This window comes from Alcaligenes phenolicus (assembly GCF_032063905.1).
In the GTDB taxonomy this organism is placed as follows: Bacteria; Pseudomonadota; Gammaproteobacteria; order Burkholderiales; family Burkholderiaceae_B; genus Alcaligenes; species Alcaligenes phenolicus.
In genome coordinates this window covers 287,404-395,244 of sequence record NZ_DAMBOE010000004.1, presented here as the reverse complement: position 1 = coordinate 395,244, position 107,841 = coordinate 287,404, and the positions used below count along the sequence as shown (strand labels likewise).

Here is a 107,841-nt window from a genome sequence, read left to right as displayed (position 1 = left end):
TGTTGTTGTTGTTGTTGTTGTTGTTGTTGTTGTTGTTGTTGTTGTTGTTGTTGTTGTTGTTGTGCTGAGGGCGCTGTTGGCCAGTCTGATCTGAGGTTTGATTCAGGGCCAAGCCCGTTCAGTTCAGCAAACTGCGCACCCCATCGGCCAGAACCTGCACCGATTCGGTGTCCGGTGCCAGATACCGCGCTCGGCCTTGCTGATCGAAGATATATACGCCACGGCTGTGCGAGACCTCGTAGTTCTCGGGCGCTTTGGGATCGGGTTTTTCAATCTGGAAGGCCACTCGGTAACGACGGGCCAGATCGGCAATCTGCTTTTCTGAGCCTGTCAGGCCTGTGGTGTGCTTGCCATCAAAGGCGGCCACATAACGGGCCAGGGAGTCGGGCGTATCGCGGTGGGGGTCCACACTGACAAAGATGATGCGCACCTGCTCGGCATCGTTCCCCAGTTCTTCCATGACCAGGCCCAGTTGAGCCAAGGTGGTGGGGCAAACATCCGGGCAACTGGCATAGCCAAAAAACATCATGACGACTTTATCCTTGAAGTCATCCTGGGTGACGGTTTTGGGGCCAGCGGCTTGCAGGGAAAAACGCAGATCGGGCAGGAAGCCACGTACGGGATGCAGATTGGCAGCGGCAGCGCTGCTTAGCAGGAACAAGCCCAGCGCCAGTGTCAGGCCAAACTGTTTAAACAAGACAAGAATGGACTTTACTGGGCTGGGTGTCATGGACGTCCTCTGGGTTTAAGCAGGCTCTGGAGTGAGCCCGCTGTGACGGAGCAGGGCGGTGATGGAAGGATCGCGGCCACGGAAAGCGCGGAAGGAGTCGGCAGCTGGGCGTTCGCCCCCTACGGACAGAATCTCGCGCCAGAAGCGATGGCCCGTATTGCTGTCGAGGGTATCACGTGCCCCATCCGAGTGGGTATAGGCTTTTTCCTCAAAGGCCGAGTAGGCGTCGGCGGACAGGACTTCAGCCCATTTATAGCTGTAGTAACCCGCGCCGTAGCCACCCGCAAACAAGTGCGAGAACTGATGCGGGAAACGGTGCCACTCAGGCGGGAACAGCACGGCGACTTCCTGGCGTACCTGATCCAGAATTTCCATGACGGCATCAATCCTCAGGCCGCTGTCACGCGAGTGAATCAGCATGTCGAACAGGGAGAACTCCAGCTGGCGCACCATTTGCATGCCGCTCTGGAAGTTGCGGGCCAGGTTCAGCTTGTTGTAGAGCGCACGGGGCAGGTGCTCGCCGGTTTCCACGTGGGCGGTCAGCATCTGCACGACAGGCCATTCCCAGCAGAAATTTTCCATGAACTGCGAAGGCAGTTCGATGGCGTCCCATTCCACGGCGGAGAAGGCCGAGGCGGCCGGATCGTCCACACGCGAGAGCAGGGTATGCAGGGCGTGGCCGGATTCATGGAACAAGGTGATCACATCGTCATGCGTGAGCAGGGCGGGGCGACCGGGCTGGGGTTCGGCAAAGTTGCATACCAGGTAGGCAATAGGCAGGCACAGCTGTTCACCCAGACGGCGACGGCTGCGTTCGCTGTCCACCCAGGCACCGCCTTGCTTGCCCTGGCGGGCGTGCAGGTCCATGTACAGATAGCCCAGAACTTTGCCGTCGGAAGCCATGACTTCAAAGGGGCGTACGGCAGGATGCCAGGCAGGCACGTCAGCGGCGCGCAGTGTCACGTCAAACAAGCGCTGGATGACTTTGAACAGGCCGTTCAGAACGGCGGGTTCCGTGAAGTACTGTTTGACCTCGTCTTCCGAGTAGGCGTAGCGCTGCTCACGCAGGCGTTCAGCGCTGAACGGAACATCCCAGGCTTGCAGGGTTTCCAGACCCAGCTCTTTTTTAGCGAAGGCTTGCAGCTCGTCCAGATCCTGGCGGGCGTAGGGGCGAGCCTTGGAAGCCAGATCACGCAAGAAGCTCATCACCTGTTCCGGGGTGTCGGCCATGCGGGTTTCCAGACGCATATGGGCGTAGCTGGCAAAACCGAGCAGGCTGGCTTCCTGGGCACGCAGCTCCAGCAGCGTTTCAATCGCCTGGGAGTTATCAAATTGGGCATCGCCCTGATCGGAGGCAATGGTGGTGTAGGCCCGGTACATCAACTCACGCAAGGTCTGGTTGCGTGCGTATTGCATGACAGGCAGGTAGCAAGGCATTTTCAATGTCAGACGCCAGCCTTGCTGATCGTTTTCCTGGGCAGCGCGTTGGGCGGCGGCCAGCACGTCGTCCGGGATGCCGTCCAGCTCGGCCTGGTCGGTGACCAGGTAATGCCACTGATCAATCGCATCCAGTACATGCTCGGAGAATTGCTGCGAGGTTTGCGCCAGTTCTTCGGAAATACGGGCGTAGTCTTCACGCGCCTGACCTTCCAGTTGCACGCCGCTCAGGCGGAAATCGCGCAGGGCCAGAGTAATGATGCGTTGGCGCTGGGGCGTCAGGGTGGCAAAGGCCAGGCTATCGGCCAGCGCCTGATAACGCAGGAATAAAGGACGGTTCAAGCCCACCCAGGTCGAGAACTCGCTCATGCGCGGCAGGCACTGGTTGTACACCGTGCGCAGTTCGGGCGTGTTGATGACCGAGTTCAGGTGACCGGCCACCGACCAGGCGCGATACAAGGTTTCGGTGGCGTCGGTAATGGGCTCGACGATGTTGTCCCAAGTGGGTTCGCTATCGTCGTTGGAGACTGTGTCTACGGCTTGGCGGGCCAAGGCCAGCAGTTGGTCCACCGCCTGCTCGATGTGCTCGGGCTGGATGGCGGGATAGTCAATAAGGCTGTCGATAGGAACCAGTAAGGGATTTGTCGTCATAAACCGTTGATTAAATTAAAGACTGATGTTGGCCGAACGTTCGGCCGCTTCCAAGGTGTTGACCAGCAGCATGGCAATGGTCATGGGGCCAACGCCGCCAGGGACGGGCGTAATGGCCGAGGCCACTTCGCTGGCGCTGGCAAAGTCCACGTCACCGCACAGCTTGCCATCGGCACCGCGGTTGATACCGACGTCAATCACGACGGCACCGGGCTTGACCATATCGCCGGTAATGATGCCGGGACGGCCTACGGCAGCCACCAGCACATCGGCGCGGCGGGTTTGAGCGGCCAGATCACGCGTTTTGGAATTACAGAGGGTGACGGTAGCGCCCGCAGCCAGCAGGAGCATGGCCATGGGTTTGCCCACGATATTGCTGGCCCCCACCACCACGGCTTCTACACCACGCAGCGCCACGTTTTCGGACTCCAGCATCTTCATGACACCGTAGGGCGTGCAGGGGGCAAACAGCGGCTTGCCTGTCATGAGCATGCCGGCATTGCTGACGTGGAAACCGTCCACGTCCTTATGCGGTGCAATGGTTTCAATCACCTTGTGCTCGTCCAGGTGGGCGGGCAGGGGCAATTGAACCAGAATGCCGTGCACCGAGCTGTCCTGATTCAAGCGGGTGATCAGGGCCAGCAGCTTGGTTTCGGTGGTGTCAGCCGGCAGGCGGATGATTTCGGACTTCAGGCCGGCGGCTTCACACGCCAGGCCCTTGTTGCGTACATAGACCTGGGAGGCTGGATCTTCACCGACCAGCACCACGGTCAAACCGGCTTGAATGCCGTGGGTTTGTTTCAGCTTGGCAACACGTTCTGCAACGTCCGCCTTGATGGCGGTGGACAGCTTTTTTCCATCAATAATGCGAGCACTCATTTACGCATCCTCGGACTTGGTGAGGGCGATTTTCATGAGGTCGGCAACCGTAGTGACTTCCAGTTTTTCCATGATATTGGCGCGATGCGCTTCGACAGTTTTAATGCTGATGTTCAAGTCCCCAGCAATCTGTTTGTTCAGGCGACCGGCAACAATGCGTTCCAGCACTTGCTGCTCGCGCGCTGTCAGGCGGCCCAGGACTTCTTGTTGATCTTTCTGCGCTTGCGCTTGCGAGGCACGCGCCGTAGCCTGTTCGATCATGCGGCTGACAATGGTGCGCAGATCGGCTTCGTTAAAGGGTTTTTCCAGAAAGTCGATAGCGCCTTTCTTCATGGTGCTCACGGCCATGGGCACGTCACCGTGGCCAGTAATGAACACAATCGGGATGTTCGACTTGCGAGCGATCAGGGCTTCCTGCAGCTCCAGGCCGCTCATGCCGGGCATGCGCACGTCCACAATCAGGACGGCTACCTGAGCTGGGTCGTAGGCGCCCAGAAACTCTTCGCCCGATGCAAAGCAGCGGACCCGGTAGCCATTGGCTTCCAGGAGCCAGCGCAAGGAGTCCCGTACGGCTTCGTCGTCATCGACTACGTAAATGGTGCATGGCATTTGCGGGCTGGTCATTCGGGTATCTCCAGTTTGTTATCAAGGGTGTCCGCTACATCCGGTGCCGCACAAGGTAGACTGAAACGGAAAATCGTTCCACCCTCTGGATTGCCGACTGCCCACAGGCGGCCGTGATGCGATTCAATAATTGTGCGACAGATATTCAGGCCCATCCCAAGGCCTTCGGACTTGGTACTGTAAAACGGTTCAAAGAGGCGCTCGGGGTCTTTCAAGCCATGACCGCGATCGATGACGGCCATTTCCAAAAGCGATTCTTGTTGGGTAATCACCAATTGAAGCACATGATGCTCGCTGTGTTCCATGGCTTCGATCCCATTTTTGAGCAGATTCAATAATACCTGTTCTATGAGAATGGGGTCGGCAATGACGTCAGGAACCGGATCAGGAATGCTCAATTCAATGTCAATTTGGCGCTTGCGGGCGTCGATTTCGGCAAAGCCGACGGCATTTTCCACAATACGCATGACCTTGACGCGGACGCGGCGCGGTTCGCTACGCTTCACAAATTCACGAATGCGGCTGATGATCTTGCCCGCGCGCTCGGCTTGCTGGGCCGCTTTTTCCAGCGCGGCCAGCAGGGTTTCAGGCTGGTAGCGACCGGATTTCAGCATGGCGACTGCACCCATGCTGTAGTTATTGATGGCCGTCAGCGGCTGGTTCAATTCGTGCGCCAGCGAGGAAGCCATTTCGCCCATGGTGGTCAGGCGGCTGGTCAGCTGCACTTTTTCCTGCTGAATACGTGAGGCTTCTTCGTGCTTGCGACGGTCGGTAATGTCGCGCGCCACTTGCAGACGCACACGACGGCCATCCGTCCAGGCCAGCATACGGTGATGGACTTCAAACCAGCGGGCCGCCGATTCGGAGTAAATCTCTACGGTTTCATCCGTAAAGCGACCCAGACGACCACCCAGCAGTTCAGCGTGGCCATTGGATTGGGCACCAAAGAAGCGACGATAGGTACGGTTGGCAAACAGCAACTCCAGACCGTCGGAGGTATCGGCCACCACGGAAATGGCATCATCCAGACCTTCCAGCACCGTCATGAAGCGTTCATGCGCGGCGGTCAAGGCTTCGCGAATGCGCTTGGGTTCGGTAATGTCCGTCATGGAGGTCATCCAGCCGATCTGCTCTCCATTAGGGGCACGCAGGGGCGAGACATACATACGGGCCGTAAAGCGCGAGCCATCACGGCGTTGAGCCTCTACCTCCAGACCACTGCTGGGTGTGCGGCCGGATAGCAAAAGATCCAGGGTTTCCTGGTGCTGTTGGTGACGACCGGGCAACCAGTAAGGGAAGGGGGCAGTGCGGCCGACCAGATCGGCCTCGTTCCAGCCAATCATTCTGCAAAAAGCCGGGTTCACATAAGCAATGCGGCCCTGCATGTCAAAAACGCGCATCCCCGTGGACATGGAGTTTTCCATGGCACGCCGGAAACCCGTTTCGGCGGTCTGGGCTGCCTCGGCATGGGTCCGGAAGCGGGTATAGCGCCACAGGGCCAGCAAGCTGACCACAATCACCAGGGACAGGGCCAGAATCACCATCATCAGGCGTTGCTGGCGCGTTTCCTGATCGATGGTCACAAACATGACGCTATCGTTTTGCAAACGCTGCAGCCACAGGAATACGCCCATGACACAGAGGTAGAGAAACAGCACGACAACCGGTGTCAGCCAATAGAATCCACGCCGATTCTGCTTGGCCTGATCATAGAAGGTTGAAGGGATCAGAGACTTTTTGGGATGAGTAGCCATAACAGCAAGAAAAGAAGTATGGCTGGATTGTAATGTAGGGCTATTTTTTTTAGTGATATTTCGTATTATGAAAACACATACCATAAAATGAAATTTTGCTTGAGCGTTTCTGTGTTCTTTCCTAGAATGGTTTGGTGCAGGCGTACCCCGCCTTGAACGCTCACAGTCCGCAAAACCCGCTTCGGTCAGGATCGCTTTACTTCTTATTAGATGGGCGGCTCAGCGTCGAGCAAGACCGGACTACTACCACATATATGGAGACACTATATGTCCTCAACCCAAGACAATAGTTCGGCTCAGGTCAGTCAAGACCAAGCCCTAGAAACAAAAGAGTGGCTTGACGCCCTGGAAGCGGTGGTGGACCGTGAAGGCCCGGCCCGTGCTCATGATCTGATCGAAAAGCTGATCGATCTGGCCCGTCGCTCCGGTGCTCACATCCCGTTCTCGCCCAACACGGCTTACGAGAACACGATTCCTCCCGGTCTGGAACCTGCCCACCCTGGCAATCTGATGCTCGAAGAGCGTATCCGTTCCTACATTCGCTGGAACGCCATGGCCATGGTGGTGCGCGCCAACCGCGAAACCCCTCCTGATGGCGGTGGTCTTGGCGGTCACATTGCCTCCTTTGCTTCGCTGGCCACCATGATTGGCTGCGGTCAGAACCACTTCTGGCACGCTGAAACCGAAGATCACGGCGGCGACATGGTGTTCTTCCAGGGCCATTCCTCGCCCGGTATTTACGCCCGCGCCTTCATGGAAGGCCGTATCTCCGAAGATCAATTGAATAACTTCCGTCAGGAAGTTGATGGCAAAGGCCTGCCATCCTACCCGCATCCCAAGTTGATGCCCGAATTCTGGCAGTTCCCCACCGTATCCATGGGTCTGGGCCCATTGATGGCGATCTACCAGGCTCGTTTCCTGAAGTACCTGCATGCCCGTGGCATCGCTGATACCAGCGGCCGTAAAGTCTGGGTGTTCCTGGGCGATGGCGAGATGGACGAACCCGAATCCCTGGGCGCCATCGGTCTGGCAGCACGTGAAAAACTGGACAACCTGATTTTCATCGTGAACTGTAACTTGCAGCGTCTGGACGGTCCTGTACGCGGTAACGGCAAGATCATCCAGGAGCTGGAAGGTACCTTCCGTGGTGCTGGCTGGAACGTGCTGAAACTGATCTGGGGCGGTTACTGGGATCCATTGCTGGCCCGTGACAAGGAAGGCATCCTGCGCAAGGTCATGGAAGAAACCGTGGACGGCGAATACCAGGCCTACAAGGCCAACGACGGTGCTTACGTTCGCGAGCACTTCTTTGGCAAGCACCCCAAGCTGCTGGAAATGGTCAGCCGCATGAGCGACGAGGATATCTGGCGTCTGAACCGTGGCGGTCACGATCCTCACAAGGTGTACGCTGCGTTTGACGCCGCCACCAAGCACGAAGGTCAGCCTACCGTTATTCTGGCCAAGACCATCAAGGGCTACGGCATGGGCCACGTGGGCCAGGCCAAGAACCCGTCGCACCAACAAAAGAGCCTGGATCTGGACGCTGTGCGCGAATTCCGCGACCGTTTCAACATCCCGGTTCCTGATGACAAACTGGAAGAGCTGCCTTACTTCAAGCCAGCTGATGACTCTCCGGAAATGCAATACCTGCACGCCCGCCGTCAGGCATTGGGCGGCTACCTGCCCAAGCGTCGCACCAAGGCCGATGAACAGCTGACCGTGCCGACTCTGGATGCATTCAAGCCCATGCTGGAAGCCACTGCCGAAGGCCGTGAGATTTCCACGACGCAAGCGTTTGTGCGCTTTTTCAACACCTTGCTGCGTGACAAGCAAGTGGGTCCTCGTGCCGTACCTATCCTGGCTGACGAATCCCGTACCTTTGGTATGGAAGGTCTGTTCCGTCAGATCGGTATTTACGCACCGGAAGGCCAGAAGTACACCCCGGTCGATAAAGACCAGGTCATGTACTACCGCGAAACGGCCAATGGTCAGTTGTTGCAGGAAGGTATTAACGAACAGGGTGCTTTCAGCTCCTGGATTGCGGCGGCCACGTCGTACTCCAACAGCAACCGCATCATGATTCCGTTCTTCATTTACTACTCCATGTTCGGCTTCCAGCGCTTTGGCGATCTGGCCTGGGCAGCGGGTGACATGAAGGCACGCGGTTTCGTGCTGGGCGGCACTGCCGGTCGCACCACCTTGAACGGTGAAGGTTTGCAGCACGAAGATGGTCACAGCCATATTCAGTCCTCGCTGATTCCTAATTGCGTATCCTATGACCCCACCTTCGCTCACGAAGTGGCTGTCATCATGCAGCATGGCTTGAAGCGCATGGTTCAGGACCAGGAAGACGTGTACTACTACGTCACCCTGATGAACGAGAACTACGCTCAGCCCGGTCTGGTCGAAGGTGACGAAGACGGCATCCTGCGCGGCATGTACAAGTTCAAGTCGGTGGCCAAGGACAGCAAGCTGCGCGTTCAGCTGATGGGTTCGGGCACGATTCTGCGCGAAGTGATCGCTGCACAGGAACTGCTGGAAAAAGACTGGGGCATTGGCTCTGATGTTTGGAGCGTGACCAGCTTTACCGAGCTGCGTCGTGATGGTCTGGATTGCGAACGTGCTGCGCTGTTGAATCCTGAAGGCAAGGATCTGCCCGTGCCTTACGTGACGACTCAACTGGCTAAAACGGACGGTCCTATCGTGGTCTCCACCGACTACGTCAAGGCCTTTGGCGACCAGATTCGTCCGTTTGTGCCTAAGGGTCGCACCTTCAAAGTGCTGGGCACCGATGGTTTTGGCCGCTCCGACTACCGCTTCAAGCTGCGCGAGCACTTTGAGGTTGATCGTCACTTTGTGGTGCTGGCTGCTCTGCGCGCGCTGGCTGAAGACGGCAAGATTCCGTTCAGCAAAGCGTCCGAGGCGATTGCCAAATACGGCATCAATCCTTCCAAGGCCAACCCGCAGCACGCATAAGGGACTGAACCATGAGCAATATCATTCAAGTCAAAATCCCGGATATCGGTGCTGACGACGCTGTCGAAGTGATCGAAATCCTGGTCAAGGAAGGCGAGACCATTGAGGTCGAGCAAAGTCTGATTACCGTGGAGTCCGACAAGGCCTCCATGGAAATCCCCTCGTCCGATGCTGGCGTGGTCAAGTCGATCAAGGTCAAGCTGGGCGACAAGGTTAAGGAAGGCAGTCTGGTTCTGGAATTGGAAGCCGCCGAAGGCGCGCAGGCCGCGCCTGCCGCTGAGCCTGCCAAGGCTGAAGCTGCTCCCGCTCCTGAAGCTGAAGCTGCGCCCGCAGCGGCTCCTGCCGCTGCCGCGGCAGCCCCGGCCGGTGGTGAACAGCAAGTTACCGTTCAAGTGCCTGATATTGGCGACGCCCGCGATGTGGACGTTATCGAAATCATGGTGCAAGTGGGTGACACCATTGAAGTGGATCAAAGCCTGATCACCGTGGAATCGGACAAGGCTTCCATGGAAGTACCGTCTTCCCACGCCGGTGTGGTGACGGCCATCAAAGTGAAACTGGGTGACAAGGTCAGCCAGGGTAGTGACATTCTGGAACTGACAGTCCAAGGAGCTGCTGCCGCTCCTGCGCCAGCCAAGGCCGACGCCGCTCCCGCTCCTAAAGCTGAACCTGCTCCCGCAGCAGCGGCCGCTCCTGCTGCCAGCTCCTCGGTGGTGGTCGGTGCTGGTGCGCCGGCTCCAGAGCGTGTTTCGCCCACTGCCGCTTTTGCGGAAACCGAAGGCTCCTTGCGCAATCTGCCGCATGCCTCGCCTAGCGTACGCAAGTTCGCTCGCGAGCTGGGTGTGGATCTGACCAAGGTTCATGGCTCGGGCGATAAAGGCCGTATTACGGCTGACGACGTGCGTGGCTTTGTGAAGCAGGTCATGGCGGGCGGCGCTGCTCCGGTTATTGCTGCCGGTACCGCTGCTCAAGTGGGTGGTCTGGATGTGCTGGCCTGGCCCAAGGTCGATTTTGCCAAGTTTGGCCCAGTCGAAACGCAGGCCCTGTCGCGCATCAAGAAGATTTCGGGTGCCAACCTGCATCGCAACTGGGTCATGATTCCTCATGTCACCAATAACGATGTGGCTGACATCACCTCTCTGGAAGCCCTGCGTAAAGAGCTGAACGAGGAATACAAGAAGTCCGGCGCTCGCGTCACCATGCTGGCTTTCGTCATCAAGGCAGCCGTGGCTGCCCTGAAGAAATTCCCCGAGTTCAATGCCTCGCTGGACGGCGACAATCTGGTGCTCAAGCAGTACTACCACATCGGTTTTGCCGCTGATACGCCTAACGGTCTGGTTGTGCCGGTTATCCGTGATGCCGACAAGAAAGGCATTCTGGATATCGCTCGTGAAACGGGCGAATTGGCCGCCGCTGCCCGTGATGGCAAGCTGAGCGCAGCCCAGATGCAAGGCGGTTGCTTCACCATTTCCTCGCTGGGCGGTATTGGCGGTACGGACTTCACACCCATCATTAATGCGCCAGAAGTGGCCATTCTGGGTCTGTCGCGTTCCTCCATGCAGCCAGTCTGGAATGGCAAGGAATTCGAGCCACGTCTGATGCTGCCTCTGTCCCTGTCCTACGACCACCGCGTTATCGATGGTGCCGCCGCCGCCCGTTTCAATGCCTTCCTGGCAACGATGCTGGCCGACTTCCGTCGCATCGCATTGTAAGGAGTTGTCATGAGTCTGATTGATCTGACAGTCCCGGATATCGGCGACTCCGGTGAAGTAGATGTCATCGAAGTGCTGGTGCAAGTCGGCGATACGGTCGAGGTCGAGCAAAGCCTGATCACCGTGGAGTCCGACAAGGCCTCCATGGAAATCCCTGCCGCTCAGGCAGGGGTGATCAAGGAGTTGCTGGTCAAAGTGGGTGACAAAGTCTCCCAGGGTTCGGCCATTGCCAAGATTGAAGCGTCCGAGAGCCAGGCCGCTCCCGCTGCTGCACCCGCTAAACAAGAAGAAGCGCCTAAAGCAGCGGCGGCTCCTGCCGCTGCCGCTCCGGCTGCAGCACCTGCTCCGCAGGCTGCCAGCCATCAGGGTGCTGCGGATGATTCCGTGGATGTGGTCGTTCTGGGCGCTGGCCCTGGCGGTTACAACGCAGCTTTTCGTGCCGCTGACCTGGGCCTGAAAGTAGCTCTGGTCGAGCGTTACAGCACCTTGGGTGGTGTGTGTCTGAACGTGGGTTGTATTCCTTCCAAGGCCTTGCTGCATACCGTAGCGGTCTACGAGGAAGCCAAGTCCCTGGCGACGCACGGCATCAAGTTCGGTGAAGCGCAAATCGACATCGACGCGCTGCGCGATTACAAGAACAAGGTGATCGGCAAGTTGACCGGCGGTCTGGCCGGTATGGCCAAGGGACGCAAGGTACAGGTTGTGGTCGGTAACGGCCAGTTCCTGGACCCCAACCACATCGAAGTGACCGCCAACGACGGCACCAGGAAAGTGATCAAGTTCGGTTCGGCCATTATTGCGGCCGGTAGCCAGTCGGTAAAACTGCCATTCCTGCCTGACGATCCACGCGTGGTGGACTCCACCGGCGCGCTGGAACTGAAGTCCGTGCCCAAGCGCATGCTGATCGTGGGCGGTGGCATCATCGGTCTGGAAATGGGTACGGTGTACTCGGCTCTGGGCGCACGCCTGGACGTGGTGGAAATGCAAACTGGTTTGATGCCAGGTGCAGACCGTGATGTGGTCAAGGTGTGGGAGAAGATGAACAAGCATCGCTTCGACCACATGATGCTGGAAACCAGCACCGTGGCCGCTGAAGCCCGCGAAGACGGCATCTGGGTGACCTTCGAAGGCAAGAACGCGCCGGCCGAGCCGCAGCGTTATGACCTGGTTCTGCAAGCCGTGGGCCGCTCGCCCAATGGCAAGAAGATCGGTGCCGAGAAAGCCGGTGTGCAGGTTACAGACCGTGGTTTCATCCAGGTTGACAAGCAACAGCGTACCAACGTGCCGCACATCTACGCGATTGGTGACATTGTGGGTCAGCCCATGCTGGCACATAAGGCTGAGCACGAAGCGCATGTGGCTGCTGAAGTCATCGCCGGTGAAAAATCCTTCTTTGACGCCCGCGTGATTCCTTCGGTGGCTTACACCGATCCGGAAATCGCCTGGGTGGGTTTGACTGAAGATCAGGCCAAGAAAGACGGTATCAAGGTCGAGAAGGGCGTGTTCCCATGGGCTGCCTCGGGTCGTGCCATTGCCAACAACCGCGACGAAGGCTTTACCAAGGTTCTGTTCGATGCTGAAACCCACCGTATCGTGGGTGGCGGTATCGTCGGCACCAATGCGGGCGAGCTGATTGGCGAGCTGGTGCTGGCTATCGAAATGGGCGTGGACCCGGTCGATCTGGCCAAATCCATCCACCCACACCCGACCTTGTGCGAGTCCGTCAGCAAGGCTGCTGCCGTCGCAGAAGGGACGTGCACGGACTTGCCTCCCACACGTCGCAAGTAATACCAGTATTCGCCTGATAGTTAAGGCGTATTGGATCACGGCAGGTGCTATCATCAGCGCCTGCCGTTTTTATTTTGTAATTGGTGTTGTCCATGACTCATCCTGTTCTGAAAGCCGACTCCTCGCTGAGCGATTGGCTGTCCTATCTGGAAACTTTGCATCCCTCGGCCATTGATCTGGGCCTGGGACGGATTCGCGAGGTTGCCCAACGTCTGAACATCAAACTGGATTCCGTCGTCATTACGGTGGGGGGCACCAACGGCAAAGGCTCGACCTGCGCCATGCTGGAAGCGATTTTGCTGGCGGCGGCCTACAAGGTGGGCGTGTATGCCTCACCGCATCTGGTGCGCTACAACGAGCGCATTCGCTTGAATGGCGAGATGGCCGAGGATGCCCAGATCACGGCCCAGTTTGCCCGTATTAACGAAGCCCGTGGCGATCTGACACTGACTTACTTCGAGTTTTCCACACTGGCCGCCTTGTTGCTGTTCCAGGAGCAGCGGGTTGATGTTGCGGTGCTGGAGGTAGGGCTGGGTGGTCGACTGGATGCCGTCAATATCATTGATGCGGACTGTTCCATCATTACCAGTATTGATATTGATCATGCTGAATACCTGGGCAACACCCGTGAGCAGGTCGCCTGGGAGAAAGCCCATATTTTCCGCGCTGATCGTCCTGCGATCTGTGCGGATCCCGTACCGCCACAGACCATGCTGGATTACGCCCAGGAGATTGGTGCCCAATTGTGGCTGTTTGGCAAAGATTTCAACTATTCGGGCGACCGCCAGCAATGGGCTTATGGTGGTCGTAACCAGCGCCGCGCTGCCTTGGCTTACCCGGCCTTGCGTGGAGCGAACCAACTGCTGAATGCCTCCGCGGCATTGGCTGCGCTGGAGTCGCTGCACCCACGTCTGGCTGTGCCTGCGCAGGCTGTACGCGCTGGTTTGTTGCGTGCCCACATGCCTGGTCGCTTCCAGATTCAACCCGGCCAGCCTTGCGTGATTTTTGACGTGGCCCACAATCCCCATGCCGCAGCTGCCCTGGCACAGAACCTGGACAATATGCCGCCGTACCCCAAGACGATTGCCGTCGTGGGCATGTACAAGGACAAGGATGTGGATGGCGTGATTGCCCGTATGGCTACCCGTATCGATCACTGGATGTGCGCCAGTCTGGAAGGTCCGCGCAGCCTGTCGGGCGAGGAGTTGGCCAATCACGTCCGTTCTGTGCTGGCCAGTGGGGAGATGCCTGATGATGTGCTGGCACCCGAAGCCGAATCCAGTTCGCATCGCCCGGGCGTTCGACCCGTTGCGCGTGCTTCAGTCAGTAAAGCGTCAGCAGTCGTATCCAGTTACAACAGTCCTCAGCTCGCTTACGAGGCGGCATTAAAAGAGGCCAGTGACAATGATAGAATTGTCGTGTTTGGCTCGTTTGCGACAGTAGGGCCGATACTTGAAGCCGCAAACGACCGTTCTTCTTCCTGAATATCGGTAAGACTGCTTATTTCATAGGTCTAGGGCTCATGGGTTTATTTTCACGTAACGATACTTCCTCATCGTCGGGTCGCCGCGGCAGTGCTTCCAGCGATTCACAATTATCGGAACTGCGTGGACGGGCTCGTCGCCGTCTGATCGGCGCGCTGGCTCTGGTTTTGGCCGTAGTTGTGCTGGTACCCATGCTGACTGCCGACAAAACCCCGCCCGAGCCCGAGCAGTCTCTGGCTTTGGGGCCGATTGGCCAGACAACGGGGCAGGGCACAGTGCAAACCCGTCCTGGCGAGCTGGTGGTGCAAGAGGGCACGCCCGCTCCTGTTATCGAGCAACCTGACGAGCCGCTGGTCGCTGATCCTTCCACCAGTACTGATGGTGGCCTGGCTGTGGTCAATCCCGGTCTGGAAACCGATCCTGCGCATGTGACTACGCCAAGCACCCCAACTGAGCCGCCGCCTGTGACCACCCGTCCAGAGCCGCCCAAGCCGGTTGAAAAACCCAAGCCTGTCGAAAAACCCAAGCCAGCCCCAGCGCCTGCACAAAATGGCCGTACGGATGACGGCTCCTACGCGCTGGCCCTGCTGGAAGGCCGTGTACCGAACAAACCTGCCCCTGTTGCCGCCAAGCCGGCTGCGCAGCAAGGCAACTTCATTTTGCAGATTGTCGCCTATTCCAACCAGAACGATGCCCAGTCGCGTCGTGATCAGCTGGTATCGGCCGGTGTGACCAATGCCTATGTAGAGACGGCACAAAGCGGTGGCAAGCCAACCTATCGTTTGCGTGTGGGCCCATTCCCCACTCGTGAAGCGGCACAGGCAGCCCAGGCCCGCTTGCGCTCGCTCGGTTACGAGAACAGTTTTATCTCGGCTAAGTGAGCAGCTTCGACTATATCGTCCTTGGAATTGTGGGTGTGTCAGGCCTTCTGGGCCTGATACGCGGATTGATCAAGGAAGTTCTTTCGCTCAGCGCCTATTTGCTGGCTTTCATGGCCGCAATCTGGTGGGGGCCACGCACATCAGGCTGGATACAAGTCTGGGTAGAAAACGGCTTATTACGTACGGCTTTGGCCTACGGAGCCGTTTTTTTTATGGTCTTGCTGCTGGTGGGCCTGTTGAACATGCTGCTGGCCAGCCTGATCGAGCAAACAGGTTTGACGCCCGCCGATCACGGACTGGGCGGCCTGTTTGGTCTGGCTCGCGGGGTGTTGCTGGTGCTGATACTGGTCATTCTGGCCGGGCATACCGATTTACCTAAAGAACCGTGGTGGGAACAGGCCAAGCTGGCCGAACCTGCGATCCGCGCGGTGCAGTCGATTAAGGCCATGCTGCCGCCGTCTCTGGCAGAATGGCTGCCTTATTGAGAACACACTAACGGGAACCAATCATGTGTGGAGTTGTAGGGGTTGTTGCGCGCAGCCCTGTAAATCAGTTGATCTATGACAGTTTGCTCTTGCTGCAGCATCGCGGGCAGGATGCAGCGGGGCTGGCGACCTGGCACGACCAGTTCTTCAGCATGCACAAGGCATTTGGCCTGGTGCGGGACGTATTTCGTACCCGCAACATGCGCTCCTTGCCGGGCAATAGCGGTATTGGCCACGTGCGTTACCCCACTGCAGGCTCCAGCCAGAGCGTGGAGGAGGCGCAGCCGTTTTACGTCAATGCCCCCTTTGGTCTGAGCTTTGTGCACAACGGCAATCTGACCAACTGGCGTGAACTGCGTGAAGAGCTGTTCACCATTGACCGTCGCCACATCAACACCAACTCGGACTCCGAGGTTCTGCTCAATGTGTACGCGCACGAATTGCAACGTGCCGCCACGGGCCCCGAGCTGTCTCAGGACGAAGTGTTTGAGGCCGTGGCAGCCGTGCACCGTCGTGCTCGTGGTGCTTACGCCGTGGTGTCGCAAATTGCGAACTTTGGTCTGGTTGCCTTCCGCGATCCAAACGGGATTCGTCCTTTGTGCCTGGGTCGCAACGTGACCCCCAAAGGTGAAGAATGGATGGTTGCCTCCGAGTCCGTGGCCTTGACCGGTTGCGGCTTTGAGCTGGTTCGTGATGTTGAGCCCGGCGAGGCCATCATCATTGATCTGGACGGCAATCTCAGCAGCCGCCAGTGCGCCGAGAACCCGCGCCTGAACCCCTGTGTCTTTGAATACGTGTACTTTGCTCGCCCAGACTCCACGGTCGATGGTGTGTCGGTGTACGACGCCCGTCTGCTGATGGGGGAGTACCTGGCCGAGAACGTCGCCAAGAACCTGCGTCTGGCTGATATTGATGTGGTGATGCCTATCCCTGACTCGGCCCGCCCATCGGCCATGCAGTTGGCGGCGCATCTGAACCTGAACTACCGTGAAGGTTTCATCAAGAATCGCTATGTAGGCCGCACCTTCATCATGCCCGGCCAGGAAGTGCGCAAGAAGTCCGTGCGTCAGAAGCTGAGCGCCATTCCCATGGAGTTCCAGGGCAAGAATGTGCTGCTGGTGGACGACTCCATCGTTCGTGGTACCACTAGCCGCCAGATCGTGGACATGGCTCGTGCAGCAGGTGCAAACAAGGTGTTCTTTGCCTCGGCAGCGCCACCGGTACGCTTCCCGAACGTGTACGGCATTGACATGCCCACCGTGTCCGAGCTGATTGCTACGGGTCGTGATGTGGATCAGGTTGCCAAGGAAATTGGTGTGGACGGTCTGGTCTACCAGGACCTGCACGATCTGGAACAGTCCTTGCGTGACCTGAACCCACGCTTTGCAGGTTTCGAGTCTTCCTGCTTTAGCGGCGAGTACGTGACAGGCGATGTGGACGAGGCGTATCTGAATCTGTTGGCAGAAGGCCGCAAAGGCGGTCGTGAAGTGCCGGACGTGACGGATTGATCGTCTGATTCTTCAGTTGAGTAAAAAACCCGCTTTTATGGCGGGTTTTTTATTTCTTCATTCTATGGTTTTTGTTTTTGCATTCGATTTTTTTATTCAGGTTTTAATTATTAGCCTATTTTATAAAATAAATTTATTTCTCTTGTCTTGTTGATAATAATAATTTCTTCCACTTTGTTTTTGGATTTTTATTAATTCACTTATATTCCTGCTTTGTTTCTTTTGATAAATCATGAGCATCAGTGCTTATTCTATCGGGATACAAAGATGAAAGACCTAAACTGCGATATAGAGTCAGACCACGTAATGGCGGTAACTGAGTCGACTGGGGAGAATCAGGGCAATAGTTCTTCGCGGACCCATTTTCCTGTCTTGCATCAATTCCTGGAGCAAGCCCTAAGCCGAAATCAGGTGATGGGAGCGGTGGTTCTGGTCGCTCACCAAGGTCAGGTGGTATTGAGTTATGTGGGTGGATGGGCCGACAAGGAAAAGGCCAGACCCATGCACGAGGATACGGTGTTCAGATTGGGTTCTTTGAGCAAATCGGTTAGCTCCTGGTTAGCCTTGTGCTTAAGCGAGCAAGGACTGATTTCCTTGAAAGACAGAATCACACGTTACCTTCCCAATTTTGGTCCTCACTTTGAGTCGGAATGTCCACCGATTTCGATTCATCAATTACTGACTCATACCTCGGGTCTCAGCTATCGCTTTATTGATGGGGAGGAGAGCCTGTATGCGCAGGCGCAAATCAGTGATGGCATTGATCGCGTAGACCTGAGCTGGCAAGAGAACTTCCGTCGTGTGTGTTCCGTGCCGCTGCGCTTTGCGCCGGGGACTGGCTGGCGCTACTCCTTGGGTATTGACGTGGTGGGCAAAGCCTTGGAGGTCGCGTCCGGGAAAGGCTTGGCGCAACTGCTGGAAGAGACAATCAGTGCTCCTTTGGGTTTGCAGCATTGTTCGTTCTATGAGCGCGATTACTACCAGATAGCAGCGCATTATCAAAATCATGCAGCAGGCCTGTCCCGGGCTGAAGGTGCGTTGGATTTGGGAATAGGTGTGCTGCGTTTTGATGAGAGCCTGATGTCCCGACCCTCTACGCCGGTCTATGCCGGTGCTTCCATGTTGGGTTCTGGCCCGGATTTGATGCGTATCTTGCTGGGTTTGCGGAATGGGCGCTTGCTATCCCGGTCATCCTATCAGGCGTTCTTGAGCGACCATGTACCGCATTCGTCCAAGTGCATGTGGCGCAACTGGGGCTATACCTACGGGGCGGCAATTTCCCGACTGGAGCCGGACTCAACCATGCCCATGTCGGCAGGTAGTGTGCAATGGGTAGGCGCCTTTGGGCAGAAGTGGATGTTTGATCCACATAAGGATGTGATTATTGTCAGCATGACCAATACGGCTCCGGAGGGCTTGTTTGGCGCTTTCCCGGACCAAGTGCGCGATGCAGTTTATGCTGACCTGGGGCTGATGCCAGGATAAGCTTGCCTACGGCTATTGGATGTAAAAACACCCCATAAATCGGATTTGCGTCCGGTTTGTGGGGTGTTACGCAATCAGGCGAGTTTTATCGTGCTGATTGAAGTGCTCAGGTACCACGACGCTTGAACAAGGTCAGCAGCAAGCCCAGACCAAGAATGACGAACAGCGCCAGGCTCCAGTACGCATATTCAATCCCCAGCAGTGGCTGACGTGCGTCCATGCAGGAAGCATAGATACCAAACAACCAAGGCAGGCCGCTTTCCAGGCCGGACTGGGTAATGAAGCGATCAGCAAAGGTCTGGTCGCAGCTGAACAAATGCTGTGCCACAGAAACCTGATACCAGGCGGCCAGAATGCCACCTACAGAGGTTGCCAGACCCAGCAAGCTGGCGAAGGTAGAGCTGCGCTGATGCCCCAACTGACGCAACACACCAGCAACCAGGCTGAATACGCCCAGCACAATGAAAATCAGGCGCTGCAGGACGCACCAGGCGCAAGGCGGGATGCTGAATACATGCTGGGAAAGCAGTGCAATGCCTACGCCGGAAAAGGCGAGCAGGGCGATCAGATAGTAGGGTGCAGCGGACTGGCGGGAGGATGCGGCCATGGTATCAAGAGGAACTTAAAGAATGAAAGGTAGATGCTTCGTGCAGCAAACCCAGGAAAAGTTCATGGAAACCGGCCCAGGTAATTTGCACGCCCAGGCATAAAAGAATAAAAGCGGACAGGCGCATCACGACAGCCGTGCCATTTTTACCCAGTTTGTACAGAAATTGCGATGCAAAACGTAAGGCTAGAAACACGATAAAACTGGCCGCAGCAATAGCTGGCAGCGCGCCAGCCAGCTTGCTCATGGTGCCGGTGACCGAATTGTCATGCAAGGTCGCCCCTACCGTCAGTGCTGCAGACAAGGAGCCGGGGCCGCAGAGCATGGGGAAGGTCAGGGGGTAGAAGGCTTTGGAGCGAATCTGTTCCCAGGAGTAGGACTCGGCCATGTTCTGGGCGTGCGCCGCATCAAAGTCCGAGGCGTTGATCAATCGCCAGGCCGTGCCTATGACCAGCAAGCCCCCGCCAATACGAATGATGGGCAGGGAAATGCCAAAGAAATTCAGCACGATATTGCCCGCCACCATGGCAATGGCCAGCATGATGAAAATATTGATGGCGACTTTCTTGGCAAGGCGGGCACGATCAGGCACGCTGGCGCCTTCGGTCAGGGTCAGAAAGATGGGGGCAGCCGCAGGCGGGTTCAGCATGGGCAATAGCGTCGCCAATGCAAACAGGAAGCTGCGGCTGACATCAGCAAATACGGAGGAGAGTTCCATTAAGACGGGGTGGCTTGTTGAGAGAGGGCTAAACGTACATCGCGCTCCAGGCGCAATTGATTACGGTTCTGTTCCAGTGCGGCACCACTCAGGATGAAGACGTCTTCAACGCGGTCGCCCAAGGTCATGACTTTGGCCGAGCGCAGTCGCACGTCGTGATGCTCGAATACCTGGGCGAGACTGTACAACAAACCGCGCCGGTCTGTAGCACTTAGCGTCAAAATCCAGTCCTGCCCTTGCTCTTCCTGACGCAGATCCACGGTGGGCTGAATGGGAAAGACCCGAGCCCGGCGGGAGCGGATGTCACGGTAGTGGTCGTGCGGGGGCTCGCTAGGGAGCAGGTCTTGCTGGAGTGCCTGGCATAACTCGGTTTCGATCAGCAAAGGGTCACGCCGCAGGGCGTGGTCATAGGCGGGCAGCATGACGATGAAACTGTCCAGTGCCCAGCCGTGGCGAGTCGTGTAAATGCGAGCGTCCTGAATGCTGACGGCCTGGCTGTCAAAGTAGCGACAGATGCGCAAGAACAGGCGGCTGGCGTCCTTGGTGTAGACCAGCACTTGCAGCGCATCGGTTTGTCCGGCTGGACGTATGCGCACCACCGGTGTCGGGCTGTGGGACTGGTGGTAGAGCTGGATGGTGTGCCAGGCGATTTCACTGGCGTCGTGGCGCAGGAAATAGGGCTTGTCCAGCCATTGCCAGAAGTCCTCGCGAGCTTCGTCCAGCAGACCGGCCAGACGAATTTCGCCAGCGGCGTCACGCTTGCGTTGATCCAGTACGGACACGCCATCCTTGGCCTGACGTCCTAAGGCTGCCAGTGACAGCTTGTACAGGTCTTCCAGCAGCTTGCCTTTCCAGGAGTTCCATACCGTTGGGCTGGTGGCCCGAATGTCGGCGACAGTCAGCAGGTACAGGGCAGTCAGGCGGCGTTCCGTACCTACGGTTTGCAGGAACTGGAAAATGACATTCGGGTCGCTCAAATCACGTTTCTGAGCCACTTGCGACATGGTCAGGTGCTCGCGCACCAAAAACACCACCAGCTCTGCGTCTACCGGCATCAAGCCGTGATCCTGGCAAAATGCCAAGGCGTCCTGTGCACCCAACTCGGAGTGATTGCCGCCACGTCCTTTGGCAATGTCGTGAAAGAGGGCGGCGATATATAGCAGCCAATGGCGATCAAAACCACTCATCAGCTGATTGGCCATGGACAGTTCTTCACTGTGCTCGGCCATGGTGAAGCGGCGTAGATTGCGTATGACCTTCAGCGTGTGCTCGTCCACAGTGTAGGCGTGAAACAGGTCGTGCTGCATCTGTCCGACGACGCGTCGAAATACCGGTAAATAGCGCGGCAGCAGGTTCAGCAGATTCATCAGCCGCAAGGTATGCACGATTCCTTTGTTCTGCTGCAGGATTTCCAGAAACAGACGTCGATTCCGAGGCTCGGCCCGGAACTTGGCATCGATCAGGCGGCGTGCATGCCAGAGGGCTCGCAAGGTATCGGCTTTCAGGCCGCGCAGATTGGGCTGTTGCTGCAAATGCAGCATGGCCACAAAAATCAAAGAGGGGTCTTGCTCGAAGCCATCAGGCTGACGCAGTTCCAACTGTCCATGATGAATCTGGAAGTGGCCGTCCAGAATCAGCGGTTCCTGATCGGTTTGCGGGAACAGGTGTTCCTCGATGCTGCGCATCAGGATCAGATTGAGCTGGCTGACAATCTTGGCGGCCCAGTAGTAACGCTGCATCAGCAGTTCGCTGGCGCGTCGGGTAGCCGTGGGTTGAAAACCGTAAATTTCAGCCAGACGTGGTTGCAGGTCAAACAGCAGTCTGTCTTCGGCGCGGCCGGTCAGTAGATGAAGCTCAATGCGCAGACGCTTGAAGGCTTCTTCCACGCGTTGCAGAGCTTTCAGCTCGGATTGCGTCAGGAGTTCGGATTGCGCGACATCCACCCAGCTGCGTCCCAAACCCGCTGCCCGTGCCATCCAGAGCAGCACCTGCAGGTCGCGCAAGGCGCCAGGAGACTCTTTGCAATTGGGTTCCAGGGAGTAGGGGGTGTCTTGCAGATGCGCATGACGCTGCTGCTGTTCGGCCTGTTTGGCCAGGAAGAAAGCTTGCGGGTCCATCTGGCTTTGCAGTTGCTGTTGGGCATGGCGTAGCAGCAATCGGGAACCCGACAGCCAGCGGCTTTCCAGCAAGGCGGTTTCGGTGGTGATGTCCTGGCTGGCTTGTTCCAGGCATTGGGCGGGCGTGGCCACATTATGGCTGGGAGCCAGACCGATATCCCACAAGGCGGCGACCAGTGCCTGAATCCGGTCTATATCCTCTGCATTGGGCTCGCGCTGCAACAGGATCAGCAAGTCCACATCCGAATGCGGATACAGCTCCCCGCGACCATACCCCCCCAGGGCCGCCAGGCTGGCTTGGCGGGGCAGGGGGTAACGGACCAGAAGTTCACGCAGACCTTGGTCGCAAATCTGGCACAGGCTTTTGAGCAGGCGATCGCAATGCAGGTCTTGCCTGAAGCGCTCGTAGGCCCTAGCCCGGCGGCAAGCAATTCTGTCGCGAAGCTGGGCCAGGAAAGACATGGTTCAGGCCTTGCCGATGATGGCTGGAGGGGCAGGCATGCCGGGCGAGACGGTCAGTACTTCGTAGCCGGTATCGGTTACCAGCACCGCGTGCTCCCATTGGGCCGACAGGCTGTGGTCGCGGGTCACCACAGTCCATTGGTCAGCCAGAGTGCGCAGTTCGCGACGACCGGCGTTGATCATGGGCTCGATGGTGAAAATCATGCCGGGTTCCAGTTTTACGCCGGTGCCGGGTTTGCCGTAGTGCAGCACTTGCGGGTCCTGGTGAAATTTCTGGCCCACACCGTGGCCGCAGTATTCGCGCACAACGGAAAAACCTTGTTTTTCAGCGTGTTGCTGGATGGCGTGGCCGACATCACCCAGGGTGGCGCCGGGTTTGACTTGGTCAATGCCCAACCACATGCATTCGTAGGTGGTTTCAGTCAGGCGGCGGGCCAGGATGCTGGGCTCGCCCACGTAGTACATACGGCTGGTGTCGCCAAACCAGCCGTCTTGAATAATGGTGACGTCCATATTCAGAATGTCGCCATTTTTCAACACTTTATCGCCGGGAATGCCGTGACAGATAACGTGGTTGACGGAGGTGCAAATAGAGCCTGGAAACGGTGGGTAGCCAGGAGGCGCGTAGCCTACGGTGGCGGATTTGACCCCCAGTTCATTGATGCGCTCCATGCACAGGCGATCCAGTTCGCCGGTCGTGACACCTGCTTTGACAAAGGGAGTCAGGTAATCAAGGATGGATGCCGCGGTCTGGCAAGCAGCGCGCATTTTTTCGAGATCAGTGGGGTCTGTGACGAGAATACTCATAGCAACTTGAACAGGTCTATTGAAAAATAGTAGAATTATAGGCTTTTGTGAATTTTGCAGTTACGCGCCGTCCCGTTTGGGGCGATCGCGTGTCGCGGAACACCGCGCCAAATCTGGGCTTTCCTGTTTTGACCGGCTTTTTTGGACCGCCTGAATTTTCAGGCTGGATGAGTCAAGCCAGGCATCAGGAAATCGTGTCCCAAGATTGGAAGCAGCCTCGGGCCATGGCCAGCCAGCAAAAACAAGCAGAATTCACAACACATACAGGGTCAGCACAATGACAAGCGTTGCGAAAGCAACAGGGGCAGCAGCCCGGTTCTTGTTCAAGTGATGCTGACCAAGCAATCCTCTAGGATACACCTGCGAACAGTGCCCTGTATGCAGGCGGTAGCCAGAAAAGTTTCAGGCTCGGGCCCGGATGGCAGATATCTTGTCTGCCTGCAGGCGTGAGTCCGTTGCAGTGCAGGCGTTCGCTCATGTTGAGCAACGTTTTTATGTTTTTAGTTGTAAATCGCGTGACTGTCCGTCTCGGGGTGTCTGGAATGCAGCACAGGCTGCGGCCCTTACCGGATACCGGGCAGTTACAAGACCAAACCCTTGGAGAACTTTATGTCTTTAATGCGTGAAATGCTGGAAGCTGGTGTGCACTTTGGCCACCAAACCCGTTACTGGAACCCCAAGATGGCTCCGTTCATCTTCGGCCAGCGTAACAACATCCACATCATCAACCTGGAAAAAACGGTTGTTCAGTACGAAGAAGCAACCAAATTCGTGCGTCAACTGGCTGCTCGTGGCGGCAACGTGCTGTTCGTAGGCACCAAGCGCGCTGCTCGCGAACTGGTGGCTGCTGAGGCCGAACGTTGCGGCATGCCTTACGTCGACAGCCGCTGGCTGGGTGGCATGATGACCAACTTCAAAACGGTCAAGACTTCCATCAAGCGTCTGAAAGAAATGGAAGCTCAGATGGCTGAAGGTCGTCTGGAAACCATGAGCAAGAAAGAAGCCTTGATGTTCGAACGCGAACTGGAAAAGCTGAACAAGGCCATCGGCGGTATCAAGGACATGAACAACCTGCCTGACGCCCTGTTCGTGATCGACGTTGGCTACCACAAGATTGCCGTGGCTGAAGCCCGCACTCTGGGTATCCCCGTTGTGGCCGTGGTTGATACCAACCACTCGCCAGAAGGTCTGGATTACGTGATCCCTGGTAACGATGACTCGGCCAAGGCTATCGCTCTGTACGCTCGTGGCATGGCTGACGCCGTGCTGGCTGGCCGCGAACAGAACCTGAACGGTCTGGTTGAAGAAATCGCCGCTGACGAAGAGTTCGTCGAAGTTCAGGCTGACACCCAGGAGTAACAGGTTCACCGCTGTCTGCCGGACACCATCAGTTGTCATGGCAGACAGCTACAGTGACCCTTCGTATCGCCCCGGCTTGCCGGGGCATGTTCTACAGAATTGGAGAAAACCGTGGCTCAAATCACCGCATCGATGGTTAAAGAATTGCGCGAGAAAACCGACGCGCCCATGATGGAATGCAAAAAAGCACTGACCGAAGCCGACGGCGATATGGCACGTGCTGAAGAAATCTTGCGCGTGAAGCTGGGCAGCAAGGCTAGCAAAGCAGCTACCCGCGTTACCGCTGAAGGCCTGGTTTCTGTTTACATCGCTGACGATGCCAAGACCGGCTCCGTAGTTGAAGTTAACTGCGAAACCGACTTTGTTGCCAAGAACGATGACTTCATCGGCTTTATCAACGACGTCGCTCAACTGGTCGCCAAGAACAACCCGGCAGATCTGGCCGCTTTGGCTGAACTGCCACTGGCCGACAGCAATGTCGAGACCGTGCGCGCTGCTCTGGTTGGCAAGATTGGTGAAAACATCTCTATCCGTCGCTTCCAGCGCTACGAAACAGCCGGCCAACTGGCCAGCTACGTTCACGGTGGCAAGATCGGCGTATTGGTTGATTTCGCCGGTGGCGACGAAGAAGTGGGTAAGGATCTGGCCATGCACATCGCTGCGACTCGTCCTAAGGCGATGGACGCTTCGGGTGTTGACGCAGCCGAGATCGAAGCCGAGCGCTCCGTGGCTGCTCAGAAAGCCGCTGAATCCGGCAAGCCTGCTGACATCGTCACCAAAATGGTTGACGGCGCTGTTGCCAAGTTCCTGAAAGAAGTGACTCTGCTGAGCCAGCCTTTCGTCAAGAACGACAAGCAAAGCGTGCAGCAAATGCTGGACGAGAAAAAAGCATCGATCGCTGGCTTTACCCTGTACGTTGTGGGTGAAGGCATTGAAAAGCGTGTTGAAGATTTCGCCGCTGAGGTAGCTGCTGCTGCCGGCCAAGCCTAATCTAGCTTGTTTTTTCAGGGCAGGCACCGTAGTGGCGGTGCCTGCCCTGCTGCTTTACACTCTCTTCTGTCTTCGTCACTTGGAATCCCACCCATGACTACCCCTCATTACAAACGTGTTCTGTTGAAGCTCTCCGGCGAAGCGCTGATGGGCGAGGACTCGTTCGGTATTAATCGCAGCACAATCATTCGCATGACGGAGGAGATCGCCCAGGTTGCCCAGTTGGGGGTACAGCTGGCTATCGTGATTGGCGGGGGCAATATCTTTCGCGGCATCGCTCCAGGTGCCCAGGGCATGGATCGTGCGACAGCCGACTACATGGGCATGATGGCTACCGTCATGAATGCGCTGGCCTTGCAAGATGCCTTGAAGCACCGTGGCCTGGATGCCCGTGTGCAATCTGCCCTGAATATCGAGCAGGTCGTAGAGCCTTACATTCGTCCCAAGGCACTGCGTTACCTGGAAGAAAACAAAGTTGTTATTTTTGCAGCCGGTACGGGCAACCCGTTCTTTACCACCGATACGGCAGCGGCCTTGCGCGGCGCTGAAGTGGGTGCGGAAATCGTACTGAAAGCGACCAAAGTCGACGGCATCTACAGTGCCGATCCCAATAAAGACCCAGGTGCGACGCGTTACTCGCGTATCAGCTTTGATGAGGCTATCGTACGCCGTCTGGAAGTGATGGATGCGACCGCCTTTGCCTTGTGTCGCGATCAGAAACTGCCGATCAAAGTGTTCTCCATCAACAAGCCCGGCGCCTTGACGCGCGCGGTCTCTGGTGAAGATGAAGGCACCCTGGTTCACGTTTAAAGTTATAGGAATTTAGTCCATGAGTCTTTCCGAGATTAAAGCATCGACCGACAGCCGGATGGGTAAGTCCCTCGAGTCTCTCAAGACAGGCCTGGCCAAAATTCGCACTGGCCGTGCTACTGCAGGCTTGCTGGATCACATTCAGGTTGAGTACTACGGCTCCATGGTGCCGGTCAGCCAGGTGGGCAACATCACGGTGGTGGATGCTCGCACGCTGAACGTGCAAGTGTGGGAAAAGCATATGGCTGGCCCGATTGAAAAAGCCATTCGTGACAACGAGCTGGGTCTGAACCCCATCTCGATGGGCGAGAGCATTCGTGTGCCCATGCCCGCGCTGACCGAAGAGCGCCGTCGTGATCTGGCCAAGGTGGTGCGTGGCGAAGGCGAAGATGCCAAGGTCGCCATTCGCAACCTGCGTCGTGACGCCAATGACACGCTCAAAAAGCAAGTCAAGGACAAGGAAATCTCCGAGGACGACGAGCGCCGCGCCCAGGACGAAATCCAGAAGCTGACCGACAAGTATGTGGCGGAAGTCGACAAGCTGATCGCCCAGAAAGAAGCCGAGATCATGACGGTCTAACGGCTTTTGCACAGGTGGCTAGGTGATTTCTTTCAGTTCTACCCAAACTATTCCGGAACACGGTCAGGTTCCTGGCCACCTGGCGATTGTCATGGACGGCAATGGACGATGGGCGACCCGTCGTCTTTTGCCACGCACGGCAGGGCACTTGCGTGGTGTACAAACCGTCCGGCGCATTGTCGAGGCCTGTGGCGAGCTCGGCGTGCGTTATTTGACCCTGTTTGCGTTCAGCTCCGAGAACTGGCGACGCCCTCCTGAAGAGGTGTCTCTGTTGATGGGGCTGTTCGTCAAGATGCTGCAAAAAGAAGTGGCAACACTGAAAAAAAACGGCGTCCGACTTCATGTTATTGGTGAGCTATCCGCATTTAGCGAAGAATTGCGCGGGCTGATTGCCGACGCAGAAGAACAAACGCGTGATAACGACACCTTGCATTTGACGATTGCCGCCAATTACGGTGGTCGTTGGGATATTTTGCAGGCGACCCGAAAGGCGCTGGCTGCCAATCCCCATTTGGTCGATCATCCCGAACAACTGGATGAGGCCATGTTCAGTCCCTATTTGGCGATGTCTTACGCCCCCGAACCGGATCTGTTCATCCGCACGGGCGGAGAGCGCCGCATTTCCAATTTTTTGATCTGGCAGATGGCCTATACCGAACTGTACTTTACAGACGCGTACTGGCCGGATTTTGACCGGGCGCAGCTGGAGCAGGCCTTCGAGTGGTATCGTGGGCGCGAGCGGCGCTTTGGGCGCACCAGTGCCCAGGTGCAGGGTAGCCCCGCGCCTTGACGGAGCCTTATCTATGTTGAAACAACGAGTCATCACCGCCCTGATCCTGCTGGTCATTCTGGGCGCGGCCATGCTTGCCCCCGTGCGCTGGCCATTGCTGGCTATTTTTGTCCTGATGAGTACGCTGGCTTGCTGGGAATGGGAGCGCCTGAGCCTGTCCCAGGAGCAGCAGCGTTGGGCCTGGCCCCTGGCCTTGCTCAACGGTGCCTTGATGCTGTGGCTAAGCGTGCACTGGTATCACACCGGCCCGCAGGGGCAGGCGGCTGATTTGGTCTACCGTGGTCTGGTGCCCCTGATGGCGGCCTTGTGGGTCGTAGGCGCTACCGGGCTGGTGCTGCAAGGTCAGGCGACCCAGCGCACGCAAGGGGTCTTGCTCAGCGTGATGGGTGTACTGGCTCCTTTGGTCGCCTGGGCCAGCCTGTATCTGTTTCTGCATACGCAGGGCATTGTCTATGTGCTCTCCTTGCTGGTCCTGATCTGGGTGGCGGATATCGCTGCCTACTTCGCGGGTCGTGCCTTTGGTAAAGCCAAGCTGGCCCCGCGTGTCAGCCCTGGCAAGACCTGGGCTGGAGCGCTCGGTGGTATGGTTGCCGCTGCTGCATGGATGTTGATCAGCGCAAATTGGGCCGGCAGTTTCGGTGCCGATGTGCAGCAGCGCTGGGGCTGGGTCGCCACGGCTGCTTTGGGCGTTGCGCTGGCGGGTCTGTCTATCGTGGGTGACTTGTTCGAGTCCCTGCTCAAGCGTCGTGCCGGTGTTAAAGATTCCAGTCAATTATTGCCCGGTCATGGTGGGGTGTACGACCGTATCGACGCCTTGCTGCCGGTTGCTCCCGTGGCCTTGCTGCTAAGTGGGGCGTGGCTCTTTTAGTCCTGCGTGGATTCAAAGTGTTTGCGTCAAGGAAGAACTCATGAGTTTCCAGCATGTATGTGTGTTAGGGGCCACTGGCTCTATTGGTATCAGCACACTGGATGTGATTGCTCGTCATCCCGATCGGATGGCGGTTTATGCCGTGAGCGGCCACACTCGGATGGAGCTGTTGGCCGAGCAAGCTCGTAACAGCGCAGCCCGTGTTGTCCTCGTGCCGGATGAAGCCGCGCGTAGCCGCTTTCTGGCCGCGTGGCAGGGCGGTGCCTTGCCAGAGATTCGAGTAGGTGCTCAGGCGCTGGCCGACACGGCTGCCGATCCGCAAGTCACTACTGTCATGGCCGCGATTATCGGCGCCGCAGGTTTGCCCTCGGCCCTGGCCGCTGCCCGTGCCGGCAAGCGTGTGCTGCTGGCTAATAAAGAAGCGCTGGTTGCGGCAGGTCGTATCTTCATGCAAGCCGTGCAAGAGGGTGGGGCGCAGTTGATGCCCATTGACTCTGAACACAGCGCCATCTATCAATGCCTGGCGGGTGAGCTGCCTCCAGAACCCGGTCAACCAGTCGCTGCTTTGCGTCGTCTTTTGGTAACCGCTTCCGGCGGCCCTTTCCGCTCGCGCAACCTGTCCGAGCTGGAGGCAGTGACCCCCGAGCAGGCCTGCGCGCATCCTAACTGGAGCATGGGCCGCAAAATTTCGGTGGATTCGGCCACCATGCTGAATAAAGGTCTGGAGGTCATTGAGGCACACTGGCTGTTCTCTGTGCCTGTTGACCAGATTGATGTGGTGGTGCATCCGCAAAGCGTGATTCACTCCATGGTCGAGTACATAGATGGTTCCGTCATGGCGCAATTGGGTCAGCCTGACATGCGTACGGCGATTGCCTACGGTCTGGGCTTTCCGGAGCGTTTGTATAGTGGTGTAGGCTTGCTGGATCTGGCCACAATGGGACGTCTGGATTTTGAGCAGCCCGATTTTCTGCGTTTCCCCTGTCTGCGACTGGCCTATGATGCCTTGCGCAGCAGTCAGGCCGCCTGCGTGACCTTGAACGCCGCCAATGAAATCGCCGTAGACCGCTTCCTGGAACGGCAGATTGGCTATACTCAGATTCCGGCTGTGATCGAACATTGCCTGGACAAGCTCAATGGTCGTGCCAGCCAGGCCTTGGATGCTCTGGACGGGGTCTTGGAGCTCGATAGCGAAACCCGTTCGCTGGCGCTGGATTACTGCCGAAGCTCTGCGCGTATTTAACAGGAATTAACATGCTCTTTACCGTGCTGGCTTTCTTGGTAGCGTTGGGCGTGCTGGTGACCTTTCACGAGCTGGGCCACTACTGGGTGGCCCGTCGTTGCGGGGTGCGGGTAGAGCGGTTCTCGATTGGTTTTGGCAAGGTGCTGTACCGCCGTTTTGACAGGAATGGTACTGAGTGGGCCGTCTCGGCCTTGCCCTTGGGCGGCTATGTCGCCATGCAAAATGATCCGCCTGCTCATGCCACGCAGGCCCAGATCGACGAATCTTTCAACTACAAACCCCTGCGACAACGCGCCGCGATTGTGCTGGCCGGCCCGATGGCCAACCTGATTCTGGCCGTGGTGATCTATGCCTTTGTGGGCTTGCTGGGTACTCAAGAGCCTATTGCGCAAATTGGCCCCGTTCCAGAAGGGACACCCGCCGCACAAGCTGGTTTCGAGGCTGGAGATCGCCTGATCTCGGTCGATGGCAAGCCGGTGGACTCCTGGTTGCAGGCGCGTTGGGCCTTTATGGACGCCTTGTCCTCGGGCGGCGAGCTGGAAGTGGGCGTCAAGGACCCGCTGGGACAGGAACAAAATCGTTACTTGAGATTACCGGCGGGCGAGATTTTGCCGGACGGGCAGGACTTGATGGCCCAGGCAGGATTGGTACTGCGTCCGGCGCGATCCATCGTCCAAGAGGTGTTTAAAGATACGGCAGCCGAGCAGGCAGGCCTGCGGGAGGATGACCTTATTGTCCGGCTGGATGATTTGATCGAGCCCGGGATCACGGCTTTCGTTCAAAAGGTGCAACAATCCGCAGGCAAGACACTGGAGCTTGAAGTGCTGCGGGACGGCGAAATTCAACGCCTGCTGCTCACCCCCGAAGGCGATGCCAATGCGCAGGGGCGCATCGGCGCAAAAGTGGCTATGGATATGCCCATGACGCTGGTGCGTTATGGGCCGATCGAGAGTGTGGAACGCGGATTTACCCGTACCGGGCAGACCTTCTGGTTCTCTTTGAAGATGATCGGGCGCATGATTACGGGGGAAGTCTCTGTACGTAATGTCAGCGGGCCGGTTACTATTGCGGATTATGCGGGCCAGACAGCACGTATTGGCTTGATCGCCTACCTGAATTTCCTGGCCCTGATCAGTATTAGCATCGGTTTACTGAATTTGTTACCCGTACCTATGTTGGACGGGGGGCATCTACTGTACTATGCCATCGAAGCTGTGCGCGGCAAGCCCGCTTCGGAGCGTATGATGCTTGTCGGTCAGCGCCTGGGCCTGGCCTTGTTGGCCCTGCTGATGAGTATTGCTTTTTTTAATGACATCACCCGCCTTTTCAGTTGAGGGCGGGTGGCATACAATTTCCAACCATTTGACCGACCAAGGATTGTCCAGGATGTCGTTTAGCCGGAAACCTACTTTTGCGTTGCGTGTTCTGCCCGTATTGGTGGCAAGTCTGCTTGCTCCCGCCTTGGCGAATGCATTTGCACCGTTTGTCGTGCGCGATATTCAAGTCAACGGCATCCAGCGGGTCGACCCCGGCGCCGTGTTCTCGTCCTTGCCTGTCAAGGTCGGTGAGTCTTTCTCGGAAGAGCAGGCCGCAGACGCGATTCAGCGTTTGTACGCCACGGGCTTTTTCAGCGACGTGCAAATTGACACCAGCACCAATGTGCTGATCGTCAACGTCAAAGAGCGCCCAACCATCGCGTCGGTGTCCTTTAATGGCATGCGTGAGTTCGATGCGAAGAATATTACCAACTCCCTGGCTCAGGTTGGCTTTGGAGAAGGCCGGGTTTTTGACCGCTCCATGCTGGAACGGGCCGAATTCGAGCTGAAACAACAATACTTGTCCAAGGGCAAGTACGGTGTGGAAATCACGCCCATCATCACGCCCTTGCCACGTAACCGCGTCGGTGTCAGCTTTGACATCTTTGAAGGCGGTCTGGCCAAGATCAAGGAAATCCGCATCGTCGGTACGGAAGCCGTCTCGCAAGGTGACTTGCTCGATCAGATGGAACTGACGACCTCGGGCATGATGACCTGGTACACCGGCACCGATAAGTACTCCCGCGAGAAGCTGGAAGGCGATATGGAGCGCATCCGCTCCTACTACCTGAACCGCGGCTTTCTGGAGTACTCCGCCGAGGCACCTCAGGTTTCGATTTCCCCGGATCGCAAAGATATTTTCATCACCTTGACCATCCATGAAGGCCAGCCCTACAAGCTGAGCAGTGTGAAGCTGGCGGGTGATCTGCTGGGTCTGGAAGACAAGATCCAGCCTCTGGTTCAGCAGAAAGAAGGCGAGGTCTTCTCCTCGGACAAAACCAGCGCCACTGTGAAATCGATTACCGAATACCTGGGTGGCCTGGGTTATGCGTTTGCCAATGCCAACCCGAATCCGGTTCTGGATCGCGAAAATCATACGGCTGACTTGACCTTCTACGTCGATCCTGGTCGTCGCGTGTATGTGCGTCGTATCGAGGTAGGCGGAAACGTCCGTACCCGTGATGAAGTGGTACGTCGTGAAATGCGTCAGCAAGAAGCGGCCTGGTATGACTCGGACGCCATCAAGTTCTCGCGTGACCGTATTGACCGTCTGGGCTACTTCAACGAAGTGGACGTGAACACCAAGCCTGTGCCCGGTTCGCCTGACCAGGTCGACGTGAACGTGGACGTGAAGGAAAAGCCCACCGGCTTGGTTAACCTGGGTATTGGTTACGGATCCACCGACAAGTTGATGTTGTCGGCAGGTATCAGTCAGGACAACATCTTCGGTAGCGGTAATAGTCTGTCCTTGCAGGTCAATACCAGTAAGGTGAACCGTGCGGCGGTGATCAGCCACACCAATCCTTTCTGGACGGGTGACGGCATCAGCAAAACCACCTCGATTTACTACCGTCGTACCACGCCTTACCAGTCCAATGATGGTTGGGGTGATTACCAGAACACCGCAATTGGTGCGGGCTTGAACTTTGGCGTGCCTATTTCCGAGTACGACCGTATTTTCATGGGTGTGAACTTTGAGCAGAACAAGCTCTCACGCCTGAGCCCCCAGTACACGCCACGTGCCTATCAGGATTACGTGAATGAGTACGGTGAGCGCACCAATACGTTTATTTTTAATCTGGGTTGGTCCAAAGATACCCGTGACAGCGCGATTGCTCCCAACAAGGGTAGCCTGACTAGCCTGTCGGCGGATATGGGTACCGTGGACCTGCGCTACTACATGCTGCGCGCCAGCCACCAGCACTACATTCCATTGGGTCGTGCGTATACATTGGCTCTGAATGGTGCCATTGACTATGGTCGCAGCATTGGTGGCAAGACCTTCCCGGTCATCAAGAACGTATACGCCGGTGGTATCGGTTCGGTACGTGGCTATGAAGGCGCATCCTTGGGTGGTCGAGACACCTTGACCGGTGACTACCTGGGTGGTTCGCGTCGCATGATCGCCAACGCCCAGCTGTACCTGCCTTTCCCGGGCGCGTCACGTGACCGCACGTTACGTTGGTTTGTCTTTGCCGATGCCGGTAAGGTCGACAACACTAGCGGTGGTTGTGCAATGGGTCGCCCTGATCGTTTGTCGGAAGACCCATGCGGTTGGAAGTACGCTGCAGGTCTGGGCTTGTCGTGGGAATCCCCGCTCGGTCCTTTGCAGCTGTCCTACGGTCGCGCCTTGCGCGCCAAGGAAGGTGACGACAAACAAGCCTTTCAGTTCCAGATTGGTACCGCTTTCTGATGTTCGTGTTTAGTGGCACAATTGCACTATTCTGCAGCCTAATTAGCAAGGTAGATTTTCCATGAAGTCAAACATCGCATTAAAACTTACAAACATCGCCCGCAGCTTGTCGCGTGGCAATAAAGCGCTCGTTCTGGCTGCCGCGCTGGGTGTCGGTGCCATGACCGCTGCACCTGTTGTTCAGGCACAGACCAAAATCGGTTTTGTCAGCACAGAGCGTATCCTGCGTGATTCCAAGCCCGCCAAAGCTGCCCAGACCAAAATCGAAGCAGAATTCAAGCGTCGCGACGAAGAACTGGAGCGCATGGCCAACAACCTGCGTTCGCAAGCTCAGAAATTCGACAAGGACGCTCCTGTGCTGTCCGAGTCCGACCGTGTGAAGCGTCAGCGTCAGCTGGCTGATCTGGATTCCGATTTGCAGCGCAAGCGTCGCGAATTCCAGGAAGACTTCAACCGTCGCCGCAACGAAGAGTTCTCGGCCATTGTTGAGCAGGCTGATGCCGCCATCAAGCGTATTGCTGACTCCCAAGGCTACGACCTGATCATTCAGGACGCCGTTACGGTCAGCCCACGTGTGGACATCACCGAGGAAGTTCTGAAAGCACTGGGCGGTTGATGCACTATGCCGGTATTGCTGAACGTTGATCAGGCTGTACAGCTGTCTGAACTCATAGACGCCATCAACAAGACCGGACTGGATTGCAAGCTGCCAGAAGGCATTAAAGAGCCTATGCCCCGGATTCGGGGCCTAGGCTCTTTGCTTTCTGCGGGCCCGGAGGAAATCAGCTTTCTGTCCAATCCCAAGATGCAGGATCTGCTGGAGCAGACTTCTGCTGCGGTGGTGATCCTGACACCACAAGTCTATGAAGGCCTGGGCTTTGCACCGTCCTTTATCCCGGTTTTGTGCTCGCAACCTTATCTGATGTACGCGCTGCTGGCGCAACGCTTTGATCAGGTACGCATGGCGGATTTGCCCCAGGGCATTCATCCCAGCGCAGTGATTGATGCCAGCGCTGAGTTGGGCGAAGGCGTGTCGGTCGGGCCATTCTGTGTTATCGAGGCCGGTGTCAAGATCGGACGGGGCACCCGTTTGGGCGCACATTGCGTAATTGGCGCAGGCTCCACCTTGGGTCAGGATTGCTTGCTGCACGCACGTGTCACTCTTTACCATCAGGTGCATATTGGCGCACGCGCCATTCTGCATTCGGGCGTGGTGCTGGGCGCGGACGGTTTTGGCTTCGCACCGGATCCCGTGAAAGGGAAGGGGGCGTGGGCCAAGATCGCGCAGATCGGTCATGTACGTATTGGTGACGATGTCGAAATCGGTGCCAATACGACGGTGGACCGTGGCGCACTGGACGACACGGTGCTGGCCAACGGCGTCAAGCTGGATAACCAGATCATGATCGGTCACAACGTGCAGGTCGGCGAACACACCGCCATGGCGGCGTGTGTGGGGGTGGCCGGCTCTACCCGGATCGGGGCACGTTGTACGATTGCCGGGGCAGCGATGCTCTCGGGACACCTGGTTCTGGGGGACGACGTGCACGTCTCTGGTGGTACGGCTGTCACTTCCAACATCAGCCAGCCCGGACGTTATACCGGGGTTTATCCTTTTGCAGGACACCAGGACTGGCAGAAAAATGCTGCCGTGTTGGGACAATTGAGCGGTTTGCGCCGTCGCCTGCGTTCTTTGGAACGTCAGCAGGCGGATGGGGCAAATGAATCATCTGAACATATCAATAAACAAAAATAAGCAGGACAGGACATGGAACTCGACATTCGACAAATTATGGATCGCCTCCCTCATCGTTACCCGATGCTGTTGGTCGATCGCGTCTTGGAACTGGTGCCCGGCAAGAGCATCGTCGCCATTAAAAACGTGTCGATGAATGAACCCTTTTTTACAGGTCATTTTCCGCACATGCCGGTGATGCCTGGGGTCTTGATCATTGAAGCCATGGCTCAGGCAGCCGCACTGTTCTCTTTTACCGATCCCGAGGATCCGTACGCCAAAGTGGACAACAAACTGGCCTATTACCTGGTCGGTGTGGATGGCGCGCGTTTCCGCAAGCCCGTGATGCCAGGCGATCAGTTGCGTCTGGAAGTGACGGCTGACCGCATCAGTCGCGCTTTGTGCAAGTACACAGGCCGCGCCCTGGTCGATGGCCAAGTGGTTGCCGAAGCCAAAATTATGTGTGCTATCCGTCAATTGGAAGAATAGTTTATGCGTATTCATGAAACGGCCATCATCGAAGCAGGCGCTCAGCTTGCAGATGATGTCGAGGTCGGGCCTTACAGTATTATCGGGCCCAATGTCACGATAGGGGCGGGCACCAAAGTGGGCCCTCACTGCGTGATAGATGGCGTGACCACGATTGGTCGCAACAACCATTTCTACCGTTTCTGCTCTATCGGCGGCATGCCGCAGGACAAGAAGTACGCTGGTGAACCGACTCGCCTGGAAATCGGCGATGGCAATATGGTTCGTGAGTACGTCACCATCAATACCGGTACGGTGCAGGATGTGGGCGTGACCCGTGTGGGCAATGACAACTGGATCATGGCCTACACCCACATTGCTCATGATTGCCAGATCGGCAATCACACGATTATCGCCAACAGCGTCCAGCTGGGCGGCCACGTACATATTGGTGATTGGGCCATTCTGGGCGGTTTGACTGCCGTGCACCAGTTCGGTCGTATCGGTGCGCACAGCATGATTGGTGGTACCAGCTCGGTGCGTCAGGATATTCCTCCTTACGTGATCGGCGCAGGTGATCCTTTCCGCCCTGTCGGTGTGAATAGTGAAGGCCTGGGCCGTCGCAACTTCTCGGCTGAAGCGATTTCGGCGGTGAAGGAAAGCTACAAGCTGCTGTATCGTCGCAAGCTGACGGTGGAGCAGGCGGTAGAGCAAATGCAAGCCTTGCAGGAAACGCAGCCTGACTGCCGTGCAGCGGTTCAGGTCATGATCGACTTCTTGAATGACTCCAGCCGGGGTATTTGCCGACCATGAGCAGCGCCTCCAGCCCATTAGCGGCACGTTCAGACGGGTCGGGGCAAACAGGGGCCAAGCGGGATCTGCGTATAGGAATGGTGGCCGGGGAGCCGTCTGGCGACTTGCTGGCAGCTCGCATCATTCAAGGGCTGCGCCAGGGCAGTCCTGGCGTGCAGGTAGAAGGCATAGGTGGCCCCGAGATGGCCGCCCAGCAATTTCACCAATACTATCCCATGGACGCCTTGACGGTATTTGGTTACGTCGAGGCGCTCAAACGTATTCCGGGTCTGGTCTCCACCTATTTGGGCATGCGCAATCAATGGTTGCGGCAGCGTCCCGATGTGTTTGTGGGTATTGATGCCCCGGACTTCAATTTGCGCCTGGAGCATCGTTTGCGTCAGGCTGGTGTGCCTACGGTGCACTTTGTGGGGCCCTCGATCTGGGCCTGGCGTTACGAGCGTATCCACAAAATCCGCGAAGCGGTTTCCCATATGCTGGTGCTGTTTCCTTTCGAGACCGAGATCTACGAAAAGGAAGGCATTCCGGTGACCTATGTGGGCCATCCCTTGGCAGCGAATATCCCTTTGCAGCCGGACAAGGCCGACGCTCGTCGTCGCCTGGGTTTGCCCGAGACCGGCCGTATTCTGGGCGTGTTGCCTGGCAGCCGCTCCTCCGAGGTCAAGATGCTGTCGCCGCGCTTCTTGCAGGCCGTACAGATACTGCAGGACCAGGACCCGGATCTGATGATTCTGGTGCCCATGGTCAATCCCAAGCGCCGTCAGGAATTTGAAGAGGCTCTTGTTCAGCATCCTATCCGTAACTTGCACATTATTGATGCCAACACAGCGGGTATTCGTCAGCCGGATTCGGAAGGCGTGGTCCGTCCACCCGCCTGGACGGTGATGGAGGCCAGTGACGCGGTGCTGGTGGCCAGTGGTACCGCCAGCCTGGAAACGGCCTTGTACAAGCGTCCTATGGTTATTTCGTATGTGCTCAGCCCCATGATGGAGCGCATCATACGTTGGAAGTCCGGCCAGGACAGACCGTATGTGCCTTGGGTAGGCTTGCCTAATGTGCTGGCTCGCGATTTTGTCGTGCCCGAACTGCTGCAAGAAGATGCCGAGCCCAGGAAGCTGGCGCAGGAGTGCTGGAAAGCCTTGAGCGATCAGGATTATGTGGCCCATATCGAGCAGGTCTTTACCGAGATGCATTTGACCTTGCGTCGGGATACCCCCGCCTTGGCGGCCGAGGTCATTTTGAATATGGCGCGTGCATGAAGCAGCTGGATTTATTAGTTAGTGATGTCTCGGCAGGTTTGGTGGCGGGGCTGGACGAAGCAGGGCGTGGTCCCTTGGCTGGTCCCGTTTTTGCCGCTGCCGTTATTCTGGACCCGAACAATCCTATTGAAGGCCTGAACGACTCCAAGAAGCTGACCGCCAAGCGACGTGAAGCCCTGGCTGTGTTGATCAAGGAAAGAGCCTTGGCCTGGGAGATTGCCAGTGCTAGTGTGGCAGAAATTGATGACATCAATATCTTGCACGCGGCCATGTTGGCGATGCAACGAGCCTGTAATGGTCTGAGCGTCAAACCCGAACAAGCTTTGGTGGATGGCAATCGCATTCCAGGCGGTCTGTGTTGTCCCGCAGAAGCCATCATCAAGGGTGACGCCAGCCATGCCGCCATTGCGGCTGCATCGATTTTGGCCAAAACAGCGCGGGATGCGGTCTGCCTGGAGCTGCACCGAAACTATCCCGAATACGGTTTCGACCAGCATAAAGGCTACGGGACGGCCTTGCATTTGGATCGTTTGTCCCAGCACGGGCCTTGTCCCGAGCATCGTCGAAGTTTCGCGCCGGTACGCGCATCTTTAGTTAGGTAAGTTGAAGACAATGAGGCTGATTGAATCCAAAGATAATGCGCTATTCAAACGAGTACAGCGCTTGGCTCACGATAAGCGCGAGCTGGATGGGGGCGATCAGCTGATTTGGTTGGAAGGCATTCATTTGTGCCAAATGTGGCTGGAGCGCCGTGGCTTGCCGGAATTGGCTGTTTTCGAGATGGACCGCCACTCCGACGAGTTGCTGGAGCTGGCGCGTTTCTTGCCAGGCCATAGCAGCGTCACCTTCAATGCCACTTTGATGAATGCAGTCTCCCAGGTCGGCCAGGGGCAGGGCATAGGCTTTATTGTCCGTGTGCCTCGTGGACAGACCTGGACGGCTCCCACGAAACGCGCCATCTTGCTGGATCAGGTGCAAGATCCGGGCAATGTAGGAACGGTACTGCGCACCGCTGTGGCGGTGGGTCTGGAAGCGGTGTATCTGACACCGGGCTGTGCCAGCGTGTGGTCGCAGAAGGTGCTGCGTAGTGCGCAGGGTGCTCATTTCTCCATTCAAATCCATGAGCAGGTCGATGGCGTAGCATTGCTTGAACAAGCGGCCTTGCCGGTGCTGGTGACCTCTCTGGGCCCGGATACCCAGGACCTGTACGAATCCAGCCTGCCAGACCAAGGGATTTGGGTTTTTGGCAATGAAGGGCAGGGTGTCAGCCCGGCCTTGCTGGCCAAGGCGAATCAACGCTTGTTCATTCCCCAGGCGCCCGGTGTTGAGTCCTTGAACGTGGCCATTGCCACCGCGCTGTGCCTGTACGAGCAACGTCGTCAGCATAGCCGCTAGTTCCAGCGGCTTTATTGCACAGCATCAAGCAGAGTTAGCCTGTATGCGCTAATTCTGTCTTGATCTAGCACTTGTCTCTACTTGTAAAATCAAGTAAATCATCTAGTAAGGCACCTGCTTATCGGTACGCTAGCACGGAGTGCCTGGCGCAGTAGGCGCTTGTCTGCTAGCGGCTCAGGCAGAGTCGTCTTTCCCTCCCTTTATCGCTGCATCGTTGTATCCGGCTGGATTCCTAATCTTTTTCAGATGAGGTCAACAATGAAACTTAGCGAATACGCGACCTATGATGCCCTGGCTCTGGCTGAGCTGGTCGCCAAGAAACAAATCAGTGTTCAAGAATTAGGCCAAGTGGGCAAAAAAGCCGTAGACACCTTGAACCGTAAAATCAATGCGGTTGTAGAGAGCTGGGACGGGGAAGTTGATCCCCATGCCGACCGGGACTCCGTACTCTACGGCGTCCCGTTTTTGATTAAAGATTTGGCGATCACCATGAAGGGCAAGCGCTACGAGCTGGGCAGCAAGCTGGCGCAAGACATGGTGATGGATGCGGACAGCACCCTGATGAGCCTCTACAAGGAGGCGGGACTGGTCACGCTGGGGCGCACGACCACCTCGGAGTTCGCCATCAGTACCACGACGGAAGCGCGCTGCGTAGGCCCTACGCTGAACCCCTGGAACCCGGCTTTTAATGCTGGCGGCTCTACAGGAGGTTCGGCCGCTGCAGTGGCGGCAGGGATGGTGCCAGTGGCGCATGCAACCGACGGCGGCGGTTCTATTCGTGTCCCTGCAGCAGTGAACGGTCTGTTTGGTTTGAAGCCCACTCGGGGGCGTGTCTCCAGCGGTCCTCAGCAAGATGAAGTGTGGAGTGGTCTGCTCGCCCACCTGGGTGTCAGCCGCAGTGTGCGAGACAGTGCGGCCTTGCTGGATGCGATTAGTCGTCCCGGTATCGGCGAGCCCTATTACACCGCAGCGCCCCCGCAGAGCTTTTTATCGGCCGTCAAGAAGAATCCGGGCTCCTTGCGTATCGGCTTGATGATGGACCCGCCCAGCGGCGATAAAACCCAATCTGCCATAGCGGCCAAGGCGATTGATATGGCCTCGGTGTTGGAGTCCTTGGGCCATCAGGTGGAGCCCCTGGTGTTTGATTCCGGCGTCAGTTGGGAGGCTTTTGTGCACGCCAATGCCCAGTTCTGGAACGTGAATACGGCTGCATGGATAGACAGCATTGCCGCGGCGACAGGACGCCCGGTGAACGAGGAGTATCTGGAACAGGCCACGCTGGCGGCCTACGCCTATGGCAAGAAAATTAGCGGGATTGATATTCTGGGGGCGATTGCCGTGCGTAATACAGTCACACGGAATCTGGGGGCGTATTTCCAGAAGTACGATGTGCTGATGACACCCACCGTGCCTACGCTGCCCATGAAGGTGGGCGAGTACAACAAGGTACAGGATCAGGTGGATGGCCTGGGCTGGATTGCCCACGTCTTCCGGCAAGCGCCTTTTGCTGCTTTGGCCAATATCAGTGGTTCGCCCTCCATGTCCGTGCCTGCTGGGCAGGATGTGGCCACCTCTTTACCCATAGGCATGATGTTTACAGCCGGCTACGGTCAGGAGTGCCTTTTGTTCGGGCTGGCTGGGCAACTGGAGCAAGCCTTGCCTTGGGCCGATCAGCACCCGCAGGTTTGGGTGGGCAAGCTGGACTAAGAGGGGGCAAGAACAGTGGATGCAAGCCGGTATAGGCAAACCGACACCCGTAGAGGCGCAAGCGGATGCGCAGCAGACCTGATACCGTACCCGCAGCAAACAAAAAGGCCTGAGCCAGGTATCACACCGGGTTCAGGCCTTGATGTTGAGGCTGTCCGAATACGCCCGAAGGGGAGCGCTTGGACCAGGAGTTCAATCCTTAGTAGGAGCGGCGGTCCAAACCGACATCATCCAGAATCTTGGTGGAGATTTCCTCGATCGACTTGGTGGTGGTGGACAACCAGGGGATGCCTTCCATACGCATCAGGCGTTCGGCTTCGGCCACTTCCATGCGGCACTGTTCGATGGTGGCGTATTTGCTACCCGGACGGCGTTCATTACGCACTTCGGACAGGCGATCCGGATGAATGGACAGGCCAAAAATCTTTTTCCGGTAAGGAGCCAGCGTGGCGGGCAGGGTGCCGCGCTGGAAGTCTTCGGGAATGATGGGGTAGTTGGCGGCCTTGACGGCATACTGCATTGCCAAGTACAAGCTGGTAGGCGTTTTTCCGCAGCGGGAGACACCCACCAGGATCACGTCGGCTTGTTCCAGACCGTTCACGTACTGACCATCGTCGTGCGCCAGGCTGAAGTTGATGGCCTCGATGCGGTTGTTGTAGCGCTTGGACATGCCACCGGAGTGCGAACGGCCCACGGAACGGCTGGATTTCACCCCCAGGGCGCGTTCAATGTGTCGTACAAAGGCACCAAACAGGTCCAGGAAGGTGCAGTTGGCCGCGCCAATGATGTGCGCCATCTTGGGGTCAACCAGGGTGCTGAAGACCAGAGGCTGCTGGCCCTGTTCCTGGGCGCATTGGTTGATGCGATCAGCAACAGACTGGGCTTTCTCGATGGTATCGATGAAGGGGATCCGGATGGCCTGAAATTCGAATTGAGCGAATTGCGACAGGACGGAGTTGCTGAAAGTTTCGGCGGTAATGCCCGTGCTGTCGGAAACGACAAAGACGGTACGCTCAATAGGAGAAGAAGACATGGAATAAGTCGTGCACAATGCTCGGGAAACGGTACAATTTGCAAGATTACCATTTACCGCTCGAATCGGGGGATGGAAAGGCAGGTTTGCTTAGGACAGATCACACAGACAGCGCCGCTGGGATCACTGCCTTAAGCAAACACGCTTTTTTTTCTATTCAAGGTGACTTATGTCTTACGTAATTGGTTTCGACAAGCTCCGCATGACGGACGTCGACACAGTGGGCGGTAAAAACGCTTCGCTGGGTGAAATGATCAGCCAGCTGGCGGACGCCGGTGTGCGTGTGCCAGGTGGCTTTGCCACAACAGCCGAAGCATTCCGCGTTTTCCTGAAAAACAAGGATCTGGACAAGCGCATTCAGCAGCGTCTGGACGCGCTGGACGCCGACGACGTACGTGAACTGGCTGCTGCCGGTGCCGAAATCCGTCAGTGGATCATCGACACTCCGTTCCCGGCCGAGTTTGAACAAGCCGTACGTGACGCGTTTGCTGAGCTGGACGCCGATGGCAAAGGTTCCTTTGCCGTGCGTTCTTCCGCAACCGCCGAAGACTTGCCTGACGCTTCCTTTGCCGGTCAGCAAGAAACCTACCTGAACGTGGTGGGCATTGACGAGGTGCTGAGCAAGATTCACCACGTGTTTGCTTCCCTGTACAACGACCGCGCTATTTCCTACCGCGTGCACAAGGGCTACGCCCACGCTGAAGTGGCTCTGTCCGCTGGTATCCAGCGTATGGTGCGCTCCGACAAGGGCAGCGCCGGCGTGATGTTCACCCTGGACACGGAATCGGGCTTCAAGGACGTGGTTTTCCTGACCTCCTCCTACGGCCTGGGCGAAACCGTGGTGCAAGGTTCGGTCAATCCGGACGAGTTCTACGTGTACAAGCCAACGCTGGCTTCCGGTCACTACCCCATCATCAGCCGCCGTATCGGCTCCAAGCTGATCAAGATGGAATTTGACGAAGGTCGTACCACCGATCACGCTGTACGTACCGTGGACGTGCCCGTGTCCGAGCGCAATCGTTACTCCCTGAGCGACGAAGAAGTGATCGAGCTGGCTCGCTACGCCACCATCATTGAAAAACACTACCAGCGTCCCATGGACATCGAGTGGGGTCGTGATGGTATCGACGGCAAGATCTACATCCTGCAAGCCCGTCCTGAGACGGTTAAGTCCCAGCAAGGCAGCAACGATGTGCAAGAGCGTTACCGCCTGAAAGCCACCGGCGACGTGCTGGTCACAGGCCGCGCCATTGGCCAGAAGATTGGTTCGGGTAAAGTCCGTATCGTGGCGGATGCCTCCGAGATGGATCTGGTCAAACCCGGCGACGTGCTGGTGACCGACATGACGGACCCAAACTGGGAACCCATCATGAAGCTGGCTTCGGCTATTGTCACCAACCGTGGCGGCCGTACCTGCCACGCGGCGATTATTGCTCGCGAGCTGGGCATCCCTGCCGTGGTCGGTTGCAACAACGCCACAGACGTGCTGAAAGAAGGCCAGGAAGTGACGGTATCGTGTGCTGAAGGCGACGAAGGCCGTATTTACGACGGTCTGCTGGAAACCGAGATCGAAGAAGTCAGCTGGGGCCAAATGCCCGAGATCGGCCTGAAAGTCATGATGAACGTGGGTAACCCACAACTGGCTTTCGACTTCTCGCAAATCCCGAACGATGGTGTGGGTCTGGCTCGTCTGGAATTCATCATCAACAACAACATCGCGATTCACCCCAAAGCCGTTCTGGACTACCCCAATGTGGATAGCGACCTGAAAAAGGCGGTGGAATCGGCGGCTCGTGGCTACGCCAGCCCACGTGCTTTCTTCGTGGAAAAACTGGCTGAAGGTATTGCGACTCTGGCCGCTTCCTTCTACCCCAAGCCCGTCATTGTGCGTTTGTCGGACTTCAAGTCCAACGAATACCGCAAGCTGGTGGGTGGTTCGCGCTACGAGCCCGAGGAAGAGAACCCAATGCTGGGCTTCCGCGGTGTGGCTCGCTACCTGTCCGAAGACTTCGCAGAATGCTTCAAGATGGAATGCGAAGCCCTGAAGAAAGTGCGCGACGAAATGGGTCTGACCAACGTCGAAATCATGGTGCCATTCGTGCGTACCCTGGGTCAGGCAGAGCGTGTGGTTGAGCTGCTGGCTTCCCACGGTCTGGCTCGTGGTGAAAACGGCCTGCGCCTGATCATGATGTGCGAAGTGCCTTCCAACGCCATTCTGGCCGAGAAGTTCCTGCAGTACTTTGACGGCTTCTCCATCGGCTCCAACGACATGACTCAGCTGACCCTGGGTCTGGATCGTGACTCCGGTATGGAACTGTTGGCTGCTGACTTCGACGAGCGCGACGAAGCGGTGAAGTTCATGCTGAGCCGTGCCATCAAGGCATGTCTGGCACAAAACAAATACGTCGGTATTTGTGGCCAAGGCCCCAGCGACCACCCTGATCTGGCCAAGTGGCTGAGCGAAGAAGGCATTATTTCGCTGTCGCTGAACCCCGACACGGTTGTGGACACCTGGCAGCGTCTGGCCAAGGCCTAAGGACTAAGACCTAAGCCACTGCCAGGGAAACGTCTCTGCTAGTACGCTGGTCAAGCCAGTCAAGACTCAACACCCCGACATGGAGCTTCCATGTCGGGGTGTTGTCGTTTTGGGGGCGTATCTTTTGCCTGCGCTTCTGTTATCGCTCTTTGCCCGTGCTTGGGCGATTTCGTTTTTTGCTTCTTTTAGCCTAAGAGTGTGTCTATGTTGCCGTATTGGCAGGCTGGAGTTGGTGTGCGAGCTTGTACAGGTATCGCCGAGTGCTTGTGGTGTAGGGCAGGGAGAAGTACAGGTTCGATCTTGACGACCGGCACCGATCAGGGGCAGGGCGCTGGTGAAAGGTAGTGATGGGGAAAAGGGAGTCGCCGTCACCGCCCTGGATCGGGCGGCATGGATTCAGATTGTCTTGAAGGGTTCGCTGTCAGCTGTAGAGCATAAAGCCGGGAACCGTAGGGAGATGGCAATCAGCGGTTGCAGTCGATTGATACAGCCTTAGTTTGCTGTGTCGTTTTGATAAACGTGCAAGAACATATCCAGAATATGTTCGGTTTCGCTTTGAATGTGTTCTTCGCTCCAGGGCTCCATGGCGCCCATCAGCAGGAGAACGATTTCGCCTTCGCTCAGGCAGCGGAAGTGTTCCACCATCAATGCCGGGTCCAGCTTGCGCAAGGTGCCGCGTTCGATGTGGCGGGCAAAAAAGCACTGCACGCCGTCCCAGATCTGATCATCCAGCATCTCCATGAAGCGCTTGCCGATATCGCTGTGGCCACCTACAGAGACAACGATACGCAACAACTGGGCAGTTTGCTTGGAGTAAAGATTACGCAGCATGGGTAGCAAAAAGCGCTTCAGTTCTTCGCGAATATCGCCTTCGCAGTCCAGCTTGGTCAAGACCTGTTCGGTAAATTCCTGGGCGCCTGTTAGCAGGACGGCCAGCAAGAGGTCTTCTTTGGAGGGGAAGTAGTTGTAGAGTGTGCCCTTGGAGCCGCCTGCCAAGGCAGCGATTTGGGACATGGATGTGGCCTCAAAACCATTCTCGCGAAAAACCTCGGAAGCTACTTCCAGAATTTTGTCGCGGCGTTCGCGCCCTTTTCGAGTCGCGCGTTGGGATTTTCGGGGAACATCGTCGTGCATAATGGCAGGCAAAAAATAAGTGAATAGGACAAAGTCAGCATCATACCGTATCAATAGCTGCTGTGCTGCCGCTCTATTTCGATCGTTAAGGGCAAGCAAGACCAACCCCCTTGATTTTACGACATGCACTGCTGCTGGACCTATTTGTTTGCGCCAGTCTTTGATCTAAGGCCTATCAAAGCGCAAAAGAGCCACACATTCAGGTGGTAGCGCAGGGCGGCGCTTCTGAACGCGCCTGGCGGCGTCTACAGACCGCTATAGTCCTTATCTGTTTTGATTTAAAGTATAAGGCGGCGGTTCTGATACTCTCTTTGCTCAAGACAAATCCCAAGGAGTTCTGGATGTCTACTACGCAGTCGTATCAAGTGGTGATCGTGGGGGGCGGGGCAGGTGGCCTGGAGCTGGCTGCCAAATTAGGACGTCAGTTCGGGCGTCAGCATATCTTTCTGGTCGACAAGGATAGTGACCATATCTGGAAACCGTCTTTGCACGAGGTTGCCGCCGGCACCTTGGATATTCACCGCGAAGGGCTGTCGTATTTCATGCTGGCGCGTGACTGTGGCTTCACCTTTATCCAAGGTGAAATGACCGGTATAGACCGCGAGCAGCGCAGCATTACGCTGGCTCCTGTCCTGGGGCCCGATCATGAAGAAGTGTTCCCGGAACGCAGCCTGTCCTATGGCACCCTGGTGATGGCCGTCGGTAGCAAATCCAATTTCTTCAATACGCCTGGCACCCATGAACACGCGCTGGCCTTGGACTCGACCCATCAGGCCGAGCGTTTCCGTTTGAAGCTGCTCAATGAATTGATCAGTGTGACACGCCGCGCCCAGCGCGAACCAGGTGCGCCGCTGTACATCAATATTGTCGGGGGCGGGGCAACCGGGGTGGAATTGGCCGCCGAGTTGCTGGAAGCCCGTGCTGATTTAAGCATCTACAGCATTCCGGGCAGCAGTTCGGACCGCGAAGTGCGCATTACCTTGCTGGAAGGCGCCGATCGCATTCTGTCTGCCTTGCCGCCCAAGCTGTCCGCTACCGCTCAAAGCCTGCTGGAGCAGCGTGGCGTAGCGGTACGGACCTCGGTGCGGGTCAGCCGTCTGGCGGCGGATCATATCGAGGATGTGAACGGAGGCCAATATCCCAATGATTTGTGCGTTTGGGCGGCGGGGATTGAAGCGCCTGCCTTTTTGGGCCAGTTGGGTTTGCCCGTCAACCGCATCAATCAGCTGGTGCTCGATTCCTGTCTTTCCACGCCCGACCCGTATATCTGGGCCTTGGGCGACTGCGCACAAGTGCCCTGGGACAAGGAAGGTCAGTTCCTGCCTGCACGTGCCCAGGTCGCGCACCAGCAAGCCAGTTACTTGCGCAAACGTCTGGCCGCTCGTATCCAGGGCAAGCCTGTGGATGAAGCACCCTTTGTCTATAAGGATTACGGCTCGCTGGTTTCCGTGGGCCACAGCCGTGGGGTAGGGAGCCTGATGGGGGTCTTGTCCGGCAAGAGCTGGTTTGTGGAAGGTTTGCTGGCTCGCATCATGTACATGAGCCTGCACCTGATGCACCACATGGCGATTTTGGGGGTTGCGCGAACGGCAACCTTGGCTTTGGGCCGCTTGCTCAGCAAACGGGCCGCCCCTCGTGTTAAATTACATTGAGATTTGGAACAAAACGGGCTTTTTAGCCCGTTTTATTCATTCGTCTTACGGCGGGTGTCGTGTTTCATCAAGCGTTCTTGTTCGCGCTTCCAGTCTTTGTCGCGGGAAACATCACGTTTATCGTGCAGTTTTTTACCGCGTCCCAGACCGAAGTCCAGCTTGATACGACCTTTCTTGTAGTGGAGGTTCAGGGGAACCAGGGCGTAACCACGTTGTTCAACCTTGCCGATCAGCTTGCTGATTTCCTCGGCTTTGAGCAGCAGTTTACGGGTACGAGTGGCATCGGGCCGGATATGGGTGGACGCTGTCGGCAAAGCGCTGACGTGCATCCCTAAAATAAACAGCTCGCCCTCGCGTACGATGACATAGCTTTCTTTGAGCTGAACATGCCCAGCTCGGATCGCCTTGACCTCCCAACCCTCCAGGACCAGACCGGCCTCAAAGCGCTCTTCGATAAAATATTCGTGGGTAGCCTTGCGATTATCAACAATACTCATGAATTAATTGCCAACCATAGATTGTAAAATCAGAACATTCTATCTATTAACCAGACCTGATGCATACAGTAAAACGCTCCGTCCTCCTTCCTTATAGCTGCGAACAGATGTTTGACCTGGTTGCAGAGGTGGAAAAATACCCTGAATTCATGCCGTGGTGCGGTGGCGCCAGTGTCAACCAGCGCGACGAAAAGGGGATGGAAGCCTCGGTTACCATCAGCATTGCGGGTATTCGCCAAACCTTCACCACACGTAACGAACACGATTATCCCAATCGAATTGTCTTGCGCCTGGTCAAAGGGCCATTCTCGGCATTGACGGGGGATTGGCAGTTTACTCCTTTGGGCGAAGACGGTTGCAAGATCGTGTTCACCATGGAGTACGAGTTCTCCAGCCGCGCGCTGGAAATGGTGGTCGGTCCCATCTTTAACCGCGTTGCCAACAGCTTTATCGACTCCTTCACCCGCCGTGCCCAAGAGGTCTACGGTGACTGAATTATCCGTCAGCGTGATTGTGGCTACCCAGGCGCAGGTCTGGAAAGCCGCCCTGCGTTTGCCTGCGGGCAGTTGTGTACGTGATGCCCTGTTAAAAGCTGGCATTGCCGAAGGCCTGCGTGAATGCAGCTTGCCGCCGCTGGACGATGAACAGGGACTGGACGGGCTGCACGTCGGTGTCTACGGCCAGCGCTGCCAGCTGGACCAACTCTTGCGGGATCAGGACCGGGTAGAAGTCTATCGCGAGCTGGTCTTTGACCCCATGGATTCCCGCCGGCGACGTTATGCGCACAAGCTGGCCGCCCGCGCTGCCGCCAGACCCCGGCGCAAACCCGCTCGCGCCTAGTTCGTCTGCGCCTGATCATCAGGCCGCTACTTTCAGCTAGACTGTCGCCTCCCGCCTTGCACTGCCCCCCCCTATGAAACGGCTGATTGTCATCAGCACGACAACTAAAGGGGGCGGCACGCATTATGGTGGGTGAAAATAAGGAGACAGACATGATACTGACAGACGATCAGAACGCTTTTGCGCAAGCGGCTCGCGAGTTTGCACAAGGGGAACTGGCACCGCATGCGGCGCGTTGGGATGAGGAACAGGTTTTCCCGATCGAGGCGTTCCGTAAAGCCGGTGAGTTGGGTTTTTGCGGCTTGTATGCCCCGGAATCCATCGGCGGCCTGGGCCTGGGGCGTCTGGAGTCCAGCCTGGTGTTCGAAGAAATGGCGGCTGTTGATCCCTCGACCACCGCGTTTCTGACTATCCACAATATGGTTACCTGGATGGTCGGCACCTGGGGCACGGACGAGGTCAAATCCCAATGGGGCGAATTGCTGAGCAGTGGCCAGAAACTGGGCTCTTACTGTTTGACCGAACCGGGCGCAGGCTCGGATGCCGCCTCGCTGGGGACACGTGCCGAGCGTGATGGCGACGACTACCTGATCAGCGGCAGCAAAGCCTTTATCTCCGGTGCCGGAGACACGGACTTGTTGGTAGTTATGGCTCGTACCGGAGGGGATGGCGCAAAGGGGATTTCCGCTTTTGCCGTACCTGCCGATGCCGCCGGTATCACCTACGGTCGTAAAGAATTGAAGATGGGCTGGAATAGTCAGTCCACACGGGGCATTACCTTTGAGCGTGTGCGTGTTCCTGCCTCGGCCATGCTGGGCCAGGAGGGCGAGGGCTTCAAACTGGCCATGAAGGGCCTGGACGGTGGGCGCATCAATATTGCCTGCTGCTCGGTAGGAGCCGCCCAGGGTGCTTATGATGCTGCCCGCCAATATATGCAGGAGCGCCGCCAGTTCGGCAAGCATCTGGACCAGTTCCAGGCTCTGCAATTCAAGTTGTCCGACATTCTGACCAGCGTGGTTGCCGCCCGCCAAATGGTGCGCCTGGCCGCTTCGCACCTGGATGCCGGTAGCAGTCAGGCCAGCACCTACTGCGCCATGGCAAAGCGTATGGCCACGGATCTGGGTTTTCAGGCCTGCGTGGATGCACAACAGCTCTTTGGCGGTTATGGTTACCTGAAGGATTATCCTGTTGAGCGACTGGTGCGCGATACTCGGGTGCACCAGATTCTGGAAGGCACAAACGAGATCATGCGTGTCATCATTGCACGACAAATCATAGATCTTGGAGCTGATATTCGATGACGGATTCTGTTTTGTTTGATCGCCTGCCCGGCCAGAACGGAAAGGCGATTGGTGTTGCTACGCTGAACCGCCCGCAAGCCCTGAATGGGCTTAATTTGGAGATGTGCCAGCTGCTGTTCAAGCAGTTTCAGGAATGGGCGCAGGATTCCAGTATTGCCATGATCGTGTTGCATGGTGCCGGCGAAAAGGCCCTGTGTGCCGGGGGCGATCTGCATTCGCTGTATGCCTCCATGCAAAAGAACCAGGGTGGTTCGGCCTGGGATAACGAGTACGCCCGCGAATTCTTCGATGTGGAATACCGCCTGGATTATCTGATCCACACCTTCCCAAAACCTATCCTGTGCTGGGGTGACGGGATTGTAATGGGTGGGGGCGTGGGCTTGTTCAACGGTGCCAGCCATCGTGTGGTGACCGATACCACGCGTTTTGCCATGCCCGAGATCTCCATTGGCCTGTTCCCCGATGTAGGTGGCACCTGGATGCTGTCACATCTGCCTGCGGGTATCGGCCATTTCCTGGCACTGAGCGGCGCGCAAATCCACGCCTCGGATTGCTTGTTCCTGGGCTTGGCCGATGCCTACTTGCCACGGGTGCATTTCGATGCCTTGCTCAAGGCCTTGCAAGCCACGAACTGGTCTGATGAACGTGACGCTCGTGATAGCAGCGTGCATCAGGTCCTGCGTAGTCTGGCAGAGGGCGCTCGCCCCGATACCGGCCCGCTGGAGCAAAACTACGCCATGCTGCGTGATGTCTGCGCCAGTCGTGAGTTTGAACGCATTACACAGGCTCTGCAGCAGTGGCAGGACAGTGCCGACCCCTGGCTGTCCCGTGCCGCACAGACCTTCGCCAAAGGTGCTCCAGGTTCGGCTCGTTTGTCCTTTGAACTGCTGGAGCGTGTACACCACCTGTCTTTGGCTGATGTCTTCCGCCTGGAATACATTGTGTCGCTGCAATGTGGCGTACAGGGTGACTTCCAGGAAGGCATACGCGCACTGCTAATTGATAAAGACAAACAGCCACGCTGGAACCCGGCCTCGCTGGAACAGGCTGATGCCCGCTGGGTGGAACGTTTTTTTGTTCCCGCCTGGCCCGCAGAAACGACTCATCCCTTGGCTGACCTGTGATCCAGGCAGACCGCTGCGGCGCCTGACGGCGCCGTTTTCATAATGACGAGGAGACAAAATGAGTAACACAATTGCATTTATCGGGCTGGGCCATATGGGCAAACCCATGGCGCTGAATCTGCTCAAAGCCGGCCATAGCCTGAAGGTCTTTGACCTGAATGCAGAAGCCATGAAGGAGCTGCAGGCAGCGGGGGCGCAAGTGGGCGAGTCGGCGGTGCAGATCGCCAAAGACGCGCAGATGGTCTTTACCATGCTGCCTGCTGGCCGCCACGTTCGTCAGGTTTACGAGGGCGAGAACGGCTTGTTGCAGGCCGTGGCCCCCGGCACAGTGCTGGTCGATTGCAGCACGATTGATGCTCAAACCAGCCAGGATCTGGCGGCCAAGGCGGCCAAGCTGGGTCTGTTGATGCTGGATGCGCCTGTTTCCGGTGGTACTGGCGGCGCAATGGCCGGCACCTTGACCTTTATGGTCGGGGGCGAGGATCCAGCGCTGGAAAAGGCGCGTCCTTACCTGGAAGCCATGGGCAAGAACATTTTTCATGCTGGTAAAGCCGGTGCGGGCCAGGTTGCCAAGATTTGCAACAATATGCTCTTGGGGATTTTGATGGCGGGTACCGCCGAGGCCCTGGCTCTGGGCGTTGCTCACGGTCTGGACCCGGCAGTGCTATCGTCCATCATGGCGCGCAGCTCCGGCCGTAACTGGGCGACCGAACTGTACAACCCCTGGCCTGGCGTGATGCCGGATGTACCGGCTTCGCGTGATTATCAGGGTGGGTTTGCAACAGGTTTGATGCTGAAAGATCTGGGTTTGGCGGCCGATGCAGCCGTGAGCCAAAACAGTGCGACACCGTTAGGCGAACTGGCCCGTAACCTGTTCGCCTTGCATGCCGCACAGGGTCAGAATGCAGGGCTGGATTTCTCCAGCATTCTTAATTTGTACCGTCAGAAGAGCTAAGTTCTGGCAGAGCGTAGGGCAGGGGCTGCAATTCCAGCGCCTGTCCTTGCTCCAGTTGAAACTGGCCTTGTTCCAGGTCCGCCAGTACCACTTCCATCAAGACATACAGACGCTGCTGCTCGGCTTGCCAGGCGCGGTTGATAATGCGCGCAGCCGCAACCGGCTCTGCGCCTTGCGAGACCAGGAGCACATCGGCGGCTTCCTGCACCTGTGGTGCCGTGTCCAGAATGGCGCTGCGGGCGGCCATCATGCGGCGCTTGATCGTGCCTCGATAGTGGCTGCGTGCCACCACTTCCTGGCCGGGATAGCAGCCTTTCTTGAAGTTGATGCCGTCGATCAGGTCCAGGTTCAGAGTCTGGGGAATGAACAGATCCTGCGTGTCGGCGCTGATCCAGGGCAAGCCCGCCAAAATATCCGCCGTTTCCCAACGACCCTCAGAAGCCTGAGCGTTCGTATCCTGCTGGGGAGAAATCCGCCAGTAGCGATTCAAGCCGCCCAGCTCGCCGGGGGCTTGTATTAAGGTGTCGTCACCATCGCGCTGCAAATTCCAGACCGCTTGAGCAGCGGATTGATCCGCTACACCGTAAACCTGCAACTCGGCCAGACTGATCGTCACCTTGCTGCGCAGCACGAACATGCGCAGGCGCTTGATCAGGGCCTCGCTCAGGTCACGGCGCACCAGGGCATAGACGGTCTCGTCCTGTTCGCGCCACAAGACCATGGTCGCCAAACTGCGACCTTTGGCGGTGCAATAGGCCGCGATGCAGGCGCGGTCGGCTGCCAGATGCTCCAAATCATTGCTGACTTGAGCATGGAGAAAGGACACGGCATCGGCTCCCTGAAACTGGAGGACGCACAAATCAGGCAGGGCGAAAGAGGAGGGGGCTGGCATTCCGGTCATGGCTGAGCGAAAAAAATAAATTTAAACATCAATGATACCGTGTGTGAGGCCGGTTTCAGGGGCATATCCCCGCTGGGATCAGGGCATGAGCTGGATAGAGCAAGCCGGTAGCGCGGGCCTGTCCCGGTTTCTGTGTTTGACTGTGACACATATTCAGGAATATGCCGCCTTATTCTGATTACAATAGCGCTCGCATGAAAAAAACTGTCAAGATCTTCTCTACCCTGTTGGGCCTTTTGGTGGTGGCCGCCTGTGTAATAGCGGGTGGCGCCTGGTATTGGGCCAAGAAGCAGCCCGTGACCATGAGCGCTGAGCGCATCGACTATGTGGTGCCTGCAGGCTCTGGCCCCCGTGCGATTGCACGCAGCATGCAGCAGGCCGGGATCGATATTCAGGAAGATGCTTTTGTCTGGATGGCGCGTCTCTCTGGCCTGGATACCTCCTTGCAAGCGGGGGCCTACGAGGCCGTGCGTGGTGATACGCCATGGATGGTGATGGAGCGCATGTCCAGCGGCAATATGCTGCAAACCCGTCTGACCATTCCTGAGGGCTGGACCTATCAACGCATTCGCGAGACGCTGGCGAGCAATCCGCAGGTTCGCCAAACCTTGAGTGATATCAGTGATGCCGACTTGCTGCAGCGTTTTGGCTTGGACGCTGTACATCCTGAAGGTCTGTTCTATCCCGATACCTACGTTTTTGTACCGGGTACGGCAGATGTGGATATCCTGAGGCGCGGGTTTCAGGCTCAACAGGAACTGCTGGAACAGCTATGGGCGGATCGGGATGCGGATTTGCCCTTGAAGACGCCATACGAGGCCTTGATCATGGCCTCTATCGTGGAGCGCGAGACTGGCCACAGTCAGGATAGAGCGCGTGTAGCCGGGGTGTTCATGAACCGTTTGCGCGTAGGCATGCCATTGCAGACAGACCCAACGGTTATTTACGGCATGGGTTCAGCCTATGACGGCCGTATTCGCAAGCGTGATCTGACGACGGATACCCCCTGGAACACCTATACGCGCAATGGTTTGCCTCCTACGCCGATTGCCAGTCCGGGCAAGGCCTCCTTGATGGCGACCCTGCATCCGGAAAAGCATAATTTCTACTACTTTGTGTCGCGTGGGGATGGAACCAGCGAGTTCTCGACGAATCTGGCTGCACATAATCGAGCCGTCGCCAAATATATTCTGAAGCGTTAAAGCACTCAGGCCCCATCTGGGGCCTGAGTGCTTTTTGGAGACGGCCTGGTGGCGCTTGTATGGCTGAACGCTATCCGAGGCCAAGGAATCAAAGCGTCAAACCGTGTCGTTGCGTGAACCCCGCCCACAAGTCATGGACTTTGCTGGATAGTTCGTCCAGGCCCGCATCATTGCGAATCAGATAGTCCTGGGGCGCGCGCTCAACACCCCATTCGGAAGAGTGCTGGCTGATCACCGGATTGCCGGGGCGTTCGATATGCCAGATCTCCCCACCATGTTCACGGATGAAATTGGCCTCGTTTTCGTAACGAATGTCTTTAATCAGCAAACAACGGGCCTGACTCATATCAGGAAGCTGGTGGCTGGGCAGCAACAGGGGCAAGGTTTGGCGACGCTGCTCGTAATCCGGGTATTCGGCCAGAACCTGATTGCGCAGATGTTCAGCCGCCTGGCGCGGGCTCAACCCCCAAAAGGCATCCACATGATTCGCCTGCTCATCATCCAGGTGCTCAGGCACCATGCCGTAAATCGCGGCCAGAGCCAGTGCCCAGACTGAGTAGTCCTGAATGTTCCTGCTTAAGGGGGCGCCCGGTCCAAACTCCAGCACATGCTGGGCGCGGCGTAGCCAGTGATCGGGATCGCGCTGGCGCATCCAGTCCGTTCCCAGTAGCTGGAAACACTGTCTGGGGGAGCGCTGCCACAGGGCAATAGGCACTTCTTTCAGGCTGTCGTCTGTCCAGGCCTGGGCCGGACTTAGACCAAACAGCACTTCACAGCCCATTTTCACGGGGTCCGCCAAGGCATAGGCAGCCAATAAGGGGTTTTGTGCCAGTAGCAGATTGGCGACAGTATCTTTGCCTGAACGCGCTTTGGCGGCCAGCCCGATCAATAAGCTCACTTCATCATCCTTGGTAGTGGAGCAGGCATTTTACCGGTTCATATTACAATGTGCGCTGAGCTGTTCAAGCGGGGGCGATTGCCTGGTCTTTCCTGCGTGAATCAGGCTTTTTGATGTGCAACCTTGAGGCAATACGGTGTCTGACAGTTTGACTTTTCTACCTTGGCAAATCGCGACCGCCCAAAATTGGCTGGGCAATCAGGAGCGTTTTGCCCATGCCTGGCTGATCCACGGTCTGCCGGGCATCGGCAAGAAGCAATTCGCCCGTGCGGCTGCCGCCAGTTTATTGTGCGACCAGCCGGTGCAGGGTCTGGCTTGTGGCCACTGTCAGGCCTGTCAGTGGGTGCGGGGGGGAAATCACCCGGACTTGCGCCTGCTGCGCCCGGATGCGGTTGCGCTGGAGGAGCAGGGGCCAGACACCCAGGAAGGGGACTTGGCCAAAGAGTCGGCTGCCCGTAAAAATCCTTCCCGGGAAATCCGGGTGGAGCAATTACGCCAGTTGCAGCACTGGTTCAATACGGCCACTCATAGAGGCGGGTGGCGAGTGGCGGTGCTCTATCCGGCTCAGGCTCTGAATCTGGTATCGGCCAATGCCTTGCTGAAGGTGCTGGAAGAACCTGCGGACCGCACGGTTTTTCTGCTGGTAGCCGATGCGCCAGATCGGCTGTTGCCTACACTGGTATCGCGTTGCCGCCGTTTGCCTTTGCCCGCACCGGATGCTCAACAATCGGTGCAATGGCTGGAGCAACAAGGGGTGGATCAAGCCTCGGACTGGTTGGCTGCCTGGGGTGGTGCACCACTAAAAGCGTTAAGCGCCAGCCAGGATATGAATGCACCGTGCCCCGATTGGTTAAGCGTCTGGATGGATGGGGTACTGAAAGCGGGTCGAGAGGCGGACCTGTCCTTGGCCGATACGCTGGAAAAACTGCCCGCCCAAGAGTGGATTGATCATTGGCAACGCTTGTTTGTCGATATTCAGCTGGGTGGCTTTGCTCAACCGGCGCGTTACTATCCTTCCCTGCAAAAGCGTATTGATGCCTTGGCAGCCCAATCCAACACCACAGCGGTGACGGAAGCCCTGAAGTGGCTGGTGCAGCAAAAGAGGCTGGGGAATCATCCGCTCAATGCTAAATTGTTTATTCATCATGCCCTGGACCGTTTGCACCAGGCATGTCGTCGTGTCTAAAAAAGTACCGTCTAATCATGTTTGTTGATTCGCATTGCCATCTTAATTTCCCTGAACTTGCTGAAAATCTGGACGACATCCTGGACAAGATGCGCCAGAACCAGGTGGGTTGTGCGCTGGTGGTCAGCGTGGATATGGACGACTGGCCCGGTTTGATGGAGCTGGTGCGTCCCCACGGCCATTTGTTTGCCTCGGTGGGTGTGCATCCGGATTATGAGAAAGTCACCGAGCCGACGGTCGCAGAACTGCTCAAGCATGCTCAAGACCCTAAAGTCGTGGCGATTGGGGAGACCGGTCTGGACTATTACCGCTTGCAAGAGCCTCTGGATTGGCAGCGCGCGCGTTTCCGTACCCATATCCGTGCCAGCCGTGAATCGGGCCTGCCTTTGATCATCCACACCCGCTCGGCCAGTGAAGACACCATTGCCATCATGCGTGAAGAGCAGGCGCAGATTGCCGGGGGCGTGATGCACTGTTTTACTGAGACCTGGGAAGTGGCACAAGCGGCTTTGGATCTGAATTTCTACATTTCCTTCTCCGGGATTGTGACCTTCAAGAGCGCTACCCAGCTGCAGGATGTGGCGCAACGCGTGCCGCTGGATCGTCTGCTGATCGAAACGGACTCGCCGTTTTTGGCTCCCGTGCCGTATCGTGGCAAAACCAATAATCCTTCCCTGGTCATTCATGTGGCCGAGAAGATTGCGGAGCTTCGTGGGATATCGGTAAAGGAAGTTGAAGAGGCTAGCGCAGAGAATTTCTTCAAATTATTCAGTAAGGTACAGATTTAAATTAATCTTGTTTAGAGGTTATGGTAAGGCTTTTGTGACTGTTTGAGCCAAGACTCAGGATTTTGGACAAGGGCTACTTAAAGTTGATTTAAAGCTTTAGGAAAATGATTTAACTCGTTGATTTTCAGAGTAAAAATAGAAATTTACTTGATTTTTTCTGTCTTTTAGGCCTGGTTTATATTCAATTGGAATGTTTAGTTTTTGTTAATAATCAATAACTTATTGATCATTCTTAAACCTGCTTATAGTTAAATGCTTCCCGCTTTGATAGAGAGAAGCAACGCCTGAAGCGGCATCTATCTGTACTTTCATAACCTGATAAAGCACTTTATGAAAAGGATTTAATAGCATGATTTTTAAAAGAAAAATACCCAATAAAACCATCCTTTTCGTGGTGCTTCCTTTGGCCTTTCTGCTGTCAGCCCCTGTGTCGGCGCAGGAACCGGAGCTTGAGAGCCGAAATTGGTATTTGGCGCTGGAAAATGACCGACCCAATATCATCGAGCAGGAGTTCATCAAGGGGGCGAACCCCAACGCAGTCGATTCCAAGGGCAATCCTTCCTTGATGCTGGCGATACGCAACAAGTCCTGGAAAGTGGTGGACACTTTGCTGGCTAACCGTCAAACCAATGTGAACATCGAGAACGAGGCCCGCGAAACCCCCATGATGTATCTGGCCCTGATGGGGGAGACCGCTCGTTTGCGTGATCTGCAAGCACGAGGTGGGCAGGTGAATCGGGTGGGCTGGTCACCTTTGCACTATGCCGCTTCCAAAGGACATGAAGAGACGGTGCGCTATCTGCTGTCTCAGAAAGCGATTGTGAATGCACCTGCACCAGACGGGACCAGCCCCTTGATGATGGCTGCCTTGTCGGGCAAACGGGCTGTAGTCGATGTGTTATTGGCAGCGGGTGCTGATCCGAGTATGCAAAATGCCCAAGGCCTGAGTCCGGCAGACTGGGCTCGTTCGGCCAATCATGAACAATTGGCCAGTTATCTGGATCAAGCTGTCGCTCGTAAAGCGGCCGCTGCACCAGCCGCAGCCGGGACTTATTCCGGTGGAGCGGTAGAGACCTATGGCGTGCCAGAGCGGGTAGAGCAGCCTGATCTGAATCGGGTGCAGACGGTGACGGTAGAGCCCGAGCCGGCTCCTGCAGCAGACAGTTCCAGCTCGAAACCTGCTTCGTCCAGCAGTACCAGTCGCTATTTTGACCTGGATCGTTTCGACAAGCCTGTACAGCCTTAAGTCTGGTGCGGGATACAAAAAGGAGCCTTGAAGGCTCCTTTTTTGTTGCGGCGATAATCGGGAATGGTTGTAGTGATACTGATTTCTTGCACTGCATTCCAATTTGTGGTGACTGAGTATCTCTATAGGCAGGAAACCTAAACCCTTTTTATCTATTGCCGCTTAATTGCCCTTTTCTTGCGCCTTGGCCATATGGGAGGCATGCACAAAGGTCTGGAAGCCTTGAAGGTAGTTGCTCAGCATTTTCTGAATATTCTCATCTTGCAGTTTGCCTTCCGCATCAAAGGAATTCTGCGCACGAGACACCAGCAAAGAACCGCCGCTGTACAGGGACACGCCCAGCATTTTCAGCGTAGGTAACCAGGCTGCCTGGGAGGAAATCGTGCCAAATCCCCCCATGGAAGCGCCGATCAGTCCGGTAATACGGCCCGAGAAGATGGCCTTCATGTCCGTGCGGGACAGCCAGTCGATCCCGTTCTTGAACACACCGGGTACGCCATTGTTGTATTCCGGGGTAACCAGCAAGAGAGCATCGGCGTTCAGGATCTTTTCTTTCAAGGCCAGTACGGCTTCTGGAATGCCGTCCTTGCTCTCGACATCGCCGTCATACAGGGGGATGCCGTGTAGGGTGGCGACTTCAATCGCCATGCCTTGGGGAGCCAGGGCTTGCGCGGCGTGTGCCAAAGCGGTGTTGAAGGAGCTTTGACGCAGGCTGCCTGATAAAGCCAGAACGCGGCAAGGGCCGGACAGATTCACCACGCCAGTCGTTTGACGCAGGGCCTCGCTTAACTGGTCAATGATCTGGATCCATTCCGGGGAATCCTGGAGTCGTTTTTCCCGAATGAACTCGGCTTGAGACTCGTTCCAGAAGGGAGCGTCAGCCAGCAGCACGTCATTGGGCAAAGGGCGGTGTTTTTCCAGAAAGCTGGCAATCGCCTCGGGGGTGTTGGGTAGACCCAGTTGAGCAAACAGGTCGTGAAAGCGGAACAAGTTATCAGACATGGTGGTAGGGGCGCTTGAAAGAGGGGATGATCGGACGCTAAGGGCGGGCGCGGCTCCAGCATGTATGGCTAAAGGTTCCGGGCTTTGAGTAGCGCAAAAAAAAATACTGTTTTTATTAACAGGCAGTCTGATATGCGCTGCCTGTCTATTTACGGTGACCCAAACGCTTAATTGGCGGGCAGGTAGTCAGGACGTAGAATGCCACGCAGTTCCGAGTAGGGCAGCAGGAGCTCTGGCTGACCGAAGGAGTACGGGGCGACCTCGTACGGGTTGTATTTCACCAGCAGGCCCTGATCGGTCAGGGCAATGTTCTGGGCGGGCTGGAAGGGCCACATTCTGTCCCAACCGGCTCGGTCTTCACGTGCCTCACTCAGGCCGGAAACCCAGTTGTTGTGCGCCTGGCGTACCAATTCCTGGAAAGGTTTGATCTTGCCGGGGGCAATAATCCGGTCCAGAGGCAAAGCGGTCTTCAGGCGATTATCCCAATTGATGAACTGGGTTGCCGTAATGCCGTGAGCCGCACCCGTCATGTAGATGCCCGAGCTTAGCTCTAGGACCGTCAGATCCCGGTTACGGTAGCGCGTACGGGCGGATAAATGCACTTCGTCACGATTATTGGCGGTAGCCCAGTAGTAGTTCTCGAATTCTTTCAAACCGCGATAGCCAGGATGGCGGTCAGAGATAACCGTCATATGAGCCAGGCTTTCATCGACCAACTTGGTCAGCTCGGCGTTGCCGGGGAAAATCAGAGATTTCACCTCCAGGCGCGGGCATTCACCGGTACAGCCTGGCTTGACGTGCTTGTAGTCCAGGGGCTGGGTAAAAACGCCATCTTTTTCAGTCTGATCCTGGGTTTGCGTTGGAATCAGGGAGATATTGCTAGGCGTGCTCGAACACGCAGACAGAGCCATGGCTGTCAGGCCAATAAGCAGCAGCTGATAGGGGCGCTGTAAGGTCATGAGATCGTAGTCCTATCGGATAGTTTTGGAATCTTGGCCAAAGAGGATTTGACGGGCCTTGTCGTCATGGACGGGCGAGCCGGGGTTGATCTGTTCGACCAAAGCATAGGCACGCTCAGTTGCGGGACGCGCGCCAATACGCTCAAACCAACGCTTCAGATGCGGGAAGTCGTCCAGGTTCTGGCTTTGACGCTGGTGGGAGACAATCCAGGGGTAGCTGGCCATGTCGGCAATGGAGTAGTCCCCAGCAATAAAGTCGCGCTGCTCCAGATGTTTGTTCAGCACGCCGTAGAGACGGCCAGTCTCACGCACATAGCGGTCGATGGCGTACTCGATTTTGACGGGTGCATAGACATTGAAGTGGTGGTTCTGGCCTGCCATGGGGCCCAGGCCACCCATTTGCCAGTACAGCCACTGCAAGGTTTCGGTACGCACTCGCAAATCGGTCGACAGGAACTGGCCGGTTTTCTCTGCCAGATATTGCAGGATGGCGCCGGACTCGAACAGGGAGATAGGTTCGCCACCGTCTTGCGGAGCCTGGTCAACAATGGCGGGAATGCGATTATTGGGGGCGATACGCAGGAATTCAGGTTTGAATTGATCGCCTTGGCCAATATTGATGGGGTGGATGGTGTATGGCAGACCGGACTCTTCCAGAAACATCGTGATTTTATGTCCGTTGGGAGTGGTCCAGTAATACAGGTCGATCATGTGTTCTCCTGGCTAAGTGAAGACGCTGGCCTGTCTGCAGCAAGCTACCCAGATGACGTATCCGGCGGCGCTGGGCTACTATTGTTCGCCTGAATACGGTTTATAGGAAGTCAAAGACTGTCATGAGCAAAATCTATCATAATCCGCGCTGCAGCACTTCGCGTAATGCCCTGGTCATGATGCGTGAAAAAGGTCTGGAACCCGAGATCATCGAGTATTTGAAAACACCCTTGTCGCGCAGCGAACTCAAAGCGCTGATTGCGGCAACGGGCTTGACGGTACGCGATGCCATGCGCAGCAAAGAGGCTGTCTACAGCGAGCTGAACCTGGGCAACCCCGATCTGAGCGACGATGACTTGCTGGCCGCCATTGAAGCCCATCCCATACTGTTGAACCGTCCTATCGTGGTGACAGAAAAAGGGACGCGTCTGGCGCGTCCCCTGGAAGTCGTTCAGGAAATTCTGTAATCAGACTTCCTGAATAGCGCTCAAAGCGTTATTACTGGGCAATGGCTTCCAGTGCGATACGGATGGTGACTTCATCACCCACGTAAGGCACGTTGGCGGCCATGCCAAATTCACTGCGCTTGATCTCGATCTTGCCGTCCGCGCCCAAGGCGGGTTTGTTCATCATGGGGTGCTTGGGCATGGTCAGGAAGGACTCGATGGTCATGGTCACGGGCTTGGTAATGCCCTTGATGGTCAGATCGCCCTTGGCGGATACAGGCTTGTCGCCGTCGAACTGAATGTCCTTGGACACAAAAGTTGCTTCGGGGAACTGCTCGGTGTCGAAGTGATCCTTGCCCTGGATGTGTTCGTTGAACAGAGGAAAGCCGGTGCTGACCGAACGGGTGTCGACTTTCATGTTGATGCTGCCGGTCTTGGCTTCCTGGTCCAGGGTAACGGTGCCTTGTGCCTTGTCAAAGCGCTGACTTTGCGTGCTCAGGCCCAAGTGCTTGTAGCTGAAGTGCACGAAGGTGTGGCTGGGCTCAACCTGATAGGTCACCGGCGCTGCCTGAGCGGCAAAAGCAAATAGAAAACTGGCGGACAGGGCAATCACTGGCTTGATCATGAGGGTGTAATCCTTGTTATGCAGGGAGAGGGGGGGGCGCTGATGCGTCTGCTTACTTGGCATCAATCTTGAAGTTGACGGTGATCTCGTTGGCCACGATGTCGTAGGTGGACCAGGAGCCTTCACCGATAGAAAAATCGCCACGCTTGATTTCAAAGGCACCGCTAAAAGTGGCTTTGTCGCCTTCGGGAGCCATGGTAGCCATGACGGTGACGGGTTGCTCACGGCCTTTGATCTGCAGCGTGCCTTGCACTTCATATTGCTGGTCGCTGACAGCGCGGAAACTCCTGGAGCTGAAAACGGCTTGGGGATGCGCGTCAATATCGAACCAGCGCACGTCTTGCAATTCATCGTCGGCTTCTTCTGAGCCGGTATCAACGCTATCCAGGGCGACTTTCAAGACCACCTTGGACTGATCCAGGGCGTCGGGGTTGAAGTTCAGTTCGCCTTCAAATTTACGGAACTGACCATCCAGCTTCACGCCCATCTGGGAATACTGAAAGCCGATTTTGCTATTTTGGGTGTCCAGAGCCTGGTAGTTCTTGGCGTTGACGGCCAGGCTGGTGCCCAGGCTCAGGGAGCCGATTAGCAGGGACACGAAGATAGATTTTTTCATGATTTGGCTTTGCCTAAAGTAAAGGTGATGCGGCCAAGCAAGCCGTCACGGTCTATGAACTGATGCTTCAAGGCCGCCAGAATATGCAGGCTGACCATGGCAATCAGGGCGTAATTCAAAAAGATGTGGACTTGGACCAGCAGCTCGCCCAAAGGTTTATCTTTGGAAACCAGATCGGGCAGGGGGATCACGCCAAACCACACTGTCTGAAAGCCTTTGGCAGAACTCATCAGCCAGCCTGTCAGGGGAATACCAATCATCAACAGGTACAACGCTGCATGACCACAGTGGGCCAGAGCCCGGCTGAGAGCAGACATGCCAGGGGGTAGAGCAGGGGGGCGGTTGAACAAACGCCAGAGCAGGCGCAGGATCACCAGTACCAGCAAGGAAATACCGGCCCATTTGTGCCAGGAATAGACTTGCAGTTTCAGAGGGGACAGGGGCAAGGTTTTCATGGTGTAGCCCACGGTCACCAGGGCGGTCAGGGCCAGTGCCATCAGCCAATGCAAGATGCACGCGACTCGGGTGTAGCGTTGGCGATTCACTGGAACAGGGGTGATGCTCATTGATAATGCCTTTCATTTACGAAGCCAAGAAACTTTAACCTGTTTGTAAGCATCGTAAAAGACCAGATTTTGCAATGCAGTAATGCAATATTGAGGGGTATTGGTCGTGCACTCTTGCAAGATGACTATTTTCTTGCAGCGTGTGACAAGGCTTTCAGGGTGGGGTGGGGGCGGGCTAAACTCCTTTTTTCAGCTCGCAAGCAAGGAAGTCTCTATGTGGAAAACAGCGTTGGTCGTCGTGGTAGCCGGTTTGTTGGCAGGATGCCAGGACTCGAAAAAGGCCAATGAGGAAAATTTCAGCACGGCAATCCAGAGCTATCTGGATACGCGAGACGGCTTGTGTGTAGGTGTGCCTGGACGTGTGTATCCCTATCAGGCCGAGCACGATTCCCCCTTGATTGTGGAAGATCGAGCTCGTCTGGCTGCCTTGGCCAAGGTAGGTTTGTTGCGTCAGGTAGAAAAGGAAGAGGCACCGCGCTACGAGCTGGATGCCAATGCAGACACCTATTTGCGTCGCTCCAGCTCCGAACAGTCGCAGGGCGAGCATGATGCATTTTGTACAGGCCGCCTGGTTCTGGACCGTATCAACTACTTTACTGAACCGGCCAGCGCAGGCGGGTTTACCGTCAGTCAGGTGAATTATGTCTATCATCTGGCCGATGCGGCGGGCTGGATCAAAGATAGCGCGGTTCAGGATACCTACGAGGATCTGCGCGCGTTGACGGCCCAGGAAGTCGAGGGTCAGGCACGAATGATTTTGACCAATAAGGGCTGGGTTCATCAGAACCTTTATCGTTAAGTGATGCCACACGGCTGCATGAAGAAGGAGGGGCAGTGCGGTGTGATTCGGTCTTGGGCAAGAGGAGCAATCATATGGCTGTGGCTCAAAACAAACACGATTTATTAGTGGCTATTTGCAGTAATTATCAAAAGTTGGCTGCAGATCTGGCCACTGTTCCTGCTACGCGTGCTCGTGAAAAAGACCTGGAGGGTCATGCCAAGGGTACGCAAATGAGTGTGGCTGATCTGGTCGCTTATCTGATCGGATGGAACGAACTGGTTTTGAAGTGGAGCCAGGCCAAGGACAAAGGTTTGCCGGTAGATTTCCCGGAAACCGGTTTTAAATGGAACGAGCTCGGGCGTCTGGCACAGAAGTTCTATGCCGACTTTGCCAATGTGTCGTACTCGGACTTGTTAAATCGCCTGGAGGAGGTGCAATCTCGTATTGTTGCCTTGGTCGAGCAAAGTACAGATGATGCTCTGTATGGAGCGCCTTGGTACAAGAAGTATTCTCAAGGACGCATGATTCAGTTCAATACGGCCTCACCTTATGCGAATGCTCGGATTCGACTGCGGAAATGGAAGAAAATACACTCCATTGTCTGATAAGACGAAGTTGCATCAAGCCACTGTAAGGTTCTATTATAAAAATGCAATTAACGGAAAAGACAAAGCCGCAATGAAAAAATGGTCTACAAGAGAAGAAGGGCAGTTTGAGCTGCCCATTTTGGGCTCGCAGGCCGCAGATATCTCGGCGGAAGCCTTGTTTGACACGTGGTTGCAGCATCAACGCCCCCCTATGGCACCCAGCACGCAGCGGGTTTATCGTACCTTGTGGCGGCGCTTCTTGCAGGCACTTCAGGATCACAAAAAGCAGTACACGCAGATCAAGCCCGTGGACATCCGGGACTTTTTAAGCAATCTGGACGAAGTACGTCGCCCGCAGCGCGAGCGTTATCAACAAGTAATCGCCCGTGCTTACGAAGAGCTATGCCGCCAGGATGGGCGCTCCGAAAATCCAGCAACGGCCCCCGCCATCAACGACCCCTTCAAGGAAAGCTGGCGCCAGGCCCCTGACAACCAGGCCACCCAATTTCTTTCTGTAGATCAATGCTCTGCCACCATCAAGGCATTGCAAAATCGATGGCGGGTCCTGGAGTTGGCCAGTGATATGACCATTGCCGCCCGTTGGCGTGAATATCGAGATATGACGATTGTGGCTGTGATGCTGGGCACAGGTTTGCGGCCGGTGGAGTTGGGGCAGTTGCACCCTTCAGCTATCGGAGTGGCCCAACGCAGGGCCGGCCCGGTGGAGTCGAACGAAGCAGATGAGGAGCACACCAAGCAATGGCGTGATGGAACTATCCTGCTGAAATTGACTGGAGCGGCCAAGCGCGAGGTCGTAGCCCCCATCTGGTGCGAAGCCATATTGCGTAGCTGGCTGATTTTCAGTGGTGCAGAGGACGCTTCAGCTTGGGCCAAGGACAGCCGCGTTTTCCCCGGCTCTCGTCAAGTCAGCGCTGCCCGACCCCAGGCACAAATGAATCCGGCCACGCTGGCTCGCATTGTCAGCAAATGGGGCATCAAGCAGATGGATCTGGTGATGACGCCTCAGCGTCTGCGCAATACCTTTGGGGCGGGTTTGATCGAACGAGGTTTTTCCTTGCCTGAGATCGAAGAAATTATGGGTTATGCCCCCGGTGCAGCCAGTGCCTGGCGCCTGCAGGCGTCCTGGCTAGCATGGCTGGAAGCGCAAAAGACTCCGGCCGATCCCGCGATTACCGAGAATACGCAATCAGAATGAAGGGCTAGTCACGGTTTCGTCAGCTCCGGGAGGCATAATTTCAGATCCATTTCGCTTTATTAAGGAGTTTGAAGTGACGTCGACACCTGTTTTTCGTCGTGCTGTGGCAGCGGATCTGGGGGCCATCGTAGCCATGTTGGCCGACGATATTTTGGGCCAGAAACGGGAAAACACCAGCCTGCCTTTGGCTCTGTCCTATCTGGATGCTTTTGCGGCGATAGAAGCGGACCCTAATCAGTATCTGGCCGTTGTAGAGCTGGATGGCACGGTTGTGGGTACTTTGCAGATCACGTATATGCCAGGCCTGTCGCACCAGGGCGCGTGGCGTGGGGAGATTGAGTCTGTACGTATTGCCAGCGCTGCCCGTGGTACGGGTTTGGGGCGTTTGATGATTCAGTGGGCCATCGAACAATGCCGCGCACGCAATTGCCACCTTGTGCAGTTGACCTCGGATATGGCTCGTATCGATGCACATCGGTTTTATGAGCAACTGGGTTTCACGGCCAGCCACAAGGGTTTCAAGATGACGCTGTAGGATTCTTTCTTCAGGATGGATCTGGGCCAAGAGCGGTCATAGAACAAGAACTATAAGCACCGCATTAATGGAAAAGCTCCCCAGACATGATTGATGCCTGAAGAGCCTTTCATGGGGAGACTGTTAAGGAGATTGCCTGAGTTTCAGGCCAAGTTATCCAAATATACTGTTGATTTTCTCAACGGTTCCGATATAGGTAGTGCTTATTTTTCTCAGGGTGTAGGGAACGGTATAAGTCCAATCCTTAGACCAGGAATCGCTGCTTAAGGTGCAAATGTTGAGATTGCCCAGTTCTTTTTCCAAGGCAGCAAATTGATCTTGTAAGGATTGGCTTGACGCAAGACTCCGACCTTGGCCTTGCCCCCGCCATTGAATTCCCTTGGCGGCAGAGTATGGAATAGGTATCAACTTGACACTGTCGTTAGTCAGAATCCCTGTGTCTTTATCAGCCGTTAGCTTCATTGCCATTTCTCCGCCTTTGGTGAAAATCATTTTTTCAGGCAAAGCTTTTCGCAATAGCATCAGGGATGGCCCGAAGGCATAAATATCACCATTCGTATCAATGAATGGAAGCATCTTTATGAACGAGCTAAAAGCAGTCGGGTTGTTGTTTCCATAGCTGCAATAAGCTGCCTTGTAGGTGACCTCGGGATACGGTATCGGCTTAACGTCGATAATTTCACTGCTTACTGACTGATCCCCAATGAGCAGGCCCAGGCCAAGCTCCGCGTTGCGCAAGAAACCAATTTCGTTCCAGGCGGTATAAATCTTCTTGGCTTCATCGCTTAAGGAATTGAATGCGATTTCTACCGCATCGTCACTCTCTACGTTGTCGCTTAATACTCCTTGTGCAATTTTAAAAGAATCAGCGACTTGAGATGCGGAATTAAGATGGCAGAAATCCAGTTTAATGTTGCATGCGTTAAAAGTATTGTAAATAGTATTCAAGGTAGACAAATCTTGCATCATGCAACGGATTTTCAGGATGTACTCCGCAACCTCAGCATCACTGATTTCGTTCATGTATCCCATCGACATCCATGGGAAAATATCTGACCAATTCGCTATCCAGGCGCCTAAAACGGCGTAGTCTGAGCTTGAATCTAAGCTGATTGTTCTAACCCCTTGAAGCGAGAGGTTTTTATTCCTTCTGGAAATGCTGCCTTCTGCTAGCACATCCAATGAATTTTCCTGGACTTTGGATGCCAGCTCATTCAAGCCATCAATATTGTTCTTGTCCCGAACAGTTGATTTGAATTCTTCAAAAGTTAAGTTCGGATTTGTTTTTTTGGCTTCTTCATATCCGGACGCAAGCGCGAACTCTTCAGAATCGCCCAGCTTTTTAATGGTATCCAGCTTTTCCGTTATCTCTGCATTTTTTTCCGGTTTGAGAAAATCAGGGATTTTTGGAGGAGGGCTTACCGAGCTTTGCATTGGCGCTTTATCCAGCAGGCTAATTCCTGAAATCTCGGCAAAGGACTTGTTGGCAACAACATCAAACCAGGAATTTACCTGGCTTTCAACGCAACCCCCACTGGCGAGAGCCTTGCAAGATACCTCAACTTCAGAGCTTTGATCTTTTTGAGATCCATTATAGGTTTGCGCTATGGATACGGAACTTCCTATCCCTGAATAGCTGAATTCAGCCGTTTCTCCATACTTCCAGCTGTCTTCTGTTTTTTTGCTCGTCATCTCCGTAGAAACAGAGCCCATTCCACCCCAGATGGCTCCCACGACCAGACCATCCCCGTAGGATGAAATGAAGTTCTGCAGAGATTTGACCCATTCTTTCATGAGCTCGTCTTTTTCTATAGACGATCCAGAGCAGTCACGGGCAGCAATGAATTTCTCTAAAACCTTTAACGAAAGATTTTTAGGTCCTGCACTTAAAGAGTTTAATACGTCCTCTACCGTCAGATTGTCAAAGTCGATATATTCTATTCCCGAGATCATGGAAATATTGTAGGAGACTTTTATAGACTTGTACTCCGAAGCAGTTGCATTGCTGACGGATACAGCAACTGCAGAGGTAAACTTGGCGATCCCCGAGGGACCATAGGCTCCTGAAAAGCCAATGGTTCCCTCGTTCAAGGAGTCAGTGTAGACATATTGGCTTTTACCACTCATACCCATTTCAATTTCTTTTTGGGTAATCATTCTGGTAATTGGATTTATCAGAACTGAAGGTTTAAAATCATTCCCAAGAACAGTAGATCCAACTGTGATTCCCATTAATGGATTGATGGATTTAGCTTCTATGTCCATGATTTTCTCCCTTAGGATTTTTTGACAACAGTAATGAAGATATTGCCTGTCGCGCCACTTGGGCTACCGCCACCTTTTTTAATCACTGTGTAGTTTTCTTTATCCTTAACGGTGAGCTCATCGCTGTTGGAACCACTCCAGGGGCAATCCCAGTAATATTCAAAAACTAATTTATCACCGTCGTACAGGGAGAAACCTCCTTCAGTTCCTGACGAGGCGTTCTCGCGTCCGCAGGAGGCAATGGTGTATGAGTCTTCGTCTTTGATAATGGTGCCATTAATTTGGCTGGGACTTATTTCCTTGTCTTTATCTCCTGGCACATGGAACTTTCCCCACCTCAGATAAGCACCTTCTACTTTGAAGTTTGAGTTAACAACGAATATGGTAATTTCTATCCATTGCGCATAAGCCCGAATCTTGCTTTCTTCAGTTGCAATATCTTTAGCAGTCATGGTTAAGTCCTCAGCTTGTTGATTAAGTTGCGCCTAACTACATTTTTTTGCACTTATGTGCAAGCAGAGAATAGCAGTTGAATTGTTTTAATACAATTTAATTTAAATAAAAAAATAGCTGTTTTTCTATCTCCTTTATTATTCGCAACCTAACTTAAATTGATATTGTAATTACGCTGTTTTTATATGAATGAATTGCCTGAATTTTTCTTGATTAGTACGAAAACGGTTTTCTGCCCCTTCAGTCATGGCGTTGGCCCAATGTAGGTCCGACCTGGTGGAATGGGACAACGTAGTGAAGAGCACGTCACGCATTGGTACGATCGGACCAAGCAGCTGAGGAAGCCATCGTGGCCATGCTGGCCGACGATAATCTGGGCGAGAAGCTGGTGAACATCGGCCTGCCTTTGGCCCAGTCCTGTCTGGAAGCCTTTGCGGAGATAGAGGTAACCACAATCAGTATCTGGCGGTTGTTGAGCTTGATGGCGCGATGGCAGATGCTTTGCAGAATTTGCCGGTAGGCAATTCCGTACTGAATCCGGCGCTTGGAATCACAAACTCGAATACTTTCATGAAGACTAGACCGGCTTTGCCTCTGGCATCTTGCAGCATAAAGGTCGGGATTGCCTCGGTCGTTATGCATTCTGGAAAAATGGACAGCGAGCCCTGAGCTTGGTTTTTAGCCTTATGATGCTTTCTCAAACTGCATGTTGGAGATAGGCAGATGGGTGTAGCGTCAAATTATCCAGTCATATTGATTACCGGCGGGAGTCGAGGGATCGGTGCTGCGACGGCGCGTCTGGCGGCGAAGCAGGGCTATAACGTTGTTCTTAGCTATGTCGCCAGCGAATCTGATGCCTTGTCGGTGGTCGCTGAAGTAGAGGTGACAGGTCGTCAAGCTTTTGCTTTCAAGGCGGATTGCGCGGACCCGGAGCAGATTACTCAGCTCTTTGAGCAGGTCGACCGAAGGTTTGGGCGGATTGATGTTTTGGTAAATAACGCAGGCGTGTTGTTTCAGCAGTCTCGTCTGGAAGATCTCAGCTTCGAGCGTATACAACACACTTTTGCGGTCAACACGATTGCTCCCATGCTTTGTGCGCAACAGGCCGCCAAACGTATGGCTTATCGCCATGGTGGGAAAGGCGGTTCTGTCATCAATGTTTCCTCCATAGCGGCCAAGCTTGGCAGTCCGAACGAATATGTGGATTACGCCGCTTCAAAAGGAGCTTTGGAGACTTTCACAACAGGTTTCGCTAAAGAGGTGGCCCGAGAAGGGATTCGTGTTAATTGTGTTCGGCCTGGGCATATTTATACCGAGATGCATGCCAGTGGCGGCGAGCCGGACCGTGTAGACCGATTAAAGGACAGCATCCCGATGGGCCGTGGTGGCCAAGCAGAGGAAGTGGCGCGTGCAATTTTATGGCTAGCCAGCTCTGAGGCGTCCTTTATCACGGGAACATTCCTGGATGCGAGCGGTGGCAAGTAGCCATTGGGGTAACGAGGTTTGGGGCCTTGAAATACGATGTGCTGGATAATCATAAACATCGCATAATGTCGCTTTATGTTAAGTCCACCTGTTTATTAGTATTTTTTATACAGTAATTTAAGCAGAAAACTCGTTGCTTTTTCAACGAGGTTTTTAAAATGCTTACGTTCACAACTGTTGCCACTAAAGGTGGTGTTGGCAAAACCACATTAACTGCCAATTTGGGCGGATTGCTTGCTGATTTCGGATATCGCGTTCTTTTAATTGATGCGGATATTCAGCCATCTCTAACACGCTATTACAAACTGGCTCATCAAGCTCCTCATGGCTTAACGCAAATGGTGATGTCGGGAGCACTCACCACGGACTGCATTAGTCACGTCGAATTTCCACCTGCTGAATTTGAGAGTGATCGTTCAAGTTTGAATGTGCAGGGCGGTTTCTTGCATATTGTGTGCTCCGACACTCAGCGTGACGACAGCCCCCTTCAAATCTGGTTGTCTAATCAGCTTGATCGCCTGGTGCGTATTCGGATGGCCCTAAGTAACCCGGATATTCGTGCTCAGTACGACGTCTGCATCATCGATACCCAAGGGGCAGTGGGCCACCTACAAGACGCCGCCGTCAATGCGGCGGATGTGCTTCTCGCTCCTGTAGCCCCTGATGTTTTGTCGGCCCGTGAGTTTGTTGACGGCACGATTAAACTGGTGGCTCGTCACGAGTCTGCCTCCAATCTTGGCTACAAGGTGCCCGCCATTCAGTGCGTGATTAACCGTAGCGAGAACACGGTCGATAGCCGCACCATGTCCAGCCTGATCCGCAATCAGTTCATTGAAATGAGCGGGCGTGTCACCGTGCTGGCCACCCAGATTCCACAAGCGGTCGCGTACAAAAAAGCCGCTACCGCTCAAGTCCCTGCTCACTGGATTGATCCGGTCAGAGCGGGTGATCACATGCACAGTTTGCTGTGGGAATTAATCCCCAACCTGAGCAATAAATTCACTCCCAATCACCGCAATGAGTTAGCTCCCGCGCTAGCGGCATTGCATGTCCCTATCTCCGCGTCAGACGAGCCAGACAGCCCGCTCACGGCTAATTCGTAGAGCGTGCCATGTCTAAAACTCCGGAATTGCTGACCGCTAGTCAGCGTGCCGCGCAGTTGCGCATGAACGCTGAGTTGAGCTCAACACTAAGAGAGACAAGTCCCGTGTCCTCAAAAAAATCGAATTACGAAGATATCGCCAAACGTTCCCTGATGGGCACGCCGCCACCGCTGAACGCCATGGGTGCGATGACGCCCATGGATGTGGTCGATGGCAGCATTTCAAATTTAGCGGTTACCGATATTGATCGGTACGAATTTGACCCGCGTACCGAAATCAACCCACTCTATGACGAGATCAAGGCGTCGATTCGGGCCAATGGGATCCTGAACCATATTAGCGTTACCAGGCGTCCTGGTCAGCCGCGTTATATGGTCTACGGTGGCGGGAATACACGGCTGCGTATTGCGAAAGAGCTGTACGAAGAGGGTGACCAACGCTTTGCGCGGCTGACGGTCATCGTCAAGGTCTGGAAAGGGGACGCGCCGACCATTGCGGCGCACCTGGCTGAAAACGAGCAGCGTGGCGAGATTTCGTTTTGGGAGAAAGCTCAGGGAGTGCTGTCGTTTAAGGAGCATTTCGAGAAAGAATCGGGCAAATCGCTTTCAACCACGGAATTGAACCGGGAGTTGCGCCAGGCCAGTGGCCTGAATTTCGGCATGAGCATGCTGCAAAACTTCCTTTTTGCGGTTGAGTATCTGGCCCCGATCGGGCGCTGGCTACAAACGCGTGATGTGAACCTGCTATTGAAACCGCAGATCTCGCAGTGGCTGAAGCTGGCTGACAAGTTTGGCCAGCAAGCAGTCGCTGAAACAGCGCTACAGACAATCTTGCACAAGTACGCCGCTGTGATGAGCCAACAATCTGTCACGGCAGATCAGAGTGATCAGCAGGTTTTAGACGTTTCGCAGTTGCTTGATGAGGTCAACGCAGCCATCGCTGACACCTTGGGTGTCGCCCCTGAAAAACTGCTGGCCATGGCCCAGGCTCTAGAGGCAAACCCGCGCCTGGAGGTTGAGACCCTGAGGCTGATCGAAGCCACTCCTACGGCGCCAGTGGACCTCAAGCCGTTAGCAATTCAACCACCTACTCAGCCTCCACTCGGTCGAATGTTGGCCAGTGTGCCTACGCCTAAGAGTAAGCCCGACAGTTCTGGCGGTGCCTTTTTGCCAGCTTCCCCATCGGTCTCCCAGAACGTGGTCTTGAGCGGAGAGGGGGAAGGGTTCGATCCACAGCCGATATTTACGGTGTTAGGCGAGTTTCAGAGCCTGATCGACATGTCGGATGTGCTTTTTAAAAGCGATCAGCCCCACCACATCTTTGGCTTTTACCTGGACTTTCCTTCACAAGGTATTGGGTATGTCGATGGGATTGAGCTGGAACCAGAATTGGTTATTTACCGCAGAGCCTTGTGGAAAATCCTGGTCAGTCTCACCGGTCAGCTTGATCGTCGATTTACGCAGCTCATCCCACACGAAGCCGATGGTTTCACCATTGCTTGGAAACAGCTTTGGGAGCAGGGCGAGGAACAGTTTCAGGCAGGAGCACAGGAGTTGCTGGGCGAGGCATTTGACCATGTCTCGCTCCAAAGCGTGAGCCTGGTATTGCGGCATGAGCAATTGGGGCCGTTGGTCACACGTCTGCTCTCAGAAATGGAACGAGTTCGGACCCGTTACCCAGAGCGTCAACTGGACGGATTTGTGCCCTTGTTCATGCCGGATGTGACAGAGGAGATTTCATGAATAAGATTCCCATTCAATGTCCTGTTCTACGCCGCATGTTGCTGACCCACATTATTGAGCAAATCGATGGCGGGGACATGGACTCTCTACTGCGTGCGGGCTACTCACCCGAGTTTCTCGATGATTTGCGTTACCGAACCACTCGGGACATCACGAATCTGGCCAACTCTCCGCAGGAAATGTGGTTCTCACTGTCTGAGCAGGTCATCAGCAAGGGGCTACATCTGCTCGATATGCGGCGCGAGCACGCCAAGTTACGCGAATACTTTGTGATTCATGGCGCTTCGCGTCGGATGGTGTGTGCGTATTTCAAGCTGTCCCACGAGGAGTATCGGGACTTGCGCGCACAGCTCAGGCCGGGAGGTGAGCCTGGCGGCCGTACGGCCCTGCCTCCAGTCGCTGTGCGTGATGCCATCCATCGAGCCTGGTTCGATATTCAGCAATCGATGTCTGAACAACCCTGCCGAGACCGAATCTACGCCTTACACCAACAGTTTCCTGAGCTGCGAATCAGTGTCCTCCAGCAAACCATTGTCGAGTTTGCTGAAGATGATGAGCTTGGTTTGGAAATAAAGCCGACGACGCCACCACTGCAAGGATAAAGCCACATGGACGAAATTATGACTATGCCAATCACATCTACAACTGCGCCGCATCCGTCGACTCTGCCTCGATCAGAGCGTGCTTGTGATGGCCAGACACAGGGCGGGTGGGCCTTGCCGTCCTCTCATGCCGATGGTTCCCAGAACAGGAAAGACGCGCCAAAGGAAGACTTTTTAGCGCAAGCGGCGCTGTTGAATCTGATGGGGCAAACGCCAATCAGCTTCCATCGCCTATATGTCGATATCACTGGCAATGTCATCACGGGATTATGGCTTTCGTCTGTGCTGGAACGGGTTGCTCAAGCAATGCCCGAGGAGTTCCAGGAGGATGATTATGTGTTTCGCCTATCGGCGACTCAATGTCATCAGGTCACCGGGATTACTGCCTCTCAGCAGCGGACATGCCGACGCGACTTGATCGCATTGGGCATGTTAAGTGAACAGTCGGGGCCGGGCCGTGTACCGGAATACCGCTTGCATCTGAATGTTGTCGCGGATGCCATTCTCCAAGCATCCGTTTCATTGGCCAACTCGCTCGAGGAGGTTCATCAACAACAAGGCTCATCGTCGTCACAACCCGTTCTTTCCAAGCGATACGGATGAGATGGCTATGGGTGCCGCATTAAACACCGATACAACGACGGCGTCTCTAATTGATGAGGCTATGCAGTTGCTCACCAGCCAAGGGTTTGTGCAGTACTACCCAAACCTGGCTGAAACGCTGGGTAATTTCAAAGCTGCTTTGTTTTTGGGGCACGCGCTCTATTGGGCTCGGCATACTGCCGTTCACTATAAAAATCGTGATGGCTGGTTCTTTCTGACGGCAAAACAATGTGCGCAAGCAACGGGATTGAGTACCCGAGAGCAGGAGAGTGCTCGTCTCTTACTTGTTCAACATTCGCTGATCCAAGAAAAGCTTGCTGGTAGACCGGCCAAGCTCCATTACCGTATCAACCTGGATCGTCTCGCTTCTTGCCTGGGGATCTCGCTTGTTGATCAGAAAGCAAACTGGGCGCAGCTCGCCCCATTGCTGAAACGCTACGTGAGCTTTTATCGGCCCCTGGCGGATATCGCGGGCAATGTGGCCTCTGGCTTGTACCTCTCTTATCTGCTGATTCAGCAACGGCATGTTCTCACTTACAGCCGAAGCATTGAAGGTGAGTTCACGTTGTCTCAACAGGCGATTCGTAACGCTCTATGCTTGACCAGCAAAACACAACGCAATGCCCGTGATCGCCTGAAACAGATGGGTCTACTCCAGGAAGCAGGCAATCGTATACGCATTAACCTGCTGGCTTTATGCCCTTTATTACATGGACAGGAGCAGTTCCCCCTCAAGTCTGAGTCTACCGATCAGCCACCCATTGCTGATGCACCGAAACTGACATCGGTATCCAAACCTGTTCCTGTGAATGGGCAGAAGCCCGCGCCATCACGATCAAGCAAATTATTTGGAGCTGGCACACAGTCACAAAGGCCACTGTTTGTTTTGGATAGTGCTGGCGCAGCACGGGCAAACGCTACCCTCCAGCACGCGCTGCGTGACCCTGCCAGTATGAATCCTGGACGTCTCTTTGCTCAGGCCTCAGTCAGTCCTGGTGCAGCTTGTGGACAACTCACAAAAGCAAGCGACCTCACAACTCGCCCAGCTGCCCAAAACGCGAAACTTGATGCCCAAACCGCAAAACTAACTTGCCCAAAACGCGAAACTAAGCTGCCCAAACCGCGAAACAACAATACAACAATATCTCTTCAAACAACTACAAGACCCGCCATCACCACGGCGTCTGCAGGGGATAAGTCCAAGGCACTGGCCGAGATAGCGGGTTGTCGTCGTGATGATTTGAATTTTCAAAACGACGAGGTTGATATCAGCCTACCCAGTGTGCTTGGCAAGCAATGGCATGAGGCTGTACGGAAAGTGCTGGCCACAGCTAAACCCGAACATCGTCAGTGTTTACTGGATGAACTGGAAGGCCAGTTGCGCAATCCAGGTAAGCAAATCGCAAATCCTCCTGGTTACTTGCATTCGCTGCGTGTTGGCTTGGAATCGGGGCGTGTGCATCTGGCGTATGCACAAAGCATCGCGAGCCAGCGTGAACAAAATCGACATGCGCAGGACGCCGTCCAAGAGCACATCAAGGCGCTCAATACAAACCTAACGACTTCTCTGCCTCCAATGACAAAAGAGGAGGCTTTTGCCCAGTTGCGTCAGCAGGTGCAGACCATGAGGAAGCTGCCATGACGGCCTGGCTGACCAGAACTTCATTCGGTAGGACATTTTGTCCTAATCCCCAACAGTTGGGAGGTAAGACATTCTGTCTCAATCCCCACCGGGTGGGAGGTAAGACGTTTTGTCTCAATGCCCAACGGTTGGGAGGTAGCCCGTTTTGGGTCACCTCACACCGGGTGGGGAGTAGCCCGTTTTGGGCCACCGCCCAACGGTTGGGAAGTAGCCCAATTTGGGCTACTCAAGAGAACAGACTTAGGAGACCGTATTAATGACTAACGAACAATTGTTTATCCATCTTCTGCATAGGCTACAGAAATACAGTGATGCCCTGGTTCTTCATGTACTGCTACAAGACCACGGAGATGAGCGTCGAGTGCGGACGTCCGCTACCAAGATGGCTTTGGACTCATTGCGAGGTCAGATCAACCGTCGTCAAGTTCAACGTGCCTTCGAGCGATTGGAATCCATGGGGCTTATTAACGTCATGCCTCAGCCCAATTACCGCACCTTGGTCACAGTCAACAGTGACGCCTTGTTGGAATTCCTCAATCAAGACCCTTTGAGCGGCATGTTGCCTGGGTTCCGTGCCAATACGTTCCCGTTTCTGGATGCTGTCAACGCAACACCGCTGGCAGATTTCAAGGGATCGACGGTCTGATGATGTCCGTCTCCTCCTATTCACTTTCCTCTTCTCAGTGACTACCTATGCCTACTTCGACTGATAAGCAGCCACGACTCAAGTCCAGCGACAAGCCCGCTGCCATTCCCGCACCCAAGTCTCTTATTGGGTTCTCTACGGAGGAGAACTCCCCCTTCACCGATGGGTATTCGATTACCGGCGAAGAAGCCTTGCTGGCTGCGTATATGGCAGGTCCGATGCATGAGGATGATCCTCTTTATGAGCGGTATATCGAACTGGAAGATCGCAAAGATCAATTGGCTCGTATGCAGGCCAAGTTCCACACACGCAAGGGTTCTGATCCCGACGTTAAGCCAGCTGAGTTCTTCGCTATGGATGATCTGGGCTCTCTGGTTGATTCAGAAGACGATCTGATGACCTTGCATACCAAAGAAGCGTTCAGGTTGTTTATGGGGCGTGTTCGTGAGCCTGGCTCGGATGTGGCGCCTATTGTGGGTGGTCGCCGTGTCGCCAGTTCGTTGCGCAGCTTATGGCTGTTGACTGGCAATGATAATCCCTATGCCGATTGGTCTTTGCTGCGTCATGAACAATCCATGGAAGAAGTGAATGAGCGGCTGCAAGAGGAGATCAAGGCTGCCGAGACTTTGCTGTCCAGCCAGCAGCAACGTGGGTTGAGTTATTCCGTGCTGAAGTCCGCTCAACCGCAGTCTTTGCAACTGGGGTTCCGATCCCCCTACGGATACAGCATCAGTCGCTTGATTGTTGATTACGACTACTTCATCCGTTTGCAAAAGACGCTGGGTCGCAAGACGCTCTTAAGCGATCAGCAAATGCGCCGTTCGATCACAGAAATGACTCGCTTTATCCGTCGCGTATTCAATGAGGTCGCCAGGTTCTCACGTTGGCTCATGCAGCCAGACATCAATGCGCTGTCCCGACTGGACTTCATTACGGAACATGCTTCAGAAGAGGGCAAGCAGCGTGTGGAATTCGTGCGCGAAGTATTCGGCATGGTGCCTGCCGACGTGTTTACCGCCAAGCTGCAACCACGACATTCTCGGCGACGGTACACATTAACTGAGAAGGAAAGGGGCCTGTTGCAGTCAGTAGGTGTGCAACTGTCCGAAGCTGAAGCACAGCGCGAAGCCAATCAGTTTCAAGATGCCGATTCGGATTTGGTGTGAAGAAAGGATTTTGTGAGGAAAGGGCGAAAGGATGACGAAGCGAACTCGAAGCCTACGTGTCAATGTGGTTGAGTGGGCAAGGAAGACCTTGGAGAACGAAACGTGTCAGAGCGTGGTTGACACAAAGCCCTTTACGGGTAGGGGCACCGCCCAGTCGCTGCGCCACCATCTCATGCAAGTTGACCAGGTTGAAGCAGACATGGTTGCTCTCTGTGCTGCCACAAAGAAAGTGGCTGGCTATTCCATGTATCTGGCCGAGCACCGTCGTAAAGCGGACGGCTATATGGCGCTGCGTTGGCGCGAGATTGGCACAAGGAAGCATCTGTCATGGGAAGAGGCGCACTCAAGATATTCGGTCCTACCGACCGTGCTGCGGCACTGGTATGAACACGCCAATTCCCAAGCTCAAGAGTTCAATTCGCAACACCTCAAGTTGCGCGGACTCGTACGTGAACTGAAGTTACTGTGTCAGCAACGCAAAGTTCCCACTTTTGCCAGGCCTATCCCGAGTAGAAGTGGGACGTGATCCAGTTAATGCAGGGCGGTCTGACCATACGGTCAAGTCGATTTTTTTTCACCGAAAGGAGTTGATATGCAGAACTTGTTTATTGGTAAGGGCAACCTGGGCGACTCACCCACCTTGAAACGTATTCCTCGTAAGAACAATTCGGGGGAAGAGTTTAGTGTGTGCAGTATGCGTGTGTACTTTGGGCGCTATGGGGTGGACCAGGCCACCGGCGAAGTTGGGCAGATTGGGGGCTTCTGGCGTGAGGTTGAGATCTACGGCAGCAAGGCCGAGGCGTGCGCACAGTTTTTGCGCAAGGGAGCTCGCGTGCTGGTTATTGGTGAGGAGCGTGATTTCTTTGCCAAAGATGAGACCACGAATGCCGAGGTACAAGTCATCAAGATTGTCGCTGAGGATGTAGCCCTGCAGCTCACTCGTATTGAGTCGATCACCTACAAACAAGCAAACCGACCTTCGTCAGCCCGTGATCAGGAGGCATCGTTGGATGAGGATGTGCCCGCTTGATCAGTAAAACAGTGGCCTGGTCTACAGAAACGGAGGAAATATGCAAGTAAAGTTGGCGTGGCTTGTTACGCAGGTGTCAGTGTTAACAATGACAGTAGTTGTGATTTGTTACGTATTCAATAGTGTTCTTGAGATTGAGATCAATGGCGGCTTTCTTTTCTTGGCCTTGTGTTCGTTAATCTTAGCGGTTGTGGTTCCGATTGTGCGTTTTCTGTATCTGCTTGAAAGGGAAAGAGAATCGAGTGTTTGAGTGGGAGGCAAGCGCCCTGATACCAGCAGGGTGCTTGCTCGAGAATAGCCCCGATGATTTAAAAGGAAAGGTAATTATGAATGCAGCAGTTGCGGCAATTGAATACGCCATCGATATGAATACAGATGACGGTCTATATTTTCTTATGGCATGGCACCAGGGAGATTTTGATGTGTGCCGTCGTGATTGGCCGGATGCGCCAGACGACTGTTACATCGGAGCCGACCCTCTTCATCCTGGAACTAAATTGTAATTCGGAGGATTGAAAATGTCTGTGTATTGGATGTTTGTAGTTTTAGCTATATTCGGCGTACTAGGCATGACCTGCACCGTAAGCAATGAAGGTAGTGATTTATTTATTGCCTCTTTTGGAGTCGGTGGCTTTATTCTTGCCTCCAGCTTGCTTGCAGTAGAGTTTTCGGCGTTTTAGGTGCTGCACCATTGAGCATTATCCCAATCTCGTTAAAGGCTCCTGATTGACTGATTCAAGCCGTTTTTGACGGTCGTAGGCTTGGGTTGCAGCTATTCAATATCTCAGGAATGGCGGCCCGGTTGTCCAAAGCTGGAGCATGGTGGTGTCCAGGACGGCGAATGTGGGTATTGGAGCAGGCTGACGCGGACCATGCCCTGGCTTGGTTACAAGCGCTCTATCTGCGTGAGCATGTTGAGTTTGACGGGGTTGGTGCGCTATTAAAAGCAGCTATAAGGGCACCCGAGCCAGATTACTTTACCCAACTGCTCGACGTCCAAATTTTTGAGCTGGCCAGAGGCGAGCTTAACCATGGCCAACATGCCGTCAGCTTTTCCTATGATGGGTTGTGCGTTCGTGCAATGCGGGCGCTACAGGGGAGATTTCATAAGCCCGCTGCGGCGTGGCAAGTACGCGGTGACGTAGCTCACATCCAGAAGGTGCTCCGTGACCTGGCAGGCGTGGCCCCTGAATTTTCGTTCGTGCATGAGCAGCCCGTCGTACTCGAAGAGCTGGTATCACCGAATGCTGACGAATCTCCCATTCAGGTTCCTGCTGCAACACCTGAGCGAGGAGATGGCAGTCCTGGTCAAGATGTAGACGGCGCGGGTTTTTTGTCTGCTGACCTGGAACAAAGTAGTTCAGTTGACATCGATGAGGCTGTGCTGGCCGCTGCTGCTGTGGGCGCGGGCTTACGAGACTATCAGATCGAAGGGGTACGTCACCTTGCTGGGCAGACAGGAGCATGCTTAGGCGACGATATGGGTCTGGGCAAGACACGCCAGACAGTTGTGGGTGCTCGCCTGGCAGCAGGGCAGGGAAGAGTGCTTATTGTCTGTCCCGCCTCTCTGCGTATCAACTGGGAGCGTGAGATTCATGCCGTGTACCCCGATGCTATTGTCGGCTTTGCAGGGGATGACCGGATCTCGACGCTATACGGCTGTCAGTGGGTCATTGCGAACTACGAACGATTGGGTGGCCTAGTGCGAGAGATCGCGCTTGAGTTTGAGGCTATGGCCATTGATGAAGCGCATTATTTGAAGGAGCACAAATCTGGGCGTACACGTAATGCTTTTGTGATGGCCACACGGATCCCAAAACGATATGTGGTGACCGGCACGCCGCTTCTGAATCGTGAAATTGAGTTGCACACGCTTTTGCGTTTGACGGGCCACTCACTTGGCCATATGGAGCTGAAGGAGTTCCGCAAAGAATTCACTGGATCCCGTGATCGTCGAGCAGCATTAGCCCGTGCCTTGGGCGGTTGGATGCTGCGCAGGCGAAAGGACGTGCTCGACCTTGGCGCTAAAACGCACTCGGTGCGCTATATCTCACCCAGCGAAGGCTTGGCTGCCTACAAAGAGATTTACGATGACATGAGCCTGATGGCCATGCCTAAGATCACTAAGCTGCGCCAGTGTCTTGAAACGCTTAAAACACCGTTCCTGATAGAAACTGTTGAGAGCCTACAGGCCGAAGACAAGATCATCATCTTTTGCGAGTACATGAGCACGGTCAATGCCATGCATGACGCCTTTGCGGCCGCCGGTATCAAGGCTGTACGCCTGGTCGGCGCTGACTCGGCCACCAAGCGTCAAAAAGCCATCGACACATTCCAAGATGACCCCGAGGTCCGGGTGTTTATCGGCACTACGATGGCAGCTGGAGTCGGTATTACTCTAACCGCTGCTAACTACGTGGCCTTTGCATCGATGCCCTGGACCCCCGCGCTCATGCGCCAAGCCGAGGATAGGGCGTACCGGCTGGGCCAGCAGCGCGATGTGATGGTTATCGTGCCGCTCATACCCGACACGATTGATGAGGCTGTCTGGAAGATCCTGGAGGGCAAGCGTGAGACAGAAATTGATGTTGTAGAGGCTGTGACAATGACACAAGCCAATGAAGCAGCTGCGATCACGAATGCCGCATTGCAACGATGGATGCAAGGGGAGTCCGCCGCGCTTGCTCACGCTTGAAATCTGATTAAAGCCAGTTTGACTGCTGTGATTAAATCGAGTAGGTTGATTCTGTACCGTTTACCGATTGAAAGCGGTTCAGATGTGCTCAACCCTGAAAGTGCATCGAGGCATTGCCTGGGCTTTTTACACCCTTGCGGGCAGCAACCCGCAAGGGCTGCTGCTCCTTTTTTTTTAGGAGCGAATATGCTTTTAATTTCATCCTCTCCAGGGGACATTCTGATGGCCAAACTTCACCTGGTTTATGCGGACTGGGATGCCGAGGCTGGTGTTTGGGTCGCAACGTCTCAGGACGTACCTGGCTTAATCACCGAGGCACCTACGATGGAACAACTGACACAAAAGTTGGACGTAATGGTGCCGGAGCTTTTGGACGCCAATGGCGTTCATAAGGATGCCACTGGTGAGAGTTTTGAACTCATTGCTAGGCGTGTTGCACCCCTCCAACGTAGCCAAGCTTGAGATGGGTGCGAGCTATACGCCGCAGCTGATAAAAATTCTCATACAAGCAGGCTGCGTCGAAGTACGCAAAGGGAAGGGCGACCATGTTATCTGGTATTCGCCTCTTACTGAAACCCACTTTCCAGTGGACTCTAAGATATTGTCTCGACACACTGCCAATGGTGTGCTGAAACAGGCAGGGCTGCCTAAGCAGTTCTGAGGCATCCTTTGTTTTTTGGCTCACCCTTTCCGTGGGGTGGGCCATTTTTATTTTTCCGGTCATTAAATGGTTGAAACGTAGAATTGACTTTGACATTGATCGCTGATAATTTACTGTCGTGAATCGCCATAAGGCACCCCACAGCGGCGTCTCAACTCTTGAAAGACGCACGTACTGATCCTCTAAGACAGTACCAGAGTACATCTTCTTCTTTGCTACCCGGACAGGGAACCCGCTTTCCCTGTCCAGGCCATTCGGCTCTTGGGTGGGTGCGTGTTCCTCCAGTCCATTTTTCTGGAGTTCACTATCATGACTAACGCTTCCACTCAAACTTCTAACCACTTCAATCTTCACGTTAACGGTATCGGTTATCTGAACCGTATTCGTTGGGTTGAAACCAAGGGTTCTGGCCGCAAAGCAAAGCCTTTTCTTTCTTGCTCGATTTCTGCCATGCGTGGAAAGACGGACGAACCTGACTACACCTACTTTGACCTCCGGGTCTCGGGGAGTGAAGCCATCGAAATGGTGGAAAAACTCAAGGGTGATGTCGAAGCTAAACGCAAGGTTTTCGTCTCGTTCCGTGTGGGTGATATTTACGCCCATTCCTACATGCGCAACCTTCGAGATGAGAATGGGCGCACTACTGGCGAGCAAGAGCCTGCCGCACTTATCAAGGGACGTCTGTTGTTGATCAACAGTGTCACTGTTGATGGCGTTAATATTTTCCGACGTGAATTGCAAGAAGAGCCCAGCATGGATAACACTCCTTTTCAGGAGGATGCTCCTTTGCAGAACCCCTCGACCGATGATGAATCTTCTCAGGATGTGCCTGAGCAAGTGCAGTCTGAAAATAAAGCACCACAGGAAAACGCTCAAGGTCCAGCAACGCCAAAGTTCAACAGCAACAGCACTCCGGTGCCGGTGAACCAAGGCGCTGCGGCATATCAAGCAGGATATGGAGCAAGTAGTGCGCTTCAATACGCTGCAAGCTATGCTCATCAGAGCGTTGCTTAATTTTTAATGTTTCATCCAAACCCTCGTTACTGTTCCCACTAGGGGCTGTGCGAGGGTTTTCTTTTCCTTGATGCTGGAAAAATTAGCGACTAAACTACTTCGGTTTTGCGAGTGTTTTCAGGTGTCACTTGAATAACCTGGTCGCCTTCGGGCACGACACGTCAACCCCTGAAACGTGAACGCTCTGTATAGAGTTGGGGTACATATCACACGAGTACGTCCGTTGAATTGCACGTTCAAACAGGAACCTCACGTGCTCTAAATTACTATCCGATCGCAAGTTGGATAGCCACCATTTAAGCCCCCCTGTACCCGTCCGGCGTAAGCTGCACGGGTACTTTCATTTCACACCCCACCGGGAGATCTCTTCCGGCTGGATTTGGTCTCCCTGTCTTTATGAAGGAGATCACGATGATCCGTATAGATGGAGCGCAGCTGCGCGTAAAGCGGATTCGACAAAGTCGAAATGGTGCGTTCTGCGTTGCAGACCTCTCAACTGCTTATGGTGAGTTCAAGGTCAAAGACCCCCTCCTGGATCAGTTTGAGGAAGGTGAGTACCAGGCAACTGTGTGGATTAGTGAAATCTATCTGTCGCAATACATCGCGTTTGGCAAAGGTGTGACAGAAATTCGTGCTCGTTTGCACGATTTACAAGTTGAGAGCCAGGCCGAATTATCGACTGCTCATGAGCAAGCTGAGCCTGACCCCATTGACGAGCAAAGACCTGTACGGGTTGCACCACCTAAAAAGCCAGTTCCCCCTCCATCTACCGCAAAAGACTTTAGCCACTTTAACAAGGGTGGGAAGCCCCAGTCAGGGTCTTCGGGTTCTGGACCACAAGAGTCAACGCAGGGAGGGCACGATGGGTTGCTTGACGCGGAAATGCTCCGAGCCATTGTCAACCGAGATCCCATCAAACTTGATGCGACTGTAGAACGTGCGCTGCTACGACGGCAAGCAGCTGAACTTGGCCAACGTCATGGCTACCGTTTCGATGCGAAACAACAAATCTGGTTTGCCCAGTAAACCCTCATTTCTAAACCGCCCAAAGGTGGCGGTTTGACTTATGTTCTTGATGCTATCGAGACCATGAGCCAGACCGCACAGTGCATTGGTGCATCGTTGAATCTGGGAGGCGGCGTCCTTATGCGTCCGCAGCTTTTGCGCTAAGCCGGAGCTGGTGATAGCAAAATCAGCCACGTAACTTGCGCGCCGTTTCATTTGTCACCAGGACCTCCATTTCGGTGACGCACACCTTGGATCCACCAAGGGGAGTGAGGGGGTATGAATTTTAATTTGTTATGTAAGCCCGGAACCTAGATGGGTTCCCTTGCGAGCCAGGACAATCAGGCCAGGCCTGCAAGGGAAATCATCTAAGCAAACCAACGATGGTTTCAATCAGGTGCGTTCAACCCTGTAAACGCGCCAAGGCAGTAAGTGCTGCCTGGGTAACTCGCTTTATTCATTCACGCAGATTTAACCTGCGCTTCTTACTAACCCCGTGGGGACACCGTGTCCCCTGGGGCTTGGTCGTCCCCATTCTTTGGAAGACGATCATGGCTCAAATGCATTTTTTCCCTATCACGACGGCTCAGCGCAAGAGTTTGCATTCCCTCTTTAATGACTGGCTTTCCCAGGCCAATGAAGAGGGATTTGAGCAGTTTCTGGCTGTTCGGCATGAGTTGGCACCCGCACAGGTGTGCTCGTTCGTACGTCTGGTCCAAGGTTGCTCTGTTCGACAAGATTTGGCCCAACGCTTGCCAGGTGATCTCAAGCAGCGTCTGCAAGCACTTCATTGGCTGCGATTCGGCGCTACAGCGGTAGCCGCTTGATTCTTTAACTGACCCTTGGGGGCTTCGACCCTCGCGGGTTGATAGCCCTCTTGATTTTTTAAGGGGTACTATATGTCAATGAGTCCATCTGACTTGTTCCTGCTGCGGCAGGGCCTGGTTGATGCCGGTATGAAGCAAGAGGTTGCCGAAAAGGTGGCCATCGCAATGGAGGGTGCTATGGCACTCACACTTGATCAAGTGCTGGAGAAGTGGACAGCCAAGGTTGAACACGACATTGCCGCGCTTCGCACTGAACTGAAGCACGATATTGAGGTGACCAGAAAAGACATCGAGGTGACCAAGCGGGATATGACCATCCGTCTTGGCTTGATGCTGGCTGGTTTTGCCGGTCTGATCTTAAGTGGCATGAAGATGTTCATGCCTTAGCGTTTAGCACGCGACCATTTCAGCACACCTCGGTGTGCCCTATGAGGAGTGCGCTCCTCCAAATTAGCGAATGTATGCCACGTCTTTCATAGACCTGGTGACATTCGCTTTTCTTTTGTCTTTCCATTTTCACCCCTGCGGGCACAGACCCGCATGGGTATGGCCTGCGCATTTTTAGTGAGGCCGACTATGACTGAACAGACTCAACCTGTGTGCAGAGATTCCTTCGATCTCTCGCCTCTTGCCAATGTGCTGCCGCGCTTTGAGCTCGGTGTGGTTGTGGCTACGCCAGGTGTTACCAAGCTGGATCAAGAAGGCACGATCAACGCTTGCGAGTACCTGGCTCGTCACGCTATTGGTGATTGGGGGGATCTGTGCCACGAAGATTGGCGATTTAACCAGCGGTCTCTAGCGTGTGGAGGGCGACTGATGTCGTCGTATCGCGTCAATGACCAGCTCAAGATCTGGATCATTACAGAATGGGATCGATCCTGCACCACGCTGACATTGCCATCGGAGTACTGATCTTCTAACCCATGCAAACCCATCAGGATGGGTTTGCGTTTTTCTCTTTCAACTCTCCCGGCGGGATGATCCGTCTGGGTCTTTCGTCGTGTATTTTTCGGAGGCCCACATGATCGTTGTCCGCTATTTCACCTTACCGCTGTACACAACTGAAAGAAACCGTACCGATGATCGACTGATCTGGACCGGGCCAGAACCTGTTCCAGCCATTGGCGAAACTGTGATGGTCAGGTTTAACAATATTGGTAAATGCAGAATCGTTTGCTTTGCCTCACAAGGTCCATACCTTGGCCTGCTTGTTTACCCCCTTCAACCACCCAGTTGGTGGATATCTCAGAATGGCGAGCCATCGCCTGAAACAGCAGGTTTGGTGTTTGGCCGCGAGATCTCGCTCATTGATGCTCAGGAGGCGTGACATGGCTCTTTTGTTCACTCGCTTGGCACGTAACTTCGTCAAAGCCGGATACTACCCGACCGATGATGAGACTTTGCAGCGGATTCAACACTTCCTCATGCCAGCATCAAGACCCATGCGATTGCTTGACCCATGTTGCGGGGAAGGTGCGGCGCTAGCTGACATCCGTCTTGGCCTACAGGAGCGCGCTGGTGACGCTTCAGTAAGCATTGAAGCTCTGGGGGTTGAGTTTGATAAAGAACGCGCCTGGCACGCGAAAACCCTCTTGGATAGGGTTATTCACGCGGACCTCCATGACGTCGTGGTTAAGGCTCGCAGTATTGGCCTACTGTTTCTGAATCCTCCTTACGGGTTTGGAATCAGTGATGCGGCGAACATGGCCAACGCCGACTCTGATAAAGCCGAACGTCTGGAGCGTACGTTCTTAAAGAAAACGGCGTCATTCCTGGTTGAGGGCGGGGTACTTATCTACATCATTCCGTACTACGCCTTAGATGCTGAGATTCGGACATTTTTGGCCCGTAATTTCGACAATTTACGGTTCTTTATGGCCCCCGAGCAGCAATTCAAACAATGTGTCATTTTCGGGACCAAAATCCGAAGCACACATCCACGTAAAAGCGTTCTTGACTGGCTTGCGCAGGCTCAGGCCGGAGAGTTCGTAGATCAAGTATTGCCAGAGGTCTGGGATGATGAACCCTACCAGGTGCCAGCAGCTGATACGGAGCTTGACTTTCATGCGGTTCGAATCGATGCCGCTCAATTGAAAGACGAGCTCAATACATGGAAGGCGAGTCTATTGTGGCAAGGCTTTGATGTTCATTTCTCTCAGGTGCGGACCAGTCACAGAAGACCGCTTCGTACGATGACTCAATGGCACCTGGCGCTTGCGTTGGCGGCCGGCCAGGTGACTGGCTGCATTGAATCGAAAGACGGCCGGATTTTTCTGATAAAGGGGGATACCTTTAAGAAGAAAGAACGTATCCAGAACCTGGAGGTGGATGAGAAAGGGAATGTCTCAGAGACCATCACGATGCTGGATAAGTTTGTGCCTACGATCAATGCAATTGAATTTACTGCCGATCATCGGCTTGGTCAGATAGTTAAGATCAGCTGATGCTTTACCCCTCAGTGCCAATGGTTGGCGCTATTCACCCTTCATTAGAAGGGTTCCTCAAGGGGCCTGGTCCAGGTCATTTGGGGAAACCTTCTCATCAAACCTAAAGGGGTTTCTTTAGGTGCGTTCAACCCTGTAAACGCATCAAGGTGGTCTTTTATTGCCTGGGTAGTTTTTCTTATCTGCTGCAGTCATGCATAGCATGTCAGCAGCCTCGTCTTATCCCTTGGGGACATCCGTCCTCAAGGGGCCGGATGTCTCCAGCTTTTTGGAGATACCCATGTCTTCTTTCAATACGTCGATTTTACCCATCGCGCCGTCTGTATACGCTCAGGCAGCGCCTGAACCCGCGCAACTGCATATTGCTGATGCGCATGGGCACTATGTGTTGGCGACTCCAGGGCAGATATTGGAGGCCGCACGTGAGGCGATTGTGTCTTTAGTGCCTTCGGGAACTCCCATGTCAACGCCGAGCATTGCGGAACGCTATGCCGTCGCTCGCTTGGCTGGCCTAGAACACGAGGTTTTTGCTGTCTTCTTTTTAGACAACCAGCTTCGCCTGATCCAGTATCGGGAGTTGTTCCAAGGCACCCTGAATCAAACGGCTGTCTATCCTCGTGAGGTCGTTAAAGAGGTGCTCAAAAACAATGCTGGCGCGGTCATTTTGGCTCACAACCATCCAAGCGGAAAGTTAGAGCCTAGCCAGGTAGACCGCCAACTTACTGAGCGGCTGAAAAAAGCATTGGAGCTGATCGATGTAAGGGTTCTGGACCATTTGATCGTCGGGCCTTCAGCCGACACAACTAGCTATTCGTTCGCTGAGCACGGCGACCTGTAACTTGAGTCATTTCTTGTTTGTTTAGCCCGCATCTGGGCGTTTTTAACCTGTACCCATGGGGTCGCTGCGGCCCTTATGGGGCGTTGCGACTCATTTTTTGGAGTTTGTCATGAGTCGTCATTACTTTGAAACCACCTATAAAGATCATCCCGTTACCGTGCTGTTAGGTTGGGATAGGGCTTTGGGGCATTATTTTTTGGTCATCGAAAAGCGGGTGGATTTTGTGGATCCGGATGTGACCGGGTTCGATGATCAGTATCTGTATAGCAATCTCTATGAGTCCAACCCATTTGGTTTGAGCCTGGAGCATTTTAAAGCGGTGTTGCACCGGCTCAAAATCACTGTGCCAGCAAATATGTTCACTGAGGTCGAACGCGACTCCTGGAACAACGTGGGGAATCGAGACATCACCCATCAAGCTGACGGCTCATTTGCCGTGCGCTCGGCTTGAACATCTCTCTAAACGACGCGGCCTGGCCTCTTTCTCCTCTTTGCGAGGAAGGGGTCAGTCGCATAACTATGGAGCTCGGTGATGTACCAAGTAGAGGAGTTTCCGGAAGTCTGGGCTGATGCCTGCATCCGAGAGTCGGATGGTCGCTTCTTATTCATTTCACTGTATGGACGCGATGGATCGCTGATGCAATTCATGGCTGCGATGCAGTTGGGCAATAAGGAAGGCGGTATACAACGCTTTCACTTGCGCGATGATGATGGCAAACGCCATTTAGTGGAGGTCGGCGGTGTGGATCGCTTAGGCAAACACACTGGTAGGTTACCTAAGCAAAACCTGTTTGGTCCTTTGGGGCAACTGTGGGTATTTGACAAGAATCTACAGGAGCCAGACCGTGCGAATCGAATCGGTTGGGCTCTTCACTACTCAGCAGTGAGCGACCTGGGCAGCCTTAACGAGGCTCAGGAGCATGATCTTGATGATCGTGCCTGGCAACTGATTAAAAGCTTGTCGCCGGTGGCTCTTTTAGACCATTGGCGTGCAGAGGTTTTGGCGTGGTGCCGTGATAAGCAAGCTGTGCAGATAATGGGCAGCGATCTGTATCCCACGCTTGGCCCTGTCAAGGCAGTTCGGGTGAGCCTAAGTGAGCATTTTCTTGATTTCATCTCTGATGGGGTCAGGGTAGGGCGCCTACGTTTGCAGTTGTAGTTTTTCTAAGCTGATTGGCTGATTTCCGGATCCAGCCTTTTCTACATTTTTTTCTAACCCATGCGGGGAGCAGCCCCGCTGGCTCCCCGTATCCCTTTTGTGGAGAGCCAGTATGGGCGCTATACATCCCCAGCTAGGTACCCCAGAGCAAGATGCCGATGAGCTGCATATGCCTCTGGCCAATTTTATTGATCAGTTTGGTGAGGGCTTGTTGGAGCAAGTCCGTCGCCAGAACCCGCCTATTTACGATCCGGACCTGGACACTCAAACTCCCGTTTGGCGTGCGCGGCAACACGTTCTGGACAATCTGACTCGTCAGCCATTTGAAGCCCAGGCGCATGCTGTACACGCCGTTGTGAAGCTGTTGTTGGATCACAATGAACCGGCAGCGGTACTCAATGCGGATATGGGCACGGGCAAAACCATGATGGCCATATGTGTTGCGGCTTTAATGCAGAGTACACATCCACGTACCCTGATCGTTTCGCCGCCTCACCTGGTCTATAAGTGGCGACGTGAGATTCTGGCCACCGTGCCTGGCGCCAAGGTTTGGATTCTGAATGGGCCAGATACGCTACGCAAACTGTTGGCGCTACGAAATGCCCTCGGTTTGAAAACCAGCAAGCCAGAGTTCTTTGTGCTTGGGCGTGTGCGTATGCGCATGGGGTTTCACTGGAAACCGGCATTTTTGACTCGCCAGGTCTTGCAAGATGGTCAACGGTTTAGGTTTGCTTGCTGCCCTGATTGCATGGAACCCATCGAACGTGAGAATGCGGATGGTGAAATGATGCCGCTCTCCGCTGAGGTGGCCGCACTCATGCTTGCTGACAGACGCTGCAAATGCAGCCACTGCGATAGCACGCTTTGGACGTTAATTCGTGCAGGTAAGCGTATCGACTCCATGCACGATCTGGTGTTGGGTGCCTTAAAGCAAATGCCGACGATTGGAGATAAAACCGCTCGCAAATTGCTCTCGATCTTTGGAGAGGATCTGCTTGGGGGAATGCTCGACGATAACGTCTATGAGTTTCTCAACCTCATGGATGAGTCTGGCGAGCTTGTTTTCTCCGATCGGCAGGCCATGCGTATGGAGCGATCCCTCGCGTCCTTTGAGTTCAGTATAGGGGAGGGGGGCTATCAAGCCACTGAGTTCATCAAACGCTACTTGCCTCGTGGGTATTTCGGTCTTTTAGTTGTAGATGAAGGCCATGAATACAAAAATGAGGGCTCAGCCCAAGGCCAGGCCATGGGCGTGCTGGCCAGCCAATGCCAAAAAACACTGCTGCTCACTGGGACACTGATGGGAGGCTATGCCGATGACTTGTTTCATCTTTTGTGGAGAATAAATCCGACACAGATGATTCAAGACGGCTTCAAACCTGCTCGTAATGGGTCAATGGGAAGCGCGGCTATGGCGTTTATGCGTGAGCATGGCGTGCTCAAAGACGTGTACAAGGAAAGCACTGGCCCATCGCATCGCACTGCTAAAGGTAAGCAGATGACAGTACGGACCAGTAAAGCTCCTGGCTTTGGTCCGGTTGGCATTATGCGGTATGTAGTGCCGATCACCGTTCTCTTGAAGTTGCGCGACATTGGCCAGAACGTCTTGCCTGACTATGACGAGCACTTCATTAACGTACCAATGAGCCAGGCGCAGGATGAGGCCTATCAGCGCATGGCAAAGCACCTGGTGTATGAGCTCAAGAAGGCGTTGGCCCAAAAGGACAATAGCTTGCTTGGGGTTGTGATGAATACGCTACTGGCTTGGCCAGAGTGCTGCTTTCGCCCAGAAACCGTCCGGCACCCTCGAAGTAAGGCAGTCTTGTTTTCGCAAGGGCCTGTTTTTCAGGAGTCTGAGCTTACCCCCAAAGAGCAACAGCTCTTGGACCTGTGCAAACAGGAGAAGGCCCAAGGAAGAAAGGTGCTGGTGTATTCGATTTACTCGGGTACACGTGACACCACCGCTCGGCTCAAAAGCCACCTTGAGATGAACGGCTTCAAAGTTGCTGTGTTGCGTGCTTCTGTTGACGCAGCTCGACGCGAAGACTGGGTTGCTGACCAGGTGGAGCGGGGTATTGACGTCCTTGTCACCAATCCAGAGCTGGTCAAGACTGGCCTGGATCTGCTGGAGTTTCCTACGATTGTGTTCATGCAGTCTGGCTTTAACGTCTACACGTTAATGCAGGCCGCCAGGCGGTCATGGCGGATTGGCCAGAAGCATCCAGTCAAGGTCGTGTTCTTGGGCTACTCAGGTTCCAGCCAAGTGGAGTGTTTAAGGCTGATGGCCAAGAAGATCGCTGTTACACAGTCAACGTCAGGGGATATGCCTGATTGTGGCTTGGATGTTCTGAATGATGCCGGTGACAGCATTGAAGTTCAGTTGGCCAAGCAGTTGCTAGCTAACTCGTAGCCTACCTACCATCATGATTAATAGCCCCTCTTTTTGAGGGGCTATTCTTCTGCAAGGCTGTGTGAATGCTGTAAGGGTCAAAGAGTTTAGAGGTCTCTTTTTCTAAAAGCAGTTTGAGTGCTGGTACTCGATTAATGTGTGGATATTTGGAGGGGAAAGGTGTTGATTAAACAAGAGCCTGTGCCAATGGAAACAGTGCTGCCATCATTTGGAGACTGGAAACGCAACGGTGAGATCGTTAAGCCACAGATCCTTGTGTTGGAGATCAAAGATAAAGATGGCTTAACGGATGACGCTTTAGGGTTTGTTCTTGTTGAACGACACGAGTCCTATAGACACTATTCGGACGGTCCACTTGAGGCCGCTGGTATTTGTCTTTCATTTAAGCGCATAGCAGGTAAATACACCTACGGGAGTCATGGGCAGGGTTACTTCTTGGGAGGTTTCACACCGTCTATCAATACTGTTTCGCTTACGTCATCGATTGTGTGGTCGGAGGGAGCGGTGTTTCTTGATTTGCCTGGGCTTGCAGGGCAGCGGATAGGCACATATCTGATGAATGAGATAGTTCAGTGGGCGCAGCAGTGGCCAGATGCCTCGGTCGCTAGTATTAAGCTGTATGCTGGCCAAGCACAGTCTGACAACAAGGAACGGCGTAATCGGTTCTATGAACAATTTGGAATAGTCTTTGATTACGACGACGAACAACGCCGTTCAGGTCAGTCTCGCCCTGTGCTGGTTAGGGACCTGATAACGGTTGAGACATGGAAGAAAAATATTGTTGAACACAATATGCACGATTATTTGGGTTCGATCGTAGATTTGAATGAACGCATCTTATCTGACCTGAATGCTCGTGATCGCGCATGCGCTAATCTCATTGCTGAGCAGAGACGAGCTGAGGCTCGACCTTTCCGCTGGGCATTGGGACAGCTGTATTCCAAATATTCGCAAACAATTTTCGTTGTGCTTGTTTTTATAGTGATTATGGGCGTTAGCTGGGTCAAAATAACACAGGGTAGTTGATTTGTTGGTCCCATTTCTACATGGCTTAGTTGCGGTGGATAGCAGCATCCAAGAGAACCAGCCGGTTTCTAAGTCATGATCCTCCCACGAGTCGCCAGTCATGCTGAACTCAATCTGTTTTCTGATATGGAAGATGTTGATGCCTTCCTCGCGCAGACGCTGAAGCAGTGGCTACACATCCACAGCGCTAAGCGCTATCGTTACTTTGATGTGCTAAATGGCCAGTTCGAAGAAATGGGCGGAATGCATCTTATAGCTGTGACCGTAACCCTTGGCCGTCACGATCAGAGTGGTCCCGCTTATGCCCAGCTTGTGTGCCTCGTCAACCCGCTAGTCGCCCAATGACCGGCAGCCACGTTTACGGTCTTGCTAGTTGAAAAGGTCAGTTGAAAGTCTTGCGTGACGGTGTCTTTTGCATCAGAGCGGTTGCAAGGCAGTAATAGTGGCCAAACCTAGTAAGATCATGAGACCAATGTGCTCATCATATGGGCCGAAATGGCCGCACCTGTTCATAGCACACGCTCTTGCTGGATCGGGGGGGGACGTCCGCCGAGAACGTCGAGCAGCTCGTCAGTCATCCCGGAAAGCTATTAATGACCAGCGATTTTCACTCGGAAGCCAGGGCAGGTTGCAGCCCAAAGTAGGCGAGCACCGCACCCATTCGGTAGCAGCGGAGCATATTTGCCAGTCAGATTCCGGGGGGGGCGGTAAGAAGGCATTGAAGGCTGCACCCAATTCCCAGCGCAGCCGAATGGAAATCGGCAAAAAACTCTGCTAAAATGCGAAGCTACGGTGTCTGCAATAGATACTGGTCATCGTCAACGACGATAATTAATAAGGTGGACCCAGCTCGCTGGGTGGCTCGGCCGGGCGCCTATCCCTCGGACAATTCCAAGCAAATAAAAACTCGCTCCGGGACCCTCTTGCGCATTCAGTTCGCGGTGCGAAGCTTCGTTTTGCTGCATCTTAATTAGCACAATCCTCAATGTTTGTATCTTCCCTTCGTCGCGATTGGTTTTCCAATCCGCGCGCGGATATCCTTGCAGGTATCCTTGTTGCACTTGCACTCATCCCCGAAGCCATCGGCTTTTCCATCATCGCCGGAATAGATCCCCGTGTGGGACTCTACGCTTCCTTTTCAATTGCAGTCATCATTTCATTTGTCGGTGGCCGCCCCGGCATGATTTCTGCGGCGACTGCGGCCATTGCTGTTTTGATCATACCGCTGGTGCGAGATTATGGCGTTGATTACCTTTTTGCTGCAACGATTCTTATGGGCCTGTTGCAAGTTCTGGCCGGCTTCTTGAGACTTGATCTTCTGATGCAATACGTATCTCGGTCCGTGGTCACCGGTTTCGTAAATGCACTGGCCATCTTAATCTTCATGGCGCAACTGCCTCAACTCACGAATGTGACGTGGATCACCTACGCTATGGTGGCTGGTGGGCTTGCAATTATCTACCTGTTGCCCCGGCTTACGACGGCAATACCTTCACCGCTTATCGCCATTGTTGTACTCACTATCCTTGCAATTTATGGCAATCTTGACGTACGTACGGTGGGGGATATGGGTGAATTACCGTCTACGATCCCGTCCTTTTTCATTCCGAACGTGCCGCTTACCTTCGAGACGCTGAAGATTATTTTCCCCTTTTCGCTGACCATGGCCGCAGTTGGACTACTCGAATCTATGATGACGGCGCAGATTGTCGATGATCTGACCGATTCGCCCAGCGATAAGCGTCGGGAATGTAAAGGCCAGGGCATTGCCAACTTCGTGACTGGCTTTTTTGGGGGAATGGGTGGTTGCGCCATGATTGGGCAGTCGGTCATTAACGTCAAGTCTGGCGGACTCACACGCCTTTCTACCTTTGTGTCGGGCATCTTCCTGCTTTTTTTGATCGTTGTGCTGGGGCCACTTGTGGCTCGTATTCCGATGCCAGCCCTAGTGGCTGTAATGATCATGGTTTCCATCGGAACCTTCAGTTGGGGCTCCATTAAGAACCTGCGTTCTCACCCTTGGCAGTCATCGGTGGTCATGGTGGTGACGGTCATTGTCGTAGTATGGACGCATGACCTAGCAAAAGGCGTTTTGGCAGGAGTTATCCTGAGCGGGCTATTCTTCGCTGGTAAGGTTAAGCGGCTCTTTACGGTGCAGTCCGAACTATCAATGGATGGTAGGACGCGAACTTACTTTTATTCTGGCCAAGTGTTTTTCGCATCGGCTGAACGCTTTGTTGAAGCGATCGACTTCAAAGAGGTTGTCGATAAAGTCGTAATCGACGTTTCTGACGCTCATTTTTGGGACATTTCAGCTGTTGGCGTATTGGATGATGTTGTCATGAAGCTAAGACGCGAAGGGGCGGCTGTAGAGATAGTCGGGCTTAACAAAGAAAGCGCCGCTATGGTTGGACGCTTTGCAATATACGATCAAGTCCCTACAAACACGTCGAGACACTGACTTTTGGAGAGAAAGAAAATGATAAAAATACTTGCTTGCATCGACACATCATCGTATGCGGATAGTGTATGTGACCTAACCGCGTGGGCAGCTCAACGTCTTCTCTCTTCAGTCGAATTGCTGCATGTTGTTCAACGGAAAAGTGCTGTACAAGAGCGATATGATCGAACTGGAGCTATCGGGCTGGGCGTTAAAACCGACCTTTTGGAAGAACTGACCCGTATAGAAGAAGCGCAGGGGAAGCTGGCTATTGAGGCTGGTCGCGTGCTTTTGGATGCTGCTGCAGATCGGTTGCGTGCTGCAGGCATCCATGATCTGACGCAGGCGCATCGTCACGGAGGTATTGTTGAGACAATTCTTGAACGTGAAAAAGAGTGCGATCTGCTTGTCATGGGCAACCGTGGTGCGTCAGCGGAGTTTGCTATTGCACACTTGGGATCAAAAATAGAAAGGGTGGTGCGTGCAAGCAAGAAGCCGATTCTTATTGCCCCAAGCGCTATCGGCAATATTAAAGATGTGATTCTTGCCTATGATGGTGGCCCGTCAGCCAAAAGGGCGCTTGAACTCATGGCGTCATCACCATTATTTGCAAATCTGAAACTTCATGCGGTTTTTGTGGGTGAGGATAATGAGCAGCATCGAGCCATGCTTGTGAATGCGCAACAGCAAATTAGCGAGTACGGACGTTCGTTAAGCACGAATATCTTAAACGGGTCCCCAGAGCAGGTGATCGCTGAGCTCATGAATACCACCCATGACGCGATGTTGATGATGGGGGCATATGGTCACTCGCCATTACGTAATCTTATTGTAGGTAGCACGACAACTTCACTGATTAGGATGGTTGACGAGCCAATGCTTCTCATACGCTAAGCCGCCTAGTGGTCCTCCGAATAGCGTGGTGAGGTCAGATGTAGAATTTTCTGATTGGAGAGTTCAGCGGCATTACATGACCTAGATTAGCAGACAGCCAGATCATTGAAGCTATCAAACGTTTGGAGGCAGGCTTCGCCGTTCCCGAGTTATGTTGGGAGCTGGGCGTGAATATTGCTATGCACTGCAAGTGGCGCTCAAAAATATGGTGAGGCCGTCTCGCCTTCTCGAGAAGACTCAATGTGCGGAGCAAGGGTGAGGCACTTTGCTCCGACTTGATGTGTCGTGACCACTAGACTGACGGTGGTCATAGATTTTTACCCGGCCATTTTGAGTTTTGCGTGTGCCTTTTTAGCCTAGGCTTCTCTTGTTGGTGGTTCGTGGTCGCCAGTGACAGGTAAGACTATTCACGCAAAAACTGATCAATTTCTTTTGCTGTACTTCGGGCCGTACGCATGACTCCGATCAATGTGGCGGAGGCAGGCCCCGTCCATTCGCCATACCCAACGAGCCATAGTCCGTGCATATTTTTTGCCTGCGTGCCGCTAACTGCGACTTTTGAGTCTTGGACCAGCCCAAGTGACTCCAAAGGCTGCAATGCAGGTCTGAATCCAGTGCACCAGATGACGGCATCAAAGCTTGCAATTGTCCCATCGGGCCATTCAGCACCCTTCGTTGTCAGGCGCGCAAATGGGCCAACCGCGTTTAGCACTCCTCGTTGGCGTGCTTCCAGAACTGGCGGAACCATGACGATATCGCCAAAGCCACCAGGTAGATCTGTGATGTCCAAGCCTTCTTGCGAGGCCTTCCAACGCGCCGTGGCCCGCTCAAATAAAACTCGACCATCTACGTCATCAGGCAAAAACTCGGGTGGAGTCAGTGTGGCCCAGGTCGTTGACTGTGCTGTTAGCGATACCTCAGCCAAGATTTGGGCTCCTGAGTTTCCGCCACCGACAATAAGGACTTTTTTATCCTTGAACGGTTCTGGGGAAATGTAGTTGGCAGAGTGTATTTGCATTCCAGTGTAGGAGTCGATGCCCTCACTATTTGGAATGAATGGGTTGCGCCAGTTACCTGTAGCGCAAACTACTGCACGGGCCTGCCATTTTTTCGTACCAGCATTAATCTGGAAGCCGTTCGAAGTTGGCTCAATACTGGTGACTAAGACAGGTCGTTCAATGTTGAGTTTGTAACGAACCTCATACTGGCGCAAGTAGTCAATAACATGGTCTCGGCTTGGGTACTCGTCGCCCGGGTTAGGCATTGGCCATCCCGCAATAGAGCTCCAGGAAGCGGGGGAAAACAGCCTGAGTGAGTTCCATCCATATTGCCAAGCGCCACCGCCTTTAGCCTCTGCATCCAGCAACAGGACAGAGCGATTGGTTCTACGAAGGAAGTAGGCGACTGATAACGCTGATTGGCCAGCACCGATAATAATGACGTCGTAAAAGGCCATGAAATTCCTCCTTCTGAGAGGGCCGAGTGATTGTATTGTTTAGATGCTGCGCTGGTTAACCCGTTTTGAAAGCTCCTCAGCGCTTTCTCGGCGTTCGCTATAACGATCGGTCAGGTAGTCCTTGCTATCTCTGGTTAATAGGGTGAACTTCACCAGCTCCTCCATTACGTCGACGACTCGCTCGTAATATGAAGAAGGTTTCATGCGGTTGTTATCGTCAAACTCCATAAATGCTTTGGCTACAGATGACTGATTGGGGATGGTAAGCATACGCATCCATCGGCCCAGAACTCGCATTTGATTCACAGCGTTAAAAGACTGTGAGCCACCGCACACTTGCATAACAGCTAAAGTTTTACCCTGGGTGGGTCTAACGGCACCAATAGAAAGTGGAATCCAGTCAATTTGTGATTTCAGAATGCTGGACATTGCACCGTGCCGTTCAGGGGAAGTCCAGACCATGCCTTCCGCCCATTGAACCAATTCTCGGAGCTCTTGAACTTTTGGATGATCCTCAGGAGCGCCGTCCGGCTGTGGGAGTCCTTGGGGATCAAAAATCCTGGTTTCAGCACCCATTTTTTCAAGCAGTCGTGCGGCTTCAAAGGTCAAGAGACGACTGTAAGATCGTTCACGAACTGATCCGTACAGAAGCAAAAGACGGGGTGGGTGCGCAGCGCCAACGGCGGGGAAAAGACGATGTCGATCCGGTTTTGTAAAAGCGCTTTCATCTAGATTAGGTGTTGTGTTGCTTAGCAATTCTTCGTCCTTTTGCGTCAATAATGGCCTTCCCATCTTCTTTTGAAAATGCCGCTTTTCGGGGATGGGGTAGGATCTCCAATACAACGTCTGATGGGCGGCATAGTCGTGTGCCTAAGGGGGTCACCACGATAGGTCGGTTGCTCAGAATTGGGTGCTGGAGCATAAAATCTATTAACTGTTCATCAGTCCAAGTCGGTTTTTCCAGTTGGAGCTCTGCATAGGGCGTTCCCTTCTGGCGCAATTATTTAACCGACGATTACAAAGCGACGGTTAAACGTACAGCCAAAGCGGCTAAGGTGATTAATAGCACTGGTAGCGTCAGAACAGCACCGACTCGGAAGTAGTAGCCCCAACCGATTGTGGTTCCCTTTTGAGAAAGGACATGCAGCCAGAGCAGGGTAGCCAAGCTACCGATTGGAGTAAATTTGGGCCCTAAGTCGCTTCCAATAACATTGGCATAGATCATGGCCTCTCTGGCAGTCTCATTAGCAGTAGAGGCATCAATAGAAAGCGCTCCAACCAGGACAGTGGGCATGTTATTCATGATCGAGGAAAGTAGGGCCGAAAGCATGCCTGTTCCGATTGCGGCCCCCCATACGCCACCCTCAGCAAACTTGTTCAAGAGCAGGGCGATATAGTCGGTTAGACCGGCATTACGCAAGCCGTAAACGACCAAGTACATACCAAGTGAAAATACGACTATCTGCCAGGGTGCGCCCCGTAGAACTTTGCGGGTATTAATCACTGGGCCTTTAGCGGCGACAAGCAGTAACAGAGTGGCGCCTACTGCTGCTACGGCGCTGACTGGAACTCCTAGAGGTTCAAGGGCAAAGAAGCCAATCAGTAGCAGCACTAAAACAAACCAGCCTGCTCGGAAAGTTGTCACGTCTTTAATCGCAGCTGATGGCTGTTTGAGATGGTTGAGGTTATAGGAAGCAGGAATATCGCGTCGGAAAAACAGGAGAAGAACGCAAAGGCTGGCTAGAACTGAAACGATGTTAACTGGCATCATGACTGACGCATATTCGCTAAAGCCAATATTGAAGTAGTCAGCAGAGACTATGTTTACTAAGTTCGAGACGATAAGGGGCAAGCTAGCTGTATCTGCGATAAAGCCTGCGGCCATGACAAATGCGAGTGTTGCTGCTGCTGAAAACCCAAGAGCGACAAGAATAGCCATCACAATAGGGGTCAGGATCAGGGCCGCTCCATCATTAGCAAACAGAGCTGATACAGCGGCCCCTAACAGCACAATAAAAGCAAAGAGTTTTCGACCATTTCCATCACCCCAGCGCGCGAAATGAAGCGCAGCCCATTCAAAAAAGCCGGCTTCATCAAGTAGTAGACTAATGATGATGACAGCAATAAAAGTGGCTGTTGCATTCCAGACGATATTCCAGACGATGGGTATATCGCTGAGCTGAATCACACCGAACAGTAACGCGATCGCTGCTCCCATGGAGGCACTCCATCCTATGCCCAGACCTCTAGGCTGCCATATGACAAGAGTGAGCGTAAATATGAATATTAGGACAGCGCTTAGCATTGCTGGTGTTCCAGGGGGATGACAGGGGCAAACCTCGTCCGGGTCAGTCGTTGACTTAAAAGAAGACGAAGCAGTTTGAATAGGGGGTTACGTCGAACGGGTGGCTAGCTCTCTAGCACTGGCTTGGAGCAAACTGCCTTCAAGCTTTTCTATTGGGAGGTTCACCAGCAGCTCTAAACGGCGACGAATGAGTTGCATTGTTTGTCGAAACGCCTCTAGTTTTTCTTCTTGACTCATATCTCCCTCGGATGGATCTGCATATCCCCAATGTGCTGTTGCCGGATGACCTGGCCAAATCGGGCAAACCTCTCCTGCAGCGTTGTCGCAGACCGTAATAATTAAGTCCATGTGTGGTGCACCAGGGGCTGCAAATTCGTCCCAGCTTTTGCTGCGTAGGCCCACTGTCGAGATTCCTGCGTGTTCAAGAGTCTGTAGGCCCAACGGGTGGGGCTGTTGATTTTGATTTGGGTTGCTACCGGCTGAATACGCTTTAAAACGCCCATTTCCCATATCATTTAACAAAGCCTCAGCCAAAATGCTTCGTGCTGAATTATGGGTACAGAGGAAGAGAACATTCAAGGGGCGAGTAGTGTTTGGCATAGGGCCTCAGCGTCAGTGAGCGTTAGGGAAGGGAGAGATCGGCATTGACTAGTTAAGTATTAACAGTCTTTAAATAGGCTTAATTTAGGTGTGCAGGCTACTCCTTGGCAGCAGTTCTCCGTGAGATAGTCCAGCAAGTCATTCATGGCCAGGAATGCGGCCCGATACACAACATTGCGGCCTTGGCGCTCCTGGCTAACTAGCTCTGCATGCGCGAGTTCTTTCAGATGGAACGACAAAGCATTGGGAGCAATGCCAAGTTGCTCTGCTAAAGCGCTGGGAGTCAGGCCATCAGGTCCGGCGACGACTAGAGCACGGAAGATGCGCAGGCGAGCCTCATGGGCTAAAGCGGAGAGAGAACGGATAACTTGAAGTTCTTGCATTGAACAATAGTACAACAATTGTTGAAGTGTTGTTTGTTTTTCTCTCTTTGAATGGCTAACAGAGTGAGTTAACTATGAATTTGTTGAATAAGCACCGTGTTTCAACATTGTGTGCGCTCCTCTTACGCTTTTGCGCTTGGACAGCTTACTCCCTCAGTACAGTGTCTCAGAACATTGAAATCCCATGTCAACTGCTTCAGATTGCAAGGCTATGAGAAATTTATCGATGTTAAAAAACCGCTTGGACTTTCGGGAGCGGCCTCCCAGGCATCGCGTCCGTCGCATTGCCTGGTAATGCTCGTGCCCTTTGGGGTATCCCCCGGAGCGTGGGCAGGCGATGGGTTTGACTGTGCAAGGTGTGGAGCTTGCGCAGCGCGATACTATGTAGCGTGTCATCCGCGTGGGTAAGCTTATAAGAAAAATAGTGAATGTACCTATTTCATGCTCCAACTTCCCTGTTAGGCTTATTTCTCAAAAAATGTCTCTGAGTCTTTTCATCGTGCTTAGCTCGAAAATTGCTGCGCTGAGCTTTTGAAAGCCAGTGTTCTCGCTGCGTTAAAAAACGATTCAGCAGCCCGGCCCAGATTGACAGCTATCCGGCAGTCAGCTCGTCTCAGGATAGCGGCAGCATCTGCTGGTGAGCGAGCCACCACCAGCCCTGTTGGATCAGCTTAATTGATGATAATCACGGATACACCAACCCTTTAGCTTAGAGTGTGGTAGAAGTTCAGTGCAGCTGTTTCCATAGGGGACAGCGTTGAAGCAATGCGTCCATCCAGACCTTGGATATCTGCTATTTGAGGGTTTGAGTTGAGCATGTTGCCAGCCTCCATAATCTGAGTTCATTCATTGCTAACAGCAAAGTCGTCACGGGAACGGCCTTCCGATTCAATCTGCTTGATCCATGTCGGCGTGCGTCCTCTACCAGTCCACGTATGGCCATCTGGGTGTCGATACCTGATTGTCGATACTGCTTTTGTCTTTAAGGGGGGTTTATGAAACGCCTGAGCAATATCTTCAGGACTCAGGTCGTTTTCCTTCATGGATCGAAGAATATCGCTGACTACTTTAGATCTCGTTTTTTGTTTGAGTTTATCGGCATCACGTTGCAGTCGAGCAATTTCTTTTTTTATTTCGGAGATGGAGTTCAATTCTTTTCTCATGCATTCCTCATGGTTTTCTCTCAACTGACTAAACTGAGAGGTGGCTTTTCTAACGCAGAGATTGGCCAAACATACACAGCCTGGCTAATCTTTATTTTCTGAAGTTAGAACAACGACATCACAATAATGAATGATATTGCAATCATGACGGTTTTCTGTACGCCATTTACAAGCTCGACCTTCTCGATTGATCCCGTTGAGTAGTTGCGAAAAAGCGCCGTAATAAACGACATTAAGATAAGGATAACAAACGCAGTGGACATCGCAAAAATGATGAGTCGCAAGTTACCCATGCTGACGCCGGATCCAGAAGCAAATCCTTGCTCCAGGCTTTCGGTTAAAGGCAGGCAGCCTTCACCTTCACGGATACACGGATCGACGGGTGGTCGGTAGGTGCCACCTTGATCAGGGTTTGGTCGAATGATGTCGTCTACTGGATCGCCGTTATTGCCCGTAGGCGGGCCATTTCGTATTCGATCAGCCATTTTGCAGATGGTCGTCCCATTGATATCCGCAAAGCCGTTACAACTGCCTGAGTTGATCATTTTCTGGCAATTTCCGATCCCGAGCTGCACGCACGCCAGCACCATATCACCATCGACTTCTCGGCCATCGAAGGTTCCCAGCCCAGCAAGAGTCTTGGGTGCCCGTGCTTGCATAGCTTCAGTGGTGAGCTTGGACCAGGCATCAACTTGACTTTGCAGATCCCAGGTTTTGAAGTCCTCCGGCGATGTTTCTGCATATTTTCGGATGTTTTTCTTATTCATCTGCAGGATTCCAGTGCAGCAGGACCCATTGTAGACATCAAGCTGGCCGCTGGACTCAAACATGGCCAAGCGGCCAACGGCATCTGCATTTGCCTTAAGCCATGGGCTCGCATTTGGCGAGTTGCGAATAGCATCAGCCACTTGTGTTGCAGTGACAAGTGCGGCTGCAATTGCCACTGCCGAGACCGCATTTACAAGCCAGGCTGGTAACAACTGCTTGAAGATCCTCATTGATGCCCCCGTTATTGGATACGCAGAGTTCGATCGCAGGCAGCCACATGTTTACCGTACTGAATAGTGCGGAAGTACGCAGTCATAGTGTTGGCATCAAAGGCGATCTGAGACTGATTGATTTCACCTGGTTTTTCTGCTGGCTCGGGGTAGAGGTGGCAGTATTCGGGGAAGTCTTGTGACGCGGATTGGGTGGTATTCATCTGAGTCACTCGCATAGGGCAAATCGAGTACATATCCTCGATGCCACGGCCATTGGCCGGTGGGATGCAGCCGTTGGAGAAGCCTGAGTCAAAAATCGAAAAAACAAATTGCTCATTTCCTGCTGAAAAGGCTTTCAGTAAGATAAAAGATGGGCTTTTGGTGTTCGGTTTAATGCCGGGGCCTGTGGATTCTATTTCCTTGTCCCAAATTGAGCGGGCCAGGCTGATTTCCGCACGTGAAGCGTGGGGCATTTCCATGTTTCCAGTATTGAACCCAACTAGTGTCATAGGGGACCATTTGAGATTGGCTGGAAAAGATACTGGTTTTCCTGCTGATTGCGCATTTGCAATACCAGCAAAGGATAGCGATACAAAAAAAGATAAGCCCGCTAGTTTTAAAAACTTCATTTTGTATATCCCTTAATGTGTAGTTATTCCAGAAGCATCTAATTCTGCAATAAATTGCTCGGGAGGTGTTGCGCCAACTAACCGCTTTCCGTTGCCCAATATAACTGTAGGTGTGTTAGCGATATTGTTTGCTTCTCCAAACTTTAAAATCTCCACCAGACCAGAAATGTCGCAGTCCTCACGGCCATCAATATTTCGACCATTCATGACCATGTTCCAAGCGGTGTTTCGGTCTGGTGAACACCAGGCTTTGCGGGCGATGGCTGCTGATTGCGGGTCAATAACGGGAAAGACAAATCGATAGACCGTTACGTTTTCCAGTTGATCGACGAATTTTGTGAACACGCGGCAGATGGGGCAGAGCGGATCCTCAAAGACGGCCATCTTGCGTTGTCCGTTGCCATGGACTTGCACAATGGCTTGACTCAGCGGTAGTGATTCCCATGGGATTGTGTTGAGCTTTTCAAGGGCTGGTGCGGTCACATCGCGGCGGTCTTTCATGTCCATGAGGGCGCCGCCGACAAATGCGTACCGCCCGGTCGAGTCGCTGTAGAAAATCTCGTTGCCACTGGTGACCTGGTAGATGCCGGCAATAGGCGTGGTTGAGATGCTATCGATGGGGACAGAACCTTGAGTGTGTTCCTCAATAGCTGCTTGCACGTCAGACGGTACGCCTTGAGCCCAGGACGCTGTGGCCAGTCCCAGGCTAAGGCTTGCACTGGCTGCCAGGCGAATCAGCAAAGAAGAATGGGAATAGGTTGAGGTAAGCATGGTTCGGAAGAATCCTGGTTTTCAGTAATCAAAGGCGCGAACGCCTCGGGCGACACGGCATTGTTCGACCGCGTCACGAATAAGTTGGGAGACGTGCTGAGGGCTAGCGATCGCGCTGATGTGCACGGTCGGCGTCGAGGCGTCAGTGGTTTGCAAAACGACACGGCCACGGCCGAACAGGGCTTGAAAGAGGGTGCCGGAAACGGCGATGTCTTTTACCCGGTATAACTCCAGGGTTTCGACACGTTTGACGAGGATCCCGCTGTACTCCAGTAGGCGTTGGTTCGTCAGTTCATAGCGATGATTGGCAACCTTAAGGTATCGGTAGATCGCCCACAGGACAGGTAAGACTGTCCAGCAGAACAGGATAGCGACAATGAACCAGCCCGCATTGACGAGCTGGCCTTCTGTGCCTGCCCAGATAAGTTCTGTCTCTCGCGTGGATGCAGGAGGCGCAATGTGGCTGGCAGCTGCCTGTGATAGTGGAGTAGGAGTGTCGAATGGGTCCATGTGGCCACTGTAGGGCCGCATGAAGTGTGTGTCTGTTCAAACCGTCGGGCACATAACCAAGGGTTTCGACTTGACAAGCCTTTAAATCAATTCTAGGCCGATTCGCTGTCGGTGCTTAGTCGAGCTGCGTCCGGCGATGTGAATGGGCTTTCACAGGATCCGCAGATAATCTTCAACTTTGGTTTACCCCAGACGCTTGTGCCGCATGGGCAGACGTACTTCCATCGGTTTGAGTTGCCGGTGGGTTTTACTGGCATACTCTCGTCGCCCTGGGCGGCGTTGCTTGTGGAGGTGGCACTGGATGCCAAAGCTTGAGTGAGTGCTGGAAGTGCGATGTATGGAGGAGCTCCACCTCCTACTGAGATGTCCAAGCGCTCAGCGGCGCTACGAGGTGCGTCGGCATGTGAGAAGCGATCGTACCAGGTCAGACAGAATGACTGGGTGAGCAGATCGGCGCACGCTTTCACAAACTTGCCATCCTCAATCGCATAATCAGCCATGAGTTGGCCAGTGCGAGCGCCACCTGGTTGGCCAGTCGAAGAGGGCATCAGTCCAATCGCTTCCATTTTCGAGGCCCACTCTTCATTGTGATACCTGCCACGCCCAGGCTTGCCGAAATGGAATTGCCAGAGATGGCACATTTCATGTACCAAAGTTTGCATGGTTTCGATCAAGGGCACGACGGCAAAGTAGGCCGGGTTCATCGCTATTTCGTCTGTATAGGTGCCTTGAGCGTCTACAAATCGCTGGCTTGAGAAATAGCCCATTGAGCGTTTCTCACGCTGCAAGGTAATCAGGCAGTTAGGCAGCTTGCCGTCGAACAGGGCGTCATTGAAATGATCGTAGGCCTGCTGCAGCTCGGTATATGTTTGATGGGTCGGTACCGTTCTCTTGTTCATGGTGGTCTTGAAGTATGAATTTGTATTGCACAATACACTATATTTACCGTCAAAGCATTGGCCGAATTTGAGCTTGGAGACAGTTAAACTAGTCACTGCGTGAGATTTCGTGCTCCTGAAACTGCAGTTTTTTAAAGCCTATATGGAATGAAATGAGTACATCCAACATTGAGGCCCTGGCCAGTATTTGGGCACGGATTGCTGAGGAAACGGAATTCCCGACCGACTACGAAGGGACGGCCACGCCCGCGGCACACCAAGCCAGCGTAGCAATACAGGAACGGATTCGGGAGCATATCGTCGCGACCAACGACATGCGGTTGTTTGGCCTGCTGCACTTGCTGGGGCAGGCGTCACTGTGCATGGAGCAGGTGCTATGGCCGGAGGAATACGAGCGGATGGCCCGCGAGGTTGAAGAAGCTCTGGGTGAAGTTAGCGATCCCAATGCCAGGTTGTACACCCATGAGGAAGTGATGCAGGTGATGCAAGAGCGGAACCACCAGGCACGAAGCAAGCTCCGTTGATGGGGTGATGTAATTGACGGCTGTTTCGGCTTGAGCGCAGGGCGCTGGGCTATCGATTACGAACTCAAGGGGCTTTGCCTTTGCGTTGCACAACAACTGCCGAAGCATGTTGCATGTAACGGATGATGGCCGTACTATAAGTGCATAGCTATGGAGATCAAGATGGCAAATGTGAACGCGAGAGTTCAGAAGCACCGGGATTCGCTCCGGCAAGCAGGATTGCGCCCAGTGCAGCTTTGGGTGCCTGATACGCGTCGGCCTGATTTTGCGGCGGAATGCCGTCGTCAGGCGCTGCGGGTAGCCAAGGCAGATAAGGCTGACGTGGATACAGAACATTTTATGGATGAGGCTCTGGCTGACCTGGATGGTTGGACAGAATGAGGCGTGGGGATCTCGTTACTGTTGCAATGCAAGGGGATTTTGGAAAGCCCCGGCCTGCATTAGTGATCCAAGCGGATTTGTTCGCTGCCCATTCCTCGGTCACAGTGCTCCCAGTAACCAGCACAATTGTGAATGCGCCCTTATTGCGCATTAGCATTCAGCCAGACCTAGAAAATGGTCTACAAAAACCTTCGCAAATCATGATTGATAAGGCGTTGACTGTTAAACGGGATAAGATTGGCCAAGCCTTTGGGGCTGTTAGTGCTGATACGCTCGTGGAAATTGAACGGTGCCTTGCTGTTTTCTTGGGAATTGCTAAGTAATACTGGGTGTGAGGAGGGCTAAGGTATATGAAATATGCTTTGAAACTAGCACGTCATGGAAGTGTTTTTCTTGCTAGGGTGGCATGGACAGGAGTGATAGTCGCAGTTGATTTCATTATGCTGATATTAAGTTCAACTAGTAGTAAAAGCTCAGAAAATCTAGCTGCGCCAGAAGTCCCCGACCCGTTGGATCGGGGGCATCCCAACTGGGAGTTTTATTGGGGTGAGCATAAGTAACTGGGTAGTATGAATTAAATCAGATTTGATCCGATAAGCATTGGTTGTTCAAATTTAACGAATTTCAGAGCGTTCACTTTGATGTATTGCCTTAATGTCAAATCGGTATCGGGAGTGCTGTCGAGGATTATCTGAAGCCTGAGTTGGAGCTGTAGCAGTCTCTTCTATTTTTGATTCTGTTCATGGTGCCCCCTATGAAAACTGGATCTTCAAACTAACGAGTTGTCCAATACACTCATGAAAACCGTTGCTTCCCCCCTTAAGCGATGGTCCAGTCTTTCAAATACATTCTTAAGCTGTTGCCGATAAGCCATTTTTGTCGGCAAATCTGTCCCTAGGATG

108 protein-coding genes, 1 pseudogene and 1 other annotated feature (1 of these 110 only partly in view) are annotated in these 107,841 nt (G+C 54.3%); of the genes and pseudogenes, 74 read left to right on the top strand and 35 right to left on the bottom strand.

Features of this window, described 5'->3' with window-relative positions:
- Window positions 1-118: 118 nt before the first annotated feature.
- From U2949_RS11445 to U2949_RS11425, 5 genes are read right to left on the bottom strand one after another with little or no spacing between them, the layout of a single operon-like run.
- Complete coding sequence (locus tag U2949_RS11445) at window positions 119-730, bottom strand: SCO family protein (RefSeq protein ID WP_321287799.1); 612 nt, start codon at window positions 728-730, stop codon at window positions 119-121.
- A 15-nt stretch (window positions 731-745) separates the two neighbouring features.
- The gene (locus tag U2949_RS11440; protein ID WP_321287797.1) at window positions 746-2,818 is read right to left on the bottom strand and encodes a M3 family metallopeptidase; all 2,073 of its coding nucleotides are present in this window, start codon (window positions 2,816-2,818) and stop codon (window positions 746-748) included.
- Window positions 2,819-2,833: 15 nt separating this feature from the next.
- Window positions 2,834-3,697 carry a bifunctional methylenetetrahydrofolate dehydrogenase/methenyltetrahydrofolate cyclohydrolase FolD gene (folD, locus tag U2949_RS11435; RefSeq protein WP_321287794.1) on the bottom strand — a complete coding sequence of 288 codons (864 nt, stop codon included), beginning with the start codon at window positions 3,695-3,697 and terminating at the stop codon, window positions 2,834-2,836.
- Complete coding sequence (locus tag U2949_RS11430) at window positions 3,698-4,321, bottom strand: response regulator transcription factor (RefSeq protein WP_042480818.1); 624 nt, start codon at window positions 4,319-4,321, stop codon at window positions 3,698-3,700.
- Window positions 4,318-6,075: a PAS domain-containing sensor histidine kinase gene (locus U2949_RS11425; protein WP_045929911.1), complete on the bottom strand. Its 1,758-nt coding sequence runs from the start codon at window positions 6,073-6,075 to the stop codon at window positions 4,318-4,320. Before U2949_RS11425 ends, U2949_RS11430 begins: the two co-directional genes overlap by 4 nt.
- Window positions 6,076-6,342: 267 nt before the next feature.
- On the opposite strand from U2949_RS11425, the gene aceE reads away from it, so the two are divergent.
- From aceE to U2949_RS11385, 8 genes are all read left to right on the top strand, one after another.
- The gene (gene aceE, locus U2949_RS11420) at window positions 6,343-9,051 is read left to right on the top strand and encodes a pyruvate dehydrogenase (acetyl-transferring), homodimeric type (RefSeq protein ID WP_251197194.1); all 2,709 of its coding nucleotides are present in this window, start codon (window positions 6,343-6,345) and stop codon (window positions 9,049-9,051) included.
- Between the two features lie 11 nt (window positions 9,052-9,062).
- Complete coding sequence (gene aceF, locus U2949_RS11415; RefSeq protein WP_026483297.1) at window positions 9,063-10,763, top strand: dihydrolipoyllysine-residue acetyltransferase; 1,701 nt, start codon at window positions 9,063-9,065, stop codon at window positions 10,761-10,763.
- 9 nt (window positions 10,764-10,772) lie between these two features.
- Window positions 10,773-12,551, top strand: coding sequence for a dihydrolipoyl dehydrogenase (lpdA, locus tag U2949_RS11410; RefSeq protein WP_321287791.1), 1,779 nt, complete (start codon window positions 10,773-10,775; stop codon window positions 12,549-12,551).
- Window positions 12,552-12,637: 86 nt separating this feature from the next.
- Window positions 12,638-14,035: a bifunctional tetrahydrofolate synthase/dihydrofolate synthase gene (gene folC, locus U2949_RS11405; RefSeq protein ID WP_407654182.1), complete on the top strand. Its 1,398-nt coding sequence runs from the start codon at window positions 12,638-12,640 to the stop codon at window positions 14,033-14,035.
- A 38-nt stretch (window positions 14,036-14,073) separates the two neighbouring features.
- Window positions 14,074-14,916 carry an SPOR domain-containing protein gene (locus tag U2949_RS11400; RefSeq protein ID WP_321287787.1) on the top strand — a complete coding sequence of 281 codons (843 nt, stop codon included), beginning with the start codon at window positions 14,074-14,076 and terminating at the stop codon, window positions 14,914-14,916.
- The gene (locus U2949_RS11395; protein WP_009457028.1) at window positions 14,913-15,401 is read left to right on the top strand and encodes a CvpA family protein; all 489 of its coding nucleotides are present in this window, start codon (window positions 14,913-14,915) and stop codon (window positions 15,399-15,401) included. Before U2949_RS11400 ends, U2949_RS11395 begins: the two co-directional genes overlap by 4 nt.
- A 23-nt stretch (window positions 15,402-15,424) precedes the next feature.
- Window positions 15,425-16,909 carry an amidophosphoribosyltransferase gene (gene purF / locus U2949_RS11390; protein ID WP_026483292.1) on the top strand — a complete coding sequence of 495 codons (1,485 nt, stop codon included), beginning with the start codon at window positions 15,425-15,427 and terminating at the stop codon, window positions 16,907-16,909.
- A gap of 267 nt (window positions 16,910-17,176) precedes the next feature.
- The gene (locus tag U2949_RS11385; protein WP_321287785.1) at window positions 17,177-18,394 is read left to right on the top strand and encodes a serine hydrolase domain-containing protein; all 1,218 of its coding nucleotides are present in this window, start codon (window positions 17,177-17,179) and stop codon (window positions 18,392-18,394) included.
- Between the two features lie 106 nt (window positions 18,395-18,500).
- Here the strand turns inward: U2949_RS11385 and U2949_RS11380 are convergent, their stop codons facing one another.
- The 4 genes from U2949_RS11380 to map are packed head-to-tail and all read right to left on the bottom strand — an operon-like array spanning window position 18,501 to window position 23,105.
- Window positions 18,501-19,001, bottom strand: a complete 501-nt coding sequence (locus U2949_RS11380) for a disulfide bond formation protein B (protein ID WP_257722593.1) — start codon at window positions 18,999-19,001, stop codon at window positions 18,501-18,503.
- Window positions 19,002-19,005: 4 nt separating this feature from the next.
- On the bottom strand, window positions 19,006-19,719 hold the full coding sequence (locus tag U2949_RS11375; protein ID WP_026483289.1) for a MarC family protein: 714 nt from the start codon (window positions 19,717-19,719) through the stop codon (window positions 19,006-19,008).
- Complete coding sequence (locus tag U2949_RS11370; RefSeq protein ID WP_026483288.1) at window positions 19,719-22,298, bottom strand: [protein-PII] uridylyltransferase; 2,580 nt, start codon at window positions 22,296-22,298, stop codon at window positions 19,719-19,721. The genes U2949_RS11375 and U2949_RS11370 overlap by 1 nt, the downstream gene beginning before the upstream one ends.
- 3 nt (window positions 22,299-22,301) lie before the next feature.
- On the bottom strand, window positions 22,302-23,105 hold the full coding sequence (map, locus tag U2949_RS11365; protein ID WP_026483287.1) for a type I methionyl aminopeptidase: 804 nt from the start codon (window positions 23,103-23,105) through the stop codon (window positions 22,302-22,304).
- A 609-nt stretch (window positions 23,106-23,714) separates the two neighbouring features.
- Between map and rpsB the strand changes: the two genes are divergently transcribed.
- The 17 genes from rpsB (at window position 23,715) to U2949_RS11280 (ending at window position 40,851) form a co-directional block, all read left to right on the top strand.
- Window positions 23,715-24,464 carry a 30S ribosomal protein S2 gene (rpsB, locus tag U2949_RS11360; protein ID WP_021446553.1) on the top strand — a complete coding sequence of 250 codons (750 nt, stop codon included), beginning with the start codon at window positions 23,715-23,717 and terminating at the stop codon, window positions 24,462-24,464.
- 111 nt (window positions 24,465-24,575) lie between these two features.
- Entirely contained in the window at window positions 24,576-25,454 is an 879-nt protein-coding gene (gene tsf / locus U2949_RS11355) for a translation elongation factor Ts (protein ID WP_009457016.1), read from the top strand.
- A 93-nt stretch (window positions 25,455-25,547) separates the two neighbouring features.
- Window positions 25,548-26,264, top strand: a complete 717-nt coding sequence (gene pyrH / locus U2949_RS11350) for a UMP kinase (protein WP_003799741.1) — start codon at window positions 25,548-25,550, stop codon at window positions 26,262-26,264.
- Between the two features lie 19 nt (window positions 26,265-26,283).
- The gene (gene frr / locus U2949_RS11345) at window positions 26,284-26,844 is read left to right on the top strand and encodes a ribosome recycling factor (RefSeq protein ID WP_009457015.1); all 561 of its coding nucleotides are present in this window, start codon (window positions 26,284-26,286) and stop codon (window positions 26,842-26,844) included.
- Between the two features lie 25 nt (window positions 26,845-26,869).
- Complete coding sequence (gene uppS, locus U2949_RS11340) at window positions 26,870-27,634, top strand: polyprenyl diphosphate synthase (protein WP_321287827.1); 765 nt, start codon at window positions 26,870-26,872, stop codon at window positions 27,632-27,634.
- 13 nt (window positions 27,635-27,647) lie between these two features.
- Window positions 27,648-28,502, top strand: a complete 855-nt coding sequence (locus U2949_RS11335; RefSeq protein WP_026483286.1) for a phosphatidate cytidylyltransferase — start codon at window positions 27,648-27,650, stop codon at window positions 28,500-28,502.
- A 40-nt stretch (window positions 28,503-28,542) separates the two neighbouring features.
- The gene (locus U2949_RS11330) at window positions 28,543-29,745 is read left to right on the top strand and encodes a 1-deoxy-D-xylulose-5-phosphate reductoisomerase (RefSeq protein ID WP_026483285.1); all 1,203 of its coding nucleotides are present in this window, start codon (window positions 28,543-28,545) and stop codon (window positions 29,743-29,745) included.
- Window positions 29,746-29,756: 11 nt separating this feature from the next.
- Window positions 29,757-31,079 (top strand): RIP metalloprotease RseP, encoded by a 1,323-nt coding sequence (rseP, locus tag U2949_RS11325; protein WP_321287779.1) that lies wholly within the window; start codon window positions 29,757-29,759, stop codon window positions 31,077-31,079.
- A gap of 52 nt (window positions 31,080-31,131) precedes the next feature.
- Window positions 31,132-33,474, top strand: a complete 2,343-nt coding sequence (gene bamA / locus U2949_RS11320) for an outer membrane protein assembly factor BamA (protein ID WP_009457011.1) — start codon at window positions 31,132-31,134, stop codon at window positions 33,472-33,474.
- Between the two features lie 61 nt (window positions 33,475-33,535).
- A complete protein-coding gene (locus tag U2949_RS11315) occupies window positions 33,536-34,090 on the top strand; it encodes an OmpH/Skp family outer membrane protein (protein WP_003799754.1) in 555 nt (184 codons plus the stop codon).
- 6 nt (window positions 34,091-34,096) lie between these two features.
- Window positions 34,097-35,230, top strand: coding sequence for a UDP-3-O-(3-hydroxymyristoyl)glucosamine N-acyltransferase (gene lpxD / locus U2949_RS11310; RefSeq protein WP_257722590.1), 1,134 nt, complete (start codon window positions 34,097-34,099; stop codon window positions 35,228-35,230).
- A 12-nt stretch (window positions 35,231-35,242) separates the two neighbouring features.
- On the top strand, window positions 35,243-35,698 hold the full coding sequence (gene fabZ / locus U2949_RS11305) for a 3-hydroxyacyl-ACP dehydratase FabZ (RefSeq protein WP_003799758.1): 456 nt from the start codon (window positions 35,243-35,245) through the stop codon (window positions 35,696-35,698).
- Window positions 35,699-35,701: 3 nt separating this feature from the next.
- Window positions 35,702-36,490 carry an acyl-ACP--UDP-N-acetylglucosamine O-acyltransferase gene (gene lpxA / locus U2949_RS11300; RefSeq protein ID WP_021446558.1) on the top strand — a complete coding sequence of 263 codons (789 nt, stop codon included), beginning with the start codon at window positions 35,702-35,704 and terminating at the stop codon, window positions 36,488-36,490.
- 77 nt (window positions 36,491-36,567) lie between these two features.
- Window positions 36,568-37,749 (top strand): lipid-A-disaccharide synthase, encoded by a 1,182-nt coding sequence (gene lpxB, locus U2949_RS11295; RefSeq protein WP_321287818.1) that lies wholly within the window; start codon window positions 36,568-36,570, stop codon window positions 37,747-37,749.
- Window positions 37,746-38,351, top strand: a complete 606-nt coding sequence (gene rnhB, locus U2949_RS11290) for a ribonuclease HII (RefSeq protein WP_026483281.1) — start codon at window positions 37,746-37,748, stop codon at window positions 38,349-38,351. The genes lpxB and rnhB overlap by 4 nt, the downstream gene beginning before the upstream one ends.
- Window positions 38,352-38,361: 10 nt before the next feature.
- Entirely contained in the window at window positions 38,362-39,144 is a 783-nt protein-coding gene (locus U2949_RS11285; protein WP_009454126.1) for a TrmH family RNA methyltransferase, read from the top strand.
- A gap of 258 nt (window positions 39,145-39,402) precedes the next feature.
- Entirely contained in the window at window positions 39,403-40,851 is a 1,449-nt protein-coding gene (locus tag U2949_RS11280) for an amidase (RefSeq protein WP_321287774.1), read from the top strand.
- A 199-nt stretch (window positions 40,852-41,050) separates the two neighbouring features.
- Here U2949_RS11280 and ppsR read toward each other — a convergent pair whose 3' ends face one another.
- Window positions 41,051-41,884, bottom strand: a complete 834-nt coding sequence (gene ppsR, locus U2949_RS11275; protein WP_009454124.1) for a posphoenolpyruvate synthetase regulatory kinase/phosphorylase PpsR — start codon at window positions 41,882-41,884, stop codon at window positions 41,051-41,053.
- Window positions 41,885-42,053: 169 nt separating this feature from the next.
- On the opposite strand from ppsR, the gene ppsA reads away from it, so the two are divergent.
- Window positions 42,054-44,420, top strand: coding sequence for a phosphoenolpyruvate synthase (ppsA, locus tag U2949_RS11270; RefSeq protein WP_021446560.1), 2,367 nt, complete (start codon window positions 42,054-42,056; stop codon window positions 44,418-44,420).
- 492 nt (window positions 44,421-44,912) lie between these two features.
- Here ppsA and U2949_RS11265 read toward each other — a convergent pair whose 3' ends face one another.
- A complete protein-coding gene (locus tag U2949_RS11265; protein WP_266140666.1) occupies window positions 44,913-45,554 on the bottom strand; it encodes a TetR/AcrR family transcriptional regulator in 642 nt (213 codons plus the stop codon).
- Between the two features lie 341 nt (window positions 45,555-45,895).
- Here U2949_RS11265 and U2949_RS11260 point away from each other — a divergent pair, with 341 nt between their 5' ends.
- The gene (locus tag U2949_RS11260) at window positions 45,896-47,206 is read left to right on the top strand and encodes an NAD(P)/FAD-dependent oxidoreductase (RefSeq protein ID WP_321287771.1); all 1,311 of its coding nucleotides are present in this window, start codon (window positions 45,896-45,898) and stop codon (window positions 47,204-47,206) included.
- Window positions 47,207-47,238: 32 nt separating this feature from the next.
- Here U2949_RS11260 and smpB read toward each other — a convergent pair whose 3' ends face one another.
- Window positions 47,239-47,703: an SsrA-binding protein SmpB gene (gene smpB / locus U2949_RS11255; protein ID WP_003799781.1), complete on the bottom strand. Its 465-nt coding sequence runs from the start codon at window positions 47,701-47,703 to the stop codon at window positions 47,239-47,241.
- Window positions 47,704-47,762: 59 nt separating this feature from the next.
- On the opposite strand from smpB, the gene U2949_RS11250 reads away from it, so the two are divergent.
- From U2949_RS11250 to mmsB, 5 genes are all read left to right on the top strand, one after another.
- A complete protein-coding gene (locus U2949_RS11250; protein WP_009454121.1) occupies window positions 47,763-48,197 on the top strand; it encodes a type II toxin-antitoxin system RatA family toxin in 435 nt (144 codons plus the stop codon).
- Complete coding sequence (locus tag U2949_RS11245; protein ID WP_321287768.1) at window positions 48,190-48,543, top strand: RnfH family protein; 354 nt, start codon at window positions 48,190-48,192, stop codon at window positions 48,541-48,543. The genes U2949_RS11250 and U2949_RS11245 overlap by 8 nt, the downstream gene beginning before the upstream one ends.
- 152 nt (window positions 48,544-48,695) lie before the next feature.
- Window positions 48,696-49,844: an acyl-CoA dehydrogenase family protein gene (locus U2949_RS11240; protein WP_321287766.1), complete on the top strand. Its 1,149-nt coding sequence runs from the start codon at window positions 48,696-48,698 to the stop codon at window positions 49,842-49,844.
- The gene (locus U2949_RS11235; RefSeq protein WP_257722586.1) at window positions 49,841-50,968 is read left to right on the top strand and encodes an enoyl-CoA hydratase/isomerase family protein; all 1,128 of its coding nucleotides are present in this window, start codon (window positions 49,841-49,843) and stop codon (window positions 50,966-50,968) included. The genes U2949_RS11240 and U2949_RS11235 overlap by 4 nt, the downstream gene beginning before the upstream one ends.
- A gap of 58 nt (window positions 50,969-51,026) precedes the next feature.
- On the top strand, window positions 51,027-51,923 hold the full coding sequence (gene mmsB, locus U2949_RS11230) for a 3-hydroxyisobutyrate dehydrogenase (protein ID WP_026483274.1): 897 nt from the start codon (window positions 51,027-51,029) through the stop codon (window positions 51,921-51,923).
- Here mmsB and ygfZ read toward each other — a convergent pair.
- Window positions 51,898-52,749, bottom strand: a complete 852-nt coding sequence (gene ygfZ, locus U2949_RS11225) for a CAF17-like 4Fe-4S cluster assembly/insertion protein YgfZ (RefSeq protein WP_321287763.1) — start codon at window positions 52,747-52,749, stop codon at window positions 51,898-51,900. The genes mmsB and ygfZ overlap by 26 nt on opposite strands.
- A gap of 269 nt (window positions 52,750-53,018) precedes the next feature.
- Between ygfZ and mltG the strand changes: the two genes are divergently transcribed.
- Entirely contained in the window at window positions 53,019-54,026 is a 1,008-nt protein-coding gene (mltG, locus tag U2949_RS11220; protein WP_321287761.1) for an endolytic transglycosylase MltG, read from the top strand.
- Between the two features lie 88 nt (window positions 54,027-54,114).
- Here the strand turns inward: mltG and U2949_RS11215 are convergent, their stop codons facing one another.
- Window positions 54,115-54,924 carry a deoxynucleotide monophosphate kinase family protein gene (locus tag U2949_RS11215; protein WP_026483271.1) on the bottom strand — a complete coding sequence of 270 codons (810 nt, stop codon included), beginning with the start codon at window positions 54,922-54,924 and terminating at the stop codon, window positions 54,115-54,117.
- Between the two features lie 148 nt (window positions 54,925-55,072).
- On the opposite strand from U2949_RS11215, the gene holB reads away from it, so the two are divergent.
- The 3 genes from holB (at window position 55,073) to U2949_RS11200 (ending at window position 58,144) form a co-directional block, all read left to right on the top strand.
- Window positions 55,073-56,110: a DNA polymerase III subunit delta' gene (gene holB, locus U2949_RS11210; protein ID WP_321287758.1), complete on the top strand. Its 1,038-nt coding sequence runs from the start codon at window positions 55,073-55,075 to the stop codon at window positions 56,108-56,110.
- A gap of 17 nt (window positions 56,111-56,127) precedes the next feature.
- Window positions 56,128-56,898: a TatD family hydrolase gene (locus U2949_RS11205; RefSeq protein WP_026483269.1), complete on the top strand. Its 771-nt coding sequence runs from the start codon at window positions 56,128-56,130 to the stop codon at window positions 56,896-56,898.
- Window positions 56,899-57,247: 349 nt separating this feature from the next.
- Window positions 57,248-58,144 (top strand): ankyrin repeat domain-containing protein, encoded by an 897-nt coding sequence (locus tag U2949_RS11200; protein ID WP_321287756.1) that lies wholly within the window; start codon window positions 57,248-57,250, stop codon window positions 58,142-58,144.
- Between the two features lie 162 nt (window positions 58,145-58,306).
- Here the strand turns inward: U2949_RS11200 and U2949_RS11195 are convergent, their stop codons facing one another.
- The 3 genes from U2949_RS11195 to U2949_RS11185 form a co-directional block, all read right to left on the bottom strand.
- Window positions 58,307-59,146: a DUF2789 family protein gene (locus U2949_RS11195; protein ID WP_321287755.1), complete on the bottom strand. Its 840-nt coding sequence runs from the start codon at window positions 59,144-59,146 to the stop codon at window positions 58,307-58,309.
- A 167-nt stretch (window positions 59,147-59,313) separates the two neighbouring features.
- Window positions 59,314-60,105: an RsiV family protein gene (locus U2949_RS11190; protein ID WP_321287752.1), complete on the bottom strand. Its 792-nt coding sequence runs from the start codon at window positions 60,103-60,105 to the stop codon at window positions 59,314-59,316.
- Window positions 60,106-60,117: 12 nt separating this feature from the next.
- Window positions 60,118-60,816 carry a glutathione binding-like protein gene (locus U2949_RS11185; RefSeq protein ID WP_026483265.1) on the bottom strand — a complete coding sequence of 233 codons (699 nt, stop codon included), beginning with the start codon at window positions 60,814-60,816 and terminating at the stop codon, window positions 60,118-60,120.
- Between the two features lie 122 nt (window positions 60,817-60,938).
- Here U2949_RS11185 and arsC point away from each other — a divergent pair, with 122 nt between their 5' ends.
- Window positions 60,939-61,283, top strand: coding sequence for an arsenate reductase (glutaredoxin) (gene arsC, locus U2949_RS11180; protein WP_321287749.1), 345 nt, complete (start codon window positions 60,939-60,941; stop codon window positions 61,281-61,283).
- A gap of 31 nt (window positions 61,284-61,314) precedes the next feature.
- On the opposite strand, the gene U2949_RS11175 is transcribed toward arsC, so the two are convergent.
- From U2949_RS11175 to U2949_RS11165, 3 genes are read right to left on the bottom strand one after another with little or no spacing between them, the layout of a single operon-like run.
- Entirely contained in the window at window positions 61,315-61,887 is a 573-nt protein-coding gene (locus tag U2949_RS11175; RefSeq protein WP_321287747.1) for a YceI family protein, read from the bottom strand.
- Between the two features lie 52 nt (window positions 61,888-61,939).
- On the bottom strand, window positions 61,940-62,503 hold the full coding sequence (locus U2949_RS11170) for a YceI family protein (protein WP_257722581.1): 564 nt from the start codon (window positions 62,501-62,503) through the stop codon (window positions 61,940-61,942).
- On the bottom strand, window positions 62,500-63,069 hold the full coding sequence (locus U2949_RS11165) for a cytochrome b (protein WP_321287743.1): 570 nt from the start codon (window positions 63,067-63,069) through the stop codon (window positions 62,500-62,502). The genes U2949_RS11170 and U2949_RS11165 overlap by 4 nt, the downstream gene beginning before the upstream one ends.
- A 214-nt stretch (window positions 63,070-63,283) precedes the next feature.
- On the opposite strand from U2949_RS11165, the gene U2949_RS11160 reads away from it, so the two are divergent.
- The 4 genes from U2949_RS11160 to U2949_RS11145 all read left to right on the top strand — a co-directional run bounded on the left by U2949_RS11160 (window position 63,284) and on the right by U2949_RS11145 (window position 66,188).
- Complete coding sequence (locus tag U2949_RS11160; RefSeq protein ID WP_321287741.1) at window positions 63,284-63,868, top strand: hypothetical protein; 585 nt, start codon at window positions 63,284-63,286, stop codon at window positions 63,866-63,868.
- Window positions 63,869-63,942: 74 nt separating this feature from the next.
- Window positions 63,943-64,455, top strand: coding sequence for a ClbS/DfsB family four-helix bundle protein (locus tag U2949_RS11155; RefSeq protein ID WP_026483260.1), 513 nt, complete (start codon window positions 63,943-63,945; stop codon window positions 64,453-64,455).
- A 73-nt stretch (window positions 64,456-64,528) separates the two neighbouring features.
- Window positions 64,529-65,653, top strand: a complete 1,125-nt coding sequence (locus U2949_RS11150) for a site-specific integrase (RefSeq protein WP_321287738.1) — start codon at window positions 64,529-64,531, stop codon at window positions 65,651-65,653.
- Between the two features lie 73 nt (window positions 65,654-65,726).
- Window positions 65,727-66,188, top strand: a complete 462-nt coding sequence (locus U2949_RS11145; RefSeq protein ID WP_321287736.1) for a GNAT family N-acetyltransferase — start codon at window positions 65,727-65,729, stop codon at window positions 66,186-66,188.
- Window positions 66,189-66,341: 153 nt separating this feature from the next.
- Here U2949_RS11145 and U2949_RS11140 read toward each other — a convergent pair whose 3' ends face one another.
- Entirely contained in the window at window positions 66,342-68,453 is a 2,112-nt protein-coding gene (locus U2949_RS11140; RefSeq protein WP_321287734.1) for a hypothetical protein, read from the bottom strand.
- An 11-nt stretch (window positions 68,454-68,464) separates the two neighbouring features.
- Window positions 68,465-68,905, bottom strand: a complete 441-nt coding sequence (locus U2949_RS11135) for an aegerolysin family protein (RefSeq protein WP_051316251.1) — start codon at window positions 68,903-68,905, stop codon at window positions 68,465-68,467.
- A gap of 350 nt (window positions 68,906-69,255) precedes the next feature.
- Between U2949_RS11135 and U2949_RS11130 the strand changes: the two genes are divergently transcribed.
- From U2949_RS11130 to U2949_RS18730, 30 genes are all read left to right on the top strand, one after another.
- A complete protein-coding gene (locus U2949_RS11130) occupies window positions 69,256-69,426 on the top strand; it encodes a hypothetical protein (protein ID WP_321287731.1) in 171 nt (56 codons plus the stop codon).
- 203 nt (window positions 69,427-69,629) lie between these two features.
- Window positions 69,630-70,391 carry a glucose 1-dehydrogenase gene (locus U2949_RS11125; protein WP_026483255.1) on the top strand — a complete coding sequence of 254 codons (762 nt, stop codon included), beginning with the start codon at window positions 69,630-69,632 and terminating at the stop codon, window positions 70,389-70,391.
- 158 nt (window positions 70,392-70,549) lie between these two features.
- Window positions 70,550-71,494: a ParA family protein gene (locus tag U2949_RS11120; RefSeq protein ID WP_321287729.1), complete on the top strand. Its 945-nt coding sequence runs from the start codon at window positions 70,550-70,552 to the stop codon at window positions 71,492-71,494.
- An 8-nt stretch (window positions 71,495-71,502) separates the two neighbouring features.
- Entirely contained in the window at window positions 71,503-73,236 is a 1,734-nt protein-coding gene (locus U2949_RS11115) for a ParB family protein (protein WP_321287727.1), read from the top strand.
- Entirely contained in the window at window positions 73,233-73,838 is a 606-nt protein-coding gene (locus U2949_RS11110; protein ID WP_321287725.1) for an STY4526/YPO1902 family pathogenicity island replication protein, read from the top strand. The genes U2949_RS11115 and U2949_RS11110 overlap by 4 nt, the downstream gene beginning before the upstream one ends.
- Before the next feature lie 6 nt (window positions 73,839-73,844).
- The gene (locus U2949_RS11105) at window positions 73,845-74,441 is read left to right on the top strand and encodes a hypothetical protein (protein WP_094196766.1); all 597 of its coding nucleotides are present in this window, start codon (window positions 73,845-73,847) and stop codon (window positions 74,439-74,441) included.
- Between the two features lie 7 nt (window positions 74,442-74,448).
- The gene (locus tag U2949_RS11100; protein ID WP_321287722.1) at window positions 74,449-76,083 is read left to right on the top strand and encodes a hypothetical protein; all 1,635 of its coding nucleotides are present in this window, start codon (window positions 74,449-74,451) and stop codon (window positions 76,081-76,083) included.
- Window positions 76,084-76,339: 256 nt separating this feature from the next.
- The gene (locus U2949_RS11095; RefSeq protein ID WP_321287720.1) at window positions 76,340-76,729 is read left to right on the top strand and encodes a hypothetical protein; all 390 of its coding nucleotides are present in this window, start codon (window positions 76,340-76,342) and stop codon (window positions 76,727-76,729) included.
- A 47-nt stretch (window positions 76,730-76,776) separates the two neighbouring features.
- Window positions 76,777-77,895: a PFL_4669 family integrating conjugative element protein gene (locus tag U2949_RS11090; protein ID WP_321287718.1), complete on the top strand. Its 1,119-nt coding sequence runs from the start codon at window positions 76,777-76,779 to the stop codon at window positions 77,893-77,895.
- 592 nt (window positions 77,896-78,487) lie between these two features.
- The gene (locus tag U2949_RS11085) at window positions 78,488-78,925 is read left to right on the top strand and encodes a single-stranded DNA-binding protein (RefSeq protein WP_026484866.1); all 438 of its coding nucleotides are present in this window, start codon (window positions 78,488-78,490) and stop codon (window positions 78,923-78,925) included.
- 326 nt (window positions 78,926-79,251) lie between these two features.
- Window positions 79,252-79,428 (top strand): hypothetical protein, encoded by a 177-nt coding sequence (locus tag U2949_RS11080; RefSeq protein WP_160289048.1) that lies wholly within the window; start codon window positions 79,252-79,254, stop codon window positions 79,426-79,428.
- A gap of 338 nt (window positions 79,429-79,766) precedes the next feature.
- Window positions 79,767-81,620 (top strand): DEAD/DEAH box helicase, encoded by a 1,854-nt coding sequence (locus tag U2949_RS11075; RefSeq protein WP_321287715.1) that lies wholly within the window; start codon window positions 79,767-79,769, stop codon window positions 81,618-81,620.
- 27 nt (window positions 81,621-81,647) lie between these two features.
- Entirely contained in the window at window positions 81,648-82,082 is a 435-nt protein-coding gene (locus U2949_RS11070) for a DUF1902 domain-containing protein (RefSeq protein ID WP_262479196.1), read from the top strand.
- Window positions 82,000-82,281, top strand: a complete 282-nt coding sequence (locus tag U2949_RS18735) for a type II toxin-antitoxin system HicA family toxin (RefSeq protein ID WP_346659465.1) — start codon at window positions 82,000-82,002, stop codon at window positions 82,279-82,281. Before U2949_RS11070 ends, U2949_RS18735 begins: the two co-directional genes overlap by 83 nt.
- 309 nt (window positions 82,282-82,590) lie before the next feature.
- A complete protein-coding gene (locus U2949_RS11065) occupies window positions 82,591-83,295 on the top strand; it encodes a DUF3577 domain-containing protein (protein ID WP_321287714.1) in 705 nt (234 codons plus the stop codon).
- 411 nt (window positions 83,296-83,706) lie between these two features.
- Complete coding sequence (locus tag U2949_RS11060; RefSeq protein ID WP_026484859.1) at window positions 83,707-84,321, top strand: DUF3275 family protein; 615 nt, start codon at window positions 83,707-83,709, stop codon at window positions 84,319-84,321.
- A gap of 530 nt (window positions 84,322-84,851) precedes the next feature.
- The gene (locus U2949_RS11055; RefSeq protein WP_026484858.1) at window positions 84,852-85,127 is read left to right on the top strand and encodes a hypothetical protein; all 276 of its coding nucleotides are present in this window, start codon (window positions 84,852-84,854) and stop codon (window positions 85,125-85,127) included.
- A 78-nt stretch (window positions 85,128-85,205) separates the two neighbouring features.
- The gene (locus U2949_RS11050; protein ID WP_026484857.1) at window positions 85,206-85,514 is read left to right on the top strand and encodes a hypothetical protein; all 309 of its coding nucleotides are present in this window, start codon (window positions 85,206-85,208) and stop codon (window positions 85,512-85,514) included.
- A gap of 189 nt (window positions 85,515-85,703) precedes the next feature.
- Window positions 85,704-86,039 (top strand): hypothetical protein, encoded by a 336-nt coding sequence (locus tag U2949_RS11045; RefSeq protein ID WP_080655589.1) that lies wholly within the window; start codon window positions 85,704-85,706, stop codon window positions 86,037-86,039.
- 109 nt (window positions 86,040-86,148) lie between these two features.
- Window positions 86,149-86,454 carry a hypothetical protein gene (locus U2949_RS11040; RefSeq protein WP_035275441.1) on the top strand — a complete coding sequence of 102 codons (306 nt, stop codon included), beginning with the start codon at window positions 86,149-86,151 and terminating at the stop codon, window positions 86,452-86,454.
- Between the two features lies 1 nt (window position 86,455).
- Window positions 86,456-87,571 (top strand): DUF6094 domain-containing protein, encoded by a 1,116-nt coding sequence (locus tag U2949_RS11035; protein WP_026484856.1) that lies wholly within the window; start codon window positions 86,456-86,458, stop codon window positions 87,569-87,571.
- 280 nt (window positions 87,572-87,851) lie between these two features.
- A complete protein-coding gene (gene radC / locus U2949_RS11030; RefSeq protein WP_009454074.1) occupies window positions 87,852-88,409 on the top strand; it encodes a RadC family protein in 558 nt (185 codons plus the stop codon).
- A gap of 109 nt (window positions 88,410-88,518) precedes the next feature.
- Window positions 88,519-88,860 (top strand): hypothetical protein, encoded by a 342-nt coding sequence (locus U2949_RS11025; RefSeq protein WP_009454073.1) that lies wholly within the window; start codon window positions 88,519-88,521, stop codon window positions 88,858-88,860.
- Between the two features lie 81 nt (window positions 88,861-88,941).
- Window positions 88,942-89,568 carry a hypothetical protein gene (locus U2949_RS11020; protein WP_009454072.1) on the top strand — a complete coding sequence of 209 codons (627 nt, stop codon included), beginning with the start codon at window positions 88,942-88,944 and terminating at the stop codon, window positions 89,566-89,568.
- A 112-nt stretch (window positions 89,569-89,680) separates the two neighbouring features.
- A complete protein-coding gene (locus tag U2949_RS11015; RefSeq protein ID WP_321287705.1) occupies window positions 89,681-91,978 on the top strand; it encodes a DEAD/DEAH box helicase in 2,298 nt (765 codons plus the stop codon).
- A gap of 159 nt (window positions 91,979-92,137) precedes the next feature.
- Complete coding sequence (locus U2949_RS11010; protein WP_009454070.1) at window positions 92,138-93,004, top strand: hypothetical protein; 867 nt, start codon at window positions 92,138-92,140, stop codon at window positions 93,002-93,004.
- A gap of 75 nt (window positions 93,005-93,079) precedes the next feature.
- Entirely contained in the window at window positions 93,080-93,349 is a 270-nt protein-coding gene (locus tag U2949_RS11005; protein WP_003799888.1) for a hypothetical protein, read from the top strand.
- 493 nt (window positions 93,350-93,842) lie between these two features.
- Window positions 93,843-93,895: a sequence feature (sul1 is cis-regulatory element that is thought to sense ions involved in sulfur or methionine metabolism; They are found in Alphaproteobacteria), on the top strand.
- A gap of 94 nt (window positions 93,896-93,989) precedes the next feature.
- Entirely contained in the window at window positions 93,990-95,465 is a 1,476-nt protein-coding gene (locus U2949_RS11000) for a SulP family inorganic anion transporter (protein WP_003799890.1), read from the top strand.
- A gap of 18 nt (window positions 95,466-95,483) precedes the next feature.
- Window positions 95,484-96,338 (top strand): universal stress protein, encoded by an 855-nt coding sequence (locus tag U2949_RS10995; RefSeq protein WP_003799893.1) that lies wholly within the window; start codon window positions 95,484-95,486, stop codon window positions 96,336-96,338.
- 101 nt (window positions 96,339-96,439) lie between these two features.
- Window positions 96,440-96,550 carry a hypothetical protein gene (locus U2949_RS18730; protein ID WP_366924981.1) on the top strand — a complete coding sequence of 37 codons (111 nt, stop codon included), beginning with the start codon at window positions 96,440-96,442 and terminating at the stop codon, window positions 96,548-96,550.
- A 191-nt stretch (window positions 96,551-96,741) separates the two neighbouring features.
- On the opposite strand, the gene U2949_RS10990 is transcribed toward U2949_RS18730, so the two are convergent.
- The 12 genes and pseudogenes from U2949_RS10990 to U2949_RS10935 form a co-directional block, all read right to left on the bottom strand.
- Window positions 96,742-97,794, bottom strand: coding sequence for an ArsO family NAD(P)H-dependent flavin-containing monooxygenase (locus U2949_RS10990; RefSeq protein ID WP_003799895.1), 1,053 nt, complete (start codon window positions 97,792-97,794; stop codon window positions 96,742-96,744).
- Between the two features lie 39 nt (window positions 97,795-97,833).
- Window positions 97,834-98,586 carry an arsenical resistance protein ArsH gene (gene arsH / locus U2949_RS10985; protein WP_157784321.1) on the bottom strand — a complete coding sequence of 251 codons (753 nt, stop codon included), beginning with the start codon at window positions 98,584-98,586 and terminating at the stop codon, window positions 97,834-97,836.
- Window positions 98,528-98,794 (bottom strand): annotated as a pseudogene (locus U2949_RS10980) (ArsC/Spx/MgsR family protein); the annotation flags it as partial. The pseudogene U2949_RS10980 and the gene arsH, both read right to left, overlap by 59 nt.
- A gap of 15 nt (window positions 98,795-98,809) precedes the next feature.
- The gene (locus tag U2949_RS10975; RefSeq protein ID WP_003799898.1) at window positions 98,810-100,099 is read right to left on the bottom strand and encodes an arsenic transporter; all 1,290 of its coding nucleotides are present in this window, start codon (window positions 100,097-100,099) and stop codon (window positions 98,810-98,812) included.
- Between the two features lie 87 nt (window positions 100,100-100,186).
- Window positions 100,187-100,699 (bottom strand): arsenate reductase ArsC, encoded by a 513-nt coding sequence (locus U2949_RS10970; RefSeq protein WP_003799900.1) that lies wholly within the window; start codon window positions 100,697-100,699, stop codon window positions 100,187-100,189.
- Between the two features lie 59 nt (window positions 100,700-100,758).
- Entirely contained in the window at window positions 100,759-101,082 is a 324-nt protein-coding gene (locus tag U2949_RS10965; RefSeq protein WP_003799903.1) for an ArsR/SmtB family transcription factor, read from the bottom strand.
- 842 nt (window positions 101,083-101,924) lie between these two features.
- Window positions 101,925-102,245, bottom strand: a complete 321-nt coding sequence (locus U2949_RS10960; protein ID WP_080584945.1) for an H-NS histone family protein — start codon at window positions 102,243-102,245, stop codon at window positions 101,925-101,927.
- Window positions 102,246-102,349: 104 nt separating this feature from the next.
- Window positions 102,350-103,243 carry a hypothetical protein gene (locus U2949_RS10955; protein ID WP_003799907.1) on the bottom strand — a complete coding sequence of 298 codons (894 nt, stop codon included), beginning with the start codon at window positions 103,241-103,243 and terminating at the stop codon, window positions 102,350-102,352.
- Window positions 103,244-103,254: 11 nt separating this feature from the next.
- Window positions 103,255-103,854: a hypothetical protein gene (locus U2949_RS10950; RefSeq protein WP_149721195.1), complete on the bottom strand. Its 600-nt coding sequence runs from the start codon at window positions 103,852-103,854 to the stop codon at window positions 103,255-103,257.
- Between the two features lie 12 nt (window positions 103,855-103,866).
- Window positions 103,867-104,625 (bottom strand): DsbC family protein, encoded by a 759-nt coding sequence (locus U2949_RS10945; protein ID WP_003799910.1) that lies wholly within the window; start codon window positions 104,623-104,625, stop codon window positions 103,867-103,869.
- Window positions 104,626-104,646: 21 nt separating this feature from the next.
- A complete protein-coding gene (locus U2949_RS10940) occupies window positions 104,647-105,135 on the bottom strand; it encodes a PH domain-containing protein (RefSeq protein ID WP_003799911.1) in 489 nt (162 codons plus the stop codon).
- 92 nt (window positions 105,136-105,227) lie between these two features.
- Complete coding sequence (locus U2949_RS10935) at window positions 105,228-106,034, bottom strand: SprT-like domain-containing protein (RefSeq protein ID WP_321287812.1); 807 nt, start codon at window positions 106,032-106,034, stop codon at window positions 105,228-105,230.
- Between the two features lie 152 nt (window positions 106,035-106,186).
- On the opposite strand from U2949_RS10935, the gene U2949_RS10930 reads away from it, so the two are divergent.
- The 3 genes from U2949_RS10930 (at window position 106,187) to U2949_RS10920 (ending at window position 107,262) form a co-directional block, all read left to right on the top strand.
- A complete protein-coding gene (locus U2949_RS10930; protein ID WP_109088531.1) occupies window positions 106,187-106,558 on the top strand; it encodes a hypothetical protein in 372 nt (123 codons plus the stop codon).
- 162 nt (window positions 106,559-106,720) lie between these two features.
- The gene (locus tag U2949_RS10925) at window positions 106,721-106,939 is read left to right on the top strand and encodes an antitoxin MazE family protein (protein WP_086060438.1); all 219 of its coding nucleotides are present in this window, start codon (window positions 106,721-106,723) and stop codon (window positions 106,937-106,939) included.
- A complete protein-coding gene (locus U2949_RS10920; protein WP_321287694.1) occupies window positions 106,936-107,262 on the top strand; it encodes a type II toxin-antitoxin system PemK/MazF family toxin in 327 nt (108 codons plus the stop codon). Before U2949_RS10925 ends, U2949_RS10920 begins: the two co-directional genes overlap by 4 nt.
- Window positions 107,263-107,708: 446 nt before the next feature.
- Here U2949_RS10920 and U2949_RS10915 read toward each other — a convergent pair whose 3' ends face one another.
- On the bottom strand, window positions 107,709-107,841 hold the final stretch of the coding sequence (locus tag U2949_RS10915; RefSeq protein ID WP_321287692.1) for a hypothetical protein. Its footprint extends 1,469 nt past the window's final position; the window shows 133 of its 1,602 coding nt (coding positions 1,470-1,602); its start codon lies beyond the right edge, outside the window; the stop codon is at window positions 107,709-107,711.

Excerpts from the sequence above, each read along its gene's own strand:
- U2949_RS11200 (WP_321287756.1), top strand. The coding sequence starts at position 57,248 with ATGATTTTTAAAAGAAAAATACCCAATAAAACCATCCTTTTCGTGGTG.
- U2949_RS11160 (WP_321287741.1), top strand. The coding sequence starts at position 63,284 with ATGTGGAAAACAGCGTTGGTCGTCGTGGTAGCCGGTTTGTTGGCAGGA.
- U2949_RS11020 (WP_009454072.1), top strand. The coding sequence starts at position 88,942 with ATGTACCAAGTAGAGGAGTTTCCGGAAGTCTGGGCTGATGCCTGCATC.
- map (WP_026483287.1), bottom strand. The coding sequence starts at position 23,105 with ATGAGTATTCTCGTCACAGACCCCACTGATCTCGAAAAAATGCGCGCT.
- U2949_RS11175 (WP_321287747.1), bottom strand. The coding sequence starts at position 61,887 with ATGATCAAGCCAGTGATTGCCCTGTCCGCCAGTTTTCTATTTGCTTTT.
- rnhB (WP_026483281.1), top strand. The coding sequence starts at position 37,746 with ATGAAGCAGCTGGATTTATTAGTTAGTGATGTCTCGGCAGGTTTGGTG.
- U2949_RS11250 (WP_009454121.1), top strand. The coding sequence starts at position 47,763 with ATGCATACAGTAAAACGCTCCGTCCTCCTTCCTTATAGCTGCGAACAG.
- mltG (WP_321287761.1), top strand. The coding sequence starts at position 53,019 with ATGAAAAAAACTGTCAAGATCTTCTCTACCCTGTTGGGCCTTTTGGTG.
- lpdA (WP_321287791.1), top strand. The coding sequence starts at position 10,773 with ATGAGTCTGATTGATCTGACAGTCCCGGATATCGGCGACTCCGGTGAA.
- lpxD (WP_257722590.1), top strand. The coding sequence starts at position 34,097 with ATGCCGGTATTGCTGAACGTTGATCAGGCTGTACAGCTGTCTGAACTC.
- lpxA (WP_021446558.1), top strand. The coding sequence starts at position 35,702 with ATGCGTATTCATGAAACGGCCATCATCGAAGCAGGCGCTCAGCTTGCA.
- U2949_RS11100 (WP_321287722.1), top strand. The coding sequence starts at position 74,449 with ATGGGTGCCGCATTAAACACCGATACAACGACGGCGTCTCTAATTGAT.
- U2949_RS10995 (WP_003799893.1), top strand. The coding sequence starts at position 95,484 with ATGATAAAAATACTTGCTTGCATCGACACATCATCGTATGCGGATAGT.
- U2949_RS10970 (WP_003799900.1), bottom strand. The coding sequence starts at position 100,699 with ATGCCAAACACTACTCGCCCCTTGAATGTTCTCTTCCTCTGTACCCAT.
- U2949_RS11425 (WP_045929911.1), bottom strand. The coding sequence starts at position 6,075 with ATGGCTACTCATCCCAAAAAGTCTCTGATCCCTTCAACCTTCTATGAT.
- U2949_RS10940 (WP_003799911.1), bottom strand. The coding sequence starts at position 105,135 with ATGGACCCATTCGACACTCCTACTCCACTATCACAGGCAGCTGCCAGC.
- U2949_RS11075 (WP_321287715.1), top strand. The coding sequence starts at position 79,767 with ATGTGGGTATTGGAGCAGGCTGACGCGGACCATGCCCTGGCTTGGTTA.
- U2949_RS11025 (WP_009454073.1), top strand. The coding sequence starts at position 88,519 with ATGAGTCGTCATTACTTTGAAACCACCTATAAAGATCATCCCGTTACC.
- smpB (WP_003799781.1), bottom strand. The coding sequence starts at position 47,703 with ATGAGTATTGTTGATAATCGCAAGGCTACCCACGAATATTTTATCGAA.
- ppsA (WP_021446560.1), top strand. The coding sequence starts at position 42,054 with ATGTCTTACGTAATTGGTTTCGACAAGCTCCGCATGACGGACGTCGAC.
- U2949_RS10975 (WP_003799898.1), bottom strand. The coding sequence starts at position 100,099 with ATGCTAAGCGCTGTCCTAATATTCATATTTACGCTCACTCTTGTCATA.
- rseP (WP_321287779.1), top strand. The coding sequence starts at position 29,757 with ATGCTCTTTACCGTGCTGGCTTTCTTGGTAGCGTTGGGCGTGCTGGTG.
- U2949_RS11440 (WP_321287797.1), bottom strand. The coding sequence starts at position 2,818 with ATGACGACAAATCCCTTACTGGTTCCTATCGACAGCCTTATTGACTAT.
- U2949_RS10965 (WP_003799903.1), bottom strand. The coding sequence starts at position 101,082 with ATGCAAGAACTTCAAGTTATCCGTTCTCTCTCCGCTTTAGCCCATGAG.
- aceE (WP_251197194.1), top strand. The coding sequence starts at position 6,343 with ATGTCCTCAACCCAAGACAATAGTTCGGCTCAGGTCAGTCAAGACCAA.
- lpxB (WP_321287818.1), top strand. The coding sequence starts at position 36,568 with ATGGTGGCCGGGGAGCCGTCTGGCGACTTGCTGGCAGCTCGCATCATT.
- ppsR (WP_009454124.1), bottom strand. The coding sequence starts at position 41,884 with ATGTCTTCTTCTCCTATTGAGCGTACCGTCTTTGTCGTTTCCGACAGC.
- radC (WP_009454074.1), top strand. The coding sequence starts at position 87,852 with ATGTCTTCTTTCAATACGTCGATTTTACCCATCGCGCCGTCTGTATAC.
- U2949_RS11235 (WP_257722586.1), top strand. The coding sequence starts at position 49,841 with ATGACGGATTCTGTTTTGTTTGATCGCCTGCCCGGCCAGAACGGAAAG.
- frr (WP_009457015.1), top strand. The coding sequence starts at position 26,284 with ATGAGTCTTTCCGAGATTAAAGCATCGACCGACAGCCGGATGGGTAAG.
- U2949_RS11065 (WP_321287714.1), top strand. The coding sequence starts at position 82,591 with ATGACTAACGCTTCCACTCAAACTTCTAACCACTTCAATCTTCACGTT.
- U2949_RS11045 (WP_080655589.1), top strand. The coding sequence starts at position 85,704 with ATGACTGAACAGACTCAACCTGTGTGCAGAGATTCCTTCGATCTCTCG.
- U2949_RS11090 (WP_321287718.1), top strand. The coding sequence starts at position 76,777 with ATGCCTACTTCGACTGATAAGCAGCCACGACTCAAGTCCAGCGACAAG.
- U2949_RS11190 (WP_321287752.1), bottom strand. The coding sequence starts at position 60,105 with ATGACCTTACAGCGCCCCTATCAGCTGCTGCTTATTGGCCTGACAGCC.
- U2949_RS11330 (WP_026483285.1), top strand. The coding sequence starts at position 28,543 with ATGAGTTTCCAGCATGTATGTGTGTTAGGGGCCACTGGCTCTATTGGT.
- U2949_RS11005 (WP_003799888.1), top strand. The coding sequence starts at position 93,080 with ATGATCCTCCCACGAGTCGCCAGTCATGCTGAACTCAATCTGTTTTCT.
- arsH (WP_157784321.1), bottom strand. The coding sequence starts at position 98,586 with ATGGGAAGGCCATTATTGACGCAAAAGGACGAAGAATTGCTAAGCAAC.
- U2949_RS11015 (WP_321287705.1), top strand. The coding sequence starts at position 89,681 with ATGGGCGCTATACATCCCCAGCTAGGTACCCCAGAGCAAGATGCCGAT.
- U2949_RS11055 (WP_026484858.1), top strand. The coding sequence starts at position 84,852 with ATGGCTCAAATGCATTTTTTCCCTATCACGACGGCTCAGCGCAAGAGT.
- U2949_RS11315 (WP_003799754.1), top strand. The coding sequence starts at position 33,536 with ATGAAGTCAAACATCGCATTAAAACTTACAAACATCGCCCGCAGCTTG.
- U2949_RS11135 (WP_051316251.1), bottom strand. The coding sequence starts at position 68,905 with ATGACTGCTAAAGATATTGCAACTGAAGAAAGCAAGATTCGGGCTTAT.
- U2949_RS10925 (WP_086060438.1), top strand. The coding sequence starts at position 106,721 with ATGGCAAATGTGAACGCGAGAGTTCAGAAGCACCGGGATTCGCTCCGG.
- U2949_RS11370 (WP_026483288.1), bottom strand. The coding sequence starts at position 22,298 with ATGTCTTTCCTGGCCCAGCTTCGCGACAGAATTGCTTGCCGCCGGGCT.
- U2949_RS11060 (WP_026484859.1), top strand. The coding sequence starts at position 83,707 with ATGATCCGTATAGATGGAGCGCAGCTGCGCGTAAAGCGGATTCGACAA.
- U2949_RS11165 (WP_321287743.1), bottom strand. The coding sequence starts at position 63,069 with ATGAGCATCACCCCTGTTCCAGTGAATCGCCAACGCTACACCCGAGTC.
- U2949_RS11155 (WP_026483260.1), top strand. The coding sequence starts at position 63,943 with ATGGCTGTGGCTCAAAACAAACACGATTTATTAGTGGCTATTTGCAGT.
- U2949_RS11150 (WP_321287738.1), top strand. The coding sequence starts at position 64,529 with ATGAAAAAATGGTCTACAAGAGAAGAAGGGCAGTTTGAGCTGCCCATT.
- U2949_RS11185 (WP_026483265.1), bottom strand. The coding sequence starts at position 60,816 with ATGATCGACCTGTATTACTGGACCACTCCCAACGGACATAAAATCACG.
- U2949_RS11400 (WP_321287787.1), top strand. The coding sequence starts at position 14,074 with ATGGGTTTATTTTCACGTAACGATACTTCCTCATCGTCGGGTCGCCGC.
- fabZ (WP_003799758.1), top strand. The coding sequence starts at position 35,243 with ATGGAACTCGACATTCGACAAATTATGGATCGCCTCCCTCATCGTTAC.
- U2949_RS11115 (WP_321287727.1), top strand. The coding sequence starts at position 71,503 with ATGTCTAAAACTCCGGAATTGCTGACCGCTAGTCAGCGTGCCGCGCAG.
- U2949_RS10955 (WP_003799907.1), bottom strand. The coding sequence starts at position 103,243 with ATGAGGATCTTCAAGCAGTTGTTACCAGCCTGGCTTGTAAATGCGGTC.
- U2949_RS11430 (WP_042480818.1), bottom strand. The coding sequence starts at position 4,321 with ATGACCAGCCCGCAAATGCCATGCACCATTTACGTAGTCGATGACGAC.
- U2949_RS10990 (WP_003799895.1), bottom strand. The coding sequence starts at position 97,794 with ATGGCCTTTTACGACGTCATTATTATCGGTGCTGGCCAATCAGCGTTA.
- U2949_RS10945 (WP_003799910.1), bottom strand. The coding sequence starts at position 104,625 with ATGCTTACCTCAACCTATTCCCATTCTTCTTTGCTGATTCGCCTGGCA.
- U2949_RS11085 (WP_026484866.1), top strand. The coding sequence starts at position 78,488 with ATGCAGAACTTGTTTATTGGTAAGGGCAACCTGGGCGACTCACCCACC.
- U2949_RS11285 (WP_009454126.1), top strand. The coding sequence starts at position 38,362 with ATGAGGCTGATTGAATCCAAAGATAATGCGCTATTCAAACGAGTACAG.
- U2949_RS11205 (WP_026483269.1), top strand. The coding sequence starts at position 56,128 with ATGTTTGTTGATTCGCATTGCCATCTTAATTTCCCTGAACTTGCTGAA.
- U2949_RS11265 (WP_266140666.1), bottom strand. The coding sequence starts at position 45,554 with ATGCACGACGATGTTCCCCGAAAATCCCAACGCGCGACTCGAAAAGGG.
- bamA (WP_009457011.1), top strand. The coding sequence starts at position 31,132 with ATGTCGTTTAGCCGGAAACCTACTTTTGCGTTGCGTGTTCTGCCCGTA.
- U2949_RS18735 (WP_346659465.1), top strand. The coding sequence starts at position 82,000 with ATGGCGTTCATAAGGATGCCACTGGTGAGAGTTTTGAACTCATTGCTA.
- U2949_RS10950 (WP_149721195.1), bottom strand. The coding sequence starts at position 103,854 with ATGAAGTTTTTAAAACTAGCGGGCTTATCTTTTTTTGTATCGCTATCC.
- U2949_RS10935 (WP_321287812.1), bottom strand. The coding sequence starts at position 106,034 with ATGAACAAGAGAACGGTACCGACCCATCAAACATATACCGAGCTGCAG.
- purF (WP_026483292.1), top strand. The coding sequence starts at position 15,425 with ATGTGTGGAGTTGTAGGGGTTGTTGCGCGCAGCCCTGTAAATCAGTTG.
- U2949_RS11035 (WP_026484856.1), top strand. The coding sequence starts at position 86,456 with ATGGCTCTTTTGTTCACTCGCTTGGCACGTAACTTCGTCAAAGCCGGA.
- U2949_RS11380 (WP_257722593.1), bottom strand. The coding sequence starts at position 19,001 with ATGGCCGCATCCTCCCGCCAGTCCGCTGCACCCTACTATCTGATCGCC.
- U2949_RS10960 (WP_080584945.1), bottom strand. The coding sequence starts at position 102,245 with ATGAGAAAAGAATTGAACTCCATCTCCGAAATAAAAAAAGAAATTGCT.
- U2949_RS11050 (WP_026484857.1), top strand. The coding sequence starts at position 85,206 with ATGAGTCCATCTGACTTGTTCCTGCTGCGGCAGGGCCTGGTTGATGCC.
- aceF (WP_026483297.1), top strand. The coding sequence starts at position 9,063 with ATGAGCAATATCATTCAAGTCAAAATCCCGGATATCGGTGCTGACGAC.
- U2949_RS11260 (WP_321287771.1), top strand. The coding sequence starts at position 45,896 with ATGTCTACTACGCAGTCGTATCAAGTGGTGATCGTGGGGGGCGGGGCA.
- U2949_RS11335 (WP_026483286.1), top strand. The coding sequence starts at position 27,648 with ATGTTGAAACAACGAGTCATCACCGCCCTGATCCTGCTGGTCATTCTG.
- U2949_RS11170 (WP_257722581.1), bottom strand. The coding sequence starts at position 62,503 with ATGAAAAAATCTATCTTCGTGTCCCTGCTAATCGGCTCCCTGAGCCTG.
- U2949_RS11095 (WP_321287720.1), top strand. The coding sequence starts at position 76,340 with ATGACTAACGAACAATTGTTTATCCATCTTCTGCATAGGCTACAGAAA.
- U2949_RS11280 (WP_321287774.1), top strand. The coding sequence starts at position 39,403 with ATGAAACTTAGCGAATACGCGACCTATGATGCCCTGGCTCTGGCTGAG.
- U2949_RS11125 (WP_026483255.1), top strand. The coding sequence starts at position 69,630 with ATGGGTGTAGCGTCAAATTATCCAGTCATATTGATTACCGGCGGGAGT.
- arsC (WP_321287749.1), top strand. The coding sequence starts at position 60,939 with ATGAGCAAAATCTATCATAATCCGCGCTGCAGCACTTCGCGTAATGCC.
- U2949_RS11040 (WP_035275441.1), top strand. The coding sequence starts at position 86,149 with ATGATCGTTGTCCGCTATTTCACCTTACCGCTGTACACAACTGAAAGA.
- mmsB (WP_026483274.1), top strand. The coding sequence starts at position 51,027 with ATGAGTAACACAATTGCATTTATCGGGCTGGGCCATATGGGCAAACCC.
- U2949_RS11110 (WP_321287725.1), top strand. The coding sequence starts at position 73,233 with ATGAATAAGATTCCCATTCAATGTCCTGTTCTACGCCGCATGTTGCTG.
- U2949_RS11000 (WP_003799890.1), top strand. The coding sequence starts at position 93,990 with ATGTTTGTATCTTCCCTTCGTCGCGATTGGTTTTCCAATCCGCGCGCG.
- pyrH (WP_003799741.1), top strand. The coding sequence starts at position 25,548 with ATGACTACCCCTCATTACAAACGTGTTCTGTTGAAGCTCTCCGGCGAA.
- U2949_RS11105 (WP_094196766.1), top strand. The coding sequence starts at position 73,845 with ATGGACGAAATTATGACTATGCCAATCACATCTACAACTGCGCCGCAT.
- U2949_RS11375 (WP_026483289.1), bottom strand. The coding sequence starts at position 19,719 with ATGGAACTCTCCTCCGTATTTGCTGATGTCAGCCGCAGCTTCCTGTTT.
- rpsB (WP_021446553.1), top strand. The coding sequence starts at position 23,715 with ATGTCTTTAATGCGTGAAATGCTGGAAGCTGGTGTGCACTTTGGCCAC.
- U2949_RS11240 (WP_321287766.1), top strand. The coding sequence starts at position 48,696 with ATGATACTGACAGACGATCAGAACGCTTTTGCGCAAGCGGCTCGCGAG.
- U2949_RS10920 (WP_321287694.1), top strand. The coding sequence starts at position 106,936 with ATGAGGCGTGGGGATCTCGTTACTGTTGCAATGCAAGGGGATTTTGGA.
- U2949_RS11140 (WP_321287734.1), bottom strand. The coding sequence starts at position 68,453 with ATGGACATAGAAGCTAAATCCATCAATCCATTAATGGGAATCACAGTT.
- U2949_RS11120 (WP_321287729.1), top strand. The coding sequence starts at position 70,550 with ATGCTTACGTTCACAACTGTTGCCACTAAAGGTGGTGTTGGCAAAACC.
- U2949_RS11080 (WP_160289048.1), top strand. The coding sequence starts at position 79,252 with ATGAATGCAGCAGTTGCGGCAATTGAATACGCCATCGATATGAATACA.
- U2949_RS11445 (WP_321287799.1), bottom strand. The coding sequence starts at position 730 with ATGACACCCAGCCCAGTAAAGTCCATTCTTGTCTTGTTTAAACAGTTT.
- U2949_RS10930 (WP_109088531.1), top strand. The coding sequence starts at position 106,187 with ATGAGTACATCCAACATTGAGGCCCTGGCCAGTATTTGGGCACGGATT.
- folD (WP_321287794.1), bottom strand. The coding sequence starts at position 3,697 with ATGAGTGCTCGCATTATTGATGGAAAAAAGCTGTCCACCGCCATCAAG.
- U2949_RS11195 (WP_321287755.1), bottom strand. The coding sequence starts at position 59,146 with ATGTCTGATAACTTGTTCCGCTTTCACGACCTGTTTGCTCAACTGGGT.
- U2949_RS11385 (WP_321287785.1), top strand. The coding sequence starts at position 17,177 with ATGAAAGACCTAAACTGCGATATAGAGTCAGACCACGTAATGGCGGTA.